General features: G+C 74.6%; 57 protein-coding genes and 1 pseudogene (2 of these 58 cut by a window edge). 18 read left to right on the top strand and 40 right to left on the bottom strand.

From position 1 onward, the window contains the following. A protein-coding gene (locus ABD361_RS04935; RefSeq protein ID WP_344433451.1) for a hypothetical protein crosses the window boundary here: on the top strand, positions 1-72 show its 3' end. 390 nt of this gene lie to the left of the window's left edge; only the last 72 of its 462 coding nucleotides appear in the window; its start codon lies off the left edge, out of view; the stop codon is at positions 70-72. Positions 73-139: 67 nt separating this feature from the next. Here the strand turns inward: ABD361_RS04935 and sigJ are convergent, their stop codons facing one another. Continuing rightward, positions 140-1,039: an RNA polymerase sigma factor SigJ gene (gene sigJ, locus ABD361_RS04930; RefSeq protein ID WP_344433450.1), complete on the bottom strand. Its 900-nt coding sequence runs from the start codon at positions 1,037-1,039 to the stop codon at positions 140-142. Positions 1,040-1,125: 86 nt separating this feature from the next. Here sigJ and ABD361_RS04925 point away from each other — a divergent pair, with 86 nt between their 5' ends. From ABD361_RS04925 to ABD361_RS04915, 3 genes are all read left to right on the top strand, one after another. Next, entirely contained in the window at positions 1,126-1,515 is a 390-nt protein-coding gene (locus tag ABD361_RS04925) for a hypothetical protein (protein WP_344433449.1), read from the top strand. An 88-nt stretch (positions 1,516-1,603) separates the two neighbouring features. Next, positions 1,604-2,704 (top strand): NucA/NucB deoxyribonuclease domain-containing protein, encoded by a 1,101-nt coding sequence (locus tag ABD361_RS04920; protein ID WP_344433448.1) that lies wholly within the window; start codon positions 1,604-1,606, stop codon positions 2,702-2,704. Positions 2,705-2,727: 23 nt separating this feature from the next. Beyond that, the gene (locus ABD361_RS04915) at positions 2,728-3,246 is read left to right on the top strand and encodes a hypothetical protein (protein WP_344433447.1); all 519 of its coding nucleotides are present in this window, start codon (positions 2,728-2,730) and stop codon (positions 3,244-3,246) included. A 17-nt stretch (positions 3,247-3,263) separates the two neighbouring features. On the opposite strand, the gene coaD is transcribed toward ABD361_RS04915, so the two are convergent. Then, positions 3,264-3,713: a pantetheine-phosphate adenylyltransferase gene (gene coaD, locus ABD361_RS04910; protein WP_344433446.1), complete on the bottom strand. Its 450-nt coding sequence runs from the start codon at positions 3,711-3,713 to the stop codon at positions 3,264-3,266. A 139-nt stretch (positions 3,714-3,852) separates the two neighbouring features. Here coaD and ABD361_RS04905 point away from each other — a divergent pair, with 139 nt between their 5' ends. Together ABD361_RS04905 and ABD361_RS04900 are read left to right on the top strand one after the other, a co-directional pair. Continuing rightward, on the top strand, positions 3,853-5,343 hold the full coding sequence (locus ABD361_RS04905; RefSeq protein ID WP_344433445.1) for a M28 family metallopeptidase: 1,491 nt from the start codon (positions 3,853-3,855) through the stop codon (positions 5,341-5,343). A gap of 201 nt (positions 5,344-5,544) precedes the next feature. Beyond that, a complete protein-coding gene (locus ABD361_RS04900; protein WP_344433444.1) occupies positions 5,545-6,051 on the top strand; it encodes an Imm21 family immunity protein in 507 nt (168 codons plus the stop codon). A 250-nt stretch (positions 6,052-6,301) separates the two neighbouring features. Here ABD361_RS04900 and ABD361_RS04895 read toward each other — a convergent pair whose 3' ends face one another. From ABD361_RS04895 to ABD361_RS04880, 4 genes are all read right to left on the bottom strand, one after another. Beyond that, complete coding sequence (locus ABD361_RS04895) at positions 6,302-7,408, bottom strand: hypothetical protein (RefSeq protein ID WP_344433443.1); 1,107 nt, start codon at positions 7,406-7,408, stop codon at positions 6,302-6,304. Positions 7,409-7,797: 389 nt separating this feature from the next. Beyond that, positions 7,798-8,229 (bottom strand): DUF6086 family protein, encoded by a 432-nt coding sequence (locus tag ABD361_RS04890; RefSeq protein WP_344433442.1) that lies wholly within the window; start codon positions 8,227-8,229, stop codon positions 7,798-7,800. Between the two features lie 75 nt (positions 8,230-8,304). After that, the gene (locus tag ABD361_RS04885; protein WP_344433441.1) at positions 8,305-8,853 is read right to left on the bottom strand and encodes an RICIN domain-containing protein; all 549 of its coding nucleotides are present in this window, start codon (positions 8,851-8,853) and stop codon (positions 8,305-8,307) included. 267 nt (positions 8,854-9,120) lie between these two features. Continuing rightward, a complete protein-coding gene (locus ABD361_RS04880) occupies positions 9,121-9,786 on the bottom strand; it encodes a LysE family translocator (RefSeq protein WP_344433439.1) in 666 nt (221 codons plus the stop codon). Positions 9,787-10,162: 376 nt separating this feature from the next. Here ABD361_RS04880 and ABD361_RS04875 point away from each other — a divergent pair, with 376 nt between their 5' ends. From ABD361_RS04875 to ABD361_RS04865, 3 genes are read left to right on the top strand one after another with little or no spacing between them, the layout of a single operon-like run. Continuing rightward, entirely contained in the window at positions 10,163-11,266 is a 1,104-nt protein-coding gene (locus tag ABD361_RS04875; RefSeq protein WP_344433438.1) for an SIS domain-containing protein, read from the top strand. Positions 11,267-11,289: 23 nt separating this feature from the next. Continuing rightward, entirely contained in the window at positions 11,290-12,066 is a 777-nt protein-coding gene (locus tag ABD361_RS04870; RefSeq protein WP_344433437.1) for a glucose 1-dehydrogenase, read from the top strand. A 47-nt stretch (positions 12,067-12,113) separates the two neighbouring features. Next, positions 12,114-13,283 carry a pyridoxal phosphate-dependent aminotransferase gene (locus ABD361_RS04865; protein WP_344433436.1) on the top strand — a complete coding sequence of 390 codons (1,170 nt, stop codon included), beginning with the start codon at positions 12,114-12,116 and terminating at the stop codon, positions 13,281-13,283. A gap of 62 nt (positions 13,284-13,345) precedes the next feature. Here ABD361_RS04865 and ABD361_RS04860 read toward each other — a convergent pair whose 3' ends face one another. The 6 genes and pseudogenes from ABD361_RS04860 to ABD361_RS04835 form a co-directional block, all read right to left on the bottom strand. After that, positions 13,346-22,459 (bottom strand): SDR family NAD(P)-dependent oxidoreductase, encoded by a 9,114-nt coding sequence (locus ABD361_RS04860; RefSeq protein WP_344433435.1) that lies wholly within the window; start codon positions 22,457-22,459, stop codon positions 13,346-13,348. After that, positions 22,456-29,373: an SDR family NAD(P)-dependent oxidoreductase gene (locus tag ABD361_RS04855; protein WP_344433433.1), complete on the bottom strand. Its 6,918-nt coding sequence runs from the start codon at positions 29,371-29,373 to the stop codon at positions 22,456-22,458. The genes ABD361_RS04860 and ABD361_RS04855 overlap by 4 nt, the downstream gene beginning before the upstream one ends. After that, positions 29,370-48,887, bottom strand: a complete 19,518-nt coding sequence (locus ABD361_RS04850) for an SDR family NAD(P)-dependent oxidoreductase (protein WP_344433432.1) — start codon at positions 48,885-48,887, stop codon at positions 29,370-29,372. Before ABD361_RS04850 ends, ABD361_RS04855 begins: the two co-directional genes overlap by 4 nt. Then, positions 48,887-53,560, bottom strand: a complete 4,674-nt coding sequence (locus tag ABD361_RS04845) for an amino acid adenylation domain-containing protein (RefSeq protein ID WP_344433431.1) — start codon at positions 53,558-53,560, stop codon at positions 48,887-48,889. The genes ABD361_RS04850 and ABD361_RS04845 overlap by 1 nt, the downstream gene beginning before the upstream one ends. Next, complete coding sequence (locus tag ABD361_RS04840; protein WP_344433430.1) at positions 53,557-66,774, bottom strand: SDR family NAD(P)-dependent oxidoreductase; 13,218 nt, start codon at positions 66,772-66,774, stop codon at positions 53,557-53,559. The genes ABD361_RS04845 and ABD361_RS04840 overlap by 4 nt, the downstream gene beginning before the upstream one ends. A 105-nt stretch (positions 66,775-66,879) precedes the next feature. Further along, positions 66,880-73,110, bottom strand: a pseudogene (locus ABD361_RS04835) (beta-ketoacyl synthase N-terminal-like domain-containing protein); the annotation flags it as partial. Positions 73,111-73,506: 396 nt separating this feature from the next. On the opposite strand from ABD361_RS04835, the gene ABD361_RS04830 reads away from it, so the two are divergent. From ABD361_RS04830 to ABD361_RS04815, 4 genes are all read left to right on the top strand, one after another. Continuing rightward, entirely contained in the window at positions 73,507-74,181 is a 675-nt protein-coding gene (locus ABD361_RS04830) for a 4'-phosphopantetheinyl transferase family protein (RefSeq protein ID WP_344433672.1), read from the top strand. Between the two features lie 134 nt (positions 74,182-74,315). Then, positions 74,316-74,990: a TetR/AcrR family transcriptional regulator gene (locus tag ABD361_RS04825; RefSeq protein WP_344433427.1), complete on the top strand. Its 675-nt coding sequence runs from the start codon at positions 74,316-74,318 to the stop codon at positions 74,988-74,990. Further along, the gene (locus ABD361_RS04820) at positions 74,987-76,666 is read left to right on the top strand and encodes an MFS transporter (RefSeq protein WP_344433426.1); all 1,680 of its coding nucleotides are present in this window, start codon (positions 74,987-74,989) and stop codon (positions 76,664-76,666) included. Before ABD361_RS04825 ends, ABD361_RS04820 begins: the two co-directional genes overlap by 4 nt. A gap of 254 nt (positions 76,667-76,920) precedes the next feature. Then, positions 76,921-77,253, top strand: coding sequence for a DUF6204 family protein (locus ABD361_RS04815; RefSeq protein WP_344433425.1), 333 nt, complete (start codon positions 76,921-76,923; stop codon positions 77,251-77,253). Between the two features lie 50 nt (positions 77,254-77,303). On the opposite strand, the gene ABD361_RS04810 is transcribed toward ABD361_RS04815, so the two are convergent. The 9 genes from ABD361_RS04810 to ABD361_RS04770 are packed head-to-tail and all read right to left on the bottom strand — an operon-like array spanning position 77,304 to position 90,833. Continuing rightward, entirely contained in the window at positions 77,304-78,665 is a 1,362-nt protein-coding gene (locus ABD361_RS04810) for an acyltransferase domain-containing protein (RefSeq protein WP_344433424.1), read from the bottom strand. Further along, on the bottom strand, positions 78,662-79,621 hold the full coding sequence (locus ABD361_RS04805) for a class I SAM-dependent methyltransferase (protein WP_344433423.1): 960 nt from the start codon (positions 79,619-79,621) through the stop codon (positions 78,662-78,664). Before ABD361_RS04805 ends, ABD361_RS04810 begins: the two co-directional genes overlap by 4 nt. Before the next feature lie 33 nt (positions 79,622-79,654). Next, positions 79,655-80,071, bottom strand: a complete 417-nt coding sequence (gene panD, locus ABD361_RS04800; protein WP_344433671.1) for an aspartate 1-decarboxylase — start codon at positions 80,069-80,071, stop codon at positions 79,655-79,657. Positions 80,072-80,085: 14 nt separating this feature from the next. After that, positions 80,086-81,297 (bottom strand): cytochrome P450, encoded by a 1,212-nt coding sequence (locus ABD361_RS04795; protein WP_344433422.1) that lies wholly within the window; start codon positions 81,295-81,297, stop codon positions 80,086-80,088. Continuing rightward, positions 81,294-82,556 carry a cytochrome P450 family protein gene (locus ABD361_RS04790; RefSeq protein ID WP_344433421.1) on the bottom strand — a complete coding sequence of 421 codons (1,263 nt, stop codon included), beginning with the start codon at positions 82,554-82,556 and terminating at the stop codon, positions 81,294-81,296. The genes ABD361_RS04795 and ABD361_RS04790 overlap by 4 nt, the downstream gene beginning before the upstream one ends. Before the next feature lie 33 nt (positions 82,557-82,589). Further along, positions 82,590-85,880, bottom strand: a complete 3,291-nt coding sequence (fabD, locus tag ABD361_RS04785) for an ACP S-malonyltransferase (protein ID WP_344433420.1) — start codon at positions 85,878-85,880, stop codon at positions 82,590-82,592. Further along, positions 85,880-86,881, bottom strand: coding sequence for a methyltransferase (locus ABD361_RS04780; RefSeq protein ID WP_344433419.1), 1,002 nt, complete (start codon positions 86,879-86,881; stop codon positions 85,880-85,882). The genes fabD and ABD361_RS04780 overlap by 1 nt, the downstream gene beginning before the upstream one ends. 23 nt (positions 86,882-86,904) lie before the next feature. Further along, positions 86,905-89,988: a non-ribosomal peptide synthetase gene (locus ABD361_RS04775; RefSeq protein ID WP_344433418.1), complete on the bottom strand. Its 3,084-nt coding sequence runs from the start codon at positions 89,986-89,988 to the stop codon at positions 86,905-86,907. Next, positions 89,985-90,833 (bottom strand): hypothetical protein, encoded by an 849-nt coding sequence (locus ABD361_RS04770; protein ID WP_344433417.1) that lies wholly within the window; start codon positions 90,831-90,833, stop codon positions 89,985-89,987. The genes ABD361_RS04775 and ABD361_RS04770 overlap by 4 nt, the downstream gene beginning before the upstream one ends. Positions 90,834-91,333: 500 nt before the next feature. On the opposite strand from ABD361_RS04770, the gene ABD361_RS04765 reads away from it, so the two are divergent. Next, complete coding sequence (locus ABD361_RS04765) at positions 91,334-92,932, top strand: APC family permease (protein ID WP_344433416.1); 1,599 nt, start codon at positions 91,334-91,336, stop codon at positions 92,930-92,932. Positions 92,933-92,952: 20 nt separating this feature from the next. Here ABD361_RS04765 and ABD361_RS04760 read toward each other — a convergent pair whose 3' ends face one another. The 10 genes from ABD361_RS04760 to ABD361_RS04715 all read right to left on the bottom strand — a co-directional run bounded on the left by ABD361_RS04760 (position 92,953) and on the right by ABD361_RS04715 (position 106,274). Further along, the gene (locus ABD361_RS04760) at positions 92,953-93,753 is read right to left on the bottom strand and encodes a GNAT family N-acetyltransferase (RefSeq protein ID WP_344433415.1); all 801 of its coding nucleotides are present in this window, start codon (positions 93,751-93,753) and stop codon (positions 92,953-92,955) included. Positions 93,754-93,816: 63 nt separating this feature from the next. Continuing rightward, positions 93,817-95,607 (bottom strand): glycoside hydrolase family 15 protein, encoded by a 1,791-nt coding sequence (locus ABD361_RS04755; protein WP_344433413.1) that lies wholly within the window; start codon positions 95,605-95,607, stop codon positions 93,817-93,819. 264 nt (positions 95,608-95,871) lie between these two features. Continuing rightward, positions 95,872-96,852, bottom strand: a complete 981-nt coding sequence (locus tag ABD361_RS04750; RefSeq protein WP_344433412.1) for an alpha/beta hydrolase — start codon at positions 96,850-96,852, stop codon at positions 95,872-95,874. A gap of 173 nt (positions 96,853-97,025) precedes the next feature. Next, complete coding sequence (locus ABD361_RS04745) at positions 97,026-98,459, bottom strand: serine/threonine-protein kinase (RefSeq protein WP_344433411.1); 1,434 nt, start codon at positions 98,457-98,459, stop codon at positions 97,026-97,028. 29 nt (positions 98,460-98,488) lie between these two features. After that, positions 98,489-99,295 (bottom strand): serine/threonine protein kinase, encoded by an 807-nt coding sequence (locus tag ABD361_RS04740; RefSeq protein ID WP_344433410.1) that lies wholly within the window; start codon positions 99,293-99,295, stop codon positions 98,489-98,491. A 30-nt stretch (positions 99,296-99,325) separates the two neighbouring features. Beyond that, positions 99,326-100,195: a class I SAM-dependent methyltransferase gene (locus tag ABD361_RS04735; protein WP_344433409.1), complete on the bottom strand. Its 870-nt coding sequence runs from the start codon at positions 100,193-100,195 to the stop codon at positions 99,326-99,328. A 146-nt stretch (positions 100,196-100,341) separates the two neighbouring features. Beyond that, positions 100,342-102,366, bottom strand: coding sequence for a DUF8189 domain-containing protein (locus ABD361_RS04730; protein ID WP_344433408.1), 2,025 nt, complete (start codon positions 102,364-102,366; stop codon positions 100,342-100,344). 64 nt (positions 102,367-102,430) lie between these two features. Then, positions 102,431-103,891, bottom strand: a complete 1,461-nt coding sequence (locus ABD361_RS04725; RefSeq protein ID WP_344433407.1) for a DUF8189 domain-containing protein — start codon at positions 103,889-103,891, stop codon at positions 102,431-102,433. Positions 103,892-103,923: 32 nt separating this feature from the next. Continuing rightward, entirely contained in the window at positions 103,924-105,447 is a 1,524-nt protein-coding gene (locus ABD361_RS04720) for a DUF8189 domain-containing protein (protein ID WP_344433405.1), read from the bottom strand. A 275-nt stretch (positions 105,448-105,722) separates the two neighbouring features. Further along, positions 105,723-106,274: a hypothetical protein gene (locus ABD361_RS04715; protein ID WP_344433404.1), complete on the bottom strand. Its 552-nt coding sequence runs from the start codon at positions 106,272-106,274 to the stop codon at positions 105,723-105,725. A 136-nt stretch (positions 106,275-106,410) separates the two neighbouring features. Between ABD361_RS04715 and ABD361_RS04710 the strand changes: the two genes are divergently transcribed. Continuing rightward, entirely contained in the window at positions 106,411-107,088 is a 678-nt protein-coding gene (locus ABD361_RS04710) for a response regulator transcription factor (RefSeq protein WP_344433403.1), read from the top strand. Beyond that, positions 107,081-108,541, top strand: a complete 1,461-nt coding sequence (locus tag ABD361_RS04705; protein WP_344433402.1) for a sensor histidine kinase — start codon at positions 107,081-107,083, stop codon at positions 108,539-108,541. Before ABD361_RS04710 ends, ABD361_RS04705 begins: the two co-directional genes overlap by 8 nt. 130 nt (positions 108,542-108,671) lie before the next feature. Here ABD361_RS04705 and ABD361_RS04700 read toward each other — a convergent pair whose 3' ends face one another. From ABD361_RS04700 to rpmG, 7 genes are all read right to left on the bottom strand, one after another. Then, positions 108,672-109,292 (bottom strand): phosphatase PAP2 family protein, encoded by a 621-nt coding sequence (locus tag ABD361_RS04700; RefSeq protein WP_344433401.1) that lies wholly within the window; start codon positions 109,290-109,292, stop codon positions 108,672-108,674. A 159-nt stretch (positions 109,293-109,451) separates the two neighbouring features. Beyond that, positions 109,452-110,384 carry a M48 family metalloprotease gene (locus tag ABD361_RS04695; RefSeq protein WP_344433400.1) on the bottom strand — a complete coding sequence of 311 codons (933 nt, stop codon included), beginning with the start codon at positions 110,382-110,384 and terminating at the stop codon, positions 109,452-109,454. Then, positions 110,384-110,752, bottom strand: a complete 369-nt coding sequence (locus ABD361_RS04690) for a BlaI/MecI/CopY family transcriptional regulator (RefSeq protein ID WP_344433399.1) — start codon at positions 110,750-110,752, stop codon at positions 110,384-110,386. The genes ABD361_RS04695 and ABD361_RS04690 overlap by 1 nt, the downstream gene beginning before the upstream one ends. Before the next feature lie 131 nt (positions 110,753-110,883). Continuing rightward, the gene (gene rpsR / locus ABD361_RS04685) at positions 110,884-111,120 is read right to left on the bottom strand and encodes a 30S ribosomal protein S18 (RefSeq protein WP_344433398.1); all 237 of its coding nucleotides are present in this window, start codon (positions 111,118-111,120) and stop codon (positions 110,884-110,886) included. Between the two features lie 69 nt (positions 111,121-111,189). Continuing rightward, on the bottom strand, positions 111,190-112,341 hold the full coding sequence (locus tag ABD361_RS04680) for a CobW family GTP-binding protein (protein ID WP_344433396.1): 1,152 nt from the start codon (positions 112,339-112,341) through the stop codon (positions 111,190-111,192). Then, positions 112,341-112,586 carry a type B 50S ribosomal protein L31 gene (locus tag ABD361_RS04675; protein WP_344433394.1) on the bottom strand — a complete coding sequence of 82 codons (246 nt, stop codon included), beginning with the start codon at positions 112,584-112,586 and terminating at the stop codon, positions 112,341-112,343. Before ABD361_RS04675 ends, ABD361_RS04680 begins: the two co-directional genes overlap by 1 nt. A gap of 40 nt (positions 112,587-112,626) precedes the next feature. After that, on the bottom strand, positions 112,627-112,791 hold the full coding sequence (gene rpmG, locus ABD361_RS04670; protein ID WP_150529996.1) for a 50S ribosomal protein L33: 165 nt from the start codon (positions 112,789-112,791) through the stop codon (positions 112,627-112,629). A 67-nt stretch (positions 112,792-112,858) separates the two neighbouring features. Here rpmG and rpmB point away from each other — a divergent pair, with 67 nt between their 5' ends. Both rpmB and rpsN read left to right on the top strand, forming a co-directional pair. Further along, positions 112,859-113,095, top strand: a complete 237-nt coding sequence (rpmB, locus tag ABD361_RS04665; protein WP_344433393.1) for a 50S ribosomal protein L28 — start codon at positions 112,859-112,861, stop codon at positions 113,093-113,095. Continuing rightward, positions 113,095-113,400, top strand: coding sequence for a 30S ribosomal protein S14 (gene rpsN, locus ABD361_RS04660; RefSeq protein ID WP_344433392.1), 306 nt, complete (start codon positions 113,095-113,097; stop codon positions 113,398-113,400). Before rpmB ends, rpsN begins: the two co-directional genes overlap by 1 nt. Positions 113,401-113,559: 159 nt before the next feature. Here the strand turns inward: rpsN and ABD361_RS04655 are convergent, their stop codons facing one another. Both ABD361_RS04655 and ABD361_RS04650 read right to left on the bottom strand, forming a co-directional pair. Beyond that, the gene (locus ABD361_RS04655) at positions 113,560-114,132 is read right to left on the bottom strand and encodes a TetR/AcrR family transcriptional regulator (protein WP_344433390.1); all 573 of its coding nucleotides are present in this window, start codon (positions 114,130-114,132) and stop codon (positions 113,560-113,562) included. 63 nt (positions 114,133-114,195) lie between these two features. Beyond that, positions 114,196-115,343, bottom strand: partial view of an amidase gene (locus ABD361_RS04650; protein WP_344433388.1) — the 3' portion only. It continues 238 nt past the right edge of the window; the window shows 1,148 of its 1,386 coding nt (coding positions 239-1,386); the start codon falls outside the window, past its right edge; its stop codon occupies positions 114,196-114,198.

Below are 115,343 nucleotides of genomic sequence, written 5' to 3'. Positions count from 1 at the left end.
ACGGCGGCGGTGGTGCCGTTATTGCAGCGGTGCGCGGTAATGCACGGAGAATCATTGTTCCACCTCGCATGACTCGGTTTCCGGAAGATCACCGGAAGGGAATGCGCCGAGCGTATGAGGAGGCATCGCTTTTGTGTCTTTATTTTTCCCGCACCCACGGTCGCAGCTTCTCCGGGTTGCGGACGACCCAGATCCGGCTGACGCGACCGCCGGAGAGGTCGAACGAGGCCACGGTCACGACGGCGCCGGCACGCCGCGCCACCAGGCCCGGCGTGCCGTTGACCGATCGCTCCAGGAGTTCCAGCCCCGGGGCCTTGTCGGCGATGGCGACCATGTACTGGGCGATGCGCGCGCCGCCCTCGACCGGGCGCAGGACGGTGCCGGCCATGCCGCCGCCGTCGGCGGTCATCACGGCGGCCGGGTCGAGGAGGCCGACCAGGGTGGTGATGTCCTTGGCCTCCCATGCCTCCTTGATGTGCCGCACCACGTCGGTCCGGCCGGCCGCCGTCCCGGGGGCGCGCGCGGCGCCTGCCCGTCGCCGGGCGGAGGAGGCCAGTTGCTTGCAGGCCACGGGGGTCCGGTCGAGAATGCCGGCGATCTCGGCGAACGGGTAGCGGAAGACGTCGTGCAGGACGAACGCCACCCGCTCGGCGGGCGTCATCGACTCCAGGACGACGAGGAAGGCCATCGTCACCGACTCGTCCACGACGATCTGGTCGGCGGGGTCGGCGCCGTCCGCCCGGTTCCACTCGGCGCTGTCGGGCAGCGGCTCGGGCAGCCATGGGCCGACGTAGCGTTCGCGGCGGGCCCGTGCCGAGCCGAGCAGGTCCAGGCAGATGCGGCCGGTCACGGTCGTCAGCCAGGCGCCGGGCGAGACGATCTCCTCCTGCCGGCTTCGCGGCAGCCCGTACCAGCGTGCGTAGGCGTCCTGGACGGCGTCCTCGGCCTCGGTGACCGAACCGAGCAGCCGGTAGGCGATGTTGACCAGTTGACGTCGCTCGCCCGCTGCCCCGTCCGTGCTGCTCGCGGCAGTTCCCATGCTTCCGGCCGCCCCCTCGCCTTACCTTTTGCAGCCTCGCGTCGTCGGACTGGTGAGACCTTATCGATCCATTGGGGGACTGCGACATGGCCACTCCGACGACGAAGACCGCGAGCGCACGGCGCAACTCCTCGTTGCTGCAGGCAGCGATTGCCCTGCAGACCCTGACGATCTTCCTTCAGGCGGTCTCCGCCGGGCTGCTGCTGACCTCGTCCTACGGAGAGACGCTGCACAGCGTCGGAGCCCGTGTGATGTACGGGGCGTCGATGCTGTACGTCCTCGCGGCAGTGCTGGCATGGAAGCCGGGCGGCGGCCCGGCCCGGCCCGTCCTGCACGCGTCGGGCTTCCTCGTGCTCGCCTCGGCACAGGTCGCGCTCGGCATCGCGCACGTCCCGTCGGTGCATGTCCCCCTGGGGGTGGCGATGTTCGGTCTGAGCGTGCTGGCGCTGGGCCGCCCCTCACGCCAACTCCCCTGAGACCGACGCGTGTTGTGTGGCGCGGTGCTACAGTCGTCGGCCTGTCGTGCACATGACGTTCACGTGACGTCCGGCACTAGGGGGAGTCTTGCTGCCTGCAAGTCGTCAACTCGTCACCATCCTTGCCGCCGCGACCAGCCTCGTCCTCGCCTGCGCACTGCCCGCCGGTGCGGACGGGCCCGCGCCCTCGGCGAGAGCCGGGGACCGCAACGCGGTCCTGTCCTTGGACGAGTCCTTCCGCACTCCGCAGAACGCCGCCCAACGCGACTGGCTCGCCAAGCAGAACACGCTCGCCGCGAACGTCGGCTGCGAGGTCGGCCGGCAGACCGCGGACCGGCGCTCCTCGTGCTTCGTCGAGTTCATCCCGTTCAGGGTGGTCCAGGTCCCCAGTGGCAGGGAGATCGGCCGCGGAGTCATCGGCTCCGGCAACACCACCCAGCTCGACTACAAGTCCAGCACCTACGTCCAGGACGTGAACCTGGGCCTCGTGCAGGCGTCCGGCGTGGCCACCCTGCTGTCCCGGGCCGGGGTCGCCGTGGACTGCAAGGCGGCCTCCGGCGGCGGCTGCACGGTCACCGGTGGCGGCGGCGAGCAGTGGCTGCGCTACCCGGCGCAGAACCAGCACTTCACCTTCAAGGTGACGTCGCCCGGCAAGAACATCAGCTACCACCAGCCGCCTGTGAAGGTCACGGTGTCCAACCTCGCCGCGCCGAACAAGCTGACGCGCAAGCTGGGCGACACCGCCCAGGTCCGCTGCGACAGCGAGCCCGTCGGCAGCGGCACCGGGCGCGGGTGCGTGAACTGGACGTACGAACCCACGTACACCCTCGACACCCACGACCCGCGCATCACCCAGGTCGCCTGGCACGTGTACTGGGCGCAGAACAACCTGCGCTTCAAGTGGGGCCTGCAGGGCAAGGGGCGACCGCTGCACCACCTGTCCGACGTCGACCTCCAGAGGTACAACCGCCGGATCGCCTGCCCGCGGGGGAAGTACCCCGGGAAGAGCTGCGACGAGTACCCGTTCGCGGCCACCTACGAGGGCGCCGGGCTCAACTCCGACTACTCCACCCATGCGGTACCCCTGAACCAGAACACCACTGAGGGAGGGTCCGAGTACCGCGGCAAGTTCCTGCGCGAGAACCGGATACTCGACCACGACGCGTACTGGGTACACGTCAAGCGTTGACCGCTGGAGGAAGGAAGCCGCCGATGCCGGGACCCCTGCGGGAGGTACGCGCCCGCCTGTTCGTCGCCGAGGGCCAGTACGTGATCGTCGGCGACGTGGAGCGGGTACCCGGCATCCGGCAGCCCGTGGCCACCGGCGTGGTCGTCACCGCGCCGGACGGCGCCCTCCTCCTGCCCGGCATGAACACCGGCGACATCTGGGTGCGCGCCGAGACCTGGGCCGCGGCTCCCCCGCTGGAGCTGGCCGGCTGGGACGACGTCGTCGAGGTCAGCTACGCCGCCACGACGGAGGCCCGGCTCTGCGAGGGGGGCGGCCGCGCGCACGAGGCCCTCCCGGACCTCGCCTGGGACGGACCGGGCACCTACCGGCTGCGCGTCAGCACCCGGGGCAGGGATGCCGGGGCCGCGGCCGACTGGCTCGACGACGACGAGGAGCCCGTCGAGGAACACCGCATCCAGTCCTGGCCCGCACCCGCGTCACCCCCCGTCGTGCACAAGGCCACGGACGAGCTGGGCGCGTACTGGCGGAGCACCCCCGGCTGACGGTTCCGGCCGCCCGGCTACGGCTTCGCTGTCGCCCCCGCCTGCTGCTTCGGGACTCGGTCCTGTTGACTCATCGCGGTGACGAGGGTGGAGGAGATGTGGGCCAGGGTGGGGTCGGCGGCGATGAAGAACGTTTCGACTCCGGCCAGCTCGTGGTTCATGCGGGCCATCGGCATTTCGTAGTCCAGGTCGCGAACGCCGCGCACTCCGCGGATGACGACGTCGATCCCGGCTCGACGGCAATAGTCGACCAGCAGGCCGGTGTGGGAGTCGACCGTGACGTTGCTCAAGTCGGCGGCTGCCGCGCGGAGCCGGTCCAGCCGTTCCGTGACGGGGAAGCGGCCGGTCTTGTTCGGATTGACCATCGCGCACACGACGACCTCGTCGAACAGGAGGGCAGCGCGCCGGAGTACGTCCTGGTGCCCTTGAGTGACCGGGTCGAAGGATCCTGGGAAAAGGGCTCGCATGATCGGAAAGAGTAAGGGAAGCGGCCGCCTGTGCGGGAGGGAGGCGTTCGCGACCGGGGTGAGAGGGGTGGGGCCCCGCTTGCTCCCGGGCCGAAACCGGACCTTGCGGGGGTGCTGAGGCGGCCGTGACGATGGCGCCATGACGAAGCCGGGTGGGGACGCGGGTAGCAGCCACAGCGGAGATGACGGAGACACTGGGCTCAGCGGACGGGGTACGGCACGGCGTACGGTGCTCGGCGCGGCCACGGTCGGCGTGGCGGCCCTCGGGCTGCCGTCGGCAGCAGCGATGCCGTCGCCGCCCGGACCCGCACCGTCCGGGCCCGCGGGACCCACCCGCCACCGGCCCACCGGGCAGCCGCCCTCGCGCGAACTCCGCGCCCTGCTGCGCGAGATCGACCCGCACCGTATCGAGGCGACCGTCCGCAAACTGGTCTCCTTCGGCACCCGGCACACCCTGTCCGCCCAGGACGACCCCGTACGCGGCGTCGGCGCAGCCCGCGACTGGCTCCTCGCCGAGCTGCGCCGCTACGCACAGGCCTCCGGCGGCCGGATGACCGTGGAGCTCCAGTCGTTCGTACAGCAGCCAGCGCCCCGTGTCCCGGTGGCGACCAGGATCACCAACGTCGTCGCCACGCTGCGGGGTTCGGTCACCCCCGACCGGATCTACGTCGTCTCGGGGCACTACGACTCGCGCAACAGCGACCCCATGAACGCGACCGGCGACGCGCCCGGCGCCGACGACGACGCCTCCGGGGTGGCCGTCGCCCTGGAGCTGGCCCGGGTCTTCGCGACCCGGCGGCCGGCCGCGACCGTGGTGTTCGCGGCGGTGGCGGGCGAGGAGCAGGGACTGTACGGGGCCGGGCACATGGCCAGGACGTTCCGGGACCGGCAGGCCGACGTGCAGGCGATGTTCACCAACGACATCGTGGGCAGCCCGACCGCCGAGGACGGCTCGCGCGACCCGTACACGATCCGGCTGTTCGCCGAGGGCGTGCCGACCTCGGAGACGCCGGAGCAGGCCGACGTGCGGCGCTCGGTGGGCGGCGAGAACGACTCGCCCTCCCGCCAGCTGGCCCGGTTCGTCCGGGACACCGCGGAGAACGACGCGACGGGGATGCGGGTGCGGGTGGTCTACCGCCGCGACCGCTATCTGCGCAGCGGCGACCACATCCCGTTCCTCCAGCAGGGCTATCCGGCGGCCCGGTTCACCGAGCCCGCCGAGAACTACGCGCACCAGCACCAGGACGTGCGGACGGTGGACGGCAAGCAGTACGGGGACCTGCCCGAGTTCTGCGACTTCGGTTTCATCGCCCGGGTGGCCCGGGTGAATGCGGCCGCCCTGTGGTCCCTCGCCCAGGCCCCCGGCACCCCGCGCGCCGTGAAGATCCGCACCACCGCCCTGGGCAACTCCACCGAACTGACGTGGGAACGCGGCCCGGAGCCTGACCTCGCCGGGTACGAGGTGGTGTGGCGGGAGACCACCGAGCCGGAGTGGACCCACGTCATCCCGGTCGGGAACGTGACCCGGCACACCGTCGGCATGTCCAAGGACAACGTGTTCTTCGGCATCCGCGCCCTCAACCGCTCGGGCCTGCGCAGCCCGGTCGCCTTCCCCGCGCCCCAGCCATAGACCTGATCCGAGTTCGTGTCGCTGAACCGGTGTGAGCCGCAGCGGCGTCACCCGACCGGGGTCCGGGCCCGGTGAGCCGGCCTGCGCGACGACGGGTGCGGGTCCAACGGCGGATCGTGGCCGGTCACCGTGCCTGCCGTGGTAGGTGGCGGCTCCGGCTTCCTCCGGCGGCTGTCGGCTGCGAATGCGATGATCCGGCGCATGCATCGTGATCCGCACTGCCCCGAACCGGTCGATGAATGGCTCGACTCCACCGACACGGCCCGGTACGCGCTGGTCCCGGAGGGCGCTCTGGCCGGCTGGGTCGGCTGGGAGCAGGCTCTGCACCACACCTCGGAATACGCGGACGCAATCCCGCTGCCGGGTCACGGGGACGTGCTGACGCTCGGCGGTGAACCACAGGCCGTCACCTGGCTGCCCGACCACCTGGTCTTCGCGCGATGGTGCTACGCGGACGACGACACGGCTCTCGCCGCCGCCGTCGCGCAGGCGGTCGCCGGTGACGAGAGCTGGGCGGACGAGGTCACCGTCGAACTGACCGGCGGGCGGTACCTGCTGTCCGACGCGGGGGACGAGGGCGAGGAGATCCTCTCCAGCGGCGAGTACCTCCCCGTGGACCTGGCACCCGGGCGCTACCGGGCCCAGTCCATGACCGTGCGGCCGGACGAGAAAGCCGCCTTCCTGCTGGTGCGGCTGCTCCCCGCCTAGGGCATGCCCGGCGGATCGGGCAGCGCCCCGCAAGGGGCGCGGGGCAGTGCCGATCTGCGGCCGCCGCCGGGGCGTGATCGGCCACCCACGGCCCGCAGCCGGTGCCCCACCCCGGGGCCCGAGCGCAGTACGGCGCCCGGTCTGCGGGCGCGCCGCGGCTTGTCGCGCCCGCGCGGCGGAGCCGCAGAGGCCGCCCCGCGCCCCCGACGGGGCGCAGGGCACCGCACGACGAAGATCCGCCGGACAGGCCCTAAGAACCTCCGGCCAAAGGGACGGCCACCTCGTCGAGCTCGGCGCGGGTGACGCCTCTGGCCTGCGCCTCGGCGTCCAGCGCGGCCTCGACGAGCTTGCGCGTGGGCCTGTCCACCACACCGGCCAACCGGACCAGCCGGCGAAGCGCCTCGGCGTCGCCCGACCGCGCCAGCGCGTACACGGCCGCGTTGGACACCCTTGTCGGCGCGTCGGTGACCAGGCCGGCCAGCACCTCCGCGCGCCGCGAAGCCGCCGCCGGTGCGGGCGGTACCAGCGTCAGCAGCCAGCACAGGCCGCGCAGCGCGTTCTCGTTGAACCGGTCGTACCCGTCCACCTGGGTGTCCTCGCACATCAACTGGACGGTGCGCCGTCTGCCGACCCGGGCAAGCCAGCCCACCACGGCCTCCGCCGCCTCCTGCTCGCCGATCGTGGTCAGCAGCGTGCGGGCCTTCCGCTCCCAGGCGCGGCTCGGCTTGGCGGAGCGCGCGCCGGCGGCGTGGGCCAGCAGCTCCGACCACGGCGCGCCGCACTTTGCGGCGTGGGCCAGAGCACGGTCGGCCCAGGCCTCGCCGGGGTTCACCGGAGGGTCGGTCAGCCGGGCGGCCAGCTCGGCGTACTCGGTGCCGGTGAACGTCTCCTCCGCCGTCCGCCGGACAGCGGCGACCAGGGTCGCGGGGACCGTCCGCCCGGCGGCCAGCTCGTGCTCCACGACGAGCCGGACCTCGGGCATATCCGAGAGTTCGACCTGGTGCTCGGCCACCGCGATCCACTGCTCGCGGTAGTACACCCGGTCGGCCGGGTCCAAGGACTCACCACCGTCCCCGAGGTCGGCTATCGCCCGCAGGGCGGCGGTGAACCGCGCCTGGTCCCCGGAGAGCCAGGGGCCGAACGAGAGCACCCGTACCAGCTCGTCCAGCACCGGCCGACGCTGCTCCGGGTCCATCCCGGCAACCAGCCGGAAGGCGCTGCGTCGGGTGACGTCCCACGTACGCCGATCCCGGTCGGCAGCCGCGATCAGCGCCTCGGCGAGCCCCCGGTGGTACTTCTGCGCGGCGAGGGCGTCCATTGCACGCGGGTCGTCGAACCAGTCGTAGACCGTCACCATCGGCGTCCGCCCCGTGGCAGCATGCCTGAATCCGTCCCGTCGACGGCCATCACTTTCACCATGCCCGAGAACCTATCCCCCGGCACTGACATCGAGGCGGCGCCCAGGTCTCGCCGCCGCGACCGAAGCGCCTGCCTGGCCTCCCGACCATCAACCTCGGTCAACACGAAGGGCGGTCCGTGACAGCGTTCGGTTGTCGGTCACGCCGGGCGGGAACGGCCGGCCCGGCCGCTCGAACGGCGGGTGGTGCGGCGAGGGAAGGTAGGCGGGGAAGCAGGCGACGAACACGTAAGGGATGCCCAGGCGCTCGGCCGCCGTCCTCGCACCGGCGGCGGCCGGTGCCGGCCATCGGCTCTCGCACCGACCGGGATGCCCGCAAGGCTTGGCGGTCATCGAGTCATCGATCGTCCGAGCTCTCTCGACGCGTGGCGGAGATCGTCCACTCGCCTGTCCAGGGCCTCCGCCAGCTTCACAGCAGTTGCGGCGTCCGCGGGTGACAGGCTCTTGGGGGGACGGGCGGGAGTGCGCCACTCCAACTCCATGCCTGCCCGCTCGGCAAGCACGAGCACGGTGCCGATGAATCCTTCGGCCATAGCCGTCATGACGGGGTGAGTGGTGGTCCGGTACCAGGCCAGCAGGGCATTGGCGAACGGTCGAAAGGCCGCCGGGTCGATCCGGCACTCGTCGTTCACCATCGGGCCGATCCCCGACGGCCTTCCCGCTTCCGCCTCGAAAACACTGACTTGCCGGAGGAACAACCGAGCGGGTCCGTTGGACGGGTACCACAGGATCTCCCCGTCCATCTCGAAAAGCTGGCTCATTCGGCAAGCGTCTCGTAAACCGGCTCGGGCTGACAGTGGCGGGGTGGCGGTGAAGCTCCCCCCTCTCCCCCCGTGTCAGGACCAGAGCGTCCAGTGCTGGTTGACCGCCCCGTTGCACGGGTACTGGCGCAGCTGCTCGCCCGGGGTACCGCTCCAGGACGCCTCCAGGCACTTTCCGCTGTGCATCACCCGCAGCTGGTACGCACCGCCGCCGACGCCCTCCAGACGCCACCGCTGGTTGCCGTCCCCGTTGCAGGGCCACTGGATCACGCCCGCGCCGTCGGCCTGGCTCGCGTCGTAGACGTCGAGGCACTTGCCACTGTGCCGGGCCACGATCTCGTACGTGCCGTCGGCGTGGCCCATGAAGTCGAACCGCTGGTTGGGCAGGCTGTCGTCGGCCGGGTACTGGATGACCCGTGCCCCGTCCTGGAACGACGCCTGCTCCACGTCGGCGAAGAGCATCCGGTACTCGCTCCGGATCTTCGTGCCGCCGACCGCGGCCGAGGACGTGCTGCCCGGCGAGGCGACGGCCGCCGTGGCCGTCGCGACGGCGAGCGCGGGGCCGCACAGCACGGCTATGACCGTTCTGCCACTGATGAGACGTCTGGTGACACGTCTGCGCATGATGGTCCCTGCTTCCGGTAGGAGCCCCCTGGGGGGCGGGACTCGGGCAGGAACGAGCATGCGGCCAGGACGTGGCCTTGGCCAGAGGCGCGTGCGCGGTCTCTTGCGAAGGCGCGGCCGCAACGGACACCCGGGTCTACCAGGGCACGACCTGTCCCTGGTGATCGACGAAATGGAGGCCGGGCTTCCCCCGGTGGCGCTCGATCGTCACCGCCACCCCGGGAACGCTCTCCTCGACGCTGAGTTCGGCGTGGGTTCCGCCAGTCGTCAGTCCCGCAAGGCCATAGCCACGCCGAGGCTGACGAGCACAACGCCGGAGGTGCCGGTGATCCCGCGCTGGACACGGCGACGGCGTAGCAGGGCCTGGACGCGGCCGAGAACAGTCACGACCACGATGTACCAGATGAGCGCCAGGGCCCAGAAAATACCTGCCATAATGGCGTGCTGGGCAAGGGTGGGGACGCCGGGCAACTCGAACTGCGGGAACAGTGACAGATAGAACGCGGCGACCTTCGGGTTGAGAAGGTTGCTGACGAGGCCCTGCCGGAAGGCTTGGTCGACGCCCTTCCTGCTGTGTTTCTTGGGGTGACCGCAGGGCAACTCCACTTCGTTAACGGGTGACCGGCTGCCGTCGTCCTGGTTGCGGTGTCGAACGAAGTCGATCAGCGCCCGTATGCCGAGGTAGGCGAGGTAAATGGCTCCGGCGATGCGAAGTGCCGTATAGAGCATCTGCGAGCCGGTGAGCAGGGCCGTCAGGCCGGCGACAGCTGCGGCCGCGAGGATGCCGTTGCCGAGCATGATGCCGGCGGCAGTTGCCGCCGCGCCTCGACGACCGTCCGTTGCCGCGTTACGCAGTAACAGCACGAGGTCTGGGCCGGGGACCACGATGATGACAAGAGACGCGGCTATGAAGCCCATGAGCTGAGTGGTCATGCCACCTCATCATGCCACCGAGGAAGGTCCGTTCAGCAACCATGGGCCTTTTTGATCTTGTCCCTGCAGGCACTTGTCCATTTATTGAGACGCCGCGGTGGCCGATCTTTGAGGGTTGCACAGATCACAATCCACCCTGCACGCAGGCACATTGTCCATTTTGCCCAAGGTGGCCCCGGCCTCCACCCGACCGCAATACCGACTCCTGAGGTCCGTTTTTCCGAACAAGGAACCACCCGATCCAGCCATGCACCCGATTTAACATGCATTTAATTGTTGCGTTGCCAACAGCATGCCCGTGTAATTTTCAAGCAGTCGGCCCAGCCGACTCCGCCAGGACATGAATACTCGTCACCGCGACAGAGAGCTGACCCATATGAAGTCTCGTCTCGACCGCTACGAAGAGTTCATCGAGAAGGAGTACCGTGCCGGGCTCACCAAGCCGGACGAGTACTCGCTGGAAGCCGTAACCCCAGAACTCCGGGCGCGGTTCGCGAACAAGGAGTTCAAGCGCATAGTCTTTACCGGCATGGGCTGCTCGGCCATCGTCTCCGACATTGTTCGCGGTTACTTCGCGGAGATCGACTCCCCCATCGAGGTCCACGTCCTCAACGACTACGACTTCCGCTTCCTCGCCCCGTCGTCCGTCCTTGACGACGACGCCACCTTGTACATCATCAGCTCCTACAGCGGACACTCCCAGGAGCCGGTCCGCGCCTACCGTCAGCTCAAGTCCAAGCAGGACCGCGTCCTGCTGCTGACCTCCGGCGGCACGCTCGCCGAGCTCGGCCACGCGGACGGCGTCTCGATCGCCTACTGGAAACTGCAGCAGCCGGACCGCGAGTACCCGCTGTTCCACGTCTCCCAGTACTTCGCCATCCTCATGGACATGTTCCATGAGCTGGGCATGCTCGACGACAACCATCACACCCGGCTCGCCGAGCTGTCGGACCAACTCGAGCGCGACTACGACACCGTACGGCGGGGCCTCGTGGAGCGCATCGCGTACGACAGCCGTGACGCGAACCTCATCATGATCGCCTCACCGAAGTGGCACGAGAGTCTGCTCAAGCTCGCCAAGATGCACTTCAACGAAATGGCCATGGTCCCGGCCACCCGGAATTTCTTCCACGAGTTCTGCCACAGCGAGGTCGCCACACTCTCCGACCCCGAGCACAAGCACAGCATCCTCTGGTTCGCCGACCCGGACGACGACGACTACACCCTCGCCAAGGGAGAGAACCTCGTCCGCCTGCTCACCGAGGAACGCCACGAGAACCGCAACGTGCACATCTCCCGCATCGATCTCGGCGAAGGCGATTTCCTCCGCAAGTACTTCAACGCCCTCAACATCGTCCAGCACACGGCACTGGCACTCGGGCGGTACCACGAGACGAGCTCCCGCGACCTCATTTCCGAGTCGGCGGGCAACCCCTGGTACCACAGCACCACCATCGAAGCAGAACTCGTCGGCGCATAAACAAGGGGAAAGGAACAGCGGACATGAGCACCACGAATCCGCTGCACCTGTTCGACCTGACGGGCAAGGTGGCTCTGGTGACCGGAGCCACCCGCGGGCTGGGCCGGGCGGTCGCCGCCGGCCTGGCCCGCGCCGGTGCCCATGTCGTCGTCGCAGGCCGCAGCAGAGAAGCCGCCGAGAAGACCGCGGCCGAACTGGAGGCCGACGGCGCCCACGCGTCAGCCGTCGAACTGGACGTGACCCGCCCCGAGCAGGCACGGCACGTGCTCGCCGAGACGTCGGAGCAGCACCACGGCCTCGACATCCTGGTGAACAACGCAGGCGTGATCGAGCGGCACCCGGCCGAGGACTACCCCGCGGACGCCTGGCACCGGGTGATCGACACCAATGTGCACGGCGCGTTCTTCCTGGCCCAGGAAACGGGCAGGCTCATGCTCGCCCAAGGACACGGTCGCATCGTCAACATCGCCTCCGTACTCGCCTACAGCGGCGGCCGCAACGTCGTCGCCTACGCCGCGAGCAAAGGCGCTCTCGCCCAGATCACCCGGGCCCTGGCCACCGAATGGGCCCACCGGGGCGTCCACGTCAACGCGATCGCCGCCGGATACTTCTCCACCGACCTCACCCAGGACCTGCGCGACGACCCGGCCCGCAGCCGGGCACTGCTGAGCCGCGTGCCCGCCGGACGGTTCGGCCGCCCCGAGGAACTCGTCGGCGCAGTGGTCTTCCTTTCCTCCCCGGCCGCCGACTACGTACACGGCGCCCTCCTCGAAGTCGACGGCGGCTGGACCGCCGCCTGACCTCGTCGCACACACCAGCTGCCGGCAGCAGACAGGGAGAACGACACATGATTGCCACCGCACGCAGACTCCACGGCAAGCAGCAATCCCTCATCCGAGCAATGACCGAACGCTGCACGGCCGTGGGTGGCATCAATCTGGGCCAGGGACTGTCCCGCATGCCCCCGCCCGATTCCCTCCTGCACACGGCTGCCGCCGGCTTCGCCACAGCCGATCACTCCTACAGCCTTGCGCAGGGCGACCCGGCCCTGCGCAAGGCCATAGCCCGCAAGCTGGCCACCTACAACAACATCGACGTCGACCCGGAGGACGGCATCGTCGCCACCATCGGCGCATCCGGGGCCTACAACGCCGTACTGCTCTCCTACCTCGACCCCGGGGACGGAATCCTGCTCCCCGAACCCTTCTACGGCTACCACCACGCCGCAGCCGAACTGTACGGAGCCGTGCCCGAGCCCCTCAGGCTCACCGCCCCCGACTTCCACCTCGATGCCCAGGTCCTGGAGGAATCCGCAACCGAACGCACCCGCGCCATCGTCCTGTGCACTCCGAACAACCCCTCCGGCCGCAGGCTCACCGCAGAGGAGATCAGCGCAGTCGCAGCATTCGCCGAGCGCCGCGACCTGCTCGTCATCACCGACGAAATTTACGAGTACATCTATTACACGCCCGAGCAACACCTGTCCCCGGCCGCCTTCGACTCCCTCAAACACCGGACCATCACCATCTCCGGCCTGTCGAAGACCTACAGCATCCCCGGATGGCGCCTCGGCTACGCCGCCGGCCCCGCTCGGCTCATCCAGCCGGTGCGCACCGCAGCGGACATCCTGTCGGTATGCGCCCCCACACCACTGCAGCAATTGGCCGAACACGCCCTGGAACTGCCCGAATCCTTCTACTCGGCCATGCGGCAGCAGTACCGCAGCCAGCGTGACCGCATCGCGGATGCCTTCCGGACAGCAGGACTTGCACCCAACCAGCCCGAGGGCGCCTACTACCTCTTGATCGACTGTTCGGCGCTCGGCGTCGAGAACGGCCATGAAGCCGCCGACACCATCCTGACCACCACCGGTATCGCGACGATTCCCGGTGAAGCGTTCCACCGCGATGTCCCGCCCCACCCCTACGTGCGCGCCTGCTTCGCGGTCTCCCAACGAGACATTGCGCGTGCGGAAGAGGCTCTGGCCGACATTGACTTCACCGTCAAGGCCCACTGACACGACGGAAGCCCGCCCCCGCATTGCTGCGGGGGCGGGCTTCCGTGCGGTGTGGCCGGGGTTCAGCCCATGTCGGCTGCCAAACGGTCGACGACCAGGGCCGTCAGGTCGTTCGGCGTCGGGCACTCGTACAGGACGTCCGCGGGCCAGTCGAGGCCGGTGAGGGTGTTGAGGTGATCGCGGAGTTCGAGGGCCGCGACCGAGGTCAGGCCCAGGTCGAAGAACTCGTCCTCGGCACCGATCTCCGCCCCCGACTCGTGGCCCAGGACGGCGGCCGCGAGGCCGCGTACGCCGTCGAGCACGGCGTCCGGCCACTGCTCCTTGGGCAGCTTCCTCAGCGCCGCCCGCAGTTCGTTGTCCTCGGGCGTGGACGCGGGCGTGGACGCGGGCGTGGACGCAGGCGTGGACTCGGGCGCCTCTTCCACAACGGGGATGACCAGAGGCTCGGGCTCGGGCTCGGTTGCCCGGGCCTCCGCGGCGACGCGTACCGCCCGCTCGTCCGTCGCCAGCGCCCTGCGCAGTCCGGCCACGGCCGAACGGGCGTCGAGGGAAGGGTCGACTGCTACAGCGCGGCGGCCCTCGGCGAGGACGGGCGGGTGGTCGCCGACGGTGATCAGCGCCACCAGCGGTGCCTCGACGTCGTCGAATCCGCAGCCCGCCCGGACGATCGCCGCGGTCAGCGGCACCGATCCGTCGTACGCGACGCCTCCCGGCGGGCAGGGCGCGCCACCGGCCACCAGCAAACGGGCACCCGACCTCGCCACGGCCTCGGCAATCGCCGTCGTCAGCTCGTCCGCCGGGCCCGCCACCAGGACGTCGCCCTCGGGACGCCAGGAGCCGGCCGGCTCCACGGGTTCGTACGCGCGCACGAACATGCCGTCCGGGCCGATCCGCGTCTCGCGGTGGCCTGCGGCGATCGCCGCGCAGAGCCGGGTGCGGGCGGCGGCGTCCGTCCGCTGCGGCAGGTGGACGACGTGCTCGCACGCCGCCGGTACCGCGCCGCCGTCGGTGAGCGCCCAGCGGGGGACGCCGGCCTCGGCGACCGGTTCGGCGCCGGGCAGGGCCACCACGAGGTCCGGCCGCCGGTCCCCACCGGACCGTACGCGGGCGCCGTGGCGCACGAGGGCACCGGCGATCGCGTCGGCCAGGTCGTCGTCGGCCCCGGCCAGCAGCAGGACATCCAGAGGCAACACGACATCAGCGGCATCGGGCACGGACTGCCAACGCGCCCGCTCCAGGTGCGCGGTCGCCACCCCCGACCGCAGCCGGGCCAGAGCCGCCAGCACCTGGGCCGGTGACTCGTCGCCCTTCAGGTCCAGCAGGTCCAGGGCCGTCGACACGTCCTCGTTCTCGATGGCCGACCAGAGCGGGTCCCTGTCGGCGGCAGGAGCGGGTTCGCTCGCCGGCTCCGGCCAGTACGGGCGGCTTTGGAACGCGTACGTCGGCAGCCGCACCCCCTCCCCCGGCCTGCCGGCGTGGACGGCACGCCAGTCGACGTCCGCCCCGTGGGTGTGCAGCAGACCCAGCGCCTCGGTCGCGGTGCGCACGTCGTCGCGGTCGCGCCGCAGCAGCGAGACGGGACGGACCGGCACCTCGGGCAGGCACGCCTCGACGGCCGGTGCGAGGACGGCGTCGGGGCCCACCTCCAGGTAGGCGGTGATGCCGCTCTCCTGCGCCTGACGGACGGCGTCGGCGAAGCGGACCGGGCGGCGCAGCTGGTCCACCCAGTACTCCGCGGTGTCCATCGCCCGCTCGGTCGGAACGGTGGAGATCACCGGGATCCGGGCCCGCCCGAACCGCACCGTCTTCGCAACCGCCCGGAACTCCTCCGGCACCGGCTCGACGTGCGCCGAGTGGAAGGCCACGCCCACGCGCAGCCGGCGCGTGCGATGCCCGCGCTCCTCCAGTTCGCGGGCCACGGCCAGGACCGCCTCCTCGTCCCCGGACAGGACGACCGCCCGGGGGCCGTTGACAGCGGCGATCTCCACGACACCGGTCCCGGTCCGGCCGGCCAACACTGCGCGCACGTCCTCCTCGCTCGCCCGCACCGACACCATCGCGCCGGTCGCGGGCAGCGCGGCCAGGACGCGGCCCCGCGCGGCCACCAGAGCCACCGCGTCCGCCAGCGGCAGCACGCCCGCCGCACACGCGGCCGACAACTCGCCGATCGAGTGGCCGATCAGCGCCTCCGGCACGACGCCCCACGACTCCAGCAGCCTGAACTGGGCCACCTGCAGGGCGAACAGCGCCGCCTGGGTGTACTCGGTACGGTCCAGCAGGTCGTCCCGCTCGAAGACCACCTCGCGCAGCCCGGTCTCCAGGCCGGTGTCCTTGAAGAGCGCGCACACCTCGTCGAAGGCCTCGGCGTACACGGGGAACGCCTCGTACAGCCCCCGGCCCATGCCCACCAGCTGACTGCCCTGGCCGGTGAACAGCAGCGCCGGCCGCTGCCTGCCCGCCGTCGCCCGGCGCACCCCGTCGGCCGTGCGGCCGGCCGCCAGGGCCTCCAGGGCCGTACGCAGCTCCTGCTCTCCGGCACCGGTCACCATCGCCCGGTGGCGGTGGGCGGCCCGCGTCGTGGCCAGGGCCCGCGCCACCGCGGCCGGTTCACCGGCATCGGTCTCCAGCAGCCGCTGCGCCTGGGCGCGCAGCGCCTCCTCCGAGCGGGCCGACAGCAGCCACGGCGCACCCACCAGAGCAGGAGCAGCCGTCTCCCCCTCCGACACAGGCGCCTGCTCGATCACCACGTGCACATTGGTACCGCTGATACCGAACGACGAGACGCCCATGCGCCGCGGCCCGTCCTGCTGCTCCGGCCAGGGCTGCGCCGACGTCAGCAGGTCGACGTCGCCCGTGCTCCAGTCGACGTGCGGGGAGGGCTCGTCGATGTGCAGGCTGCGCGGCAGCAGGCCGTGCCGGATGGACAGCACGGCCTTGATGACCCCGGCGATGCCTGCGGCGGCCTGCACGTGGCCCAGGTTGGACTTCAGCGAGCCCAGCCGCAGCGGTTCCGGCCGGTCCTGGCCGTAGACGGCCAGGACGGCCTCCGCCTCGATGGGGTCGCCGAGGGCGGTGCCCGTGCCGTGCGCCTCGACGGCGGCGACGTCCGCCGGCCGCAGGCCGCCGGCGGCGAGGGCGGCGCGCATGACCTGTTCCTGGGCACGGCCGTTGGGGGCCGTCAGGCCGTTGCTCGCCCCGTCCGAGTTGAGCGCACTGGCGCGCAGGACGGCGAGCACGTCGTGGCCGAGCGCGCGGGCCCGCGACAGGCGCTCGACGAGCACCACGCCGACGCCCTCGCCCAGCGCGGTGCCGTCGGCGGCGGCCGCGAAGGGCTTGCACCGGCCGTCGGCGGCCAGGCCGCGCTGGCGGCTGAACTCCACGAACGGCACAGGCGTGGACAACACCGTCACACCACCGGCGAGCGCGAGGTCGCACTCCCCCGCCCGGACCGCCTGGGCGGCCAGGTGCAGGGCGGTCAGGGACGACGAACAGGCCGTGTCCACGGTGACCGTGGGGCCCTCCAGCCCGTACGTGTACGCGACCCGGCCCGACAGGACGCCGCCGCCGACGCCGGGCGCGAGGAAGCCCTCGGCGGCCGCGTTCTCCAGCAGCCGGCCGTAGTCCTGGTACATGGCGCCCACGAACACCCCGGTGCGGGTGCCGCGCAGGGTGGTGGGGTCGATGCCGGCGTCCTCGCACGCCTCCCACACGGTCTCCAGCAGCAGCCGTTGCTGGGGGTCCATCGCGACGGCCTCGCGCGGGGAGACGCCGAAGAAGGCGGCGTCGAAGGCGGTGGCTCCGGTCATGAAACCGCCGTGGCGGACGTAGGAGCTGCCGGCGGCCGCCGGGTCGGGGTCGTACAGGCGCTCCAGCGGCCAGCCGCGGTCGTCGGGGAAGGGGCTGATGCCGTCGCGTTCGCCGACCAGCAGCTCCCACAGGTCGTCCGCGGAGCGGACGCCGCCGGGCAGCCGGCAGCCGATGCCGACCAGCACCACCGGATCGTCGCCGTCCGCGACGGCGGCGGTACGGGTCACCGCCGCCGGCACCGGGGCCGCGCCCGCGAGCAGCTCGTCCAGGTGGCGGGCCAGCGCCTCCGGGTTCGGGTGGCTGAAGACGAGGGTGGCCGGCAGCCGCAGCCCGGTGGCCGCGGCCAGCCGGTTGCGCAGCTCGACGGCGCTCAGGGAGCCGAAGCCGGCGTCCTTGAACGCCCGTGCCGGGTCGACCAGGTCGGGCGAGGGGTGGCCGAGCACGGCGGCGGTGTGGCCGGTCACCAGGTCCAGCAGGACGCGCTGCCGGTCCGGCCCGGACTTCCCGGCCAGGCGCAGGGCGAGTTCCGAGCCGGCAGCCGGTCCGCCGGGGGCGGCGCTGCGGCGCGCCGGTGCCCCGGCCAGGTCGCGCAGGGGCGCGGGCACGGCCTCGCCCTGGGCGCGCAGGGCGGCGGCGTCGGTGCGGATCGGGGCGAGCACCGGCTCGTTCGAGGCCAGGGCGGTGTCGAGGGCGGCCAGGGCGTCGGCGCTGGGCAGCGGCAGGAACCCGGAGCGGCCGAGGCGGTCGCGGTCGACGCCGTCGGTCATGCCGCTGGTGGCCTCCCACAGGCCCCAGGCGAGCGAGACGCCGGGCAGGCCCTGAGCGTGGCGCAGACGGGCCAGGGCGTCCAGGCCGGCATTGGCGGCGGCGTAGTTGGCCTGACCGAGGCCGCCGAGGGCGCCGACGGCGGAGGAGAACAGCACCAGCCGCGCCTCGGGCAGCAGCTCGTGCAGGTGCAGGGCCGCGTCCAGTTTCGGCGCGAGCACGTGCCGGAGCCGCTCCGGGGTCAGGTCCGTCACCAGGCCGTCGTCGAGGACGCCGGCGGCGTGCACGACGGTGGTGAAGCCGGCTCCCTCCACGAGCTCCGCCAGCGCCGCGCGGTCGGCGACGTCACAGGTGACGACCTCCACCGTCGCGCCCGCCGCGGCCAGTTCGGCGGTGAGCTCGGCCGTGCCGGGTGCCGACCCGCCGCGCCGCGCGGCCAGCACGAGGTCGCGTACGCCGTGGGTGTGCACCAGATGCAGGGCGACGAGCTGCCCGAGGGTGCCGGACGCGCCGGTCACCAGGGTCCTACCGAGGTCGCCCGACTCACCCGCCTCGGCCGGGGCGGGGGCCGTACGGGCAAGCCGCAGCACGCTCGCCGCACCGGCTGCCAGCGTGATCTGCGGTTCGCCCGCGGCCAGCGCCGAGGGAATCGCCGCCAGGGTGGCGTCCTGCTCATCGGCCAGGTCCAGCAGCAGGAAGCGGCCGGGGTGTTCGAGCTGGGCCGAGCGCACAAGACCGGCGACGGCGGCCTCCGCCACGTCGTCGTCGGCCCGGCGGGTGACGACGACGAGCGTCGAGGCGGCTGCCGCCTCGTCGCCCACCCAGCCGTGGACGAGCTGCAGCGCCTCGGCGACGGCCTCGGCGGGCTCGCCGCCCGGGGCCGGGACCAGGACGTACGGAGCGGCAGCATCGCTGACCGGCCGCTTCAGCAGCCGGGCCAGCCCGGCGTCACGCACCGCGTAGTCGTCCGCCGCGTCGCGGGGCAGGGGCCGCGGCACCCGCACCGGGCGCAGCAGGTCGCCGCGGTCGGGCAGGCCCAGGGTGCCGGCGGGCAGTTCCCGCAGCACCAGGGACTCCACCGAGGCGACCGGGGCCCCGGCGGGGTCGGTCAGGGTGATCCGTACGGCATCGGGCCCGGCGGCGGCGAGGGTGACGCGGACGGTGTCCGCGCCGCGGGCGTGCACGCGCAGGCCCTGCCACTCGAAGGGCAGCGACGGCCGGCCCGACTCCCCGGTCAGGAACGTGCCGAGCGCCACCGGGTGCAGGCAGGCGTCCAGCAGGGCCGGGTGGAGGGTGAATCCACCGGGTTCGCCGGCGTCGCCGGTGCCGGGCAGCGCGACCTCGGCGTACAGGTCGCCGTCGGCGCCGCGCCACAGGGCCCGTACGCCGCGGAACGCCGGGCCGTACGCAAGGCCGGCCCCGGCCAGCCGCTCGTACAGCGCCTCGACGTCCAGGGGCTCCGCGCCCGGCGGCGGCCAGGCGGCCTCTCCCCCGGCCGGCGGCTCCTCGCCCGCCGGCCGCAGGACGGCGGTGGCGTGGGTGGTCCATTGGCCGGCGCCGGTACGGGCGTTGAGGGTCAGCCCCCGGGTGCCGTCCGCGGCGGCCTCGGTGATGTCGGCGCGCAGCCGGACGTCGGCGTCGTCGGGCAGGACGAGCGGGGTGAGCAGGGTGAGCTGGTCGACGACCGCGCAACCGGCCTCGTCGGCCGCCCTGGTGACCAGTTCGGCGAGCCCCGCGCCCGGCAGGACGATGTGTCCTTCGACGGTGTGGTCGGCCAGCCACGGCTGGGTGGCCAGCGACAGCGCGCCGGTCAGGACGAGCCCCTCGGCGCCGGGCAGAGCGGCGCGCAGGACCGGGTGGTCGACCGCGTCCAGCCCCAGCGCCGTCGCCTCGCCGGCGGCGACGTCGGCGCGCAGCCAGTACGGCTCGGTGACGAACGCCGTCGTGGGCAGCTCGACGGCGCGCGCACCGGGCCACACCGCGGACCAGTCAGGCCGTATGCCCTTGACGTGCAGCTGGGCGAGGGCGGTGAGCAGCTGTCGGCGGCCGCCCTCGTCCCGGCGCAGGGTGTGGGCGACGGTGGTGTCGGTGCCGAGGGCCTCGACGGTCTCCTGGGCACCGGTGGTGACGACGGGGTGCGGGCTGACCTCCAGCAGGGTGGTGCAGCCGCGTTCGACGAGGGCGGTGACGGCCTCGTCGAAGCGCACCGTCTCGCGGAGGTTGCGGTACCAGTAGTCGGCGTCGAAGGCCGCACCCGCGTCGCTCGCGTCGATCCAGCGGCCCTCCACGGAGGAGAAGAAGGGGATCTCGGGCGTACGCGGACGCACCGAAGCGAGGGACTCCAGCACCTCCTCCCGTACGGCCTCGACGTGGGCGCTGTGCGAGGCGTAGTCGACGTCGACGCGCCGGGCCCGCACATCGTCGGCCTCGCAGGCGGCGAGGAGTTCGTCGAGGGCGTCGTCGTCGCCGGCGACGACCACCGAGGCCGCGCCGTTGACCGCGGCCAGCGACAGCCGGCCGTCCCAGGCCTGCAGCCGGGCGCGGGCGGCGTCGGCCGGCAGGGCGAGCGACATCATGCCGCCGCGGCCGGCTATCGCCCTCAGCGCCTTGCTGCGCAGGGCGACCACGCGGGCGGCGTCGTCGAGGGTGAGGGCGCCGGCGACGCAGGCGGCGGCGATCTCGCCCTGGCTGTGGCCGGCGACGGCCGCGGGCCGCACGCCGAGCGCGCGCCACACCTCGGCGAGGGCGACCATGACGGCGAAGAGGGTGGGCTGGACCACCTCGACGCGGTCGAGGGGGAGTTCGCCGCGCAGCACGGCCCGCAGGTCGAAGTCGATGTACGGGGCGAGGGCGGCCTCGCAGGCGGCGATCCGCTCGCGGAAGACCTCGTCGGTCTCCAGCAGGCCCACGGCCATCTCCCGCCACTGCGAGCCCTGGCCGGGGAAGAGGAAGGCCACCGGGCCGGACGGGCCGGTGGTGCCCTCCACGACGGCGGGCGAGGGCCGGCCCGCGGCCAGATCGTCCAAGGCGGCGAGGAGTTCGGCGCGGTCGGTGCCGAGGACGGCCGCGCGGTGTTCGTGCGCGGCGCGGGTGGTGGCCAGGGAGTGCGCCACGTCGCGGGGGTGGAGCCCGGGGCGGTCGGCCAGGAACGCGGCCAGCGCGCCGGCCTGGGCGCGCAGCCCGGCCTCGGACCGGCCGGAGACCGGCCACATCCACGGCCCCGTCGCCTCGTCCGCCGAACCCTCGGCCGCTGCCTCCTCCTCGACCACCGGCGGCTCTTCGAGGACGACGTGGGCGTTGGTGCCGCTGACGCCGAACGAGGAGACGGCCGCCCGCCGGGGGCTGCCGCCCGCGGGCCAGGGCACGTCCTCGGCCAGGAGCTCCACGGCGCCGGCCGACCAGTCGACGTACGGGCTGGGGGCGTCCAGGTGCAGCGTCCGGGGCAGGACGCCGTGGCGCATGGCCATGACCATCTTGATGATGCCGGCGACGCCCGCGGCGGCCTGGGTGTGCCCGAGGTTGGACTTGATCGATCCCAGGCGCAGCGGCTCGGTGCGCTGCTTGCCGTACACGGCGAGGACGGCCTGGGCCTCGACCGGGTCGCCCAGCGGTGTGCCGGTGCCGTGCGCCTCCACCGCGTCGACCTGCTCGGGGGCGAGGCCGGCGTCGGCCAGGGCCTCGCGCAGGACGCGCTGCTGCGCGGGCCCGTTGGGGGCGGTCAGGCCGTTGCTGGCGCCGTCGGAGTTGACGGCGGTGCCGCGGACGACGGCCAGCACCCGGTGGCCGGCGGCCAGCGCGGTCGACAGGCGTTCGACGACGAGGACGCCGACGCCCTCGGCCCAGGCCGTACCGTCCGCGGCGGCCGCGAACGGCTTGCAGCGGCCGTCGGGCGCCAGGCCGCGCTGGCGGCTGAACTCCACGAACGCGGTGGGGGTGGCCATCACCGTCGCACCGCCGACGAGGGCCGTGTCGCACTCGCCGCGGCGCAGCGCCTTCACGGCCAGGTGCAGGGCGACCAGCGACGACGAGCAGGCGGTGTCCACGGTGATGGCCGGGCCGCGCAGGCCCAGTTGGTAGGCCACGCGCCCGGAGACGACGCTGCCCGCGCCCTGGGCGCCGGGGTAGTCGTGGTGCATCACGCCGGTGAACACGCCGGTGCGGCTCTCGCGCAGCACGGTCGGGTCCAGGCCGGCCCGCTCGACGGCCTCCCAGGAGGTCTGCAGGATCAGCCGCTGCTGGGGGTCGGTGTGCAGGGCCTCCTTCGGCGAGATGCCGAAGAAGCCGGCGTCGAACGCGGCGGCGCCGTGCAGGAAGCCGCCCTCACGGACGTAGGTGGTGCCGGGGTGGTCGGGGTCGGGGTGGTGCAGGGCGTCCAGGTCCCAGCCGCGGTCGCGCGGGGAGGGGGTAATGCCGTCGCGGCCCTCGGCGACCAGCGTCCACAGGTCCTCGGGGGACTCGACGCCGCCGGGGTAGTGGCAGGCCATGCCGACGATCGCGATCGGTTCGGCGGCCCGCTCCCGGACGTCGCGAAGGTGCTGCCGGGCCGTCTGGAGTTCCGCGGTGACCCGCCGCAGGTAGTCGCGGAGCTTGTCCTCGTTGGTCATCGGGTGTGGTCCTCCAGCCCCGGCAGGGGGGTGCCGAGCTCGGTGTCGATCAGGGTGAAGATCTCGTCGTCGGTGGCGTCGTCGAAGGTGGTGACGAGGGCGGCGGGGGTGTCCCCGGGCGCGGGGGCAGCCAGCCGGTCGAGCAGGCCGCGGACGCGCTCGGCGGCGCGGTCGCGGGCCGCATCGTCCGTCGCCGCGCCGGCGAGGGCGGCGGCGAGGCGGTCGAAGGCCGCGAGGAGGCCGGGCAGGTCGCCGTCCTCCGCCGCCTCGCCGGCGAACCGCTCGTCGAGGTGGGCGGCCAGGTCGGCCGGGGTCGGGTGGTCGAAGACCAGCGTGGCCTCCAGGGTCAGGCCCAGGGCCGCGCCCAGCCGGTTGCGGAACTCGATGGAGCTCAGCGAGTCGAAGCCCAGCTCCTGGAAGGAGCGGTCGGGCTCGATCGCGGCGGCTCCCGCGTAGCCGAGCACGGCCGCGGCATTCTGCCGCACCAGTGTCGAGAGCCGGGCGCGCCGCTCGTCGGGGGCGAGGCCGGCCAGGCCGGGGTCGGCCGCGGGGGCGGCCTGCGCCGGCGCGGGCGGCAGGAGGTCGCGCAGGACGTGCGGGACGACGGCGGCCGGGCCGGGCACGAGCCGTACGGCGGTGACGGCCGGGTGCTCCGCGGCGAGGGCGGCGTCCAGCAGGCGCAGGGCGGCGTCGGCGGGCAGCGGTGCGATGCCGCCGCGCGCGAGCCGGTCGCGGTCGGCGGCCATGCCGTCCTCCAGCGCCCACGGCCCCCAGGCCACGGAGACGGCCCGGCCGCCCGCGGCGACGCGCTCGGCGGCGAGGGCGTCGAGGTAGGCGTTGGCCGCGGCGTAGTTGCCCTGGCCGGGGCCGCCCAGCACGCCCGCGACGGAGGAGAACAGCACCAGTTCGGCGTCGGGCAGCAGGTCGTGCAGGTGGGTGGCGCCGTCGACCTTGGGGCGCAGGACGCGCTCCAGGCGCTCGGCGTCGAGGGCGGTGACGACCCCGTCGTCGAGGACGCCGGCGGCGTGGACGGCCATGGTCACCCGACGGCCCGCCAGCAGGGCGGCGAGCGCCGTACGGTCGGCCACGTCGCAGGCCGCTGCCTCGATACGGGCGTCCAGGCCGGCCAGGCCGTCCGGGAGCCGTCCGCTGCGGCTGGCCAGCAGCACGTCGCGCACGCCGTACTGCTCGACGAGGTGGCGGACCACCGGTACGGCGAGGGCACCGCTGGCGCCCGTGACGAGCACCGTGCCGTGCCGGCGCGGCGCGGCGGGGGCCGCGGCGGCGGGGGTGCGCACCAGGCGGGCGCCCAGGACGCGCCCGTCCTGCAGCGACAGCCGGGGTTCGTCGGAGCCCAGGGCGCGGGGCAGCGCCGTGAGGTCGCCGGCCTCCACGAGCGTGAACCGCCCGGGGTGCTCGGACTGGGCCGAGCGCACCAGGCCCCAGGCCGCCGCGGTGGCGGGGTCGGGCCGGGTGGCGACGAGGACGAGGCGGGAGGCCGCGTACCGCTCGTCGCCCAGCCACTCCTGCAGCAGGTCCAGGACCCGGCCGGTGAGCGCGCGGACGGCGGCGGGTGCGGGGCCGTCGGAGACGACGGGCACGACGACGACCGGGGGCACCTCCGCCAGCGCCGACGGCAGCGGGGCCCGCAGCACCTCGGCGCCGGACGCCGCCACGGCGTCGCCGGCGCCGTCGGGGTCCGGGCCGAGGACCGCGTACCGGGCGCCCGGCCGCGGCTCGGGCACCTCCACGGGCACCCAGGTGATGCGGTGCAGCGGATCGGCGGGGGCGCCGGCCCGGCGCAGGACGACCGAGTCGACCGTCGCCACCGGCGCGCCCGCGTGGTCGGTCAGCCGCACCTCGACCGCGTCGGGCCGCAGGTGCACCATCCGTACGCGGGCGGCGGTCGCCCCGGGGGCGTGCACGCGCACGCCGGACCAGGCGAAGGGCAGGTACGGGCGGTCGCCGTCGAGCGTCGCGGCCAGTGCCACGGTGTGCAGGGCGGCGTCCAGCAGCACCGGGTGCAGTCCGTGCGGCCCGGCGTCGCCCCGCGGGACGACGACGTCGGCGTGGACCGCGTCGGCGGTGCGCCAGGCGCGGCGCAGGCCCTGGAAGGCCGGCCCGTAGCCGGTCAGGGACTCGTACAGGCGCGTGACGTCGACCTCTTCGGCGTCGCCGGGCAGGGGCGGCGTGTGCGGGACGGCCGCGTCGTCGGGGGCGAGGGTACCGGTCACGTGGCCGGTCCAGATGCCGTTGACGCGGGCGTGGATCTCGAAGGACCGCTGCCCGCCGGGCCCGGGCGGGGCGGCGACGAGGCGCAGTTCGGCGTCCTGCGCGGGCAGCGGGGTGTGGGTGACGAGCTCGGTGACGAGCGGGCAGCCGAGCCGCGCGCCGGCGTGCAGGGCGAGGTCGACGAAGAAGGTGCCGGGCACGAGCACGGTGCCGTCCACGGTGTGGTCGGCCAGCCACGGCTGCGCGGCGGCGGAGATCCGGGTGGCGAACACCTGCCGGTCGGGCAGGTCGAGCTGCTCGGCGAGTTGGTGCGTCGCGCCGGTCGCGCCGGCCGAGGCGGCGGTCTCGATCCAGTGCCGGTCGCGGGCGAACGGGTAGCCGGGCAGCGAGAGCCGGCGCGGGGACACGGGCTCGGGAACGGTGATGGCGCCGCCCTCGACCCAGGCGCGGGCCAGGGCCTGCAGGTCGTCCCCGGCGGCCGGCGCGGCCGTACGGCTCCGCCGGCCGCGGTGCACGCCCTCGCCGGTGCGCAGGGCCTCGGCCAGCTCGGAGGTCGTGGTGGCGACGACGGCGAGGCGCTCGTCGAGGTGGTCGCGTCCGGCCCACAGGGTGAAGGCGAGGGCGGCCGGGTCCACGCCCGGGTCCACGCCCGGGGCCGCGGCGGTGGAGGCGGCGAGCCGGTCGGCCAGGGCGGCGGGAGTCGTACCGGCGTCGACGGGCAGCCGGACGCCGAAGACCTCCTCGATGCGGTGGGCGAGCGCGGTCAGCCGCGGGTAGTCCAGGCCGAGTTCGGCCAGCGGTTCGCGGGGGTCGGCGGGGAAGCCCACGACCTCGGTCAGGACCTTCTCCAGGGCGGCAGCCACGTCCGTACCGACCGGGCGCTCCAAGTACGCCAGCAGCTGCGCGACCTGCTCGTCCAGCCGGGCGGTGTCCTTGGCGGAGAGCACGAACAGCTGCGGCCGGGGCGCCTCGGGGGCGGCCCCGGCGACGGGCGGCTGCTCGGCCAGCACCACATGGGCGTTGGCGCCGCCGGCGCCGAAGGAGCTGATCGCGGCGGTCAGCGGGGCACCGGCGCGCGCGGTCCAGGGCTCGGTGGTGCGCTGGACGCGGAAGCGCGAAGACTCCCAGTCGACGGCGGGGTTGAGGGGCTCGGCGTGCAGGGACGGCACGAGCTCGCCGTGGCGCATCTGCAGGACGACCTTGGTCAGGGCGGCGATGCCCGCCGCGGACTCCAGGTGCCCGATGTTGGACTTGACGGAGCCGACCGGCCAGGGGCCGCGGCCGGCACCGGCGCCGTCGAAGGCCCGTTCCAGCGCGGTGATCTCGATCGGGTCGCCGAGGCTCGTCCCCGTGCCGTGCGCCTCGATGTAGCCGACGTCGGCCACGTCGACGCCGGAAGCCGCCAGCGACGCGCCGACGAGCTCGGCCTGCGAGACCGGGCTGGGCACGGAGAAGCCACCGGTGTGCCCGCCGTGGTTCAGCATCGTGCCCCGGATGACGGCGTGCACGTGGTCGCCGTCGCGCAGCGCGTCGCGCAGCGGCCGCAGCAGCACCACGCCGACGCCCTCGCCCGGCACGTAGCCGTCGCCGCCCGCGCCGAAGGCCCGGCAGCGGCCGTCGGTGGACAGGAAGGACGCCTGGCTGAGCAACAAGTACTTGTTGGGGTGCACATGCAGGTTGACGCCGCCCGCCAGCGCCGCCTCGCACTCCCCGCGCCGGATCGCCTCGACGGCCAGGTGGATCGCCGTCAGCGACGACGAGCACATGGTGTCGAGCGCGATGCTCGGCCCCTTCAGGTCGAGGAAGTACGAGACGCGGTTGGCGATCGAGGCGCTGAAGGAGGAGGGCACGAAGCCGGGTTCCGCGCGGACGCCGTGCAGCTGGTACTGGTTGTACATCACGCCCGCGAACACGCCGACGGCGCGCCCACGCCAGGACGAGGGCGCGTGCCCGGCCTCCTCGAAGGCGTGCCAGGCCTCCTGCAGGAACAGCCGCTCCTGCGGGTCGAGCACGGCGGCCTCGTTGGGCGAGATGTGGAAGAACGCGGCGTCGAACTCGTCGACGCCGTCGACGAAGCCGCCCCACCGGCCGTACGAACGGCCCGGGACGCCCTTGGTGTCACTGTGGATCGCGGAGTGGTCCCAGCGGTCGGCGGGCACCTCGGTGATGCAGTCGCGGCCCTCGCGCAGGTTGGCCCAGAACTCGTCCAGGGTGCGGGCCCCGGGGTAGCGCCCGCTGATGCCCACGATGGCGATGGCGTCGGCGTCGGGGTCCTCGGCCGGGATCTCGGCCGGCACGACGGGCTCGGGGGCGGCGGGCTCAGGGGCGGGCTCGGGCGCGGGCTCATGCTCGGCCTCGGGCTCGGGGTCCTGCGGGGTGAACTGCTCGGTGATCCTTGCCGCATCCCCCACCAGGGCCACCGCGTGCGGCCGGCCGCTGCCGACGGCGCGCAGCATGATGTCCACGGCGGTCGAGGTGTCCATGGCCGTCAGGCCCATGCTGCGCAGGGCACCGGCGTCCAGCGGCATGCCGCCGTCCGCCCACCCGGGCCATCCGATCGAGACGACCCCGGGCCGCGCTTCCGCGAACCCGTCGAGGAAGCCGTTGGCACAGGCGTAGTCGGCCTGGCCCCGGTTGCCCCAGGCGGCGGCCGTGGAGGAGCAGAGCACGAGGAAGTCCGGCTCCAGGTGCCGGGTGGCCTCGTACAGGTGGCGGGCCCCGGCGGCCTTCGGCGCCAGCACCGCGCGGACGTCCTCGGCGCTCTTGCCCGCGATCAGTCCGTCGCGCAGGACGCCGGCCGCGTGCACGACGCCGTGCAGCGCACCGAACCGCGACACGGCGAGCTCGACGGCACGGCGTACGTCCTCGGCGCGGGTGACGTCCGCCGCGACGACGGCGACCTCGGCGCCCAGAGCGGTCAGTTCGGCGGTCACGGAGGACTCGGCCGCCGTACGCCCGCACAGGACGAGCCGGGCGCGCACGGTCCGCGCCAGGTGCCGGGCCAGGGCCAGCCCGACGCCGCCGAGCCCGCCGGTGATCAGGTACACGCCCCGCTCGCGCAGGCTCGCGGAGGTCTCCGGGACGGGCACGGGCCGTACGGCGCGCACCCGGCGCTCCCCCGCCGCGTAGCGCACGTCCACGTCGGGCACGCCCGCGGCGAGCTCCGCCAGTGCGTCGGCCGCGTGCGCCGAGCGCACCACGGCGGCGTGCACGCCGGGCTGTTCGATGCGCAGGGTGCGCAGGAGGCCCACGATCGCGGCCGCCACGGCGGGCGGGGCGTCGGCCGGAAGGTGGACGACGATGCGGACGGGGTTGCGGCGGGCACGGAGAAGGGCTGCGGCGAAGGCGGTCAGGTCGACCGCCTCGTCCTCGACGTCCGCGGGGTCGGCCGGGGTCCACAGCACGTCGGAGGCGTCGCTCGACGCGAGCAGGGCGGGCCAGTCGCGGGGGGTCGCCGCGTCGACAGTCAGGACGCGGGCCGGGGCCGGCCGCGGCGGCAGCGGTGCGGGCCGCCACTGCGGCTCGAACCAGACGACCTCCGAGGGCAGTTCCTGCGGGGCGGCCGCGACGACGGGCCGCGCCTGCGCGGTCGCGGGCAGCTCGTACTCCCCCAGGTGCCCGACCAGGGACGCGAAGGTGTTGTGCTCGAACAGCAGGGTCGGCGAGAAGTCGGTGCCGTACGCGCGCTCCAGGTCGGCGGCGACGCCCAGCAACGCCGTGGAGTCCAGGCCCAGCTCGTAGAAGCCCGCCTCCTCGTCGAACTCCGCCTGCTCCAGGCGCTCGGCGAGCAGGCCGCGCACGACCGTCTCGGCCGTCCGCTGCGGCCGCGGGGCGCCCTCCAGCCGGGTGATGGCGTCCTCGGTGCGTATGCGCTTCGAGGTCAGGCCCTCGAACCACAGCACGACATTGCCGTCCGGGTCGAGGAAGCGCAGGTCGCACGTGGTCAGATCGCCGTCCGGGCCGGCCGGGCGCGGCGGGACGGCGTGCACCAGGGTGCTCGCCCCGACCGGGCCCCGGGCCCGGAACGACTCGATGAGCATCGGGATGTACGGCCGCGCCGCCGCACCCGCCCCGGAAGTGGCGAACTGGGTGGGCAGCAGCGTCGAGGAGTCCAGCGCGGCCGGATGCAGATGGAAGTAGTCGGCGTAGGCCGCGGCCTGCGGGCTCAGCGACAGGTCCGCGAGCAGTTCGCCGTCACCGACGTGCAGCGTGCCGCGGGCCATCATGAAGTCGCCGTGCTCGATGCCGGTGCCGCGCACCAGCGCGTACAGATCCGCCATGTCGGCGGTCGACGGCGCCGCGCGCAGCGCGGTCAGGTCGACGGTGCGCGCCGGGAACGGCACGTCCAGGCGCAGCCGGCAGTCGAGCACCGGCTCGCTCTCCCCCGACGGGCGGCGGGTGCCGGTGACCGACACCCGGTAGTCGCCGCCGTCGCCGTCCGCGGTGAACTGCAGCCGCAGCTCGGTGTCGAAGTCCGCGCCGGCGGCGACCGGGTTGCGGAACAGCACGCGGCGCAGCTCCGCCCGGGCGGTGTCCACGCCCCGGGCCCGCAGGATCCGGTAGATCATGTCGAGGAACGACACACCGGGCAGGATGCGCGTGCCGTGCACCCGGTGGTCCCGCAGCACCGGGTCGGTGCCGCGCACGACCACGGTGCAGGTCAGGCCATCCAACGCTGTCATTTCTTTCCTTCCGGCGTGCTGGACGTGCTGGAGAAGTCGATCTCGAAGAACGGCGCGGGTGCTTCGGCCACCGCGACAGGAGCGGGTGCGGGTGCGGGTGCGGCAGGAGCGTCGAACCAGAACCGCCGCCGCCGGTAGCGGGGCGCTTCCAGCGCCGTGCGCGAGGGCACGTGGCCGCCGGGCGCCTGGCACACGACCATGTGCGCGTTGGTGCCGCCGAACCCGAAGGAACTGACGGCCGCCCGGCGCTCGCCGCCCGAGGCGCCCGCGCCGGCGAAGTCGCGCAGCTCCCGCACCGGGAACAGCGGCGACTCCTCGAACCGGAAGCGCCGGTTGAGGGTCTCGCAGTGCAGCGTCGGCGGCAGCTGGGCGTGGTGCACCGCCAGCACCACCTTGATCAGCCCGGCCATGCCCGCGGCGCTGAGCGTGTGCCCGATGTTGGTCTTCACGCTGCCCACGCCGCAGAACCCGATCGCATCGGTGCCCCCGCGGAACGCCTCCGTGAGCGCCTTCAGCTCCATCGGGTCGCCGATCATGGTGCCGGTGCCGTGCGCCTCCACGTACCCGATCTGCTCGGGGGACACGGCGGCGTCCGCCCAGGCCGCCTCGATCACCTCGCGCTGCGCGCGGGGGTTCGGCGTGGTGATGCCCATGGTGCGGCCGTCGTTGTTCACGGCGCTGCCCTCGATGACCGCGTAGATGCGGTCACCGTCGCGCAGCGCGTCCGGCAGCCGCTTGAGCAGCAGCATGCCAGCGCCCTCGCCGAGCACGATGCCGTCGGCCCGCTCGTCGAACGTACGGCAGCGGCCGGTCGGCGACAGGGCGCCCGCCCCGCTCATGCCGACGAACGGCACCTCGTCCAGGAGGATGTCCACCCCGGCCGCGAAGGCCAGGTCCGACTCCCCCGCCCGCAGGCTGCGCGCGGCCATGTGCACCGCGACCAGCGCGCTGGAGCAGGCCGTGTCGACGACGACGGCCGGACCGCGCAGGTCGAGGAAGTGGGACAGCTGTGCGGCGATGAAGTTCTGCGCCACGCCACTGATCGCGTGCGGGCCGGCGGTGCCGTGGTGCGCCCCGAAGTTCGCGCTGCGGGCGCCGGCGAACACGCCGACGCGCCGCCCGGCGACCTCACCGGGCGTGAGCCCGGCGTCGGCCAGGCACTCGGCACCGGTCTCCAGCACCTGCCGCACCAGGGGGTCGATGTGGGACGCCGCGGCGGGGTCGAGCCGGAAGTACTCGGGGTCGAAGTCCTCGATCCCGTCGAGGAAGCCGCCCCACTTGCTGACGGTGGCCTGCGGCCAGAGCCGGTCGGCGTCCCAGCGGGAGGCCGGCACCTCGGTGACGGAGTCCGTACCGGAGACGAGGTTGCGCCAGAAGGCGTGGTGGTCGGGCGCGCCGGGGAAGTGCGCGGCGATCCCGACGACGGCGATGGCGCCACCACCCGCGTGCGCGGATGCGGCACCCGGCCGGGTGCCCTCGGTTCCCGCAGCCGGCGCGCCGTCGGCGACCGGCGTGGGGGCTCCGGCATGCGATGCCGTGCCCGGGGTGCCCTCGGCCCCGGTCGCGGCGCTTACCGGCGAAGCCCCGGCCGCGGCAGCCGCCGGGTCCGCCGGTCCGGCGAGCGGCTCCGCCTCCGGCGGCATCCGGTCCGCCAGGGCCTTGGCCAGGAGCGTGACCGTCGGGTTCTCGATGACCGCCGACGGTTCGGCGACGACGCCGAGTTCGCGTTCCAGGGCCGCGAGGATCTGGGCGACCATGATGGAGTCCACGCCCAGGTCGGCGAAGTCGTCGTCCGGGCCGATCCGTGCGGCATCCATGCGCAGCGTGGCCGCGATGACCTGCGTCAGCCGGTGGACGGAGCCGTTCGCCGTCGCCGTCACCGGGGTGGCAACAGTGCGCGGCGCCGCCGCCGGAGCGGCCGTACGGGCCGGAGCCGGGACGGCGAGCAGGGCGGCCGCGTCGAAGCGCGCCCTGTCCACGGCGCACGGCAGGACGACCGGCTCGGGCGTGGCCATGGCCCGGTCCAGGAGGGCGAGGCCGGCCTCGGGGGCGAGGGTGCGCAGGCCCAGGTCCCGGTAGGCGGGGGTGTCGACCTCGGGCATGCCGGCCGAGCGCCAGCTGGGCCACTGCAGCGACTTGACGACGACGGGTCCGCCGGTGGCGGCCCGGTGTTCGGCGACGCGGTCCAGGACAGAGTTGGCCAGCGCGTAGTCGCTCATGCCGACGGCCAGTGCGGGCACCTGCCCGGCGATGGAGGAGTACAGCACGACGAACCGCAGCGGATCGTCCGCGCACGCCTCCAGCAGCGCCTGCAGCCCTGCCGTCTTCGGCTCCAGCACCCGCCGGACGTCCTCGATCCGCTTGCCGATGAAGGCCGGGTCGCGCATCACGCCGAGCCCGGCGCAGTGCACGATGCCCGCGATCGGGCCCAGGGCGCGCCGTGCGCCGTCGAGCGCCCCGGCGAGGGCGTCGGGCGTCGGCGCGGCCGCGAACTCGACCCGGACGCCGGGGCGTTCGAGGGCCGTGAGGTCGCGCAGGCGTGCCGCGAGGGCCGGGTCGGTGCCGGGGTCGGCCAGGAGGGCCGGCCACGCGTCGCGGGCGGGCAGCGGGGTGCGGCCGAGCAGCAGGAGCCGGTCGGCGCCGCGCTCGACGAGCCGGGCGGCGACCAGCCGGCCCAGCGCCCCGGAACCACCGGTGATCACGACCGTGCGGCCGGCCAGGTCGGCCGCCCAGTCCGCGGAGGACGCGGAGGCCGCCGAGACCTCGGCCGGGTCGGCCGGGCGCAGTGCCGGCCGGTGGCGTACCCCCTCGCGCATGCAGGCCTCGGTCACCGGGTCGGTGGCGGCGAGTTCGGCGGCGAGGGCCGACCGCACGGCGGCCGGGTCGAGGGTGTCCAGGTCGAGGGTGCGGGCGAACACCCCGCGGTACTCGGCCGTGAGCATCCTGACCAGGCCCGCGAACGTGGCGCCGCGCAGCGTGGGGTGCTCGGTGCGGAAGGTCGTGAGACCGCGGGTCAGGTGCAGGTAGGCGAGGCCGCGGGTGCGGTGCGCGCTGACCAGGTCGCGCAGCAGCGCGATGCGGCCCCAGTCGGTGCGCAGTGCGGCGTCCGGCGTGGCGGAGACGTCCACCAGGTCGACGACGGCGTCCATGCCGGCCGCCGATGCGACGATCCGGGCGCGGGCGGCCTCGTCGGCGTCGTCGAGGGCGTCGGCCCGCACGACGGTGGCGCCGGTGCCGAACACCTCGGCGGCGAGCGGCTCGGTCTCCGCTCCGACCAGCACCAGGACCCGGCCCGGCAGCTCGCCGTGCGGCAGCGGGGCGGGCTCCCAGTGCTTGACCAGCAGCAGGGAGGAGTCGCTCTCGGCCGTCAGCCAGTGTCGCTCGCGCGCGAACGGGTACGTGGGCATGGACACCGGCGCCGGCCGGTCGCCGCTGCGCAGGGCGCTCCAGTCGATCTCGGCGCCGTCCTCCCACAGCCGGGCGACGCGGTCGAGCCGCCCCTCGCGCACCAGGCGCTCCAGGTAGCTCGCGCCTTCCGGCTCGGACAGCCACGCGAGGTCCGCGCCGGAGCCCTCGCCGCGGGCGCGCCCGCCGTCGAGGAACCCGGCCAGCTGCGCGCGCAGTTCGCCGGTCGTGGTGGCGACCACCGCGAGGCGCGCCGCCATGGGCACGCGACCGGCCTGGGAGGTGTACGCGAGCGAGGCCAGCGGCGGCACCGTCTCGCCGTCGAGGAACTCCACGACGGCCGCGGCGTAGCGGCGCAGGGCGTCCTCGTCGCGGGCGGAGAGCAGGAACGCCTCCTGTGCCGCGGCGGGGGTTGCCGTCGTGGGTGCCGCGGGCGCCGTGGGCGCCTCCTCCAGGACGACGTGCGCGTTGACGCCGCCGAAGCCGAAGGAGCTGACGCCGGCGCGCAGCGGCAGGGGCGTTCCGGCGGCGTCGGCCGGCGCCCACTCGGTGGCCTCCTGCACGGGCAGGAACGGCGTTCCGGTGAGGTCGATCAGCGGGTTGAGCCGCTGCAGGTGCAGCGTGGGCGGCAGGGTCCGGTGCCGCATGGCCAGCACCACCTTGATGACGCCCGCGATGCCCGCGGCCGGCTCCAGGTGGCCGATGTTGCTCTTGACGGTTCCGATGCCGCAGGCGGTCGCCGGGCCGCCGGCCAGGGTGCGGTGCGCCCGGATCAGGCCGTCGATCTCCACGGGGTCGCCGAGTGCGGTGCCGGTGCCGTGGAGTTCGACGTAGGAGAGGGTCTCCACGGGCACCCGCGCGTCGCGGTAGGCGTCGACGAGCAGGTCGGCCTGGGCGAGGGGGTTGGGGGCGGTCAGCGAGGAGGCGTGGCCGCCGTGGTTGACCGCGCTGCCGCGGATCACCGCGTGCACGCGGTCGCCGTCGGCGAGGGCGCGGGCGAGCGGCTTGAGCACGACGACGCCGACGCCCTCGCCCTTGACGTACCCGTCGGCCCGCGCGTCCAGCGCCTTGCAGCGGCCGTCGGGGGCGAGCACGCCGAGCTGGTTGCCCGCGACGACGGTCTGCGGCGAGAGCACCAGGCTCACGCCGCCGGCGATGGCCAGCTCGCTCTCCCCGCTGCGCAGCGCGCGCACGGCGCGGTGCAGGGCCACCAGGGAGCTGGAACAGGCGGTGTCGATGCTCTCGCTGGGACCCCTGAGGTCCAGCAGGTACGAGATGCGGTTGGCCAGCATGGTGCGCGCCAGCCCGGTGCCCGCGTGGGCGTTGACCTCCTCGCCCTGCAGGACCATCGTCTCGTAGTCGTTGAACTGCACGCCCGCGAACACGCAGACGCGGCGGCCCGCGAGCCGGTCCGGCCGGCAGCCGGCGTCCTCCAGCGCCGCCCACGTGTGTTCCAGGAAGAGCCGGTGCTGCGGGTCCATCACCTCCGCCTCGGCGGGCGAGAGCTTGAAGAACCGCGCGTCGAAGCGGTCGACGTCGTCCAGGAAGCCGCCCCAGCGGGCGGTGCCGCCGAAGCGGCGGGAGACCTCCTGCCAGTCCCACCGGTCGGCGGGGGTCTCGGTGATCAGGTCCCGCCCCTCGGCGAGATTGCCCCAGAACGCCTCCAGGTCGGGCGAGCCGGGGAAACGCCCGGCCATGCCGACGATGGCGACGGCGTCGTCGGCCACGGGCTCCCGCACGGGTACGGGCTCCTGCACGGGTACGGGTTCGGGCACGGGTGCGGGCGCGGGCGCCGGGGCCCGCTCCGCCAGGGCGGGGTGCTCCGCCAGCAGGTGACGGGCGAGCTTGTCGATCGTGTTGGCGCCGAACAGCGTCGTCGTCGGCACGCTCACGCCGTAGCGCTCCTCCAGGGAGACGGACAGCGACTGGAGCCCGAAGGAGTCCAGGCCGTACTCGCCGAAACCGGCCTCCGGGTCGAGCGCCTGCGGCGCCAGGCCGAGGAGCTCGGCGACCATCGTCCGCAGCTCACCGGCCAGTTCACCGGGCGCCGGTGCCGGCGCCGGCGCGGCCGCGCGCACCGCGGGCACCGCGGGCACGTTCTCCCGCACCCGCATCGCCTCGACGTGCTCGCGCATCCGCTCGGGCTCCCCGGGCAGGACGGCGATCTGGGGACGGCCCAGCCGCAGGACCAGGTCGAGCAGGCGCTCGCCCTCGTCGGCCTCCAGGTAGCGGAAGCCGGTGTCGGCGAGGTAGCGGTGCTCGTCGTCGGCGTCCACGTGCATGCCCCCGGCACGCCACATGGGCCAGTCGACGGAGACCGTGTGCCCGCTGCGGCGGCCCGCCCGGCGCAGCGTCTCGCGCTCCTCGGCGAAGCCGTCGAGGAAGCGGGCGCCGACCGCGTAGTCGACGAGGCCGTAGTCGCCGAGCTGGCCGGCGAGGGAGGAGTACAGGACGAACAGCTCCAGCGGTTCGTCACGGGTCACCTCGTCGAGCACGCGCGTGCCCTCGAGGCGGGCCCGCAGGTGAGTGCGGAACTCGGCGACGTCCTTGCCCGGCAGCGGGGTGCGCGAGGCGGTCGCGGCCAGGTGGAAGACGCCGTGCAGCGCGCCCCACCTGTCCTTGACGTCCGCCACGACCCGGGCCATGGCGGCCGGATCGTCCACGGAGGCCCGGAAGTACGCCACGTCCCCGAGAGCACGCAGCTCGGCGAGCTCACGGGCGCGGTCCGCGGCGGACGACCGGCCGGTCAGGGCGACGCGGGCCCCGCGCGCCAGCAGCGTACGGGCGAGCAGCAGCCCGAGCCCGCCGGCGCCGCCGGTCACCAGGTGGACGCCGCCCGCGCGCAGCGGCGACGCGGTGACGGGGTGCGCGGGGACCTCGGCGAGCACGCGCACGCTGCGGCCGGTGGCCGTGAGGCGGACCGCGGCCGCGGACAGCCGCTCGGCGGACACCTCGGCGAGCAGGGCGGCCGGCTCGGCCCGGCCGGCGACGCGCACGACACCGAAGGCGGTGCCGGGGAGCGCGGCGCGCAGCGAGGCGTCGAACCCGCCCCACGCCTCGGCCATGGCGCCCTCGGGCACCAGGACCTGGATCCGCGCCGCGGCGCGGGAGGGGGCGGCCGTCATGGCCTGGACGAGCAGGAACACGGACTCGATGCCGAGGTCCTGGCGGTCGGGGTGCAGGAGCGGCCACTGGTGCACGATCCGCTCGGCGGGGGTGGCGAGCAGCCGGGCGTAGTCCTCGCTCGCGCCGGGCCGGATGGTGACGGTGGCCCCGTCGTCGGCGTAGGCGTCACCGGCCCGCACGTGCACGGCCCCGGGAACGGCCAGATCACCGAAGACCAGCACGCGGCCGGCGGCGGCCCGGGCGCCCGGCACGGCCTCGGCCACCCACTCGGCGCCGAAGAGACTGACGGCCGCGCCGACGCCGCCGGAGGCGGCGGAAGCGCCCGCCGCCGGGGCGGCGGAAGCGCCCGCCGCCGGGGCGGCGGCCTGCGCCGCGGGCACAACTCCGCCGGCGGGGGCTACCCCGGCCACGGCAACGGCGCCGGGCACCGGCACGGTCCCGGCCGGGCCGTCGGCCCGCGCTGCAGGCGCAGTTGCGGCCGCAGGCACGGCCCCGGCCGGGGCGGACGCCCCAGCCGCCGTGCGGGCGTCGCCCGTCGGCACGGCGGCGGTCGTGCTCCCCGCCGCAGGCGGCGCAGCCGCCGCGGCGGGGCGCGGCCCGGCTCCCCGCACCGCCGCAGGCGTCTGCGTGCCGTCCGTGAACCAGTGGCGTTCCGACGCGAAGGGGTACGTCGGCAGGGAGCGAAGCTTCGGCAGGGTCGTCCAGCGGGCCGGCCAGTCGACGGTTGCGCCGCGTACCCATGCGGCCGCCGTGGCCTCGTCGTCGTGGCCGTCGAACGGCGTGCGGTCGGCGTGGCGGTCGACGTGGCCGGTGTGGAGGCCGGTCGGGTCGCCGGCGAGGAAGCGGCGCAGTGCGGCCACCGCGTCGTCGCCGGATGCGGCGACGAACGCGAGGCGTTCGGCGTGTTCGGTGCGGCCGGTCTGGAGCGTGCGGGCGGTGCCGGCGAGGTCGTGCGACCAGGAGTCGCGGGCGTCCAGCAGGGCCTGCGCGGAGGCGCGCAGCCGCTGCGGGTCGCGGGCGGAGAGGACGACGACGGCCCGGTCGGCGGACGGCAGCGGCTCGTCCGCCGCGTACTCCTCCAGGACGACGTGGGCGTTGACGCCGCCGTAGCCGAAGGAGCTCACTCCGGCGCGCCGCGGCACGCCCGGCGCCGGGGGTGCCCAGTCGCGGCCGGTCGCCGCGATCTCGAACGGGGTGCCGTCCAGGCCGAGGTGGGGGTTGAGTTCGGGGCCGTGGGGGTCGCCGGTGATGCGGCCGTGCCGCAGGGACAGCAGCACGCGCAGCACGGCGGCGATGCCCGCCGCGGGCTCCAGGTGGCCGATGGTGTTCTTCAGTGCGCCCAGGGCGCAGTGCGGCGCTGCCGGCGCCGGGTGGCCCCAGTCGCGGTAGAGCTCGGTGAAGGCCTGCCGCAGGCCGTTGGTCTCGGCGGGGTCGCCGATGACGGTGCCGGTGCCGTGGGTCTCGATGTAGCCGACGGTGGCGGGGTCGATGCCGGCCTCGCGGTGGGCGCGCACGATGACCTCGGCCTGGGCGCGCGGGTTGGGGGCGGTCAGCGAGTTGGAGCGCCCGCCGTGGCCCACGGCGGTGCCGCGCAGGACGGCGAGGACCGGGTTGCCGTCGGCGAGGGCCCGGCTGAGCCGCTTGAGGACGACGGCGCCGACGCCCTCGCCGCGTACGTATCCGGCGGCGTCCTTGTCGAAGGCGCGGCCCACGCCGTCGGGGCTGAGCATGCCGGCGCGTTCGAGGGAGGCGAAGGTCAGGGGCGAGAGCATGAGGCTGACGCCGCCGGCTATGACCGTGTCGCAGTGGCCGAGCCGCAGGGCTTCGGCGGCGCGGTGCAGGGCGACGAGCGAGCTGGAGCAGGCGGTGTCGACCGGTTCGCTGGGGCCGCGCAGGTCGAGGTGGTAGGAGACGCGGTTGGCCAGCATGGAGGGGGTCAGGCCGGTGGAGGAGTACGCGTCGGTGGCGGTGCCGGAGCGCTGGACCAGCTCGGCGTACTCGGAGGAGCCGACGCCGACGAAGAGGCCGGTGTCGGTGCCGGCGAGGCGGGCCGGGGCGATGCCGGCGTCCTCCAGTGCCGCCCACACGGTGCGCAGCAGCAGCCGCTGCCGCGGGTCCATCCACCGGGCCTCGCGCGGCGAGATGCCGAAGAACAGCGGGTCGAAGCGGTCGATGTCGGGCATGAACCCGCCGCGGGTGACGCGGGTGCGGTCGGGGTGGTGGGCCGGGTCGCCGTAGTGCGCGGCGGTGTCCCAGCGGTCGGCGGGCACCTCGGTGAACAGGTCGCCGCCCTTCTGCAGGGCGGTCCAGAACTCCTCCAGGTCGCGTGCGCCCGGCAGCGTACCGGCCATGCCGACGATCACGACGGGGTCGTCGGCGGAGTTGCCGGCGGGGGCCGGCGCGGCCGCGGCGGGGATGCCCGCGGCGTCGGGGTGTTCGGCCTCCAGCCAGGCGGTGAGTGCCGCCGGGGTGGGGGTGGCGAGGAGCTGGTCGGGGCCGACGGAGACGCCGAAGGTGCCGGAGACCTCGTCGGCGAGCCGGATCAGGCCGAGGGAGTCCAGGCCGTGCTCGTGGAAGGAGCCGGCCGCATCGAGGTCGGCGACGGGGTAGCCGCTGACCGTGCCCAGCAGGTGCAGCACGGTCTCCAGGACGCGGCCGTCCTGCCGTTCCCCCTGCACTGCTGCAGCGGCGGGCGTCACGGCGTCGATCCAGCAGCGGGTCCGTGCGAACGGGTAGCCGGGCAGGGACAGCGGGCGCACGGGGTGCTCGTGGGCGGCGGCCCAGTCGAAGACCTCGCCGGCGGCCCAGCGGCGGGCGACGCCCTCGGGGTCGGCCGGGGAGGGCACGGTGGCGGCTGCCGGCTCGGCGGTGACCACGCCGCTGTACCCGCCGGGCCTGCCGGCGAGGAACGCGTCGAGCGCGTCGGCGAGTTCGGCGGCGGAGCGGGCGACGACGGCGAAGCGGTGGGCCATGGGCTCGCGGCCGGTCTGCAGGGTGTGCGCCAGGCGGGCGAGGTCGATCGTGCCGGTGGTGGAGCCGGTGCGGGCGGCGGCCAGTTCGCGCAGGGTGGTGCCGCCGTGCACGGCGCCGGGGCGGACGGCGTCGCCGAGGCCGATCAGGCGCACCATGGTCGCCGGGTCGAGGCCCAGTTCGTCGAGGGGTTCGTCGACCGCCGTGAGGGGCACGCCGACGGTGGCGGCGATCTCCGCCACGTCCTGGGCGCCCGCACCGGGGGCCGTGGCCCGCAGCCGGGCGAGCATCGCCTCGGCCACGCGGCGCAGTCCCTGCGCGTCGCGGGCCGAGAACGGGAAGACGGCCGGCCCGGTGAGGGGAGCCGTGCGGGCGTCCTCGCGGTACTCCTCGACGACGAGGTGCGCGTTGGAGCCGCCGGCGCCGAAGGCGCTGATGCCGGCGCGCAGCGGCCCGCCGGCCGTCCAGGGGGCGAGTTCCCGCTGGACGCGGAAGGGCGAGGCGGCCCAGTCGACGGCCGGGTTGAGGGTGTCGGCGTGCAGCGAGGGGGCCAGTTCGCGGGCCCGCATCTGCAGCAGGACCTTGGTCAGGGCGGCGATGCCCGCAGCCGACTCCAGGTGGCCGACGTTGGACTTCACCGAGCCGAGGGCGACCGAGCCGGCCGGCAGGTTCCCGAAGGCCCGGTCGAGCCCGGCGACTTCGGCCGGGTCGCCGAGCGCGGTGCCGGTGCCGTGGGCCTCCACGTACGACACGCTCGCCGGCTCGACCCCGGCGCGCTGCAGCGCCTGGGCGATGACCTCGCCCTGGGCGGACGGGCTGGGCACGGCGTACCCGCCGGTCTTGCCGCCGTGGTTGACGGCGCTGCCGAGGATGACGCCGAGGATCCGGTCGCCGTCGCGTTCTGCGGCGGCCAGCGGCTTGAGCAGGACGGCGCCGACGCCCTCGCCGGGCACCATGCCGTCGCCGTCGTCCGCGAAGCTGCGGCAGCGCCCGCTCGCGCCGGTGAAGCCGCCGGCCGCGAGCTGGCGGTACTTGCGCGGGTGCGGGGCGAGGTTGACGCCGCCGGCGAGCGCGTACTCGGCCTGGCCGGACGCCAGGGCCTCGCAGGCGAGGTGGATGGCCGTCAGCGACGACGAGCACATGGTGTCGATCGCCAGGCTCGGGCCGTGGAGGTCGAGGACGTAGGAGACCCGGTTGGCGATGGAGGCGTAGCCCATGCCGCCGGCGAGGCCGCGCTCGTCCTCGAACAGCTGGTAGTGGCCGTACATGACGCCCACGTACACCCCGACGCGGCTGCCGCGCAGGCGGGCGCGGGTGTAGCCGGCGTCCTCCAGGGCGTGCCAGGAGGTCTGCAGGAAGAGACGTTCCTGCGGGTCGGTGAGCTCGGCCTCGCGCAGCGACATCTGGAAGAAGCGGGGGTCGAACTCGTCGATGCCGTCGAGGAAGCCGCCCCAGCGGCTGAGCTGCCGGCCGTCGGCGGGTGCCTGCGTACGGTGGTCCCAGCGGTCGGCCGGCACCTCGCGCACGCAGTCGCGGCCGGCGCGCAGGTTCGCCCAGAAGGCGTCGGTGTCGTCGGCCAGGGGGTAGCGGCCGGCGACGCCGATGACGGCGATGCGCCGGTCGGGGCCGGCGAGGGGCGCGGGGGCGGGTTCGGCGGCCGCCCGGACGGCCGGGACGGCCGTGGGAGTGACGGGGGCCGTGGGGGCCGTGGGGGCTGCGGGGGCCAGGGCCTCGGGGAGCAGGGCGCGCACCTGGTCGGCGTGCCGTTCCAGCAGGTAGTCGGCGATCTCACGGATCGTCGGGTACTCGAAGAGCAGCGTCGCCGGCAGCTCGCCCATGCGCCGGGAGAGGACGTCCACGATCTGGGGCACGGTCAGCGAGTCGACGCCGAAGTTCTCGTACGTCTCGTCCAGCCAGAGCCGCTCGTGCGGCACCTGGAGGATCTCGGCGAAGGCGTCCTTGACGTAGGCGTGGGCGGCCTCGGCCAGCGCGTCGGTGTCCCCGCCGGCGGACGGCGCGGGCGCTGCCTGGGGCGCCGGTGCCGGGACCGCCCGCTCGGGCGCGTCCGCGGCGGCGGGCGTCTGACCGCCGACTGCCGTGTGGGCGACCACCACGTGCTGCGTCAGTCCCTCGTCGGCGGGCAGGGCGCGGCTGCGGGCGAACCCGGCGAGGGCGAGGGCCTTGCGCCAGCCGGGCGCGGACAGCAGCGGCGAGCCGGGCAGGCGCAGTTCGGCGTCGCGGTGCAGCCACCAGCCGTCGAGCAGGCCGAAGGTGAGGGTGGCGGTGAGGACGTTGCTGCTGGCCTCGTTGAGCACCAGGCGTCCGCCGGGCTTGAGCAGCCGGGCGACGGCGCCCAGGGTGGCGAGCAGGTCGGGGGTGGCGTGCAGGACGTTGGCGGCAATGACGAGGTCGGCGCTGCCGGGCGGGAAGCCCTGGGCGGCCGGGTCGCCGGAGACGTCGAGCTGCTGGAAGCGGACGTAGGGGTGCTCGGCGGCGAACCGCTGCCGCCCGTGCTGCAGGAAGGCGCGGGAGATGTCGGTGTAGACGTAGTCGACGTCCGCGCCCGAGGCGGCGAGGGCGGGCAGCACGCTGGCCGTGGTGCCGCCGGTGCCGGCGCCGATCTCGACGACGGTCAGGGGGCCGTCGTGGGCGGAGACGTGGTCCAGGACGGCGCCGACGACGAGTTCGTTGGCCCGGTCGACCACCGGGCTGCCCCGGTAGGCGCCTTCGACGAGCGTGGTCGAGCCGCCGGGGAACATCACGTCGGTGGCGCGGACGGTGCCGCGCAGCACGCCGAAGAGGTGGTGCAGGCAGGGGCGCAGCAGCCGGTCGAAGCGGTTGAGGGCCGGCTTCTGCTCGCACAGGGCGACGAGCTCGCCCTCGGGGTCGGCGGCGGCCGCGCGGCCGGTGGGGCTGAGGTGGCCGTCGCGCTCGCGCAGGTGTCCGCTGCCGGTCAGCTGCCGCAGGATCTCGGCGAAGAGGCGGCCCTGGGCGGGGACGACGCGCAGGTGCGCGGTGAGCGTTTCGGTGGTCCAGGTCTCGGCGGGGTCGAGGAAGACGCCTTCGGCGCGGAAGAGGGTCCACAGCCAGTCGCACATGACCTCGGTCAGGCGGGCGTCGTCGGCCTCGGTGAGCAGCCGGGCGACGGGCGGCAGGGCGGCCAGCGACGGCACCAGCGCGGTGTCGTCCGGCGGCGCCGTGTCGTGCATGGTCCCGTCCTTCCGGTGGCGTTCGACGCCGACGGCGGCGAGGGCGGAGTCGTCGGCCTTGACCACGACGACCTGCCGGTCGCCGCGTCCGAGCACGGCGTGCACGGCGGTCATCCCCTCCTCCGGGGTGATCGAGTGGATTCCGGCTGCGGCGAGCCGGTTGCGGTGGCGCTCGTCGGCGACGATGCCGACGGTCCCCCAGTAGCCCCAGTTGATGACGGCGACGCGGGCGGGCAGGGCGCCGTCCAAGTGGTGGGCGAAGGCGTCCTCGAAGGTGGATCCGGCCGCGTAGTTGCCCTGGCCGGCGCTGCCGCCGAGCGCCACGGCGGAGGAGAAGAACAGCACGAAGTCCACGTCGGTGGCCCCGGCGAGCGCGGCGTGCAGCGCGACCGAGGTGCGGGTCTTGGCCTCCAGGACGGACCGGAAGGTCTCCTGCGTCATCGTGGCGACGGTCTGGTCCCGCAGGACGATCGTGGCGTGGAAGACGCCGTGCAGGGCGCCGTGGGTGGCGCGGGTCCACGCGACGGCGTCGCGCAGCGCCGCGGGGTCGGTCGCGTCGGCCCGCCGGTAGGAGACGCGGGTGCCGCCGGGGTCGAGGGTGCGCAGGCGCTCGCGCCGCGCCTCGTCGAGCTCGCTGCGGCCGAGCAGGACGACCTTCGCGCGGTAGGTGCGCACGAGCCACGCGGTCAGCTCCAGGCCGATGCCGCCGGCGCCGCCGAGGATCAGGTACGTGCCCTCCTCGCGGATCCGCTCCGCCGGGGGCGTGGCCGGGACGGGGACGAGCCGGCGGTGGTGCAGGACGCCGCCGCGCAGCGCGTACGGGCCGCCCGCGGGGACGTCGAGGACGTCGGCGGTCGGCGCCTCGGCGGACCACCGGTCGACGACGGCGACCCGCCAGCGGGGGTGCTCCTGGGCCAGGGAGAGGGCGAGGCCGTGCAGGCTGGCCGCGTACGGGTTGGCCGGCGACTCGCCGCCCGTGGTGATCGCGTCCTCGGTGACGACGGTGAGCCGGACCGCCGAGCCCAGCTTCTGCAGGGCCTTGGCGAGCCGGAACAGGGTGAGCACGCCGCGCTCCTGCGCGGCTTCGAGCGCGTCGGTGTCGTCGGTGCGGCCCGTGGCGGCGGGGCCGAGGAGGACGACGTGGTCGGGGCGGCCGGGCAGGTCGGTGCCGCCCGTGATCCGGTCGGGGTCCAGCTCGACGATGGTGCCGCCCAGACGCCGCGTCAGCACGGCGGCGAGGCGGGCGTGCTCGGGGCCGCGGACGAGCCAGGTGGTGCCGCCGGCCGGGGCCGGGTCCCTCTCGGCCGTCGGGGACCAGCGCGGGGTGAACATCAGCTCGTCGGCGGACACCGCGCCGGCCGTGACCGCGGGCGCGGATGCGGCCGCCGCGCTGCCGGGGGCCGGGCGCAGGGACAGGTCGCGCAGGCGTGCGCACACGCGTCCGGTGTCGTCGGTGAGGGTCAGGTCGTAGCGGTCGGGGCCGACGCTCCGTACGTGGGCGTAGCCGAGCCCGGTGACCGGGGCGAGGACCTCGGCGGCGGCCAGGGCGTAGGGCACCATGGCCGGTCCGGCGGTGCGGTCGCGCAGCACCGCGAAGGCGTGCAGGGCGCCGTCGACCACCGAGGGGTGCAGGGCGCAGCCGGCGAAGGGGGCGGCCTCGGCGGGGATGCGCAGGCGCACCAGCGCCTCCCCGTCGCCCGCGGCGATCCATTCGACGGCCTGCAGGGCGGGGCCGTAGACCAGACCGGCGGCGGCGAGGTCCGCGTACAGGCGCGCGCCCTCGTGACGGTGGGTCAGGCGGGCTTGCAGGGCGTCGACGGGAACGGTCTCGGGGGCCGGGGCGTCGAGCGCGGCGATGCGGCCCTCGGCGAGCACCCGGTCCTCGTCGTCCCGCAGGTCGAACGCGAGGCCGGCCTCGCCGCGGCGCAGCCGCGTCCGGGCGGAGCGCTCGGTGCCGTCGACCACGAAGGGCCGCAGCCAGCGCACGCCGGAGAGTCTCAGGTGCTCCCCCGCGCCGGCCGCCTCGGCGGCCGCACGCGCCATCTCCAGGACGGCCGCGGCGGGCAGCAGGCGCAGTTCGCCGACGCGGTGGCCGTCGATGTAGGGGTGCTCGGGGCCGAAGGCGGCCCGGTGGGTGAGGCCGTCGAGGCTCTCGGCGGGGTCGAGCGTGCCGAGCAGCGGGTGTGCGGGGGCGGCGGCGGTGCGGGCGGGCGGCGACCAGATGGTGTCGGTCAGCCAGCAGCGCAGTTCCTCGAAGGGGTAGCCCGGCAGGGGCACCCGCCGTCCCTCGTGGTGCGGCCAGTCGACGGCCGCGCCGGCGGCCCAGGCCGCGGCGAGGTCCTCGGGGGCGTCGCTCGCGGGCGCGGCGGCCCTGGCGGCCGCCCGGCCGCGCACGCTGCCGGTCCAGACCCCGTCGGTGTCCAGGCCCCGCAGGCGGGCCACGAGTTCGGTGGTGGTGGAGGCCAGGACGACCATGCGGTCCGCCCATTCCTCGCGGCCGTGCTGCAGGGTGAAGGCCACGTCCGCGAGGCGGTGCGGCTCGCGCTCCAGGGCGTCGGCGAGCAGGCCGGCCAGGACGGGCAGCCGCTCGGGCGCCCGCACGGAGAGCGGGAACAGCCACGGGCCCGTGTGCTCCTGGTGCGGCGCCGGGCCGGCGTGCTTCTCGACGTGCTCCTCGACGACGAGGTGGGCGTTGGCGCCGCCGGCGCCGAAGGAGCTGATGCCGGCCCGGCGGGGCGCGCCGGCGGGGCGGGGCCAGGGGGCGAGCTCGCGCTGGACGCGCAGCGGGGTGGAGTCGAAGTCGATGTTGGGGTTGAGGGGGTCGGCGTGCAGGGACGGCACGAGCTCGCCGTGCTGCATCTGCAGCAGCACCTTGCACAGCCCCGCCATGCCGGAGGCGGACTCCAGATGTCCGACGTTGGACTTGACCGAGCCGATGGGCAGGCTGCGCGGGGCCATGCCGGCCGTGCCGAGCGCGCGGGCGAGGCCGCGGATCTCCACCGGGTCGCCGAGGGCGGTGCCGGTGCCGTGCGCCTCCAGGTAGCCGAGCGAGGCGGGGTCGGCGCCGGCCTCGGCCAGCGCCCGGCTGACCAGGTCGCCCTGGGCGACGGGGTTGGGCACGGTGAAGCCGTTGGTGCGGCCGCCGTGGTTGACGCTGGTGCCGAGGATCACGCCGTGGATGTGGTCGCCGTCGCGGACGGCGTCGGCGAGCGGCCGCAGCAACACCGCGCCGACGCCCTCGCCGGGCACGTAGCCGTCGCCGTCGGCGCCGAAGCTGCGGCACCGGCCGTCGCTGGAGGTGAAGCCGCCCTGGCCGAGGAAGCGGTACTTGTACGGGTGGACGTGCAGGTTGACGCCGCCGGCGAGGGCCATGTCGGCGTCACCGGCGCGCAGGTCGCGCACGGCCAGGTGGATGGCGGTGAGCGAGGAGGAGCACATGGTGTCCACGCCCAGGCTGGGGCCGGTCAGGCCCAGGGTGTAGGAGACGCGGTTGGCGATGGAGGCGTGGGAGGAGGCGCCGATGCGGCCGTCCTCGGCCTCGTGCAGCTGGTACAGCCCGTACATGGCGCCCACGTAGACGCCGACGCGGCGGGTGCGCAGGTCGGCGCGGGTGCGGCCGGCGTTCTCCACGGCGTGCCAGGCGCTCTGCAGGAACAGCCGTTCCTGCGGATCGATGATCTCCGCTTCGCGGGGCGAGATGCCGAAGAAGAGCGGGTCGAAGGTGTCGATGCCGCGCAGGAAGCTGCCCCAGCGGCTGTAGCGGGCGTCCCGGTCGGCGGGGGTGGCCTGATCGTAGTCGCGCCAGTCCCAGCGGTCGGCCGGGATCTCGGTGACCAGGTCGCGGCCCGCCCGGAGGTTGGCCCAGAACTCCTCCAGGGTGTCCGACTCGGCGAACCGTGCCGCGACGCCCACGATGGCGATGGGCATGGGGCCGGACGGGGCGGTGGCCGGCGCGGGCGTCACCGGTACGGGCGTGGGTGCGCGTACGGGTTCGGGCGCCGGGGCCGGGTCGGTGGCCGGTGCCGGGGCCGGATCGGTGGCCGGGGCCTTCCCGGCCGCCGGTGCGGCGAGTTCGGTGAGGCGGGCGCCGTGCTGCTCGGTGAACCAGCCGGCGAGGTCGCGCAGGTTCTGGTACTCGAAGAACAGCGTCTTGGGCAGCGACCCGAAGTCCTCCTCCAGGCGGCGGGTCAGGTCCATGATGAGCAGCGAGTCGATGCCGTACTGCTCGAAGGCCGTGCCGGGCTCGATGTCCTCGGCGGGGAGCTCGAAGACCTCGGCGAGGACCTCGCGCAGGAAGCCCTCGGCGAGGGCGGCGGCCGGGCGCCGCCCGCCCGCCGGGGCGGGCGCGGCGGCGGGCTCCGGCGCGGGGGCGTTGAGCACCTCGCGCAGCCGGGCGAGGTTGCCGTGCGCGACCATGACGTGGTCGCCGTCGTGGCCCAGGGCCCGGTCGAAGGCGTCCAGCGCCGCCTGCGTCGGCATGGCCACCAGGCCGACCTGGCGGGCCATGCGGGCGGCGGTGGCGTCGTCGGCGTCCACGCGGATGCCGCCGTCGGCCCACAGCGACCACAGCACGGACAGGCTGCGGCCGGGCCGGTCGCTCACGCGCCGCCACGCCGTGAACGCGTCGAGGAAGCGGTTGGCGTAGGCGTAGTCGGTCTGGCCGGGGCTGCCGGCGGCGCCGGACATGGAGGAGAAGGCGATGAAGAAGTCGAGGGGGTCGCCGGCGGTGGCCGCGTCCAGCTCCAGGGTGCCGCGGACCTTCGGTCCGAGGACGGCCGCGCACTCCTCGTCGCTCTTGCGGATCAGCAGGGCGTCTCGGGTGACGCCGGCCAGGTGCAGCACGCCGTGGAGGGGCCCGTGGGCGGCGTGGACGCGGGCGACGAGGTCCGCGGCGGCACCCGGGGCGGCGAGGTCGGCCTGCAGGTAGTGCACGTCGAGGCCGGCGGCCCGCAGGTCGGCGAGGTCGGCCTGCGGCGAACGGCCCGTCAGGACGTAGCGGGCGGAGCCGCCCAGGTGGGCCACGAGGTGGCGGCCGATGGCGCCGGCGCCGCCGGTGACGAGCACGGTGCCGCGCGGGGCGAGCGGCGCGGGGGCCGCCTCCGCGCTCTCCCAGCGCAGCACCTGGCGGCGGCCGGCGGCCGGGTAGCGGACCCGGAACTCGTGCGCGCTGCGCGCCTCGGTGGCGAGGGCGGCCTCCAGGCCGGCGGCGCCGGTGTCGACGACGGCGACGCGGAAGTCGGGGTGTTCGTTGGCGAGAGCGCGTGCGAACCCGTCCAGGGCGTGCACCCGCGCGTCCTCGGCCCCGCCGGTCGGGCGGAACGCGTACAGCACCCGCACCGGCCGGCGGGCCGGCTGCGCCGCCCAGGCGCGGAACAGCCGCAGCAGGCCGGGCAGCGGGTCGCCGTCCCCGGCGCGGACCGCGCGGACGACCAGGAGCTCGTCGTCGCACGGGAAGAGCGCGTCCTCCCCGGCCTGTTCCGTGAGGCGGACCTCGCGCGCCGGGCGGGGCTGCGCCGAGGGTGCGGGGGCGTCCTGCCAGCGCTGGACGAGCAGGTGGGCGGCGACGGTGCCGTCGAGGGCGGCGGCGCCGTCGACGGCGCGGGTGACGACGGAGCGCAGGCGCACGCACACGCGGCCCTGGTCGTCCGTGAGGGTCACGTCGTGGCCGGCCGGGGTGGCGAGCGCGTGCACGTGGCCCTGCTCGGGCAGCGGGCCGAAGATCTCGACGGCGTCGAGGGAGAACGGCAGTTGCCGGGCGCGGGGGGCCGAGGGGTCCTCGTCGGTCCACAGGCACGCCTGGAGCATCGCGTCGAGCAGGGAGGGGTGCAGGGCGAAGTCGGAGAAGGGCACGTCGGCGGCCTGCGGCACGGCGACGTGGGCCAGGGCCTCGCCCGGCGCGGAGCGCACCGAGCGCAGGCCCTGCAGGCTGGGGCCGTAGCCGCCGCCGAGGGCGGTGAAGACGGCGTAGCACTCCTCGGCCGTCGCCGTGCGCGGCAGCCGGGAGCGGACGGCGTCCAGGTCCAGGCGGGGGGCCTCGGCGGGGGCGTCGAAGCGCAGGGTGCCGGTGGAGCACAGCGCGCCGTCGGCCGTGCCGTCGGCCCGCCGCACCTCGTAGGCGACGCCGTCGGCGGCGGGCTTCAGGTGCAGGCGGACGCGCACGGGCTCGTCCCGGACGAGCACGGGGCGGGCCCACAGGACGTTGACGATTCCGGTGGCGCGGCCGTGGCCCTGCGCGGCGGCAGCGGCGACGGCGAACTCCAGGGCGGCCACCGCGGGCAGGATCCGCACCGGGCCCAGGGCGTGGTCGCGCAGGTAGAACTCCTCGCCCGTCAGCAGCCGTTCGGCGGGGGTGTCGGCGAGGGAGGCGGGCGGGTTGATCCAGTAGCGGCGGGTCGGCCGCGGCGGGTGGGGCAGGGAGAGACGGGCGGGGCGGCCGCCGGCCGGCTCCGGCCAGGCGACGGCCTGCCCGGCGGCCCACAGCCGGGCGGCCTCGGCCGGGTCGTCCGTACGCACGGCGTCGGCAGGGGCGTCGCCGGGGGCGTCGGCGGGCGCGGTGCCGCGCACCACGCCGTCGCCGTCGCGCAGGCGCCGCGCCAGTTCCGCGCGGCTCGTGGCGACCACGGCGAGCCGCTCGCGCAGCTCCTCGCGGCCGGCCCGCAGCGTGTGCGCGACGGCCTCGACGGAGGCCGCCGGGTGGGCCTCCAGCCAGGCCACAAGCTCCGCCCGGTAGCGCTCGAGCTGTTCGGGGCCGTCGGCCGACAGCACGACGACCGAGGCGGTCGTCTTCTTGGTGTTGCCGCTCATCAACGCTTCCCCGCCTCTTCGACTACCACGTGCACGTTGCTGCCTCCCATGCCGAACGAGCTGACGCCGGCCCGGGCCGGCGCGCCGTCGGGTGTTTCCCATGCCTGCGCCGCGGACTGGATCCGGAACGGGCTGTCCGCGAGGTCGATCACCGGGTTGGGCACCCGCAGGTCCACCAGGCCGGGGAGCGTGCGGTGCCGCATCGCCAGCAGGACCTTCACGATGCCGGCGACGCCGGCGGCGGCCTCCAGGTGGCCGATGTTCGTCTTGACCGACCCGATGCCGGTGCGCCCCGCGGCGAGGGGGAGCCCCCGCTCCGCGTACAGCCGGCCGAACGCGTCCTTGAGCGCGTCGATCTCGATCGGGTCGCCCAGCGGCGTTCCGGTGCCGTGGGCCTCGATGTAGCCGATGGTGTCGGGCGCGACCGCGGCGGCCCGGTGCGCGGCGAGGACGACGTCGGCCTGCGCCTGCGGGTTGGGCACGGTGAGCGAGTGGGTGTGCCCGCCGTGGTTCTCCGCGGAGCCGATCAGCACGCCGTGCACCGGATCGCCGTCGGCCAGCGCCCGGTCGAGCAGTTTGAGCGCGAGGAGCACCACGCCCTCGCCCCTGCCGTAGCCGTCCGCGCGTTCGTCGAAGGTCTTGCAGCGTCCGTCGGGGCTGAGCATCCCGGCGCGGCGCAGTCCGGTGAAGCCGTGCGGCGACAGCAGGAGGTTGGCGCCGCCGGCCAGGGCGAGTTCGCAGTCGCCGAGCTGGAGCGCGCGCGCCGCGCGGTGGATCGCCACCAGCGAGCTGGAGCAGGCCGTGTCGAAGACGGCGCTGGGGCCGTGCAGGTCGAAGACGTACGAGATGCGGTTGGCCGCGATCGAGGCGACGTTGCCGATGAGGAAGTGGTCGCCCATCTCCGGGGAGCCGGGGCCGAGCAGGCTCAGGTAGTCGGCGCCGCTGAGGCCGACGAAGACCCCGGTGCGGCTGCCCGCCAGCGCGGCGGGGACCTGCCCGGAGTCCAGGACGGCCTCGTGCGCGGCGTGCAGCAGCAGCCGCTGCTGCGGGTCCATCTGCGCCGCTTCCCGGGGGGAGATGCGGAACAGCGCCGCGTCGAAGGCGTCGACGTCGTCGATGTAGGAGCCCCGGAAGGCCTCGGGGAACACCCGTGCGGAGAAGCCGCGTTCCATCGGGTACGGCCGGGTCAGGTCGCGTCCGGCGGCGAGGTGTCCCCAGAACTCCTCCAGGGTGGCGGAGGAGGGCAGCCGCCCGCCGATCCCGATGATCGCCACCGGCGGGTAGCCGGCCGGCGCGGCGGCGGGCGCGGCAGCGGCCGCGACGGGTGCTGCCGCGGCCGGGGCGAAGGCGCCGGGGTGGGCGTCGGCGAGGAACGCGGCGAGGGAGGTGAGGTCGGGCCGGGCGTAGAAGACGGTCGGCCGCACGGTGATGCCGAAGCGTTCGCGCAGGGCGACCGCCAGCCGGGTGAAGCCGATCGAGTCGAAGCCCGCCTCGCCGAGCGGCCGGTCGACGGGGATCTGCTCCGCCGTCAGCCCGGCGACGCCGGCCGCCGCTTCCCGCAGCAGCGCCACGAGGTCGCCGGCCCCGGTCGCGGGGCGCGCGGCCGGCTCGGGCCGGGCGGCCACGGCTGCGGCGGGCTCGTCGCCGTGGCCGAAGCGGCGCAGCAGGTCGTCGAGGGGCAGCGCGGCGAGCGGGCCGGCGTCGACCTTGGCGTTGGGGGTCATCGGGAACCGGGCCAGGGCCACGGTGCGCGTGGGGAGCATGTACGCGGGCAGCCACGCGGCGATGCGGCGGGCGGCGGCCTCGGCGGCCTGCGCCGGGGCGGTCACGAACGCCACGAGCTGCGGGTGCCCGGCGAGGTCCTCGCGGACGACGACGCGGACGTCGCCGACCTCGCCGGTGCGCCGGATCGCGGCCTCGATCTCGCCGAGCTCGATGCGGTGGCCGCGCAGCTTGATCTGCCGGTCGGCCCGCCCGAGCAGCACCATCTCCCCGTCGGCCGACCAGCGCGCCAGGTCGCCGGTGCGGTACAGCCGCTCGCCGGTGGTGGCGTCCTCGACGAAGCGCTCGGCCGTCAGCTCGGGCCGGCCGCGGTAGCCGCGGGCGACGCCGTCGCCGCCGATGAGCAGTTCGCCCACGGCGCCGAACGGCACGGGGGTGCCGTCGGGGCCGGCCGTGCGGAAGGTGGTGTTGGCGATCGGGGTGCCGACGGTGACGGGGTGGTGGCGGCGTACGCGCTGGGTGGAGGACCAGATGGTCGTCTCGGTCGGGCCGTACATGTTCCACAGCTCGTCGCACCGGGCCAGCAGCCGCTCGGCGAGTTCGGGGGTCAGGGCCTCGCCGCCGCACAGGATCCTGGCCACCCGGCCGGTCCAGCCGGCGTGCAGCAGCATCTCCCAGGTGGCCGGCGTGGCCTGGACGAGCGTGGCGCCCGACGTGCCGATGAGGTCGCCCAGCGCGAAGGCGTCCCGTACGGCGTCGGCGGGGGCGACGTGCACGGTGGCGCCGCGGGTCAGCGGGAGGAGCAGTTCCAGGCCCGAGATGTCGAACCCGGCGGTGGTCACGGCCAGCAGCGTGTCGTCCTCGGCGCAGCCGGGGCGCTCCGCCATGGAGGTGAGCAGGTTGACGAGGTTGCCGTGGGTGACCTCGACGCCCTTGGGTGCCCCGGTCGACCCGGAGGTGTAGAGCACGTACGCGAGGTCGGTGTCGCGGCGGGCGACCGGCTCCGTCGGCGCGGACGGATCCAGGGCGGTCAGGGGGATGCGCACGCCCGGGGTGTCCTCGGGCAGCCGGTCGGCGAGGTCCGCGTCGAGGACGACGGCCGCCAGGCCCGCGTCGGTGGCGATGTGGGTGAGCCGGGCGGCGGGGAAGTCCGGGTCGAGGGGGACGTAGGCGGCTCCGGCGGCCTGGACGGCGAGCAGGGCCGTGATCAGCGCGGCCCGGCGGCCGACGAGGACGCCCACCAGGTCGCCGGGGCGCACGCCGCGCTCGGCGAGGAGCCGGTTGAGGGCGTGCACCTGTCCGGCGAGCTCGGCGTAGGTGAGGGAGCCGTCGGCGTCGACGACGGCGGTGCGCCCGGGGGTGCGCCGGGCCTGGTCGAGCACGAGGCCGGCGGCGGTGACGTCGCGGGGCCGCTCGGCGCGGGTGGCGTTGACCCGCTCGACGAGGGCGCGTTCGGCCGCGGTGGCGAGGACGACGTCCCGGACGCGGCGCCCGGGGTCGGCCGTCACGGCCTCCAGCAGCAGCCGGTAGTGCTCGGCCAGCCGCTCGATCGTGGCGCGGTCGAAGAGGGCGGGGTCGTACTTGACGTACACGTGGGCCCCGGCGCCGCGCACGACCACCTCGACGACGAGGTCGTTCTCGCCCTCCTGGGTCAGGTCGAGGGCGTCCGTGAAGACGGTCTGCCCGGCCGCCATGTCCTGGTCGCCGCCGACGCCCTGCTGCATGTAGAAGCCGATGCCGAAGTCGGCCTCGGCGTCCGAGGTGCGGCGCAGGTCGTCGACGACGGACGCGAACGGGTAGGCGCTGTGGTCCTCGGCCTCCGCCATCCGCTCCTGGACGGCGGCCATGAGGTCGGTGAAGGACGTGTCGGCGGCGCAGTCCAGGCGCAGGACCACCGGGTTGATGAGGTAGCCGACGGTGCGGTCGAAGCGCTGCGAGGGGCGGCCGTCGGTCGGCACCATGACGCTGATGTCGCGCTGCCCGGAGTGGCGGTGCAGCAGGGCGGCGAAGGCGCCGAGGACGACGGCGAACGGGGTGAGCCTGGCCGCGCGGGCGGTGTCGCGCACCGCGCTCCAGGTGGCTTCCGGGAGCCGCAGCTGCACCATCGCGCCCTCGGCGTGCGAGGCCGGGGCGGTCCGGCGGCGGTCGGCGAGCGCGCCGGTCACCGGGGCGCTGGAGGCGCCGGTGAGGCGCTCCAGCCACCAGCGGCGGTGCTCCTCGGCCTCGGGGCCGGCGAGCATCTCCCGCTGCCAGCGCACGAACTCGGCGTACGGGGCGGCCGGTTCGACCGGGGGGAGGTCGCGGCCGGCGGCCAGCGCGTCGTGGCAGGCGACGATGTCGCGCAGCAGGAGGTGGCTGGAGACGCCGTCGGTGATGAGGTGGTGGAAGACCAGGAGCAGCAGCGTGCCCCCGCCGGGCGCGGTGATCAGCCACATGCGGTGCAGCGGGTCGTGGGCGAGGTCGAAGGGGCGGCGCACCAGGTTGCGGACGCGGGCGGCGAACTCGCCGTCGGTGACGTGGCCCAGGTCGAGCCGGGTGATCTCCGCGGGGCGGTCGGTGACCTCCTGCACGGGCCCGCCGGCGTCCAGCCGGACGGCGATGCGCAGGCCCGGGTGGCGCCGCACGACGGCGTCCAGCGCCTCGGCCAGCAGGCCGGGGTCGACGTCGTCGCCGAGCCACAGGCCCAGCGGGAGGTTGTAGGAGGTCGCCTGCGGGTTCGTGGCGTGGATCGCCCACAGCGCCGCCTGCCCCCGGCTGAGCGGGTACGGGCCGGGCTCGGGCGCCGGCTCCACCGCGCGTACGGGCGCGGGTGCGGGCTGCTGTGCGGGCTCCGGTGCGGGCTTTTGTGCGGGTGCCGCGTCGACCAGGCCCCGCAGCAGGAGCTCGGCCACCTCGTCGGACACCTCGCCGGCGGCGATCGCCGCCAGCAGGTCGCGCAGTTCGGTGCTCATCGGTCCGTCCCTCCCTTCAGTGCGGCCAGTGCGTCGTCCACGCGGACGGTGCCGTTGCGCAGCCCCGCCAGCAGGGCCGCGACCTTGTCGGCGGCCGGTTCGGGGGCCGGTTCGGCGGCCGGTGCGGCCGCCTCGGCCTTTGGTGCGGCCTTCTCGGCCGCGGGCAGCGGCCCGTACGCCTCGAACACGGCCCGGGCCATCGCGCGCACCGTCTGCCCCACTCCGAACGTCCGCGCGGGGATGTCCACGCCGTAGTCGGCGCCCAGGCGGCGGCTCAGCCGGCGCAGGCCGAGGGAGTCCACGCCGGCATCGGAGAGCACCCGGTCCAGGGGCAGCCGGTCGGGCCGCATCCCGAGGTGTGCGGCCAGGAGTGCGCGCACGTGCTCGCGGACGGCGGCCTCCGGGTCGTCACCGGCGTCCGGGGCACTCTCCGCGGGCTCGACGGCGTCGGCGGGGGCGACGGGGGCGACGGGGGCGACCGTTTCCGGCTCGGTGCGGGGCGCGCCGTCGTCCTCGCCGCCGGCCACCAGGCCGGCCTCGGCGGCCTGGACGGCGTCGAACCGCGGGCCGGGGGTGAGCCAGTAGCTCTCCCGCGCGAAGGGGTACGTCGGTGCGGGCACCCGCCGGGGGGCTCCCGACGGCCACAGCTCGGCCCAGTCGATCGGGGCGCCGCCGGCCCACAGCCGGGCGACCTTGTCCAGCCGGCCGGCGTCGACCACGGACTTCAGGTACCGGTGGCCCTCCGGGCCCTCCAGCAGCAGGGCGGTGGTGGTGTCCTTGCCGTCGCCGGTGAACACGCCGGGGGCGCTGCCGTCGGCCAGCCAGGACTCCAGGGCCGCCACCAGCGCGCGCAGCGAGTCGGCGACGACGGCGAGGCGCTCGCCGAAGGCCTCGCGGCCGGTCTGCAGCGTACGGGCGAGGGCGGCCGGCGCGACGTCGTCGTGCTCCGCGGCCCAGCGGGCCACGCGCTGCGCGTAGGCGCGCAGCCGCTCGGGGTCCTTGGCGGACAGGACGAACAGCTGCAGGCCGTCCGGGCCGGCGGCGACCGGCTCCTCGCGGTACTCCTCGACCACCAGGTGGGCGTTGACGCCGCCGAGGCCGAAGGAGCTCACCCCGGCGCGCAGCGGTGCCTCGGCGCCGTCGGGCGTGCGCACGCGCCGCCACGGTTCGCGGCCGGTCACCACGCGCAGCGGGCTGCCGTCCAGGCGCAGGTGCGGGTTGGGGGTGTCCAGGTGCAGGTTGCCGGGGATCTCCCGGTGCCGCATGGCGAGCAGGGCCTTGATCAGGCCGGTGACGCCGGCGGCCGCCTCCAGGTGGCCGGTGTTGGTCTTCACCGCGCCCAGGGCCACGTGGGCCTCGGTGCATTCGGCGCCGTGGTCGGCGTACAGCGCGGCGAAGGCCGTCTTCAGGCCCTCGACCTCGACGGGGTCGCCGAGTTCGGTGCCGGTGCCGTGGGTCTCGACGTAGGTGACGGTGCGCGGGTCGACGCCGGCGCGGCGGTGCGCCTTGACGATGCAGGCGGCCTGCGCGTCGGGGTTGGGGGCGGTCAGCGAGTTGGTGCGGCCGCCGTGGCCCACGGCGCTGCCGCGCAGGACGGCGTGGATGACGTCGCCGTCGGCGATCGCCGCGTCCAGGCGCTTGAGGACCACCACGCCGACGCCCTCGGCGCGCACGATGCCGTTGGCGCGGGCGTCGAAGGTGCGGCAGCGGCCGTCGGGGCTGAGCATGTCGGCCTGGCTCATGTCGACGAACAGCGTGGGCGAGGCGATGACGTTGACGCCGCCGGCCAGCGCGACGTCGCAGTCGCCGTGCCGGATGGCCTCGGCCGCGCGGTGCACGGCGACGAGGGAGGAGGAGCAGGCGGTGTCGAGGGTCTCGCTGGGCCCGCGCAGGTTCAGCAGGTAGGACACCCGGTTGGACATGATCGCGTGGGCCCGGCCGACCGTGCTGTAGCCGTCGAGCGGGACGCCGAGGGCGTGCTGCAGCTCGAAGTAGTCGTAGGTGCCGCTGCCGATGAAGACGCCCGTGTCGGTGCCGGAGAGCGCGGACGGCCGGATGCCGGCGTCCTCCAGCGCGCTCCAGGAGGCCTCCAGGACGAGCCGGTGCTGCGGGTCCATGGCCACGGCCTCGTGCGGCGAGATGCCGAAGAACTGCGGGTCGAACAGGTCGACCCGGCGCAGGAAGCCGCCCCACTTGGCCGTCGTGCGGAACTGCCCGGGCTCCGGATCGCCGTGCAGACGCCGCCAGTCCCAGCGGTCCTCCGGGATCTCGCGGACGAGGTCGTCGCCCTGCGTCAGGTGCCGCCAGAACTCGTCCAGGTCGTCGGAGTCCGGCAGCACGCCCGCCATGCCCACGATGGCGACGGCGACGGGCTCGCCGGGCTCACCGGCGAAGGACGCCGGGGCGGTCACGGGCGCCGGTACGGGTGCAGGTACGGCGGGTACGGCGGGTACGGGCGCGGGCGCGGGAGGCGCTGTCACGACGGCCGGTCGCGGTGCGGGCGCCTGCTCCGGGGCGGGCGCGGCCGGGCGTACGGCCGCGGCCAGGTCGGTGCCGTGGTCCCGCAGGATCTTGTCGACGAGGTCGTTGGCGGTGGCCACTCCGAAGAACGCGGCGGGCGTGAGGTCGAGGTCCCAGCGCACGTTCACCAGGTGGCTCAGGCGCGTGTACATGATGGAGTCGAAGCCGAAGCGGCTGAGCAGGTCGTCGGGGGCGAGCTCGCCCGGCCGGATGCCGGCCACCTCGCAGAGCAGGCCCAGCAGTTCCGCGGCCACGGCCTCGCGCCACGGCCTCTCGGCGGGAGCCGCCGCCGGAGCCGCCGCCGGAGCCGGCGCCGGGGCCACCGCCGGGACCTCGCCCGTGGTGACGCCGATGCGGCCGAGGAATGCGTCCGTTCCGGAGACCACTGCCACCTGTACCTCCTGCCGGCCGAGCACCTGGCCCAGCGCCTCGAATCCCGCCTGCGGTGAGAGCGGGTGGACACCCGCGGCGACCAGCCGGTCGCGGTGGCGCTCGGTGAGCGCGGAGCCCGCCCAGGCCCCCCAGTTCACGACCCGCACGGGGTACGGCAGCCGGGCGGCGAGTGCGTGGGCGACGGCGTCCTGGGCGGTGCAGCCGGCCGCGTAGGCCGCCTGGCCGGGGTTGCCCAGGAAGGACTGGACGGAGGAGAACACCGCGAGGAAGTCCAGGGGGCGCTCCCCCAGTGCCTCGGCGAGCGCGGCGGTGGTACGGCTCTTGGCGGCCAGCCCGCGCAGGAACCACTCCTCGTCCATGGCCGCCAGCGACCGGTCGCTGGGCACGGTCACCGTGTGCACGACCCCGTGCACGGCGCCCACGCGGGCGAACACCGCGCGCAGCTGCTCCGGTTCGGCGGCATCGGCCCGGTGGACCTCCAGCGCGGTGCCGGACGGGTCGATGGCCCGGATGCGGGCGGCCTTGGCCGCGTCGGGCGCGGAGCGCCCGACGAGGACGACCTTCGCCCGGTACCGCTGCACCAGCTGCTCGGCGACGTCCAGTCCGATGTCGCCGGTGCCGCCGACGATCATGTACGTCCCGCCCTCGCGCAGCACCGGGACGGCCGGCGCCGGGCCGTCGGCGGGGACGAGCACCTGCCGGTACCAGCGGCCGGCGCGCAGCGCGTAGTCGCCGGGGGCGGTGGTGAAGGGCGCGGCGGAATCGTCCGTGCCGAGGTCGACGGTGGTGACGTGCCAGCGCTCGCACTCGTGCCGCACCGACCGGGCCAGGCCCAGCACGGCGGCGGCGAGGGGGTCGGTGGGCGCGCCGTCGACCGCGGCGGCGCCGCGGGTGACGACCGTCAGCGCGAGCTCGCCGGCCGCGGCGGGGCGCGCCTGCAGGTGCTTGACGACGCGGAACAGCTCCAGGACGCCGGCCTCGCCGGTGACCCGGGCGTGGACCGCCGCGGGGGTCGGCAGCGCGTCCAGGGGCGCGTCGCCGATGCGGTGGACGGCGGCGGCCGGGTAACCGGCGAGGCCGTCCTGGCCGTCGTGGCCGAGCACCCAGACGGGGCCGGTGGCCCGGGCGGGGGCGGTCGGGTCGGTGACGGGCTGCCAGCGCGGTGCGTACAGGCCCGCCGGGGCCCCGGCGGCAGGCTGCTGCTCGGGCTGATGCTCGCTCTCCTGCGGCTCCTGGGTGTCCACCCAGCAGCGGCGGCGTTCGAACGGGTAGGTGGGCAGCGGGATCAGGACGCCGCCTTCGGGCCAGGCGACCTGCTCGCCGGCCACCCAGCGGTCGGCGGGCGCGGTGCCGTCCGGCCGGGCCAGCGCGGGGTGGCCGGCGCCGCGGGCGGCGGCCGCGAGCGCGGCGGCCAGGGTCTGCCGGTCGCCGGCGGTGACGGCCAGGCGTACCTCCATGGCGTCCCGGCCGTGCTGGAGGGTGTACGCCACGTCGGCGAGTTCCGGGGCGCGGTCCAGGGCGTCGAGCAGCGCCGTCGCGTACCGGCTCAGGGCCTGCGGCGTACGGGCGGACAGCGGGAACACCCAGGGTCCGTGCGGGCGTTGCGGCTCCTGCGCGGGCCCGGCCTCCTCCAGGACGACGTGGGCGTTGACCCCGCCGTAGCCGAAGGAGCTCACGCCCGCGCGGCGCGGGGCGCCGGCCGGGCGCGGCCAGGGCTGCGCGGTGCGCGGCAGGTGGAAGGGGCTGCCGGACAGGCGCAGGTGCGGGTTCTGCTCGCCGAGGCCGGCCACCGGCGGCAGCACGCCGTGCTCCAGGGCCAGGAGCACCTTGATGACGCCGGCGGCGCCGGCGGCGGACTCCAGGTGGCCGATGTTGGCCTTGACCGCTCCCAGGGCGCAGTAGGGCTCGGCCGGTGCCGGGCGGCCCCGGCGGGAGTGCAGTTCGTCGAAGGCCAGGCGCAGGCCGTTGATCTCGACGGGGTCGCCGAGTTCGGTGCCGGTGCCGTGGGTCTCGAGGTAGCCGACGGTGGTGGGGTCGGTGCCGGCGCGCTCGTGCGCCCGTACGATCATCGCCGCCTGGGCGGCCGGGTTGGGCGCGGTCAGCGACCGGGCGCGGCCGCCGTGGTTGACGGCGGTGCCGCGCAGCCAGGCCCGCACGCGGTGGCGGGCGGCCCGGCCGGCCCGGGTCAGCACGACGAGGCCGAAGCCCTCGCCGCGCACGAACCCGTCGGCGCGGGCGTCGAAGGTGCGGCAGCGGCCGTCCGGGCCGAGCATGCCGGTGCTGCTGAGCAGGACGTGGTTGTGGGGGGAGAGCAGGAGGTTGACGCCGCCGGCCACGGCGATGTCGCACTCCCCCGCCCGGATGGCCTCGGCGGCGCGGTGGATGGCCACGAGGGAGCTGGAGCAGCCGGTGTTGACCGGTTCGCTGGGGCCGTGCAGGTCGAGCAGGTAGGAGACGCGGTTGACGAGGATGGAGTGCGTGGTGGCGGTGGCGGCGTGGGCGTCGACGGGGACGCCCGCGGACCTGCGGACCTCCTCGTAGTCGCTGGACCCGGCGCCGATGAACAGGCCGGTGTCCGAGCCCGCGAGGGCGCCCGGCGCCAGGCCCGCGTCCTCCAGGGCGCTCCACACGCCCTGCAGGACCAGCCGCTGCTGCGGGTCCATGCCGGCGGCCTCGTGCGGCGAGATGCCGAAGAACAGGGGGTCGAACATCTCGACGTCGTGGACGAAGCCGCCGCGGCGGGCGTGCACGCCGTCGGGGAGGGCGCGCCAGTCCCAGCGCTCGGCGGGCACGTCGGCGACCAGGTCGTCGCCCGCCACCAGGTGCTGCCAGAACGCGTCCAGGTCGCGGCTGCCGGGCATCCGCCCGGCCATGCCGATGACGGCGATCGCCTCGGGCTCGGCGGGCGGCGCGGGGGCGGGCGTCACCGGGGCAGGGGCCGGGGCCAGGGCCGCGGCCGGTTCCGGCTGCTGCTCCGCCTCGGCGGCCGCGGGGGTGGCCGCCTGCGCCAGCGCCGGGTGGTCGCGCACGAGGCGCTCGGCCAGGGAGCGCAGGGTGGGCGTCTCGTAGAACAGCGCGGGGGTCACGTCCAGGCCGAAGTCGTCGTTGAGCCGTCCGGCGAGGAGGCTGTAGCTGACCGAGTCGAAGCCGTAGTCGCCGATCGCGCGGTCGAGGTCGAGGTCGCCGAGGGGGATGCCGGAGGCGTCCGACGTCAGGGCCAGGAGCGCGTCGGTGAAGGAGGCGCTGCCGCCGCCGGCGGGCGGGGCGGCCTCGGCGGCCCGGGCCACGACGACGTGCTGGAAGTTGCGGGTGGTCTCGGTGGCGTCCGGCAGGGCGGCGGTCACCTCGTAGCCCTCCCCGGCGAGCAGCCGGGTCCAGCCGGGGACGTCGAGCAGCGGCGAGCCGGGCAGGCGCAGGGCGGTGTCGCCGTGGGCCCACCAGCCGTCGAACAGCCCGTAGGTGACGGTGGCCGGCAGGGTGACCGTGGTCAGCTCGTTGAACAGCAGCTCGCCCCCGGTGCGCAGCACGCCGCGCAGGTGGCGCACGGCGCGGCCCACGTCGGAGGTGGCGTGCAGGACGTTCGCGGCGACGGCGAGGTCGAAGCCCTGCGCCGGGAAGCCCTGGGCGACGGGGTCGGTGTCCAGGTCGAGGCGCTTGAACTTCAGGAAGGGGTACTGGGAGCCGAACTCCCGCTTGCCGTGCGCCAGGAAGGTGACCGACAGGTCGGTGTACCAGTACTCCACGCGCTCGCCGTACGGGCGCAGGGCGCGCAGCAGCCCGGCGGAGGTGCCGCCGGTGCCGGAGCCGACCTCCAGGATGCGCACGGGGGCGCCGGCCGGCAGCTCGGCCAGGCGCCGCCGGACGTGCCCGACGAGGTGCTCGGTGAGCAGGTCGTTGTAGAGGTCGCTGATGGGGTTGCCCTTGTAGATGCTCTCCATGAGCGAGGTGCCGGACTGGGGGAAGAGCAGCTCGGTGGCGAGCAGTTCGCCGCGCAGCAGCTCGGGGTAGCGCTCCAGGCACAGGGCCAGCAGCCGGACGAAGACCGCCGACTCCGGATGGGCGTCGGCCAGTTCGGCGAGCCGTCGCAGGTGGCCGCCGGCGCGGGCCTCGGCCAGGGCGCCGGGGGCGGGGCGGTGGCGGCCGTCCGCGGTGTCGGTCAGGCCGGCGTGGGCGAGCATGTCGAGCAGGGTGTGCAGCAGCCGCTCGTAGCGGGGGGTGACCCCGATGCGGCGGGCGATCCCGGCCGCGTCCGCGGCGGGGCCTTCGAAGGCGCCCATGCCGTCGAGCAGGGCGAGCAGGGCGCCCTGGGCGAGGGCCGTCATCTGCCGGTCGAGCGCGTGGAAGTCGTCCACCACGCGCTGGGTCGCGGTGCTCGGGTGCCCGCCGGTGCCGGTCACGTCCGTGGTCTCCGTTCTCGTCGCTCCCATCCGCCCGCGCAGGGCCGCGGTGCCGGGCACGGCGACGGCCTGGGGTGCCGGCTGCCGCAGGGCCCGTACGAGCGCGGCGAATCCCGCCTCGGGCGTGATGGAGTGGAAGCCGGCCGCGGTGAGGCCGTCCCGGTGGGTGTCGTCGGCCACCGCGCCGACCGTGCCCCAGAAGCCCCAGTCGACGGCGCGCACCGGGTAGGGCAGGCGGGCGTCGAGGGCATGGGCGTAGGCGTCCAGGAAGGTGGAGCCGGCCGCGTAATTGGCCAGTCCCGGGTCGCCGAGGAAGGACTGCGCGGAGGAGAAGAACACCAGGAAGTCGAGCTCGCGCCCGCGCAGCGCGTCGGCCAGGGCGGCCGCCACGCCGGACTTGGCGGCGAGGCTCTCGGTGAGGTCCGCCTCGGACATGTTGCGCACCAGCCGGTCGCGCTGGACGAGGGCGGCGTGCACGATGCCGTGCACGGGGCCGGCCCCGTCGAGGAGGGCGGCCAGGCGGGCGCCGTCGGTCGCGTCGCACTGCAGGTAGCGGATCCCGGCGCCCAGGTCGGTGCCGGCGGGCGGCTCGCTGCGGCCGACGAGGACGGCGCGCGCGTCCCAGTCCGCGACGAGCCGGCGGGCGATGGCCGCCCCGATGCCGCGGGCGCCGCCGATGACGACGTACGTGCCGCCGCGGCGCAGCGGCAGCGGACCGTCGGCGGCGGGGGCGGGGCGCAGGACCTGGGTGTGGTGGGCGTCGCCGGTGCAGGCCAGGCGGCTGCCGCGGGGGGCCGGCGCCACCAGGTCCGCGGACTCGCGGGCGGGGTCGAGGTCGACGGTGGCGACCGTCCAGCCCGGGTGTTCGTTCTCCAGGACGCGGGCGAAGCCGATGACGCCGGCGGCGTAGGGGTCGCTGACCCCGCGGCCGGGCGCGGCGGCGGCGCCGGTGGTGACGACGACCCAGTCGAGGGCGGGCAGGCGCGACCACTGGCGCGCGTGGTGGGCCAGGGCCCTGACGCCGGTGGCCTCGGCGTGCGCGACCCGCTCCTGCTCGCTCGCGGCGGTGTGGGAGGGGGTGGTGCCGGTCAGCAGGTAGACCAGGCGCGGCTGTACGGGGACGGGTGCGCCCAGCTCCACGGCGTGGGCGCCCGGATGACGGGCGGTCAGCTCGTGGGCGAGGCGCTCGCGCCCGGGGGCGTACAGCACCACGACGGGCCCGTCCGGCGCCGGGAGCGGGCCGGGAGCGGGGCAGGGCTCCCAGGAGGGGACGTCCAGGGGCACCGCATCGGGTTGAGGGGTGGCCGGGGCGGCGGAGGTCGCAGCGGTGGGCGCGTCGGCCGCGGCGGTCGGCGCGCCTGCGGCTGCCGTGGTCGCGCCAAGTGCCTGCCCGGCCGCGGCCGGGCGGTCGACGTCGACCCAGCACCGGACGCGGGCGAACGGGTAGAGCGGCAGCGCCACCTTGCGGGCCTTGCGGTCGCGGTGCAGGGCGCGCCAGTCCGGGGCGGCGCCCGCCGCCCAGCTGCGCGCGAGGACGTGGGGGTCGGTGGTGTCGGGGGCGGTGACGGCGGCCGCTGCCGTGACGGTGCCGCGGTAGCCGGCGGTCGGCGAGCCGTCCAGGAAGGCGCGGAGCACGGAGCGCAGTTCGTCGGTGTCGGAGGCGACGACGGCGAGGCGCTCGGCCATGGGTTCCCGGCCGGTCTGGGTGGTGTAGGCGATGTCGGCCAGCGGGACGTCCGTCGCGCCGCCGCCCGGCAGGCCGGCGGCAAGGCCGGCCAGGGTGGAGCGGGCGTCGACGTGCGGGGCCCGGCCGGGGAAGCGCTCTTCGAGGGCGCGGGCCAGCCGGCGCAGGTCGTCGGCGTCCAGGCCGAGTTCGTCGAGTTCGGCCTCGGGGTCGGCGCCGGTGAGGCCGGCGAGCTCGGCGACCTGGGCGAGGCGGTCGGCCGCGGGCAGCTCCAGGTAGCGCTGCGCCAGTTCGCGCAGGGCCTCGGGGGTGCGGGCGGAGAGCAGGACGGCCTGCGGTCCGACGGCGGTGGCGTCCGAGGACGGCGCCTGCGGGTACTCCTCGACGACGACGTGGGCGTTGGCGCCGCCCGCGCCGAAGGCGCTGACGGCGGCGCGGCGCGGGGTGCCCTCGCCGGCGGGCCACGGCTCCGCCGTGCGCTGCACGCGCAGGCCCAGCGCGTCCCAGTCGATGCCGGGGTTGGCCGGGTCGGCGTGCAGGGACGGCACCAGGGTGCGGTGGCGCAGCTGCAGCAGGACCTTCGTCAGGCCGGCGATCCCGGCGGCCGGCTCCAGGTGCCCGATGCCGGACTTCACCGATCCGATCCGGCTGCGCGCGTCGCCGTAGGCCCGGGCCAGGGCGGTGATCTCGATCGGGTCGCCGAGCGCGGTGCCGGTGCCGTGCGCCTCGACGTAGCCGATGGACGCGGGGTCGGTGCCGGCCCGGCGCAGGGCGGTGCGGATCACGTCGGTCTGGGCGGTGGGGTTGGGCACGAAGAAGCCGCCGGCCCGTCCGCCGTGGTTGACGGCGCTGCCCTTGATGACGCCGAGCACCCGGTCGCCGTCCTCCAGGGCGCGGGCCAGCGGCTTGAGCACGACCACGCCGACGCCCTCGCCGGGCACGTAGCCGTCCCCGCCGGCGCCGAAGGCGCGGCAGCGGCCGTCGGAGGAGACGAAGCCGACCTGGCTCAGGTGCAGGTACTTGTAGGGGTGGACCATGAGGTTCACGCCGCCGGCGAGCGCGAGCTCGCTGTCGCCGGACGCGAGGCTCTGGCAGGCCAGGTGCAGGGCGGTCAGGGACGAGGAGCACATCGTGTCCAGCGCCAGGCTGGGACCGCGCAGGTCGAGGAAGGCGGAGACGCGGTTGGCCACGGCCGAGGAGAAGGAGGTGGGCAGCACGGGCAGCCGGTCCTCGGCGCCCAGGCCCAGCATCTGGTACTGGGTGAACATCACTCCGGCGAAGACGCCCACCGCGCGCCCGGCGACGTCGGCGCGGGTCAGGCCGGCGTCCTCCAGGGCGTGCCAGGTGGTCTGCAGGAACAGCCGCTCCTGCGGGTCCATGCCCTCGGCCTCGCGCGGGGTGATGCGGAAGAAGGCGGGGTCGAACGCGTCGATGTCCTCCAGGAACCCGCCCCACTTGCTGGCCGAGCGCCCGGCGGCGCGCCCGGGGGCGTAGAAGCCGTCCGTCGCCCACCGCTCGGCGGGGATCTCGGTGACGCAGTCGCGCCCGGTGCGCAGGTTGGTCCAGAACTGGTCGAGGTCGTCGGCCATGGGGTAGCGGCCGGCGACGCCGATGACGGCGATGTCCCGGTCGTTGTCCCGGCCGGTGCCCGGGTCGGGGTCGCCCTCGGGCAGGAGCGCGGCCGGCCGCAGCGTGCGGCGTACGGGCTCGGGGGCGGTGTCCTGGGAGGCAGCTTCGGCCGCGGGCAGGTTGAGAGCGGTACGGGCCCGCTCGGGGTCGCCGTGGAGCACGACGACCTCGGTGCCGGACAGGGCGAGCGCCTGCTCGAAGACGTCCAGTCCGGCGGCGGTCGGCAGGGGGACCTGTCCCTGGCGGCGGAAGAGCGCCTCGGCGGCCGCGTCCGTGCGCATGCCGCCCTCGGCCCACAGCGGCCAGGCGAAGGAGACCAGGCCGCGCTCGCGGGCGTAGGCGTCGAGGAAGGCGTTGGCGGCGGCGTAGTCGCTCTGGCCCGCGTTGCCGGCGACGCCGGTCACCGACGAGAACACGGCGAAGAAGTCGAGGTCCAGGTGGCGGGTGGCCGCGTCCAGCAGGACCGTGCCGCGGACCTTGGGCTCCAGGACGGCCGCGAGGTCCGCGGCCGGCTTGGCGGTGAACAGGCCGTCGCGCAGCACGCCGGCCGCGTGGACGACGCCGTCGAGCCGGCCGAACCGCTCCAGGACGCCGGAGACCAGGGCCTCCACCTCGGACGGGACGGTGACGTCGGCCCGCACGTAGTGCCCGGCCGCCGGCTGCGGCTGCGGGCTGCGCCCGGCCAGGACGGCGGTGGCGCCGCGCCCGGTGATCCGCGCGGCGAGCTCCCGGCCGATGCCGCCCGCCCCGCCGGTGATCAGGTAGACGCCGCCGGGGCGCAGTGCGGAGGCGGCCCCGAGTGCGGCGTCAAGGTAGCGGCGGACGTACCGGCGCCCGGGGGTGTGCCGTACCCACGGCTCGGAGAGGTCGCCGAACTCCGCGAGCAGCGCGCCCGGTTCGGCGGGACCGTCGCAGGCGACGGCGGTGATCGCCAGGCTCGGCTGTTCCAGGCGCACGGTACGGGCGAGCCCGGCCACCGCGGCGGCCACCGGTGCCGGTCCCACGTGCACGACGGGGACCGGGCCGGTCGCGAGGACCTGGGCCAGGGCGAGCACCTCGCCGCAGGCCGAGCGCACGGCGGCGGGAAGATCGGCCTCCTCACCGGCCACGTGCACGATCGCGCCGGGCCGGGTGCCGAGGTCGGCGAGCAGCAGCTGCAGGTCCGCGGTCTCGGCGGGGCGCAGTTCGTAGGTGCCGGCGGCGATGCGGCGGAAGGCCGGGCCGCGCCGGACGGTGATCTGGTCCGGCCGGATCCGCGCGTCGCCGATCACCAGCAGCGACTGGACGGCGGGCGCGGTGGGCCGGGGGGCCTCCTGCCACACGCCGGTCAGGCAGCCGGTGCGTGCGGGCGCGTCGTCCGCCTGCGGTGCGTCGGGGGCCGGGGCGGCGGGGGTGCGGGTGTGCCAGTCGTCGGGCAGCAGCCCGGCGAGGTGGTCCGCGACGGCATCGACCGTGGGGTACTCGAAGAGCAGGGTGGGGTAGAGCGGGACGTCGAAACGTTCCTCCAGGGCCCGCACCAGCGCCAGGAGCTGGGTGGACTCCAGCCCCAGGTCGTAGAAGCCTCGGTCGGTGTCCACGGCGAGCCCGGGGTCACCGGCGGTACGGCGGACCAGCTCGGCGATCTCCGCCCGCAGGTCGCCCGGTTCGCCGCCGGCGGCGGCCGCGGGAGTGTCAACCGGAGGCGCGGCGACGGGAAGCGCGGCGGACGACGTGGCGGACGGCGCGGCCGTGGCCGTGGCCGTCGTGAGCCGGGTGATCGCCGCCGCGGAGCGCACCCGCTTGAAGGTCAGCCCGGTGAACTGCGCGGCGAGCGCGCCCGAGCGGTCGTACAGGTCGATGTCCGCCTTGACGACGTCCTTGGCCGCGGCGTCCCCGGCCGTCCTCAGGCGCAGGTCGACGGTGCAGGCGTCGCCGAGGGGGCGGGCCGCGCGGAAGGCGGCGATGTGCAGGGGGATGAGGGGGCGCCCGTCCGCGTCCGCGCCGTCGAAGACGAGCGCGTACGACTGCATGGTCGACCCGTCGAGCAGGGCCGGGTGCAGGAGGAAGTCCTCCACCGTGGCCCGGGCCTCGTCGCCGAGCGCGATCTCGGCCCGTACCCGGTCCGCGGTCGCCCGCAGGGTGCCCAGGCACCGCATGAACGCCCGGTGTTCGATGCCGGCCGACCGCCCCGTCGCGTACACCGCGGCGACGTCGGCCGGGGTGGCGCCGGCGGGCGCGGGCTCCGGCGTGCCGGTGAGCGGGGGCAGGTCGGTGCGCAGGGTCGCCCGCAGATGGGTGGTCACCGCGTCGTCGGCGGGGACGCCGTCCTGCACGCGGCGGCTGGTCGCCGTCACCCGGAAGACCGGGCCGTCCGGCACGAGTTCGACGGTCAGCTCGCGGTCGAAGGACTCGGTGGTGACCACCGGCTCGACGAACAGCACGTCGCTCAGCCCGGTGCGGTCCAGCGGGACGTCGCGCGCGGCGAGCAGCCGGTGGACGATGTCGAGGAAGGTGACCCCGGGCAGGGTGCGCACACCGTGCACCCGGTGGTCGTCGACGATCGGGTTGTCCCATTTCAGGTGTAGGGCACATCGAACGGACCGACGGTCCACGTGTTCTCTCCCGGTGATCGGCGATGCGACGGAGCGTGAAGCGGCCCGGGCGCACCGGGTCGGGGGTGAAGCTTGAGACGAAGTCAGGCGAAGGTCAGGCGGAGGTCAGGTGAAGCTCAGGTCGAGCCGGGCCGAACGGACCGGCGGTGCCGCGTCGGCGCCGGGCGCCGCGGGCAGGCGCCAGAACCGTCTGCGGCGGTAGACGGGCGGATCCAGCGGCGCCCTGCCCGGCTCGCCGGGCGTACCGGGCCCGAGGACGACATGGGCGTTGGTCCCGCCGAAGCCGAAGGCGCTGACGGCCACCCGGCTGCCGGCCGGCAGGTCCGCGACCTGCGTGACCGGGAAGAACGGCGACTCGTCGAACGCGAAGCGCGGGTTCGGGCGCCGGCAGTGCAAGGTGGGCACGAGCCGGCCGTGCCGCAGCATTTGCACGGCCTTGATGAACCCGGCCACGCCGGCCGCGCTCAACAGGTGCCCCATCGTGCTCTTGACGCTGCCGATGCCGCAGTACCCGCGGTCGTCCGTGTACGTGCGGTGGACGGCCGTCAGGGCCTGCAGCTCGATCGGGTCGCCGATCATCGTGCCGGTGCCGTGGGCCTCGACGTACCCGATGGACCGCGCATCGATCCCGCCGCGGGCGAGCGTCCCCGCGACCAGGGCGCGCTGGGCGGCGCCACTGGGCGTGGTGTGCCCCATGGTCCGGCCGTCGTTGTTGACCCCGGACGCCTCGACGACGGCCAGGACGCGATCACCGTCGCGCAGCGCGTCCTCCAGCCGCTTCAGCAGCACCATCCCGGCACCCTCGCCGGGGACGAGGCCGTCGGCGGCCTCGTCGAAGGTACGGCACCGGCCGCTGGGCGACAGCGCCTTGCCGGCGCTGAGCATGAGGTAGGGCTCCTCGTCGAACAGCAGGTCCACTCCCCCGGCCAGCGCCATGGCGGACTCGCCCGACGCCAGGCTCTGCGCCGCGAGGTGAATGCTCACCAGCGACGAGGAACACGCGCTGTCGACGACGAGATTGGGACCGGTGAGGTCGAGGAAGTGCGAGATGTGCGCGGCGACGAAGTTCTGGTTGACACCGGCGATGTACGCACGCGTGGGCGGCTGCAGGTGCACGCGGTGGTTGCCCGTGCGCGTACCGACGAAGACGCCCACCGGGCGACCGCGCAGCTCGTCCTCGCGATACCCGGCATCGCGCAGGCACTCGACGGACACCTCCAGCGCCTTGCGCGCCAGCGGGTCGAGGTGGCGGGCCCCCTCGTCGTCGAAGCCGAAGAACTCCGGGTCGAACAGGGCCGCGTCCTCCAGGAACCCGCCCCACCGGCTCCGGCTGCGGCCGGGCGCGTCGTCGGGGCTGTAGAGGGCCCCGACGTCCCAGCGATCGGCCGGCACCTCGGTGACCACGTCACGCCCCGCCAACAACACCTCCCACAACGCCGCCGGATCGGCGGCACCGGGCAGACGGCAGCCCATGCCGATGACCGCGATGGGGACGGGCTTCCCGCCGGCCGCGCCGGCCGCGGCCGCGGTAGCGGGTACGGGGGCCGCTGCCGCAGGTGGGGCGGCCTGGGCGGCCGGCGAGGGGGCCGGGGTGACGACCCCGGCGGCCGGACCGTGGCCGATGGCCGATGCGGCGGCCGGCCCGGGGGCCGAATCCGGACCGGTGACCGGCGCGGCGGCCGGCCCGGGCGCCGGGAGCGGACCAGTGGCCGGCGCGGCATCCGGCCCGGGGGCCGGGCTGGTGACGGACGCGCCGAGGGCGGCCGCGAGACCGGCCAGGGTCGGGTGGTCCTGGAGCAGGCTCGGGTCGACGGGGTGCCCGAGCTCGACCTCCAGCTCCCGGACGAGTTCGGCCATCAGCAGCGAGTCCACGCCGACGTCGCCGAGCACGGTGTCGGGGCCCAGCAGGGCCGCGTCGACCCTGGTCGTACGGGCGACGACGGCGACGAGCCGGTCGAGGTCCACGGCCGGGGCGGGCGCGCCGGCGGGGCCGGCGCTCGCCGGCGCTGCGTGCCCGGCACCTGCGGACGGCCCGGACGGCAGGAAGGGGTCGGACGCAACGGCCGGTCCGAGGTGGTCGGCACCCGCCGACGCGACGGCCGGGGCGGACTGGCCGGCACCGACAGGCGCAACGCCCGGCGCGGCATGGCCGGCACCAGCGGACGGACCCGGCTGCACGGGCCCGGAGCCCGCGGTGGCGTACCCGGGCCCGCCGACCCGCGCCGGATGCCCCGGCGCCAGGTACAGCTCGGCCGTGGGCACCGCCGACCGTTCCACGCGGCAGGGCAGCAGGACGGGTTCGGCGGGGGTGCGCAGGGCGAGGTCGAGGAGTTCCAGGGCGTCGTCCGCGGTCAGGTCCGGGATGCCGAGGGCGCCGGCGGCGCTCGTGCGGTCGCTGCCCATGCCCACGCCGCGCCACAGCGGCCAGCGCAGGGAGCGCACCGTGCAGCCGGGTTCGCCGGCGTGGTCGGTGGCGAAGTCGTCGAGGACGGTGTTGGCGGCCGCGTAGTCGAGGTAGCCCGCGCCGAGGCGCGGTGCCGCGGCGGCGACCGAGGAGAACAGCACCATGAGCCGGGGCAGTTGCTGTCCGAAGGCGGACCACAGCACGCGCAGGCCGTCGGTCTTCGGCCGCAGCACTTGGGCGATGTCGTCGGGGGTGCGGGAGAGGAAGGAGGCGGGCTGGTCCATCACGCCGGCGCAGTGGAAGACGGCGTGGAGCCCGCCGGCCTGCTTCCTGACCCGGCCGATGAGCCGGCGCAGGGAGGTGACGTCGTCGAGCGCGTCGGTGCGCACGGTGAGCGTGACGCCGCGTTCGACGAGGGCGAGCAGGGCGGTGAGGCGCTCGCGCAGGGCGGGGTCGGTGGCGGGGTCGGCGGCGAGGGCGGCCCACTGGTTGCGCACGGGCATGCGGGAGCGGCCGACGAGCACGATGTGCCGGGCGCCGCGGTCGGCGAGGTGGGCGGCCAGGCGCAGGCCGATGCCGCCGAGGCCGCCGGTGATGAGGACCGCGCCGCGGTCGGTGCCGGCGAGGAGGTCGTCGCCGGCCGGTGCGGGGGCGAAGGCGGCCACGGGGCGGCGCCGGCGGGAGCCTTCGTAGCGGATCTCGGTCTCGCGGTCGGTGGCCGCGGTCTCGGCGCGGACGGCGGCGGCGAGGTCGGCGGTGCCGCCGTCGACGCGGACGGTGCGGCTGTGGACGGTGGTGAACTCGCCGGAGAGGGAGCGGTAGAAGCCGGCGACTTCGGAGCGGTGGGTGCCGCTGACGTGCACGCACCGCAGCCCGGTGCGGGGGAGGGCGGCGAGCACCTGCTGCAGCAGGAGGATGCGTTCGGCGACCAGGGTGCCGGGGGCGGTCCAGTCGACGAGGTCGACGATGCCGGTGAGCCCGTCCAGGTCGGGCAGCGGGTCGCCGGGTGCGTGGGCGAGGGCGCGCTCGGCGAGCACGGTGCGGGCGAGGTGCGGGTCGGTGGTGACGACCAGGAGCCGGCCGTCGTGGGGGGTGTCGGCTGCGGGTGCGGGCGCGTCCTGCCAGGTGGTGGTGAGGAGCGCGGCGCCGGGCACGGGTGCGGCCCAGTGCTGGTCGCGGGCGAAGGGGTAGGTGGGCAGGGACACGGGCGGCGCGTCGGGCACGGGCTGGCTGTCGGGGTCGGCGCCTGCCGGCGGTGCGGTTCCGTCGAGCACCGAGGCGAGTGCGGCGGCGAGTTCGCCGAGGTCGGCGGCTTCGACGGCGATGCGGCAGGGCAGGTCGGCGCGGCCGGTGCGCATGGTCCGGGCGATCGAGGCGAGCGGCGGGGCGTCGGCGGAGCGGACGACGTCCAGCAGGGCGGCCACGGCCTGCCGCAGGGCCTGCGGGGTGCGGGCGGAGACGGGCACGACGACCGGTGCGCCGGTGTCGGCTGCGGCCGGTGCGGTGGGGGCCTCCTCCAGGACGACGTGGGCGTTGGTGCCGCCCATGCCGAAGGAGCTGACGCCGGCGCGGCGCGGGGCGCCGCCGGCGGGGGCCTGCCATGTCTCGCGGGAGAGTTGCAGGCGCAGGGGCGTGCCCTCGGTCTTGATCATGCGGTTGGGCCGGCGGACGTTGCGGCTGGCGGGCAGCGTCCGGTGGCGCATCGCCAGGATCACCTTGATCATGCCGGCGACGCCCGCGGCCGCTTCCAGGTGTCCGATGCTGGTCTTGACCGAGCCGACGCCGCAGTGGGGTGCGGCGGGGCGCGGGTGGCCCCACTGGTCGTACAGTCGCTCGAACGCGGCGACCATGCCGGAGATCTCGATGGGGTCGCCGAGCCGGGTGCCGGTGCCGTGGGCCTCGATGTAGCCGATGGTCGCCGGGTCGACGCCCGCCTCGTTGTAGGCGGTCACGAGCAGGTCGGCCTGCGCGTCGGGGTTGGGTGCGGTGAAGGACTGTGCCTGGCCGCCGTGGTTGACGGCGGCGCCGCGGATCACGGCGTGGACGCGGTCGCCGTCGGCGAGGGCGCGGTCGAGCGGCTTGAGCAGCAGCGCGGCCACGCCCTCGCCGCGGACGTAGCCGTCGGCGTCGTCGTCGAAGGTGTGGCAGCGGCCGCGCGGGCTGAGGACGCCGGTGCGCTGGTAGGCGCGCTGCCGGGCGGGGTCGGCGAGCACGTTGACGCCGCCGGCGAAGGCCTGGTCGCACTCGCCGGCGCGCAGGGCCGCGACCGCCTGGGCGACGGCCACCAGGGAGGAGGAGCACAGGGTGTCGACGGCGACGCTCGGCCCGCGCAGTCCGAGGGCGTAGGAGAGGCGGTTGGCGACGAGGGAGGGGGAGACGGCGACGCTGAGGTGGGGTTCGTCGTGGCCGGCGTGTTCGGCGAGGACGGCGGCGTAGTCGGAGTGGCACACGCCCGCGTAGACGCCGGTGCGGGTGCCGGCGAGCGTGGTGGGGTCCACTCCGGCGTCCTCGGCCGTCGCCCAGGCGACCTCCAGCAGCAGCCGCTGCTGGGGGTCCATGAGGGCGGCTTCGCGGGGGCTGATGGAGAAGAACTCGTGGTCGAAGCGGCGGATGTCGTCGAGCAGGGCGGCCCGGCCGATCAGGCCGGGGTGCGCGGTGGCGTCCCAGCGGTCGGCGGGGATGTCGCGGACGGCGTCCTCGTCGCGGCCCAGCAGCTCCCACAGTTCGGGCACGCTCGGTGCGCCGGGGAACCGGCCGGCCATGCCGATGACGGCGATCGGCGCGCCGGCGCCGGAGGCGGGTGCCGCCGGGAGGGGGGCGGGGGCCGGTGCGGGGCGTTCGCCGCGCAGCACCCGGGCCATGGCGGCGACGGTGAAGGCCTGGAACATGGTGCTGGGGTCGATGTCCAGCCCGGCCTCGTCGGCGGCCCGGACGGCGGCCTCCGACAGCGCGAGGCTGTCGAGCCCGTGCGGGCGCAGGTCGTCGTCGGCGGTCAGCGAGCCGGCCGGTTGCTCCAGCACACGCTCCATCACCGGCAGGAGCAGGGCCTCGACGTCGTCGGGCACGGTCGCCGTCGGCCGGGGCGCCTCGGGGCGGGGCCCGGCCACGGCCGTACTGCCGTCCCACAGCGGTGCGAAGTGGGCGGGCCGGGCGAGGGCCTTGACGGTCCGTATGCGGGCGAGCGGCCTGCCGTCGCGCTCGCGCAGCAGGGAGGACGTCAGGACGACGCGGTCGTCCCCTTCGGGCCGGCAGTCGTCCAGGCGGTAGCGCACCGCCTCGTCGAGGCCGCAGTTGCCGAGGTAGACGATGTCGCGGCCGAGGGTCGCGGCCTCGGTGGCCCATTCCGCGCCGGGCACGCGCGACTGCGCGAACTTGCGCTCGCCGCGGTCGTTGATGTGCGGGTACGACGCGAAGTACAGCAGGCCGGCGGCGTTCACGTCCGCGAACGGGTTGAGTTCGTAGGTGTCGCTGTACAGGCCCGCGCCCTCGGGGACGAGCGACCGCTGGGCGAGGAACTCCTCGTGGAAGCGCAGGTGTCCGGGGTCCGCTTCGGCGGCCGTGGTGCCGCCCGGGTGCTGCGGCGTCGCGGGGACCAGCCAGTTGCCGGTGCCGCGGCGGACGAAGGAGGTCAGCAGCCGGACGTCGACGTGCGCGGTCGCCGTGGCGAAACGGATGTCACCGACGAAGGTGTGCTCGTCGAGGCGGCTCAACGTGCCGCTCAGTTCGCCCTCGTCGTGCTCGGCGAAGGACTTCAGGGAGTCGGTGGCGGTGACGGCGGCGCGGACGAAGGCGGGCAGCAGCCTGACGCCGTCGGCGTCGGTGAGCTGTGCGACGGGAAGCCCGAAGTGCTCCCCGATGAGCGCCCAGTGGATGTCGCCGGCTTCTCGCAACAGCCAGTTCTCGGACAGGCCGCCGATGGACAGGGCGGGCAGGCCCAGGACGACCGGGCGGGTCAGCATACGGTCACGGGCGTGAGCCGGAGGCCCGGCGTGAACGTGCCGGAGCCCCGGCCCGGAGAGATCCCTGACCTGCGGTGGTGCTGAATCATCACATCCCCCACGTGCGATGCCTTGCCCCATGGGGCCCTTGCCGGCGCGGCGGTGAGGCCGTGGCGGCAGGGCCCGGAAGAGCGGTTCTTGGCGTGAGGGTCCAACCTCCCCTGTTCAGGCTGGAAACCACGCGTCGACAGCACGCATCTTGGCCGATCATGAACGCTTCTGCAAGGTACGCTTCCGTTCATGACGGGGAATCAGCAAACGGATTGCTGCCCAAACGGTCCGATACGGACATCGCATGTCCCCACGGCCTCCCTCCCCGCCACAACCGGCCTGCTCAGAGGGCTGTTGCCGGACGTCACCACCGTGGAACTGTTCACCGATCCCCCGGGCGTCCACCTGCATCCGCAGGAGGCCGCCGTGGTGGCGCGCGCGGTCGGCAAGCGCGTACGGGAGTTCACCACCGTGCGGCTGTGCGCCCGCTCCGCGCTGGCGGAGCTGGGGGTGACCCCCGGCCCGATCCTGCCGGGCCCCGAGGGCGCTCCCATCTGGCCCGACGGCATCGTGGGCAGCATGACCCACTGCGACGGCTACCGCGCGGCGGCGGTCGCCCGCACGGCGCAGGTGGCCTCGGTCGGCATCGACGCCGAGCCGCACGCCCCGCTGCCCGCCGGCGTGGAGAAGCTGGTGGCTCTGCCCGAGGAACGGCGCATCCTGGACCGGCTCACCGCCTCGCATCCGGACGTGGCGTGGGACCGGCTGCTTTTCAGCGCCAAGGAGAGCACATACAAGACATGGTTCCCGCTGACGGGCCGCTGGCTGGATTTCGGCGACTGCGTCATCACCCCCGATCCCGAAGAAGGCTCGTTGCGTTGTGAGCTGAAGGTGCCCGGTCCGGTGGTCGGGGGCCGGCGGATCGACACCTTCACCGGCCGCTGGCGCACGGCCGTCCGGGGCGGTACCCGGTACGTCGCAACTTCCTTCGTGGTCCCGGCCGCAGGCCGCTGAGGCGCCCTCGCCACGAGCCGGTCACCCGCCCTCCCGCGGGTGACCGGTTCTTTTTGCCTGCTCTTTTGATTGGCCGTCAGGTCCGGGTCGGATACAGATCTGTATTGGGATACAGTCCCGTATCCGAACGGTCCTTGAAGGAGGCGATCACCATCACCAGGCGGCTCACCCGGCAGCAGAGCCGGGAACTCACCCGGGAGCAGCTCCTGCAGTCGGCGGCCGAGCTCTTCGCCGAGCAGGGGGTGAGCGGGACGTCCGTCGAGCAGATCGTGGAGAACGCCGGCTACACGCGCGGCGCCTTCTACGGCAACTTCGACGGCAAGCACGAACTCGTCCTGGCCCTGCTCGAACAGCGCTCCCAGCGCGAACTGGCGGAGATCCAGGAGATGACCAGCAGCGCCGGGACGTTCGACGAGATGATCGAGCACCTGCGCTCCTGGCACCGCCGGCGGGACGGCAACCTCACCAGCTGGCTCGCCCTGCGCACCGAACTGTGGCTGTACGGCCTGCGGGACCCCGGCCTGCTGCCCCTGCTCGCGGACCGCGAACGCCGCTCCCGCGCGGCCATCGCGGGCGCGCTGGAGCAGGGCTTCGCCGCGCGCGGCGTCACTCCCCCGGCGCCCGTCGAGCTGCTCGCCCTGGTCGTGCACGCCCTCGACGACGGCCTGTCCGTCCAGCGCGCGCTCTCTCCCGCCGACAGCACCACCGACACGGTCGTGGACGTGGTGGAACTCCTGATGAAGTCCTGGACCGCGCTCGCCCGCACCACCGAGTCCCGCTCATCCGACACCGTGGAGACGAACCCATGAGCAAGGCAGGACAGACGGAGCAGCCGGCCACCGCCGGACCACCCGTCACCCCCGAAGCGCCCGAGCCGGACCCCAAACGCTGGCTCGCCCTCGCCGTTCTGCTGGTCGCCACCTTCATGGACCTGCTGGACGCCAACATCATCACCGTGGCGATCCCGGCCATCCAGCGCGACCTGGGGGCCTCCGCGGTCGCCGTCCAGGCGATGACCGCCGGCTACACGCTGAGCTTCGCCGTATTACTGATCACCGGCGGCCGGCTCGGCGACATCTTCGGCCGCAAGCGGATGTTCCTCACCGGCGTCGCCGGCTTCGTCGTCGCCTCCGCGCTGTGCGCCGCGGCGCAGAGCACCGAGATGCTCGTCGCCTCCCGGGTGCTGCAGGGCCTGGCCGCCGCCGTCATGGTGCCCCAGGTGCTGGCGCTCATTCACGTCACGTTCGCGCCGCAGGAGGTGGGGCGCGTCGTCAGCCTGTACGCCAGCATGATCGGCATGGCCATCGTCTGCGGCCCGGTCATCGGCGGTGCCCTGGTCGACTGGAGCCCCCTCGGCCTCGGCTGGCGCAGCATCTTCGTGGTCAACCTCCCGGTCGGCGTCGCGGCCCTGGTGGGCGCCTGGCGGTGGATGCGCGAGTCGAACTCCCCGCACGCCAAGCGGCTGGACATCGTCGGCATGCTGCTGGCGATCGGCGGCCTGCTGCTGCTGATGCTGCCCCTGACGCTGGGCCGGGAGCTCGGCTGGCCCGCCTGGAGCATCGTCTCGCTCGTGGCCGCGGCCCCGGTCGGGGTGGCGTTCGTCCTCTACGAGCGCCACAAGACCCGCAAGGACGGCTCGCCGCTGGTGACGCTGTCGCTGTTCAAGGTGCGCGCGTTCGGCGCCGGCATCGGCGTGCAGCTGCTCTTCAGCGCCGTGCCCGCGGGCTTCTTCCTCAGCTGGACGCTCTACCTGCAGGGCGGCCTGGGCTGGTCGGCCCTGCACACCGGTCTGACCGCCGTGCCGTTCTCGGTGTGCGTCCCGCTCGTGGGCAGCTTCGCCGTGCGCAGGCTCTCCCCGCGCTACGGCCGGTACTGCCTGCTGGCGGGTGCGCTGATGATGCTGGCGGGCATCGCCTCGTACGCCTGGGTGGCCGACCGCACGGGGGCGGACATCACCTCCTGGCACGCCGTCCCGGCCATGATCCTGCTCGGCTCCGGCATGGGCCTGCTCATGCCCCCGCTGACCGCGCTGGTCCTGCGGGAGGTCACCCCGCAGGAGGCCGGAGCCGCGTCCGGCATCATCAACGCGACCGGGCAGCTGGGTGCCGCCCTCGGCGTGGCGGTCATCGGCGGCGTCTTCTTCTCCGCCCTGGGCGCCAACGCCGGCCCGCAGGCCGACCGGGCGCTGCCCGAGCACCGTGCCGTGGCACCGCAGCACGTCACGGCCGTGCGGACGTGCGCGACCGACTCGCTCGGGCAGGACGACCTGACCAAGGTGCCGCCCAGCTGCACCATGCTCCTCGACGGCGCGGACGCCGGCGGCCGGGAGGCGATCGCGGGTGCGCTCGGCGACATCCGCGGCCGGACGTTCCAGACCACGTACAGCGAGACGCTGTACTGGACGGCCGCGGGTCTGATACCGGTGACCGGTCTGCTGTTCCTGCTGCCGCACCACCGGGTGCGCAAGCAAGAGGCGGCAGTCTAGGGCCTGTCCGGCGGATTGTGGAGTGCCCCGTAAGGGGCGCGGGGAACTGCGCGACCGGCCACCGACTGCCCGCAGCCGACGCGCCGCCCCGGGGTCCGGGCGCAGACCGGCACTCCGTCTGCGGGCGCATCGTGGCTTGTCGCGCAGTTCCCCGCGCCCCTACGGGGCGCTGTGGCGCCGCGTGGGCGCGACGAGCCACGACGCACCCGCGGACGCGGCCCGGCACCGACGAAGTACACCTGGAGAGCGAGCGTATGAGCAGCACCACCTATCAGGTCCTCACGCAGGGCAGGTTCGCGGACCTCGACGACGCGCAGCGCGCCGCGCTGGTGGCGAAGGCCGGCGAGCACGACGTGTTCAGTGCCCGGTTCACCGAGGAGGGCACCGTCACCTACGAGCGGCACCTGCGCGGGTTCACCTTCCGCGTGCTGGTGCCCGCCGACGAGGAGGACACCGAGGCCGTCGTGCACGCGAAGGCCGAGGAGCTGGCCACCGCCGCCGTCCGCGGCCTGGGGGCCGGCTGCCGCGACCTGCGCTCGACGTCGACGGACATGGCCAGCATCAAGATCAAGCGCAAGGGCCGCTGACCCCTGCAAGGGAGCCCCGCGTCCTTGCCGGACGCGGGGCCGCACGTCCGTCACGCCACGGATGCGGTGGGCACCGGCCGGGGCCGGCGCGCGGCGTCGATCACCGCGGCCTGGTACGGCGTCAGGGCCGCGGCGGGGCCGCCCGGGTGCAGGGCGGCCCAGTCGGGTTCGCGGCCGCAGGCGTACAGCGCGCCGAGCGAGGACAGCATCGAGCGGTGCTCCTCCCGGCGCCGGGCGGAGGGCAGCAGCCACCCCGGCCGCTCGTGGTGCTCGAGCGTCTGCCGCAGCGGGCTGAGCAGCACGGGATGGGCGCTGACCTCGACGAACACCTCGTGGCCCGCGGCGGCCAGGGCTTGCGTCGCGGCGGCGAGCCGTACGGGCTCGCGCAGGTTGCGCATCCAGTACGCGGCTCCCAGCGCGGTGCCCGGCACGGGCTCGGCCGTCACCGTCGAGTACATCGGCACGCCGGTGGCCGTCGGTTGCAGGGACTGCAGGGCGGTGCGCAGGTCCTCGCGCAGTTCCTCGACGTAGTGGCTGTGCGAGGCGACCGTTCCCTTGATGATCCGGCAGTAGACGTCCCGCCGCTCCAGTTCGCCGACGAGCTCGGCGAGCGAGTGCGCGTCCCCCGCGAGCACGGTGGAGCGGGGGCTGTTCTCCCCGGCCACGCTGATCGTGCCGCCGCTGGCCTCGGCCACCGCGCGGGCCTCGGCCGGCGGGAGTTCGGTGACGGCGAGCGCGCCCTTGCCGGCGATCCGGCGCAGCAGTGCACTGCGCCGGCAGGCGATCATCATGGCGTCGCGCAGGGTCAGTGCGCCGGCGGTGTGCGCGGCGGCGATCTCGCCCATGCTGTGCCCGACGACCGCGTCCGGCGTCACGCCCCAGCTGCGCCACAGGGCCGCGAGGGCGATCTGCAAGGACACCATCGTCGGCTGCAGGACGTCGAGTTCGCCGAGCCGGGCCGTCTCCTCGGGCAGCCCCAGCTGCTCGACGGCGGAGAATCCGGCGAACTCGCGGACGTACGCGTCGCACTGGTGCAGGGTCGTGCGGAACACCGGCTCGGCGGCGAGGAGTTCCCTGCCCATGCCGTGCCACTGCGCGCCCTGCCCGGCGAAGACGAACACCAGGCGGGGGCGGCGGGCCGCGACGTCCGCGGGGACGCGCTCGCTCTCGCCCGCGCACACCGCCTGCAGCTGCTGCTCCAGTTCCGCGTAGGAGGCGACGGCGAAGGCGACGCGGTGCGTGCCGGCCGTGCCGGTGGCGGCGTCGTGGCAGTACCGGGCGAGCGACGGCAGCGACCGCCCGGCGCGGATGCGGTCCAGGTGCGCGTACAGCAGGGCGGTGAGGAGCTCCTCGGAGCCGGCGGCGACGGCGAACAGCCGTGGGCTGCCGGCCCCTGTGTCCGGGCCGTTCACCGGCGGACCGCGATCTGGTGGCGGTAGCTCTCCATGGGCAGGCCGCTCATCCACGGCACGATGCCCAGCTTGCTGAGCACCTTGATGGTGGACGGCGGCTGGTAGCCGGCGAACATGCCGCCGAACATCAGGATCTGACTGTGCGCGACGACCTGCCGCATCAGCGGGTTCATCCGCTGCTTGCCCAGCATGGTGCGGAAGTGGCTGCCCGGCGCCATCCGGCGGCGCACTGCCGCGCGGACCCGGTCGGAGATGTCGTTGTCGGCGATCCACTCCAGGCCCTCGGTCTCCTTCGCGGCCTGCCGCATGGTGGCGGTGCGCTGCTTGGTGAAGACGTCGATGTGGCTGAGGTGGCCGCCGGGGCGCAGCACGCGCGCGGCCTCGCGCAGGAACTTGCCGAGGTCGGGGTAGGTGTGCGAGCTCTCGATGTTGACGAGCACGTCGACCGAGCCGTCCTCGAACGGCAGGTCCTCCGCGTCGCCGTGGACGAAGCGCAGGCTCTCGCCGCGGGCCAGGGTGGCGCTCGCCCGGGCGACGGCCTTGGGCGAGAGGTCGAGGCCGGTCAGCTGGGCCCCGGGGACGATCCTGGACAGGAAGTTCAGGCCCTCGCCCATGCCGCAGCCGACCTCCAGGACGGTGCGGCCGGCGTAGTCGTCCAGGTCGATCGGCAGGTCCCGCAGGGCGAGGAAGTACAGCTGCTCGCTGAAGCCGTCGGTCCAGGGCTCGCCGAAGCCGGGCACGCGGGCCCGGATCTCCTCGGCGAGTTCGCGGTCGTACATGCCCCAGTTCCACAGGTCGCCCTTGCCGGAGAGGGTGGCGGCCATGTCGTAGATGGTGGCGCTGGCCGACTTCATGCCGGCGGCCTTCTCCCCGTTGCGGGGAGCTGCGGACTCGGTGAGGTTGATGTCGGCGAGACCGCTGGTGAAGGCGGTCATCACGTCAGGGGTGGCACTCAAGGCGTTACTCCACGATCGACGGGGTGGGGCGGGTCAGGCGTCGACGGTGTCGCCGCGGCGCAGGCCGAAGCCGTCGGGCACGTCGGCGGGGTCGGAGCCGACCTGCACGGGGCGGTTGTCCGCGTCGACGAACACCACGCTGGGCTCGAAGGAGCGTGCGTGCTCGTCGCTCATCGAGGCGTAGGAGATGATGATGACGAGGTCGCCGGGGCTGATGAGGCGGGCGGCGGCGCCGTTGATGCCGATGATCCCGCTGTCCGCCTCCCCCTCGATGACGTAGGTGCTCAGCCGGGCGCCGTTGTCGATGTCGACGATGTCGACCTTCTCGCCGGGCAGCAGGTCGGCGGCGGCCATCAAGGTGGCGTCGATGGTGACGGAGCCCACGTAGTGCAGGTCCGCCTGGGTCACCCTGGCCCGGTGGATCTTGGACTTGAACATCTCTCGGTACAGCACGCTGTCTCCGTTCACCAGGTCACCGGCAGCTCGTGCACGCCGTAGATGATCATTTCTGCGCGGGTGCGGATCTCGTCGGCCGGGACGGCCAGGCGCAGCCCGGGCAGCCGGCGCAGCAGGATCTCGAAGGCGATCCGCAGCTCCAGCCGGGCCAGTTGCTGGCCCACGCACTGGTGGATGCCGTGCCCGAAGGCCAGGTGGGCCACCGGCTCGCGCGTGATGTCGAGCCGGTCGGGGTCGGCGACGAGGGCGGGGTCGCGGTTGGCCGCGGCCAGGGAGAGCGAGATCGCGTCGCCGGCCGCGACCCGGTGCCCGGCGATCTCCATGTCCTCGCCGGCCGCACGGATGGAGCCCGCGTGCACGATGGTCAAGTAACGCAGGAGCTCCTCGACGGCGTTCGGCGCGAGGGCGGGGTCGGCGACGAGCGCGGCGAGCTGCTCGGGGTGCTGCAGCAGGGCGAACGTGCCCAGCGTGATCATGTTCGCGCTGGTGTCGTAGCCGGCGATCAGCAGGACGGTGCCCACGGTGACGAGTTCGGCGTCGTCGAGGTCGCCCTCGGCGACCAGCGTGCCCAGCAGGTCGTCGGTGGGCTCGGCCTTCTTGGCCCGGATCAGGCCGTGCAGCAGCCCGCCGATGGTCTGCCAGCCGCCGATGGCGTCCTCGGCGCTGGAGTGCACGGAGAACAGGCGCTTGACGCAGTCGGCGAAGTGCGCGCGCTCGGCCACGGGCACGCCGAGCAGTTCGCAGATCGCGGACGCGGCCATGGGCTCGGCGAACTCCGTCAGCAGGTCGACGGGGGTCCCGTCGGCGCCCTTGGCCGTCATGGCGTCCAGGTGCTGCTCGGCGAGCGCGGTCAGCAGGGGTTCGAGGGTGCGGGTGCGGCGCGCGGAGAACCAGGCGGCCACCTTGCGCCGGTAGCGGGTGTGCTCCGGCGGGTCCATGGCCGTGAACATGCCCGGGGCGACCTCGGTGCGGTCGTCGGCCATGGGCAGCGGGATGGGCGAGCGCAGGGCGTCGCCGCGCGAGCTCAGCCGGCCGTCGGCCAGCAGCTCGCGCACCGTCTCGTAGCCGGTGACCAGCCAGCCGACGTGACCGTCGGGGAAGACCATGCGGGCCACCGGGGCCTGCGCGCGCAGCGCGGTGAGTCCGGGAGCCGGGTCGAACGGGCACCGGCCGCGGGTCATCGGCAGGCCGTCGGTGGTGGGCAGGGCGGTTGGGGTCATTCCTCCCCCTTCCGGGGCGTGAGGTGGACGGGGAGACGCTGCATCGCGAGCAGGTAGCGCGGGGCGATCTCGGCCGGGTCGACGGCCAGCTGCAGGTCGGGGAACCGCTCGAACAGCGCGGTCAGGGCCACCTCGCCCTCGATCAGGGCGAGGCTGGCGCCCAGGCAGTAGTGGGCGCCGCGGCCGAAGCCCAGGTGGGGGTTGTGCTCGCGCGTGAGGTCCAGCTCCTGCGGCTGCTCGAACTCCTCGGGGTCGCGGTTGGCGGCGGCCAGCACCACCTGGATCGCCTCGCCGGGCTGCACCGTCACCCCGCCGATCTCGACGGGTTCGGTGGCGAAGCGCCGGAAGGTGTGCTTGACGGGCGCGGTGTGGCGGACGAGTTCGGCGACCGCCTTGGCGGCGATGGACGGGTCGCTCGTGAACTGCTTGAGCTGCTCAGGGTGCTGGAGCAGGGTGAAGACGCCCAGCGCGATCAGGTTGCGCACGGTCTCGTGGCCGGCCTGGACGAGCACCATGGCGAGCGCCACCAGCTCGTCGTCGGTGAGCCGGTCGCTGTCCTCCTCGTGCACCTGCACCAGTTCGGAGATCAGGTCGTCCCTGGGCTCGGCCTGGCGGGCCTCGATGATCTCCTTCGTCATCCGGGCCATGCCGCGCACCGCCGGCGCGAACTGCTCGGGGTTGGGGCGCAGGGCCTGGGCGAGGGTCTCGCTCCAGTCGCGCCACTGCTCGCGGTAGTGCTCGTCGACGCCGAGCATCTCGCAGATGACGATGATGGCCAGGGGGTGGGCGTAGTCGGCGATGAGGTCGGGCTCGGGCTTGCCGGCGAGGTCGTCGAGCAGCCGGTGCGCCACACGGGTGATCGCGGGCGTCAGTGCCTGCATCCGGCGCGCGGACAGGGCCCGGGTGACCAGGCGGCGGACGCGCATGTGGTCGGCGCCGTCCATGGTCAGCAGGGTCGAGTCGAACATGTCGACGATGTCCTCGGGGATGCCGCGGCTGAGCATGGACTCCCGGTGGGAGTCGCCCGGCGGCCGGCTGCGCAGGGTGGGCTCGCCCAGCACCTTCCTGACGTCCTCGTACGCGGTGGCCACCCAGATGTCGGTGCCGTCGGCGAACCTGCCGCGGCAGACCGGCCGGGGGCCGCCGGTCCAGCGCTCGCCGGCCGCCGGGTCGGTGATGAACGCCGGGTCGGACAGGTCGAACTCACTGGCCGGCGCGTCCGCGAGGGTGGTCAGCGCCCGGGGGCAGGTATCGGTCATTCGGTCGGCCTCGCTTCTTGCTCGGATGTGATGTCAGGCCGCCGGGCCGACGAGCGCGGCGGCCTCGGTCAGCAGGCGGTCGGCGATCTCGTCGGCGTGCCGGTCCCGCCAGGCGTGCAGCGGCGTACCGGCCAGCCACCGGTTGCAGGCCCCGAGCGCCGGGCCGCAGGGCACCTGGTAGTCGGCGACGCGGCCGGCGGTGCCCTCGATCGCCCAGGTGCTCGCCTGCGTGCAGTACCAGCGGAAGACCAGCGCCATGCGCCGCTTGGGGTCCGCGGCCGCCTCGCCGCTGCGACCGAGGCGCGCGAAGACCTCGTCGAAGGAGGCGCCGAGGTAGTCGCGCTCCACCTTCGAGCGCACGGCGGCGGGCACCGCGTCCCAGGAGTCGTGGTTGCGCCACAGGTCGTGCAGCTTGCCGGCGCGGGCGTGGAAGAGGACGCCCTTGCGCAGGACGCGCGCCCGTCCGCCCAGTTCGAACAGCTCGCCGTAGGGGGCGAGGGCGGTGTCGTGCACGTCGGCTTCCTGCAGCAGGTCCTTGGCCGCGGCGCTCATCCCGCTCTCGGCCGTGCACAGGTTGACCGAGCCGGTCAGGACGAAGTCGGCGCCCAGCACGAAGCAGGCCGCGGCCGACTCGGGGGCGCCGATGCCGCCGCCGGCACCGATGCGCACGGCCTCGGCGACGCCCCCGAGCTCGGTGCGCAGCCGGCGCAGCGCCGGCAGCAGCGCCCACAGGGTGCCCAGGTCCGAGTGGTCGCCGCAGTCGCCGACCGCGCACACGTCGTCCGCCAGCGCGACGCGCTGCCCGGCCGCTGCCTCCTGCTCGGTCAGCAGCCCCTGGGACACCAGCTGCCGCACCAGGGCGGCGGGCGGGGGCGCCATGAAGAGCCGGGCGGCGTCCGGCCGGGTGACCTTGGCCAGGATCGTGCGGGGCACGTGCACGGTGCCGTCGGGGAGCACCCGGGCGCCGGTGAGGCGGTGGCGCACGAGGGCGGGGGTGACCTCCACGTGGGTGGCGGCCTCCACGCGCCGGACGTCGTGCCGGATCAGGACGTCCACCAGCTCGTCCTCGGCGCGCGGGTCGAAGGGGTCGTGCGTGACGCCGACCCCGAACGGCGCGCCGGTGCCGGCGCTCTCGCGGATCCGGCCGATGGCGGCGGCCACCTCGGCGGGGGCCAGGCCCGCGGCGCCGAAGTAGGACAGCAGGCCGGCCCGGGCCATCCGGGCGACCATGGCGACCGAGCTGATGCCGCGGCGCATGTTGCCGGCGGCGTACGCCAGGCGGACGCCGTGGTCCCGGCGGAAGGCCTCCGAGCCCAGCGACCCGGCGGTCGCACGGGGGCGGGCGGGCGGCTGCGCGGCGGCCGGGGGCTCCACCGGGGTCACGGCCGGGGCCGTCGGTGTCGCCGGTGTTGTCGGTGTCGCCGGTGTTGTCGCCGCAAGCGGGAGCGCCTCGGTGCGGATCCGGTCGACGAGTTTGGTCAGGACCTGGCCCGGGCCGAGCTCGCGCACCCGGAAGTCGCCGAGCCCCATCAGGTACCGGACGCTGTCGGTCCAGCGCACCGGGGAGGCGATCTGGCGGCGCAGGGTGGCGGCCACCTCGTCCGCCTCGTACGGCCGGGCGTGGACGTTGCTGATCACCGGGATCTTCGGGGCGGCGAAGTCGGTGGCGTCCAGCAGCCGCCCGAACTCCTCGGCGGCCGCGGCCATGTAGCGGCTGTGGAAGGGCGCGCTGACGTTCAGCGGCGCGCAGCGGGCGCCGGCCTCCTTCAGCAGGGGCAGGGCCCGGTTCACCGACTCCGCGGGGCCGGCGATCACCGTCTGGGTGGGGGCGTTGTAGTTGGCGATGTCGATGTCGTCGAGGCCGGCGTCGGTCAGGACCCGCTCGACGAGGGCGGCGTCGACGGCCGAGGCGGCGGCCATGGTGCCGCCGGTGACCTGTCCCATGAGCCGGCCGCGCTCGGCGACCAGGCGCAGGCCGGTCTCGAAGTCGAAGACGCCGGCGGCGAAGAGCGCGGCGAACTCGCCGAGGCTGTGGCCGAGGACGTAGTCCGGCAGCCGGCCGCCCTCGGCGAGGGTGGCCAGCCAGGTCAGGGACTCCACGACGTACAGCGCGGGCTGGGTGTAGCGGGTGTCGCGCAGTTTGCGGCCGGGGTCCTCGAGGCACAGCTCGCGCACGGAGTAGCCGAGCACGGCGTCGGCGCGGGCGACGAGGTCGGGGAAGCGGTCGAACACCTCCCGGCCCATGCCCTTGGCCTGGGCGCCCTGGCCGGGGAAGACGTGGACGTCGAGGGTCTTCCCGGCGGCGGCGGGACGGGCCTGCGTCGCCACGGGAGTGCTCACGGGGTTCACCTCGGTTCGGGGTGCGGGGGCGGCGAGGAGGGGGCGGGCGTCGAGCACGGCCCGGTAGAGCACCTCGTCGCGGGCGTACGGGGAGAGCAGCGGCAGCACCTTGGACCGGCTGCCGGGCGGCAGGGCGGCCCGCACCAGGTTGGCCATGGACCCGGAGGGGCCGAGGTCCAGGAAGAGCAGGTCGTCCCGCGCCAGCAGCGGGGCGAGGGCCTTGGTCAGGTCGAACGGTTCCCTGAGCACCTGCCACAGGTGGGCGGGGTCGGGTACGTGGACGGCCCGGCCGGTGGTGCCGGAGATGAGCGGGATCGTGGCGGGCCCGGTGGCCAGGTCCCCGATCAGGTCCTTGAACGCGCCTTCCACCGGGTCCATCAGGGGCGAGTGGAAGGGGAAGAGCACGGGCAGCCGCTGGCAGAGCGTGCCGGTGGCGACCAGGTGCCGTTCGATGCGGTCGAGCTCCTCGGCCTCGCCGGCCAGGACGAAGTTCTCCGGCGAGTTGACCGCGGCCACGTGGGCCCGGGCCAGGGCGGGGTCGCGCCGGGCCAGGCCGACGTCGGCGAGGACGGCGAGCATGCCCCCGCGGGGGCACTCGGCCTCGAACAGCTCGACCTGGCGCAGCAGGGAGCGCAGGCACGCGTGGGGGTCGACGACCCCGGCGACGGCCGCCGCGGCGACCTCGCCGAGGCTGGCGCCGAGCACGGCGCCGGGCTCGAACCCGTGTACCTCGAGCATGTGCGCCAGGGCATACTCGACCATGAAGATCGCCGGCTGGGTGACCGCGAAGCGCGTCATCGGGCGCTCGGGGCCGTGGCCGTCGCCGTGGATCGCCTCGATCACCGAGTCGCCGCGCACCTCACGGACGACGGCGTCGAGGGAGTCGAGGGTCTCGCGGAAGATGGGGTCGGCCTCGTAGAGCCACTTGCCCATCCCGTGGTACTGCGAGCCCTGGCCCGCGAACAGGAAGACGGGCGTGAGCATCAGGCGGCACGCAGGGCGGAGGCGAGGACCTTGTGCCCGGTGGGCAGCTGGGCCACGGACTCCACCGTGAAGCCGGCCTCCTCCAGGGCACGGCGCATGCCGGGCTCGTCCAGGCCGAGCGTGCCCTCGTCGCAGGCCACGGCCTGGAACATGGCCCGCCAGCCGTCGATGTCGTGCTCCACCAGCGGTTCCACCACGAGCAGCCGGGCGCCCTCGGCGCTGGTGGCCATGGCGGTGGCGACGGTGCGCAGGATGCGGACGCAGTTGTCGTACGTCCAGTCGTGCAGCACGTTCTTCAGCAGGTAGCGGTCGGCGCCGGCGGGCACCTCGGTGAAGAAGTCGCTGGGCGCGAAGGTGATGCGCTCCAGGACGCCCTCGTCCGTGACGCGGCCCAGTCCCTCGCGGCCGCGGGCGCAGACGCTGGCCCGGTCGGCCACGGTGCCGTGGATGCCGGGGTGGGCGGCGAGGATGCCCGGCAGCAGGCCGCCGCTGCCGCCGCCGACGTCGACGACGGTCTTGACGCCGCCGAAGTCGTGCTGTTCGACCAGGCAGTGGGCGACGGGCGTGGCGAGGTCGACCATGCCCTTGTCGAAGAGCTCGGCGGTCTCGGGGTTGTTCTCCAGGTAGGCGTACAGCGACTGCCCGAAGACCTCCTGGAAGCCGGACTTCCCGGTCTTGACGGTGTGCATCAGGCCGGCGAACGCGTCGTCGTAGAGTTCGGCGGCGAGGATGGCGAAGTGGCGCTGGGTGAAGGGGTGGTCGGCGCGCAGCGGCGCGTAGGCCTCGGTCAGCTTGAACTTCTCGCCGTCGCGCTCCAGCACGCCGGGCACGGTGAGCATCTGCAGCAGGCGGTGCAGGACCTCCGGGTCGCTGCCGGTGCGCTCGGCGAGTTCCTGCGACGACATCGAGCCGCCGTCGAGGATGTCCGCTATCTCCAGCCGGGCGGCGACCGCCAGTGCCCGGGCGAACCAGCCGCTGACGGCCAGCTTGAGGATTTCCATGGTGTGTCTGCCTTTCGGTCCCGTCACACGAGCCGGCGCAGCCGGTCGGCCAGCGCGGCGGGGGTCGGCGTCTCGAAGACGTCGGACAGCGCGAGCCGGACGCCGGTGATGCCCTTGATCCGCTGGGCGAGCGTGGCGGCCAGCAGCGAGTGTCCGCCGTTGGCGAAGAAGTGGGAGCCTGCGTCCAGGTCCGGCCGCTCCAGCAGTTCGCCGAAGAGGCCGACGAGGGTGGTGGTCAGGTCGTCGCCGGTGCCGGTGGCGCCGGAGCCGACGGCCGGGCCGCGCTGCCGGGCCGCCTGCTCGGCGAGGGCGAGGTAGTCGACCTTGTCGCTGCCGGTCCGGGGGAAGGCGTCCACCGCGAGGAACTGGTGGGGCACCACGGAGCGCGGCAGCTGCCGGTGCGCGTGGTCCCACAGCTCGTCGACGGCCTCGGGTCGCCCGGGCACCCGGACGAACGCGGCCAGGTAGCCGTCCCCGCCGGGGTCGCCGACCACCACCACGGCCGCGGCCTCGACGTCGGGGTGGTCGAGCAGGACCGCCTCGACCTCCGCGAGCTCGATGCGGTTGCCGCGCAGCTTGACCTGCCGGTCGACGCGGCCGAAGAGGTCGATGCGGCCGTCGGGCCGCCAGCAGGCGACGTCGCCGGAGCGGTGGAAGCGCCCGTACGCGGCGTGCTCGCCGAAACGTTCCTGCGTCAGCTCGGGCCGCTCGTGGTAGCCGGAGGCGACGCCGACGCCGGCGACGCACAGCTCGCCGCGCACTCCGACGGGCAGGGGCCTGCCGTGCGGGTCGGCAATGAAGATGCGCGTGTTGGCGACGGGCGAGCCGACGTCCACGCGGCCGCCGCGGTCGGCGCTCATGCGTCCGGCGGTCGCCCAGATCGTGCTCTCGGTGGGGCCGTAGACGTTCCACAGCTCGGCGCCGGCGGCCAGCAGCGTGTCGGCCAGTTCGGCGGGCAGGGGCTCGCCGCCGGTGAGGATGGTGCGGCCGGCCAGCACCTCGCCCGCCTCGCGGGCGACCAGCCGCCAGGTGGTCGGGGTCGCCTGCAGCAGGCCGATGTCGTGGGCGGTGACCGCGGCCGCCAGCAGGGCGCCGTCGGTGCGCGCCTCGTCCGGCAGGACGACGGTGTGCCCGCCGTGGAGCAGCGGCATCATCAGTTCGAGCGAGGAGGTGTCGAAGCTGTAGGTGCTGAGCCAGCCGGTGGGGCGCGCCGAGCCGGCCACACCGAACCGGTCGGCGTAGTCGACGATGTGGTTGACCAGGCTGTGGTGCCGGATGGGGATGCCCTTGGGCTTGCCGGTCGAGCCGGAGGTGTAGATCACGTAGGCGAGGTCGTCGGGCCCGGCCGCCGCCGCTGCGGCGGTGTCCACCGGCACCTCGGGCACGGCCTGCCAGTCGGCGGCCGGGACGCTCGTGCGTGCCCCGGGGGCCTCGATGCCCGGGCCGGTGATGACGACCTTGGCGCCGGCGTCGTCGAGCTGGTACGCCAGCCGCTCCGCGGGGTGGTTGGGGTCCAGGGGAAGGTAGGCGGCGCCCGCCAGCCAGGTGCCGAACACCGAGGCGGCCAGTGCCGCCCCGCGCGGCAGCAGCAGGGCGACGACGTCGCCGCGCTGCACACCGGCCGCGCTCAGCCGGGCGGCGGTGTCGGCGGCGGCGGACCACAGCGTGCCGTACGTCATCGTGGCCTCGCCGTCGCGGACGGCGGGGGCGGCGGGGTGCGCGGCGGCGCGGCGGGCGAATCCGGCCAGGACCGAGGGGCGCTCGATCGTGCGGTCGGTCGCGTTGGCCGCGTCGATGACGGCGTGGTCCTGCGGCGACCAGAAGGGCAGCGAGGCGACGGGGGCGTCCACCGCCTCCCCCACCGCGACCAGCAGGGCGTCGTAGCGGCGGACCATCAGCTCGACGTCGGAGCGCTCCAGCACGCCCGTGTAGAACACGGCGCGCACGGTGGCCGCCTCGCGGCTGGCGGAGACGAAGAACTCGAGGTCGAACTGGCTGTAGCCGTTCTCGACGACGACGAGTTCGGCGTCGTGGCCGGCGACGGGGAAGGTGCGCTGGTCCTCGGCGAAGGGCACGTAGTTGAAGACGTGCTTGAAGAGGGTGTTGCGCCAGGTGGAGCCGTCGCGCTCGACCATGTCGAGGACGTCGTCGGTGGGCACGTCCTTGTGCGCCATGGCCTCCATGAACGTCCGCCGGGTCAGGGCGGCCAGGTCGCGGAAGCTCGCGTCCCGGTCGAGCAGCAGGCGCAGGGTGACGAGGTTGCTGTGGTAGCCGACCGCCTCGACGGCCTCGCGGGGCCGGGTGTTGACCGGCGAGCCGACGGTCAGGTCGGGGCCGGCGCCGTGGGCGGCGAGCAGGACGGCGTAGGCGGCGAGCAGGACGACGGACTCGGGCGCCCGCAGCTCGCGCTGGAGGCGGCGCACGACCGCGTGGGCCTCGGGAGTCAGGGTGTGGGTGACCTCGTCGCCCTTGAGGGTGGTCACCGGCTGATCGCGCTGCTCGCACCACAGTTCGAGACCGGAGGAGCGGAAACCGGCCATCTTCTCGCGCCAGTACTGCCGGCTCTCGTCGGACGCCTCCGGCTCGTGCCAGGCGGGCACCTCGGCGGGCACCGGGTGCTCGCCGGCGAGCACCGCCTCGTACAGGGAGACGAAGGCGGCCTGCAGGATCGCGGTCGACTGGACGTCGGAGACGGCGTGGTGCAGGGCCAGGCACAGCACGTCCGCGTCGGGGCCGTGCAGCAGCAGCGCCCGCACGAGGGGGCTGCCGTCCGTGGTGAAGGGCCTGGCCACGAAGGCCGTCAGCAGGGCCCGTTCGCCTTCCTCGTCCTGCTGGTGCTCCGCCTCCTCCAGGGCGACGGCGAGCGTCGGCGCGACGGACCGGGCCAGGCCCGCCTCGTCGCGGTGGTAGACGGTGCGCAGCACCTCGAAGCGCTCGACCAGCAGCTGGACGGCCTTGGCGGTGGCGGCGGCGTCCAGGCGGCCGTGCACCCGGATCGCGAGCGAGAGGTTGTTCGCGCCGCTGTCCGGGACGAGCTCGTCGAGCAGCCAGAGGGTGCTCTCCTTGCGGGACGGGCGGACGTGGCCGGCCGGCAGGTCGGCCCTCACGCGCCGGCCTCCGGACGGCCGGCCAGCACGGCGGCGACCGCGTCGGCGACCGCGGGCGTGCGCAGCAGGTCGCGGTGCTCGACCTCGAAGCGCCGCTCATCGGCCACCTCGACGGGGGCGATGCCCGGCGTGGTGCGCATCCGGTTCAGGCCGCTGCGCTCGCTGGCGGAGGTGATCACCGTGGCCCGCTGCCAGCCGGGGCGCGGGTCGAGGCCGGCGGCGGTGGCGAGGTAGGACATGAACGAGCCGACCAGCGTCACCAGTTCCCCGGCGTAGTCCTCGTCCAGCCCGGCCCGGCGCAGGGCCGCGGTGCCGATGGGCCGGAAGGCCGCGTAGAGACCTGCCGCGAAGTCGACGGGCGCGATGCCGGGCTTCGCGGCGAGCTGCTCGGCGGTGCCGGACAGCTCGGCGATCTCCTCCGGCGTCAGGACGGTGGTCATGTTGCCGATGACGCGTCCGAACTGCAGGTGGACGGTCGGCACGTCGACGAGCTCGGGGTCGAAGACGACCACGAGGGGGGCGGTCCCCTGGCGCTCGGCGATCTTCTGCGCGAGGACGCCCGCGAACACCGAACCCGCGCAGTAGCCCAGCACCGCGCGGACCGTGCGCCCGCTGGCGGCCACCTCCGACAGCCAGGGCTCCAGGTACTCCTCGCCCAGGGCGTCGGTCTCGGGGTTGCGGACGGGGGCGACGGTCTGCCACAGGGCGCAGTCGAGGTGCAGCCCTGGCGCCAGTTCGGCGAACCCGCCCTCGTTCCGGCCCGTCACCGGGAAATCGGCGGCGAGCACAATGTCGGTGTCGGCTCCCGCGTCGAGCACGACATTCCAGACGGTGGGGCTGGGCATGGGAATTCCCCCGATATCGAAAAGCCAACGACTGAAACCAGCGACTGATAGGCCAATTCCTCGACCTTGTCCGGTCGGGCCAGGCTGGATCCTAGGGCGGCCGAATCCGACCTGTCTACAGCTGTCGATCAAGGTCGGAGGCCCGGTCAACGCCCCTGGTCAGTGCGGCGAGTTCGCGCCAGGCCGATAGATTTCAGTCACACCCGGGAGGAGTTTCGGACGCTCCGTCACCAAGTTTTGGTCGTTTTGCCCACCGGCCGGAACGGCGTCGTGCGCACCTTCCGGCACCCTTGAGAAACTCCCGAATGTCCGCTTTTGCGGTGTGACGGTCCGCATACGAAAAAACGCACGGCGCCGACCCGGCCCGGGAGCGCACCGGCACCACGGGGCCGCCCCGACTCACCGGCGGCGGACCGGCGGGAATTGTTGACCCGTCACCTAAGGTTGAGTGATCCATTCGGCAGTACGCCGTCGAGGCGCCTCGGGCAGGGGGACAGATCGTGGCAGCGGATCGTGGGGCCGCACCGGAGGCCGGCGCGGCGGAGGCGGCCGTCCAGGAGCAACGGCTCCGGCGGGACCTCGGGTTCTGGGCGCTCACGGCGATCGGGTTCTCCAACATCGTGGGATCCGGCTGGCTGTTCGCCGCGATGTACGCGGCCCGCACGGCCGGCCCGGCGTCCCTGCTGACCTGGGTGGGCGCCGGCGTGCTGTGCGGCCTGGTCGCCCTGGTGATGATCGAGCTCGGTGCCTCCCGGCCCGAGGGCGGCGGCACCGTGCGCTGGCCGCTGTACGCCTCGGGCCGCCTGGTCGGCACGCTGGTGGGCTGGTCGGTCCTGCTGTCGGTGGGCGGCACCGCGGCCGAGATCAGCGCGATCATGCAGTACGCCGACCACTACCTGCCGGACCTCTACCACGGCCACGTGCTCACGCCGCTGGGCCTCGCCCTGGCCGTGGGCCTCAGCCTCCTGCTGACCGTCCTGAACTGGTTCGCGGTGCGCACGTTCGCCCGGCTGAACAACCTGGTCTCGGTCTTCAAAATAGCCGTCCCGGTGATCACGGTCGTCGCCCTGTTCGCCTCCGGCTGGCACTCCGGCCGCCTGACCGACCACGGGGGATTCGCCCCGTACGGCTACGCCGCCTGCCTCTCGGCCCTCGCCGGCGGCGGCATCGTCTACTCGGTCAACGGCTTCCAGGCGGCCCTCGACTTCTCGGGCGAGACCCGCAACCCCCGCCGCACCATTCCGGCCTCCGTGCTCACGGGCATCGGCCTGGCGCTGGTGATGTACCTGGCGCTGCAGTTCGCCTTCCTCTTCACCGTGCCCGACGGTCTGCTCGGCCACGGCTGGAAGGGCGTCGACTTCGAGTCGCCCTTCGGCCAGCTGGCCCTGATCCTCAACCTGCACTGGCTCTCCAGCCTGCTCTACGCAGACGCGGTGCTCTCCCCCGGCGGTTCGGCGTACGTCGGCGTGGCGCTCAACGCCCGCCACACCTACGCGCTGGCCAAGAACCGCACGCTGCCCCGCGCCCTCATGCAGGTGGACCCCCGTTCGGGCATCCCGCACCGGGCGCTGGCGCTGAACTTCGCCGTGATCGTGGTCTTCCTGCTGCCGTTCGGGGGGTGGCAGCGCATCGTCAGCATCATGGGCGACATGTATCTGCTGATCTACGCGGCCTCGGCGGTGGCGGTCGCCGTCTTCCGCGCCGACCCGGGCACCCGCATGGCCGGCTGGGTGCCGGGCCTGCGCTGGATCGCCCCGCTGAGCTTCGTGGTGTCGAGCGAGTTCGTGTACTGGTCGGGCTGGCACGACCTGCGCCTCGCGCTGCCCGTCGTCCTGGCCGGCCTGGTGCTGTACGCCGGGATGCGGCGCTCCGCCGACGACGGGCCGCTGGCCGGCGAACTGCGCGACGGCGCCTGGCTGCTGTGCTACCTGTCGGGGCTGACGCTGCTGTCCTGGCTGGGCACGTTCAAGGGCTCGGGCCGGCTGCCCGCCCCCTACGACTCCCTGACCGTCGCCCTGTTCGCCCTGGCCGTCTTCTTCTGGGCGGTCCGCTCGGGAGTGCGCCACCGGGCGACGGCCCCGCGGGAGGCCGCCCGCTGACCCGTCAACCCTTCAGCCCTTCAGCCCTTCAGCCCGTAGAAGTGCACCGGCGAGTTCGGCCGGAAACCGATACGGGGGTACACCGGTGCCCCCGCCGCGGTGGCGTGCAGGGTGGCCCGGGTCAGGCCGGTGGCCCGCGCCCCTTCGTACAGGGCCTTGCGCGTCACCGCCTCCCCGTACCCCCGGCGCTCCCACTCCGGGGCCGTGGCGACGAGCACGACGAACAGGCGGCCCTCGGCCTCCACGGTGCCGGCGCACGTCACCGGCACACCGTCGCGCAGGCCCAGGTAGGCGTGCACGTCGTTCTTCCACAGCGTGGACCCGAGGAGCCCGTCGCGGCCGTCCTCCAGCGGGAACCCGTAGGCGCGGGAGTTGAGGTCCGCGTACGCCCGCAGGTGCTCGTCGGTGCTCACGCGGACGAACGTCAGCTCGGGGTGGGACGGCTCGGGGAGGGGGAGGATGTCCCCGGCCATGCCGGTGCCGGGGAAGGCGTACTCCAGGCCCGCCCGCTCGGCGGCCGCCCGCACCCCGGCACGCGCCTGTTCGCCGAGGAGGTCCTCGAAGAGCCACACGAACCCGGGGTGCTCCTTCGCGCGCATGATCTCCGCCGCCAGTCCCAGGCGCTGCTCGACGAGCGCCGGCTGCGCATCGACCTCGGTGAGCGTGATGCAGTTCCAGAAGGCGAACCGGCAGTCGGCCCAGCGGACGGCGAGGCCCGGCAGGTCCCGCACGTCGGCACCGGCATCGCGGTCGAGCACCATCGCCCGCCACACGACGGCGAGTTGCTCCATCGATTCGATCGACTCGCTGCGGTCCGCCACGGGAACCTCCTGAGGGGTGGAGTGCCAGGAGGGCCCATTCAAGCCCCGGCCCCCGCCCGGCCGCTACGTCCCGGGCCAGGGACCGGCCAGGCGGGCCGCGCACTCCAGCATCAGGGCGTGCACGAAGGCCTGCGGCAGATTGCCGCGCAACTGCCGCTGGGCGACGTCGTACTCCTCCGAGTACAGCCCGGGCGGCCCGCAGGCGGCACGGTTGCGCTCGAACCAGCGGAACGCGGCCACCTCCCGCCCCTGCTGGTGCTCGGCCAGCGCGGTGACGAACCCGCACAGCAGGAAGGCGCCCTCGCTCCTCTCCAGGGGCTGGTCGCCGTGCCGGAAACGGTAGGCGAAGTGGTCCTCGGTGAGCTCCTCGACGTACGCGCGCAGCGTGGCCTGCGTCCGGGGGTCGTCGGCGGGGACGGCGCCGCGCAGCGGAGGCAGCAGCAGGGCGCCGTCCAGGCCGGGGTCCTCGGGGGAACGCTGCCAGCGCCCGGACGGGTGCAGGCAGCGGGCGGCGGCGTCCGCGACCAGGCGGTCGGCCAGCGCGCTCCACTCGGCCGTACGCCCGCCGGGCGCGCCGGCGGCCGCGACGCACCGCAGGCCGGCGGCGCACGCCAGCCGGCTGTGCGCCCACAGCCGCGGACGCAGTTCCCACACGCCGGAGTCCGGCTCGTCGCGGCGGCGGGCGATGGTCTGCGCGGCGACGACCGCCGCCCGCCAGCCGTCGGCGTCCAGCCGGTCGTGGCGCGCCGCGGTGCCCAGCAGGAGCAGGGCCTCGCCGAACGCGTCGAGCTGGAACTGCCCGCTGACCTTGTTGCCGACCCGGTCGAACCCTCCGGGGTAGCCCGACAGGTCCAGTTCGCGCTCGTCGGGGATCGTGCGCCCGTCGACGGTGTAGGCGGGGGCCATGCGGGGCCCGTCCTCGTGCAGGCGGGCCGCGACGAACCGTACGGCGTCGTCCAGCAGCACCGTGTCCCCGGCGGCGGCGGCCGCCTGGGCCGCGTAGCACTGGTCGCGGATCCACACGTAGCGGTAGTCGTAGTTGCGGCCCTCCTCCGCACGCTCCGGCAGGCTCGTCGTCGCGGAGGCGACCATGCCGCCCGAGGCCGCCGTCAGCCCGCGCAGGACCGTGTACGCCCGGCGGGCGTCGGTCCGGGCGACCGTGCCGCCGAGCTGCGGCACCGCCGCGTGCCACGCCTCCTCGGTGGCCCGCCACATGGCGCCGGGGTCGGGGGGCCGCCCGGTCAGGGACCGGTCACTGATCTCCAGGACCAGGTCGTGGAAGTCGCCCGCCCCGACCGTCAGCTCCATCCCCACCCGGCGCCCCCGGGGATCCACCGGCCGCGGCACGGCAGCGCATCCCGACCAGCGCACCGCGAGGGGCCCGGCCCGCCCGGACCACACCCCGTCGGCCTCGCGGGAGAACCCCCGCAACGGATACCGGCCGAAGCCCGCGCACGGTTCGAGGACCACGGACATCCGCGCGGCGTTGTGCACGGCCACGATGCGCCGCAGCAGCACGGCGCGGTGCGGGTCACCGGGGAAGGCGAGGGCCTCGCGGCACTCGACGATGCCGTCGTCGGTGACCCAGCGGCTGCGCCAGATGAGCGTCCCGTCCTCGTAGTACCCGCCCCACACGCACCGCTGCACGGGCGTGACCACGTACACGCCCGTACCGCCGACCAGGGTCGAGAAGACCGCGTCCGAGTCCCACCGGGGGGCGCACATCCACGCGTACTCCCCCCGGGGCCCGACGAGGACCCCCCGCTCACCGTCGGCCAGCAGCGCGTACTGCCGCAACGGGTGAGGCGCGAGAGTGCCTCCGCCGAGCTCGGGATCGGACGAGGTCCTGGTCATCGTCACTCTTCAGCCGACGTGCCGTCCGGGCGCGGGGCGCCGCGGGAGGATGCCGGTGAGATCACTAACCACCGGCCCCACCCCGCAAACCGCCCCTGCGGCGTCCAGGGCGTGTCCGGCGGATCATGCAGCGCCCCGTCAGGGGCGCTGGGAACTGCGCGACAAGCCACAGAGCGCCCGCAGACGGGGTGGTGCGTCGGCTGCGGGCCGTCGCTGGCCGATCGCGCCCACGCGGCCCCACCCCGCAAACCGCCCCTGCGGGGCCTACGCCTTGCGGAGCCGGTCGATGATGCCGTTGATGTCGTCGCGGAAGAACTGGGTGCGGAAGTAGTGGCCGCCCGTGTCCTCGTGGGCCTCGTACGGGATGCCCGCGCGGTCCAGCAGGCCGCGGAACTCGCGCTGGCCGGCCAGGACCTGGGTCTCGTTGGCCCGGTCGAACAGGTTGACCGGGTCGGGGCTGGTGCCCGCGACCATGAAGATGCGCTTGTTGCGGTAGCTCTCGATGCGCTCGACCGGGTTGTCGGCGGTGACCCGGGCCTGGTCCCAGAACGGCACGCCGTACACCGTGCCGCCGCCGAGGTCCAGGGCGGAGGTGACGTTCGCCCAGTGCACGACGAGGCCGCCGTCGCGGCGCAGGCTGGCCGGGCCGGAGTAGGAGCTCACCGAGGCGAAGTGGCCGTAGTACTTGGCCGTGTACTTCAGCGCGCCGAAGCCGCCCATCGAGAAGCCGCCGATGGCCCGGCCGTCGTACTCGGCGTACGTGCGGAAGTTCGCGTCGATCCAGGGGATCAGCTGGTTGATGTGGAAGTTCTCCCAGTTGCGCGGGCCGACGTTGGAGTGGACCGGGTTGGAGTACCAGCCGGTGCGCCCGCCGTCGGGCATCACGACGATGATCGGCTTGCCGGCGGTCAGCTCACGGATCCCGGCGCGGTCGAACTCGATGAAGTCGCCCCCGCCGCCGTGCAGCATGTACAGGACGGGGTAGGTGCGGCCGCTGGTGTGGTAGTCGTCGGGCAGCAGCACGTTGACGGCCGGCTTCCAGCCGATCTCGGCGGTCTGGAAGCGGTAGTACCACATGCGGGGGTCGCCCTCGCCGCGCTCGACGACGCGCAGCCCGAAGCCGTCGCCGACGGCGTGGGCCGCCGACGCGCCCGCGAGGACGCCTCCGCCGGCCACCGCCACCGCCGCGGACAGGCCCCCGACGGCCTTGAGGATGCCGCGGCGCGTGGGTCGGTACTCGCTCAAGATGACCTCCTGATGGTGAACAAACTCCGTTGCCGGTGGCCCGGGTCCCGGGTGGAAACAGGCCCGCACCGTAATCGCGGGCGGCCGCGGGACGGCATCCGGAACGATCCGGAGTGACCGCCCGCGGGGGCTGCCGGTAGAAAGGCCCCCGGGGCGGTACGCCGGAGACCGCCTCAGCGCGACGGCGTGGAGCCGGGGCGCGGGCAGGCCGGGACGGCGGGGTGGTCCTTCGTGCGCACCGCGGGCAGCCAGGCGGTGGCCGGGCGGGATCCGGCGGGCAGGCGGATGCGGAACCACTCGGCGGACCACGTGCCGCCTTCGTCGACGATGGGCACGCCCTGGGCCAGCCGGCAGTCGACGGCGAGGACGTCGCCGTGCCACACGCGGGTCGGTACGACGTTGTCGGTGGTGTAGTTCCGGTGGGGGTCGATCGCCAGTCCGAGGCTGCAGTCGGGGACGCGGTCGGTGCGCTCCCGGCAGCCGCGCTCCTCGTTGAACACCCGGATCCGGTCCGCGCCCGGCGTTTCGGGACCGGCTCCGCGCTCGGCGTACGCCCAGCTCGCCACGGCCACGGCGCACACCGAGGCGGCCACGGCCGCGATCCGCACGCCCTTGCGCCGGGGCCGGGACGGCGGCGGGCCGGCGGGGTGCGATCCGGGCTGCGGTCCCGGCTGCTGTCCGGGCTGGGGTCGTCCCTCCTCGGCCGGCCGGCGGCCGATGCGCGCCAGCAGGTTCTCGGCGGTGTGCGGGGCGCGCGCGGCGTGGGTCGGGGCCAGGCAGTCGCTGATCAGCGCGCGCCAGAAGGGCGGGACCGCGGTGTCGATGCGCAGCGGGGTGCGTCCTTCGGCGTACTCCTGCACCGCCGCGGCGCGCGAGACCGGCGTGGCGCCGGGGAACGGCGTCGCACCGGAGGCGAACACCTGGTGGATCAGGATGCCCAGGGCCCAGATGTCGGCGCTGGGCCGCACCCGGACGCCGTGCTCGCCCAGCGGGGCCTTCCAGCGTTCGGGCGGGAGGTAGTCGAAGGTGCCCATCGGGGGTGCGTAGCCGTGGGTTCCTTGAGTGGCCGTCAGCTCGGTGGCGAGCCCGAAGTCCGAGAGCCTGACCGAACCGTCGGCCATCAGCAGGACGTTGTCCGGTTTGAGGTCGCCGTGCACCCAGCCGCTGCGGTGCAGGTGGGCCAGGCCCTCGCAGATCTCGGTGACGAGCCGGGCGCCCTCGGACGGGCCGATGCCGGCGGCGAGCCGGTCGCGCAGGCTGCCGGCCGCGCGCTCCATGACCAGGACGATCGCGCCGTCCAGGTGAGCGTCGCCGGGCCGGTCGAGCGTGAAGGAGTCCAGGAAGCGGACGAGCCGCGGGTGGCGGGCGCGGGCGGCGAGCTCGACCTCGCGCCGGGCGGCCTCCGCGACGGCGCGGGCCTGGCGCGGTGCCAGTCCCTCGGTGGACAGGATCTTGAGCGCGACGTCCGCGACGTCCGCCTGTTCGCCGGAGGTCTGCGCGCTCCCGCCGGCCGGGCGCCCGGCGTGGACCGTCGCCCAGCCGCCCGTCCCGATCGGTGCGCCGACCTCCCAGTCGCCCAGGCGGCAGCCGGCTGTGAGCCCTCCCACGGCCGTCACCGTCCGCCGGCCGTCGTCCCTCATCCGGCCGTCCCCCGCGCCGTTCTGCCGGCACCCGGCCGGGGTGGCAGCAGGGCCAGGTGTTCCTCGCGTACGAGGCCGAAGCGCAGGGCGACCCCGACGATCGCCTCCCTCTTGCCGTTGCGGCGGGCTCCCCGGCCGGAGTCGCCGCCGGCCGGCGGGCCGACGCGGATCTTCTCCTCGGCCAGGTAGTCGATGTGCGAGCTGACGGCCCGGGCCGTCAGCCGGTCGCAGGCGGCGTGTCCGCGCAGCCGCTCGACGATCTGCGGGGTCGTCGGCACCGCGACGGGCGACTCGTCGCGCAGGCGCGGTTCGCACAGGGCGACGAGGACGAGGAAGTACGTGGCGGTCTCGTCCAGCGAGTACGCGGTGAGCGTGCGCGTCCCCCACGGGCCGCCCGCGGCGTCGGGGTCGAGGTAGACGTGGTCGGGCGCGAAGACCTGGAAGGCGACCGCGTTCTCGCGGGTGGGCAGCACGACCCGGGAGAACTCGAAGGGGATGGGCGCCCCGGCCCGGCGCGGCGGCACCCTCAGGTACTCCCCCGCCCCTTCCGGGTTCTCCACCAGGTAGCTCTGGGTCGTGCTGAAGTTGCTGAGCTGCCAGTGGTCGTCGGTCACCCGGATCTCGCCCGCGAGGCGGGAGATCGCCTCGTCGACGAGGCGCAGCTCGACGGGCACGGTCGCCGATCCCCGCCCGAACCGCGCCACCTCCCCCGGTCCGAGCCGCAGCGTCACCCCGTCCCCGCCGCGGCCGGCCTCCGTGGGATCACCGCTCCCCCGTGGCAGATGAACCACAATCCCGCTCACTGACCTCTCCCCACCCCCCGTCAGCCGTACTTACGCAGACCGAACACTACCCAAAACGTCACGAGAAGTGCTGGGCTTGTGCTCGGCCTGTGCGCTGACCGCACGCAGGGCGAACAGCAAGGGGATCCGCGGTTCCTCGTCCGGCAGGCGCCACCAGAGCCCGCCGGCCGGGACCATGGCCTCGAAGCGCTTCCACGGGAGCAGCTCCGTCTCCCGCAGCAGCTCGATGCGCAGGCCGGCGCCGACGAGCGCGGTGACGACGTCGCCCAGTCCGTGCCGCCACTCGAAGCAGGTGGTCGCGCCTTCCAGGGGCGGCCCGTCCGTGTACGTGTGCGGCGCGTCCTTCCTGATCGCGCCGCGGCCGGCCAGGTAGTCGGCCGTGAGTTCGAGCGTCTGCCGCCGGGGGTCCGGGGCCGGGCCCAGGGCGTTCAGGAGCGGGTGGAATTCGACCAGGTACAGCATGCCGCCGGGACGCAGGAGCGCGCGGACGACATCCGCCCATGCCCGCAGGTCCGGCAGGTAGCACAGGGCACCCTTGCCGGTGTAGATCACGTCGAATCGCCGTCCGCGCAGGGCGTCGACGGCGTCGTGGACGTCGGCCTGCACGAACTCGACGTCCACCCCGGCCTCGCGCGCGATGCGCCGGGCCTGCGCCACCGACTCCCCGGAGAAGTCCAGACCCACGGTGCGCGCCGCGCCGCGCCGGGCGAACGCGTGCGTGTCGGTGCCCAGGTGACACTGCAGGTGCAGCACGTCGCGGCCGCGGAGGTCGCCGAGGTCCTCCCATTCGAAGGGCGCGAACCAGTCCTCGGCGGACCGGGAGCCGTCCAGCCCGTAGAAGGCGCTCGCCGCGTGCACGGGGGCACGGGCGTCCCAGTTCTCCTGATTCGTACGGAGCATCCGGCGGGTGCTGGGGCGTTCCTGATCCGGGCGCTGGTGATCCGGGCACTGCTGATCCGGGTGATGCTGATCCGGGCTTTCCTGATCCGTCGTCACCCGGCCGATCCTTCCCACCCGGCGGCCGTCCCGCCAGTACCGGGTCGGTCTCAGAAGGCCGGGGCGCTCGTCCGGACGGGTGCGACCGAGCGGTCGCCGAAGGCGGTCCACGGGCTCCAGCCGCCACCGGGCGCCGCCTGGACGCGGGTGAGCATCCGGCCCTCCGGGGTGACGGCGAGGACGTGGATCCGTCCGGTGGCGTCGATCACCGCCGTGGGCGTGGCGGCGAGCCGGACGCCGGACGCGCCGAAGTCGCCACCGGTGTCCCAGGCCCCGCCGGGCGCGACCTGCCGGAGGTGGGTGAGCGGCGCCCCGCCGGGCGGCAGGGCGAAGGCGTCCAGCCTGCCGTCGGCGTCGGGGACGAGCGCCGGGGCCGCGTCCGTCCAGCCGGACAGCGGCCGCCAGTCGTCCCAGCCGCCGCTGGGCACCGACTGGCGCCGGTGGAAGGTCGCCAGGCCGGACGGGGCCGTGGCGAGGACGGTGAGCCGGCCGCTGCCGTCACGTGCCACGCGCGGCGCGGTGCCGGCCGCGGTACCGAAGGGACTCCACTGCCCCCAGCCGCCGTTCGGCGCCTCCTGCCACCGGTGGAAGATGCCCGCGCCACCGGGCGCGAGGGCGAAGACCTCCAGCCGGCCGTCGGCGTTGGCGGCGACGACGGGCGGTGCACCCACGGGCCCGCCGAAGCCCGCCTCCCACTCCTCCCACGCTGGCGATCCGGGCGCCTGCTGCCGTCGCCGGGCGAGGGATGCGCCGCCCGGGGCCGGGGCGAAGACCTCCAGCCGGCCGTCGGCGTTGCGGGCGACGGCCGGGGCGGCGCCCGCCGGGCCGCCGAACCGCTCCCAGTCGGCCCAGCCGCCGTCCGGACGCTGCACCCGGTGGTCCAGCGCGGCACCGCCCGGGGCGAGGGAGAACACCTCCAGCCGGCCGTCGGCGTTGCGGCCGAGGGCGGGGACCGCTCCGGCCGGCCCGCCGAACGCCTCCCACGGCGACCAGGTGTCGGACTGCGGGTCGAGCTGGACGCGCCGCAGCATCGAACGGTCGCCCGCGTCCAGGGCGAACACGTTCAGCCGGCCGTCGACGTCCAGTGCGGCGGCCGGGTTGTCCGGGCTCTGCCAGGGCGGTGGGACGTCCCGCCACTCCAGCGGGGCCACGTACAGCCCCTGGTGGAACCAGCCCGCGGCCGTCGCGTACCACTGCCCTCCGGCGGTGACCACCTCGACGGCGTGCCCCGGCACATGGCCCGCGTAGCCGTCCAGGACGAAGTGGAAAGGGTCCCGGGAGGCGAGCACGTCGGTGCCGTCGTAGCCGTTGCGCGGCCCGATGAACAGGTAGTACCAGCCGTCCCGTTCGACGACGAAGGGCGACTCGGTGACCGACACCGTCGCGGCGGTGCTCGCGTCGGTGAAGGCGACGCCCGGCTCGCTCCAGTGGACCAGGTCGTCGGAGCGCCGGAAGGCGACCACGTGCCGGCCGTCCTGGGAGAGCTCGGTGTAGTACATGACCCAGCGGCCGCCGATCCGCACCACCATCGGGTCGCGTGCCGCGCGCCCCCGGAAGAGCGGGCCGCTCGGCACGCGGGTCCAGGTGAACAGGTCGGTCGAGGTGGCGAGGTTGATCGCGGCCCCGTTGCGGCCCCCCGCCGCGTAGAACATCCAGTACGTGCCGCCCGCCTCGACGACGTGCGGCGCCCAGAGGTGTTCCTCCCCGAAGTAGGCCCGGTCGACGGTCAGCGCGTCGGCGTGCGGGGTCCACGGGCCGGTGGGGTGCGGCGCGGAGGCGTGGGCGAAGGAGATCTCGGCCGCGCTGTCGGGGGACTGGCCGGCAGGCGCCGCCGCGCCGACGATGCCGAACAGGTGCCAGCGGCCCGCCGCCTCGATCAGCGTGTGGTCGTTGAGGTAGCGCCGCTCACCGGCGGTGGAGGGGTCGTGGACGTGGGTGAAGGGCCCCGCGCCGACCCACCGGTGGGGCGGGGGCGGCGCGGCGGCGGCGGACACGGTGCCGCCGGTGCTCAGCAGGGCCGGCGCGAGCGCCGCGGCGGAGGCCTGGAGCAGGCGGCGTCTGCTGATCGGATGCACGGTTCCTCCGGGTGGGGTGCGGCGGCCGGCCGGGCCTCGTCGCCCGGCCGGCCGCGGGGGCGGGTCAGGGGATGGGCGGACCGGAGGTGCTGTTGACCCAGGCCCACTCGGACCAGGTGCTGAAACCGGTCTGCCACTTGTGGTGGACCCCGTCCCGGCTGGTGCCGAAGACCTCGATCCGGCCGTCGGCGTTCGTCGCGGCAGCGATGTCGGTGCCGCCGGTGCCGAAGGCGTCCCAGTCGACGTACGCGGCGTTGACACCCTTCTGCCAAATGTGCTGGGCGGTATCACCGTTGATGGCGAAGACCTCCACGCGCCCGTCCGGGCTGCGGTCGCTGGAGAGCCGGGCATTCGCCGGACCGCGCGTCGGCTCCCAGCCGGACCAGCTCGTCGGACTCGTCTGGTACCGGTGGAAGACGCCCACCGGGCCGGAGGCGAAGACCTCCAGGCGACCGTCCGCATTGTGGTCGACGGTCACGTCGTGACCGCCACCCCCGAAGTCCTCCCACGGCGACCAGCCACCATTGACAGCGGTCTGGTACTGGTGCTGGAAGACGCTCCCGTTGAGCGCGAACACCTCAAGACGCCCGTCGGACGACTTCTCCATCTTCACCCGGCTGCCGGCGGGGCCACCGCCCGACGGCTCCCAGTTCGACCAGCCGCTGTTCGGAGCGTTCTGGTACCGGTGGAAGACCCCGGTCGGGCCCGAGGCGAAGACCTCGATCCGGCCGTCGGCATTGACGCCCGCGGTGATGCTGCTGCCGCCGGTGCCGAAGTCCTCCCAGCCCGACCAGGCACCGGACGGAGCAAGCTGATAGCGGTGTTTGGCCACGTCGCCGTTGATCGCAAACGCCTCCAGACGGCCATCGGCGTTCGGCGCGATGGCCAGCTGCGCGTTGCCGGGGCCGCCCAGCTTCTCCCACTCCGACCAACCACCGTTGACCTGCGACTGCCAGGCGTGATGCACACCGTCGGCCCCGGCCGCGAACACCTCCAGACGACCATCGGCCGAACGCGCCGAGACCACCCGCCCCGACTCCACCGGATACACCAACGGCGCCGGCCCGGTGCCGGGACTTCCCAGGCGCGCCACCGCGGCGCGTGCCTCGCCCATGTGCCGCAGGTGATGTCCCATCACGTACGTGGACCAGGGCTCCCAGTTCCGCCCCTCGTTGGATATGCGGTAGGCCGCGTTCGCATTGCACTGGGGATCGTAGGCGCAGGCGTCGTCGACTTCTTTGTGCCAGTAGTTGTTGATCTGCCACAGGCCGCGGTCGGTCGACGGCGGGGTGTTGTTCGTCGTGTTGGACGCGGACGGGTTGCAGCTGGACTCGGCCAGTGCGACGGCGACGGCGAGTTCCAGGGCCTGGCCGCGCCAGCCGGCGTTGTAGCCGACCTGGGCGCACAGGTCGCTCGGGTCGGCCTGCGCCGGTGAGGCACCGCCGATCAGGCCCGCCGCCACGAGCAGCGAAGCGAGCACCGAGGGAACGATGCGTCGGAAACCGCGTCTCCGGACGTGCTGCATTCTTGTCACCTGCTGCCCCTTCGGGTGGTCGGTCACGGGACGGAAGGACCGGAGGTGCTGTTGACCCAGGTCCATTCGGACCAGGTGCTGAAACCGGTCTGCCACTTGTGGTGGACTCCCTCCCGGCTGGTGCCGAAGACCTCGATCCGGCCGTCGGCGTTCGTCGCGGCGGTGACGTCGGTGCCGCCGGTGCCGAAGGTGTCCCAGTCGCTGTAGGAGGCGTTCAGCCCCTGCTGCCAGATGTGCATGGCGACGTCACCGTTGATGGCGAAGACCTCGACGCGCCCGTCGGCGGTACGGTCGCTGGTGAGCCGGGAGTTGGCGGGGCCGCGCACCGGCTCCCACCCCGACCAGCTGCTGGGGCCGGTCTGATAGCGGTGGAAGACGCCCACCGGGCCGGAGGCGAAGACCTCCAGGCGACCGTCCGCATTGTGGTCGACGGTCACGTCATGGCCACCGCCACCGAAGTCCTCCCACTGCGACCAGCCACCATTGACCGAAGTCTGGTACTGGTGCTGGAAGACGCTCCCGTTGAGCGCGAACACCTCAAGACGCCCGTCGGACGACTTCTCCATCTTCACCCGGCTCCCGCCCGGACCACCGCCCGACGGCTCCCAGTTCGACCAGCCACCGTTGGGCGCCGTCTGGTACCGGTGAAAGACGCCGGTCGGGCCCGAGGCGAACACCTCGATCCGGCCGTCGGCATTGACGCCCGCGGTGATGCTGCTGCCGCCGGTGCCGAAGTCCTCCCAGCCCGACCAGGCGCCCGACGGAGCAAGCTGATAGCGGTGCTGGGCCACGTCACCGTTGATCGCAAACGCCTCCAGACGGCCATCGGCGTTCGGCGCGATGGCCAGCTGCGCGTTCCTGGGACCGCCCAGCTTCTCCCACTCCGACCAACCACCGTTCACCTGCGACTGCCAGGCATGATGCACACCGTCGGCCCCGGCCGCGAACACCTCCAGACGACCATCGGCCGACCGCGCCGAGACCACCCGCCCCGACTCCACCGGATACACCAACGGCGCCGGCCCGGGCCGCCGGCCCGGCGTGCACGGTACGGTCACGCCGCGGTCCGCGAGGTAGGGAATCGGGTCGATGCCGTGACTCATGCTGGTGTCACGCCGCACCCGCAGATGGAGGTGGGGGCCGCTGGCCTCGCCCTCGGCCCCCATGAGCGCGATGCGTTGGCCTGCCGTCACCCGCTCCCCGACGGCGACGTCCCTTTGGTACATGTGCCCGTACTCGGTCACCGTTCCGTCGGGGTGCAGGATGCGGATCCACTGGCCGTAGCCCTGGGCGGGGCCGGAGTTGATGACCTCCCCGTCGCCCACGGCGTAGATCGGAGTACCGAGGGCGTTGGCGATGTCGATGCCGTCGTGATCGCGGGCTCCGCCGTAGGCGTCGGAGATGAAGCCGGACGTCGGGCACGACGCGGCGAAGCCGGCGAACCGCGGTGCGGCGGAGGCCGGTGAGGTGGTCACCAGCGACGGCAGAACGGCGAACGTCGCCGCGAGAACGAGGCGCAGCGCGCCTGTGCGAAGACCGTGGAGCACGTGGCGTTCCTCCCCCCTCGGGGGCACATCGGGTCGGACGGGTGGGCCAGCGGCACGGTAGCCACGGCCGGCCGGCGACGACATCCGGAACGCTACGGACTGACAACACCCCGGGGCCCGGGATAACGCCGGTGATCGGCGTGGCGGCCGGCAGCAAGGGCGGGCCGAGCCGGCCGGAGCACTGCGGTCACCCGCCGGACCTTGCTCACGACCGGCCGCGCCGGTACCGCGTTGCGGTGCCGTACGGCGCGGCCCGGCAGCGGCCGGCCGGTGGGTCAGTCGTTCAGGACGGTGTTGCCGGTGACCGTGTCGCCGGCTCCGTCGATGGTCACCGCGTGCCGGACGCCGTCGGCGCCCTGGACCACGACCCGCCAGCCCCGGCCGCCGCCCTGCTCGGCGACCGGCCGCAGCGACTCCACCTTGCCGCCGGGCACCGCCGACGAGGCCTTGGCCATCGCGTCGGCCGCGCTGGTCGACGGCAGCGGTGCCGGCGCCGCGTGGCCGGCCCGCCCGTCGCCCCGGCGGCCCTCGTGTCCGCCCCGGCCCTCGCGTCCGTCCCGGTCGTCCTGCCATCCCCGGTCGTCCGCGGCCGTCCTGCGGTCGTGACCGTGGCCGTGGCCCTCCTCGCCCTCGTGGTGATGGTGGGCCACCGCTGCTGCCGCGCCGCCGCCGATCACCAGCACGGCCGCCCCCGCCGCGACCCAGCGCGCCGACCGGCCGCGCACCCACCGGCCGGCACGGCCCGCGCCCGTACGCGTCCTGCCCGTGCCCGCGGCCTTCGGCTCTTCCTGCGGCACCGTTCCACCCGTTCCTATGGGCTCGCTCATGGCACACCCCGATCCTCAGCAGGCCCGGGCCGTCCCCGGGCGACAGCGGCAGGATGGAGGTGCGTTGCTGAAGATCGGCTGAAGACCTGAAGACCCCTTCAGCTGTCCGCCGCGGCGACCTGCGACCCTGTTGGGCATGCGCGTACTGGTGGTGGAGGACGAACGCCGGCTGGCCCTGGCGCTGCGGCACGGTCTGACCGCCGAGGGATTCACGGTCGACGTCGCCCACGACGGCCTCTCCGGCCTGGCCCGGGCCATGGAGCACGCCTACGACGTGGTCGTGCTCGACGTCATGCTGCCCGGTCTCAACGGCTACCGGGTGTGCTCACGCCTGCGGGCCTGCGGCAGCGACGTCGGCATCCTCATGCTCACCGCCAAGGACGGCGAATGGGACGAGGCCGAGGCGCTGGACACCGGCGCCGACGACTACCTGTCCAAACCGTTCTCCTTCGTCGTGCTCGTCGCCCGCCTCAAGGCGCTGGCCCGCCGCATCGGCAGCCGCGCGCCCCGTCGTACCGTCCTGGGCGACCTCGTGATCGACTCCGCCGCCCGCACCTGCACGCGCGCCGGCACCACGGTCCCCCTCACGCCCCGCGAGTTCGCCATCCTCGACCACCTCGCCCGCCGGGCCGGCGAGGCGGTCTCCAAGCGGGAGATACTCGACGCCGTCTGGGACAACGCCCTCGACAGCGACCCCAACACCGTCGAGGTCCACGTCAGTGCCCTGCGGCGCAAGATCGACGCGCCTTTCGGGCGAGCCGCGGTCCAGACCGTGCGCGGCGCCGGCTACCGACTGGCGGCCGACGGTGGCTGACCGGACCTCCGCCGGTGCACGGACCGGCGCCGCGCACCACCGCCTGCGCGCGGCCGTGCACCGCCATCTGGCCCGCCACCCCCGCGCCGCGGCCCTCGTCGGCCGTCTGACACCGCGCTCGGTTCGCGCCCGTACCACTCTTGCCGCCTGCGCCAGCGTCGCCGTCGTCCTTTGCGTGGCCTCGGTCGCCGTGGTCCTCCTGCTGCGCGTCAATCTGGAACGCAGCGTCGAGGCCGACGCCCGCGAGCAGGCCCGGGCCGTCGCCCGCCTCGCCGACGACGGTCGTCTCACCAGCCCGCTCCCCCTCGACCACGGCACCGACTTCGTCCAGGTCGTGGACGCGAACGGCACGGTGGTCGCCGCCAGCCAGAACCTCACCGGCCGGCCCCCGCTCGTCCCTGCCGGCCGCGCTCACGGCCGCAGAACCTTCGACCTCGACGCCCCGGGCCACGCGCATCGCCACCACCAGCGCGTCACCGGCGTCGCCGCCCTCACCCCCACCGGCCCCGTCACCATCTATGTGGGCGCGTCCCTGCGTACGGCCGATGCCGCCGAGGACCTCACCACCGCCGCCCTGGCCGTACTGAGCGCGGTTCTGCTGCTGACCGTCGGCGTCCTCACCTGGCGCGCGACCGGCCGCGCCCTGCGGCCGGTGGAGGCCATCCGCGCCGAAGTCGCCGCCATCGGCGACCGTGACCTGAACCGCCGCGTCCCCGTACCCGGCAGCAATGACGAGATCGCCCGTCTCGCCGGCACCATGAACGCCATGCTCCAGCGCCTCGAAGCCGCAGGAACCCGGCAGCGCCGCTTCATCGCGGACGCCTCCCACGAACTGCGCAGCCCCCTGACCGTCCTGCGCACCCAGCTCGAAGTCGCCCTCGCCCACGGCGACCCCGAGGTGCACACGGACCTGGTGGCCGGCGCCCTGGAGGACACCGAACGCCTGCAAGCGCTCGCCGCCGACCTCCTGCTGCTCGCCCGCCTCGACGCCACCGACCACGACTGGCCCGACGAACCCGTCGACCTCACCGACCTCGTACACACCACGGTCGCGGCCCGCGGCGCCGAACCCCACCCGGTCACCGTCCACGCCACGACGGCGATCACCCTCACCGGCAACCCCTTGTGGCTGCGACGGCTGCTGACGAACCTGCTCGACAACGCCCAGCGCCACGCCCGCAGCCACGTCACCGTCCGCCTCACCACCGACCGGGCCGGCGCAGGCGCCGTCCTGGACGTGACCAACGACGGCCCCCCGATCGAGCCCGCCGACCGGGAGAAGATCTTCGAACGGTTCGCCCGCCTCGACGACGCCCGCAGCCGCGACGACGGCGGCACCGGCCTCGGCCTCCCGATCGCCCGCGACATCGCCGCCCTCCACCAGGGCACCCTCGTCGTCCTCGACACCCCCGGAGCGACCACCTTTCGCACCCGGCTGCCCATGGGGGCCTGATTGCGGGCAGCGGATGCCCGCTGCCCGAGCCGGGGCTCGCCGACGAGTGTCCGGCCGAGGGCTACGACATGAGCGTGATCGCACACGTGGCGCAGGCCATCACCGGTCGTCGCCCCGGCCGCGCACGTGGTCAGGCGGCCAGAAGCAGCGTGCGGACCGGCCCGTTGCGCAGCCTGGAGACGGCCGGGGCGGCCAGGCGGCTCGCGATCGCCACGACGGTGAAACCGACGACGGTCCCGACGACGGCCCCCACGAGGACGTCGTGGGGATAATGGGCGCCGACGTAGACGCGTGAGGCGGCCATCAGCATCGCTGCCGGGATGGCGAGGGCGGCCAGGCGCCGGTTCACCAGGAGCAGTCCGGCCGCCACGGCGAAGGCGACGGTGGTGTGGTTGCTGGGGAAGGCGTAGTCGTTGGCCTGCGGGCATGCCTCGATGAGGAAGTCGTGCGGCAGGGCCCGGCAGGGACGCGATTCCTGGAAGACCGACTTGATGCTGTCGTTGGCCAGGTAGGCGATGACGACGGCGACCGGGGTGATCAGCGCAGCGGCCATGGTGCGGGCGTTGCCGCGGCGGGCCAGCCACCAGCCGGCCAGCAGGAGCGCTCCGAACAGGGCAATGCCGTACGTGGTGTAGACGGCCACCGGCCCGTTCAGCCAGTGCGTCCGGTGCGCGAAGTCGGTGACTTCGGTGTACAGGCCGCCGTCTATTGCGGCCCCGTCGAGGCCGTTGGGGCCGGAAGCGGTGCTCATCGTCTACAGGTTCCCGTCATGCGGAGAGGTGGTCCCGTGGGGCTGCTGGAAGCCGCCGCGCGCGGGCGGGGGCCGGGAGGCGACACCCGGCGAGCGTCTACACGCCGGTAGACGACAGCGGCGGCCGAACGGTTCCACGCCTGCGGACGGGCCCGGTGATCAATGAGCGGCTTCGCCCTGGGCGACTTCCACGTCGTGATGGAAGGCGACCAGGCTCGTCGCCGCAGCGCCGGCGGCAGTGGCGGCGCACACGGCGAGGAGTATGGAGATCCAGGGAGCCGCCCGTTGCGCCCGGGGCGCGGGACCTGCGAGGAGAGCGGCGACGCGGCGCGGGACGGGCCCGCTCGTGGCTGCCGGGGCGAGGACCGGCCGCTCGGGGCGGTGGGCGTCGGCGGCCAGTGCCGCACGGGCGATGGCGCGGGCGGCGAGACGGCGGTCGCCGACGGCCGCGGCCGCGGCTTCGTCGGCCGCGCGCTCGGCGGCGAACCGGATGGATGCGCGAACGGTGCGCAATGCGGGGTGGCAGTGTGCGGCCAGCTCGGCCATGGCAAGGAAGCAGTGGTGGTGGCCGGCGTTGTGGGCGCGTTCGTGGGCGAGGAGAACCTCGCGTTCGGCGGGACCCAGGCTACGGATCATCGCGGTGGTGACCACGACACGGGCAGGGCGTCCCGGCAGGGCGTAGGCGTCCGGGTACGGAGAGTCGACGACGCACAGGTCACCGGCGGCCGGCCGGCGACCGGCTTCGGCGTGCGCCGTGCGCAACGCCCTCGCTTGCCGGAGGGCGGAACGGGTCAGCGTCCATGCGCCGACGGCGAGCAGACCGACGGACGCGGCGGCGGCCGGTACCGCCACCGCGTCCCACGGCGTGCGCAAGGGGTGGACCAGCTCGCCGAAGGCCGCGAGAACGGGCAGCTTCAGCAAGCCCGTCAGGACGAGGGCGCCCAGCGCCGTCAGCGATCCGCCGGCCAGCGTGAGCGCGGTGAGGGTCAGGACCCACAGCGCGGCGGCAGGGGCGAGCCGCCCTTCCGCACGCTTGGCCAGCGCCGGCACGGCGAACGGGACCAGCAGGGGAAGCAGCAGCAGGACGGTCATCACTCCTCGGACTCCAGCAGGCCCCTCAGGAGCCGTTCGTCGTCGGGGCTGAGCCCTTCGACGAACCGGGCCAGGACCGTTTCGCGGTCCCCGTCCCGGTCGAGCTCGCTGTGCATGCGCAGGGCGCGCAGCCCGGGGGCGTCCTGAACGGGGAAGTAGGCGTAGCCGCGGCCTTGCCGCCGGCGGTCGACTATGCCCTTTTCGTACAGGCGGGTCAGGGTGGTGGTGACCGTGGTGCGGGCCGGGTCGTGGGCGAGGCCCGCCTGCACCTCGGCCGGAGCGAGGGGGCGCCCCGCGGCCCAGAGCGCGGCCAGAACACCGGCTTCCAGCTCGCCCGCGGGCCGGCGCGCGTCCTTGGCGTTCGTCATGGGAACGTTCCTCACCCCGTCGTCGTCCACAGCGCAGCAGACCGTCTGCGTGCTTGCAGTCGGTCGGGGCGCCGTGTCGGCTGCCCCGCTTGTCCATTATGAAAGGGCCCGCGACGCCTGCCGCCCGCCGGTCAGCGGACGGCGTACGGCAGCAGCGCCATTTCGCGCGCGTTCTTGATGGCGGCGGCGAGGGCTCGCTGCTGCTGCGCCGTCACGCGGGTGACGCGCCGGCTGCGGATCTTCCCCCGGTCGGAGATGAACTTCCGGAGGAGGTCGGTGTCCTTGTAGTCGATGTAGGTGATCCCGGCCGCGTCGAGCGGGTTGGGGCGGGACTTGGCGGGCTTGCGGTGGTCAGGACGTCGCGCCATGGGCGGTTTCTCCTTGCATGAACGTTTCGATGACGGCCCCTGCGGGCCGTGGGACAGGTGGTGCGGGGGTCAGGCGGTGTCGAGGAGGGCGTCGAAGGCGGCGGGCAGGCGCTTCCACGCCTCGCGGCCCGACGTGTACTCCGCGTCCGTCAGCAGGCAGGAGTCGAGGAGTCGTTCGAGCCCGTCCCGGTCGAGACCGGGCGACGTGAAGACCAGGTGCTGACAGCAGTCGCCGTGGTCGGGGTCCCAGTCGAGTGCGGCGGCCGCGCGCCGCATGGGCGGGACCATCTCCCAGGCCGCGTCCGGCAGCGACGCCAGCCATGGGCCGGCGTTCTCCACGCACAGCGCTCCGCCGGCCGCGTCCCAGGAGAGCAGCGTGTCGGGGCGGTCGGCGAGCCAGAAGCGGCCGCGGCTGCGGGCGGCGGCGCAGCACAGGTCCTCGAGTGCCTGGTAGAGGCGTTCGGGGTGGAAGGGCCGCCGGCGGCGCCAGACGAGCGTGGCCACGCCGGCCTCGTCCGCTTCCTGGGGCAGGAGCGCGCACGCGGGGTGCTGGGCGGCCGCCGCGTTCTCGACGTCGAAGCCGGCGAACGCGGCCCGGGCGAGTTCGGCGGAAGCGGCCGGTACTCGCCGCGCGGTGGGGTGCAGCTGCGCGAGGAGGGCATGGTCTTCGTCGTCGGCTTCGGCGCTGTCGACGACGGCGAGGACGGGCGCGTACTCCAGCTGACGGGCCCAGGTGTCACCGACGGTCCGCTGGTCGGTGGGGGCGGCCGCGAGGCCGGCTTCGGCCAGGTCGTCACCGTTGGCGAGGTACGGCAGGACGAGCGCGGGGTCCACGGCCGTGATCACGCTCGTCGGCACCAGACGGCCCCCGCCGCACGCGGCGACGACCTCCGCCATGGCCTTGGGTTCGACCGAGTCCCACAGCTCGACCACGGCGAGACGGGTCAGGCCGCCGTCCGCCAGCCGCTCCAGTTCCGGCACGAGGTCCTCGCGCAGTGCGCAGCACGCACAGTCGTTGACCAGCGGTGTCTCGCCGCGGGAGAGGATGCCGGTGGCGTCGCGGATCAGGCGGACAACGGTGCCGTCCGCCGCCCCGGCCAGGTCGTGGTGCAGCGCCACACTCCCCGGAACGGCCCGCAGGAGGTGTTCGACCACCTCCCTCCGGGCCTCGGCGTGCATTCCGGCGACGATCGCGACGGCGAGCTGGTGCTCCTGACCCATCACCGGGCTCCGTAGCGGCGCTCGAACTTCTCGACGCGGCCGGCCGTGTCGAGAACGCGCGCGGTGCCCGTGTAGAAGGGGTGGCTGGCGGAGGAGATCTCGACGTCGACGACCGGGTAGGTGTTGCCGTCCTCCCACTCGACGGTCTTGTCGCTGGTCATCGTGGAGCGGGTGAGGAACGCGGTGCCGGAGGCGGTGTCGCGGAAGACGACGGGGCCGTAGGCGGGGTGGATTCCGGGCTTCATGGCAGGGACCTTTCGGCGGTGGGGCGGGGTGACGGGGTGCTCAGCGCTCTTCGCGGAAGTCGACGTGGCGACGGGCGACGGGGTCGTACTTGCGCAGCACCAGCCGGTCGGGATCGTTGCGCCGGTTCTTGCGGGTGACGTACGTGAATCCGGTGCCCGCCGTGGAGCGGAGCTTGATGACCGGACGGATCTCGTTGCGTGCCATGGGGCTAGTATATGGCAATGGTTTCCATTTCCGTTAAGCGGAGCCATCGAGAGAGGTAGCAGCACCCATGTCAGCCCACTGCCAACTGACCGGCGCCAAGCCGGGATTCGGCAACACCATCTCCCACTCGCACCGGCGCACCTCGCGCCGCTTCGACCCGAACATCCAGCGCAAGCGCTACTGGCTGCCCAGCGAGGGGCGCCACGTCCGCCTGACCCTGAGCGCCAAGGCGATCAAGACGGTGGACGTCATCGGCATCGAGGCCGCCGTGGCCCGGATCCGCGCGCGAGGAGGGAAGGTCTGATGGCGAAGAAGAGCAAGATCGCGCAGAACGAGAAGCGCAAGAAGATCGTCGAGCGGTACGCCGCCCGCCGGGCCGAACTCAAGGAGACCATCCGCCGCCCCTCCTCCACCGCGGCCGAGCGAGAGGCGGCATGGGCGGAGCTGCGCCGGCAGCCGCGCGACGCCAGCGCCACCCGCGTACGCAACCGCGACAGCGTGGACGGCCGCCCCCGGGGCTACCTGCGCAAGTTCGGTCTGTCCCGGGTGCGGACGCGACAGCAGGCGCACGCGGGATTCCTGCCGGGAGTGACCAAGTCGTCCTGGTAGACGCCTGGTAGACGAAAGTTCGGCCGCACACCCGCCACCAAGAGCGGTCAGGGCGTGCGCATGTGCGTGCGGCACCCCTGTGGGCGAGCAGAAGGCCCGAGGGGTGCCGCACCAGTCCCGGGACGGTCGCCCTGGCGGGTCGGTCAGCTGGCGGGTCGGTCAGCTGCCGGGCGCGTTCAGCAGGCCGTCGACCAGGCGTGCCGCGTAGGCCGCGTCCAGGGCTTCCGTCCCGGGGCGGAAGAGAATGCGGTACATCATCGGCGGCACGACATGGTCGACGACGCTTTCCAGAGCGGGGACCTGCTCGCCCCGGGCCGTGGCACGGTCCAGGATGGTGTCGATCTGCTCGGCCGCGTAGGCCGAGCACTGGCCGGCGTTCGTACCGTCGGGGTCGCCGAGCAGTGCGTCACGGATGTAGGCGCGGCCCGCGGAGGAGGACATGTCCTCCAGGAAGTGCTCGGCCCACGCCGTCAGGTCCGCGGCGAGGCCGCCGAGGTCCTGCGGTGGCAGTTCGGGCCGCAGCCGCTCCACGGCCACGTCCGACATCAGTTCTTGCAGGTCGCCCCAGCGGCGGTAGATGGTCGAGGGCGTGACGCCGGCCCGGGCGGCGACCAGGGGCACGGTGAGGGCGTCGCGGCCGATTTCCGCCTCCAGTTCGCGCACCGCGATGTGCACCGACTGCTGGACGCGGGCGCTGCGCCCTCCGGGGCGGACCATCGGCTTGCGACTCATGCCCCCACCTTAAAGCAAAGATCTCGCGTCTAGCGGGCGGCCGCGGGCAGGACGCGACTGCTGTCAGGCCGCCGCCGCACCTCGCGCCGGCACGGCGGCCCGTACCGGCCGTGTCTGCTCGTAGACGCGTCCCACCCGCAGCAGTACGGCTTCGGCGAGCGGGTGACCGAGGAGCTGCATGCCGATCGGCAGCCCCGCGCGGTCGTGGCCGACGGGGAGGGTGAGGGCGGGCACGCCCGTGATGTTGGCGGGGGCGGAGAGGCGTACATAGGCGTCCGAGACGCTTTCGACCGTGCCGTCGGCCCAGGTGACGGACTCCTGCCCGGCCGGTACCGCAGTGAGCGGCACGGTGGGCGCGGCGATCACATCGACGTCCGCCAGCATGCGGGCCCACTCCTGCCGCATCAGCGTGCGCGCCCGCTGGGCCCGCAGGTAGTCCCCGGCGGGCATCAGCTCGCCGGCTTCGAGGAGCACACGGACGTCCGCCTGGTAGAGGTCGGGCACGGTGCGCAGGGTTCGCTCGTGGTAGGCGGTGGCCTCGGGGACCATCAGTCCCCACTGGGTGGCCTGGATGTACCGCGTCATGGGGATGTCGACCTCGACCAGTTGCGCCCCCAGTTCCTCCAGGTGGTCGATCGCTCGCCGCACGGCCGCCTCCACGTCGGGGTCGACCCGGTCGAAGTAGTAGGTGCGCGGTACGCCGACCCGCAGTCCCCTCAGGCCGGGCTCGGCATGCACCGGCGGTGAGGCGGGATCGCGCGGGTCGTGGCCGGTCAGAGCCGGCAGTACCAGCCCGGCGTCCTCCACGGTGCGGGTGAGCGGGCCAACATGGTCCAGCGACCAGGACAGCGACGTCACCCCGTGCCGGGGAACGAGGCCGTACGTCGGTTTCAGGCCGACGATCCCGTTGAGCGCCGCGGGCACCCGGATCGAGCCGCCGGTGTCGGTGCCGAGCGCGAAGGTCGCCGCGCCCGCGGCCACCGCCACGGCCGAGCCACCGCTGGAACCGCCGGCGATCCGGTCGGGAAAGAAGGCGTTGCGCGTCTGAGGGGTGGTCAGTCCGTAGGCGAACTCGTGGGTGTGGGTCTTGCCGACGAGCACCGCGCCGGCCGCCGTCAGGCGTGCGTGGACGGCGCTGTCCGACTCGGCGCGGTGGCCGGCCCGCACCCGGGAACTGGCCGTGGTCGCCTCGCCGGCCACGTCGATCAGGT

Origin of the sequence: Streptomyces luteosporeus, assembly GCF_039532865.1 — a bacterium.
Classification (GTDB): domain Bacteria; phylum Actinomycetota; class Actinomycetes; order Streptomycetales; family Streptomycetaceae; genus Streptomyces; species Streptomyces luteosporeus.
The sequence above is the reverse complement of the archived record's forward strand: the minus strand, read 5'-3'. Positions and strand labels throughout refer to the sequence as shown.

Bases quoted from the DNA above. Each gene is read 5' to 3' on its own strand.
- sigJ (WP_344433450.1), bottom strand. From the start codon at position 1,039: ATGGGAACTGCCGCGAGCAGCACGGACGGGGCAGCGGGCGAGCGACGT.
- ABD361_RS04925 (WP_344433449.1), top strand. From the start codon at position 1,126: ATGGCCACTCCGACGACGAAGACCGCGAGCGCACGGCGCAACTCCTCG.
- ABD361_RS04915 (WP_344433447.1), top strand. From the start codon at position 2,728: ATGCCGGGACCCCTGCGGGAGGTACGCGCCCGCCTGTTCGTCGCCGAG.
- coaD (WP_344433446.1), bottom strand. From the start codon at position 3,713: ATGCGAGCCCTTTTCCCAGGATCCTTCGACCCGGTCACTCAAGGGCAC.
- ABD361_RS04905 (WP_344433445.1), top strand. From the start codon at position 3,853: ATGACGAAGCCGGGTGGGGACGCGGGTAGCAGCCACAGCGGAGATGAC.
- ABD361_RS04900 (WP_344433444.1), top strand. From the start codon at position 5,545: ATGCATCGTGATCCGCACTGCCCCGAACCGGTCGATGAATGGCTCGAC.
- ABD361_RS04895 (WP_344433443.1), bottom strand. From the start codon at position 7,408: ATGGTGACGGTCTACGACTGGTTCGACGACCCGCGTGCAATGGACGCC.
- ABD361_RS04890 (WP_344433442.1), bottom strand. From the start codon at position 8,229: ATGAGCCAGCTTTTCGAGATGGACGGGGAGATCCTGTGGTACCCGTCC.
- ABD361_RS04885 (WP_344433441.1), bottom strand. From the start codon at position 8,853: ATGCGCAGACGTGTCACCAGACGTCTCATCAGTGGCAGAACGGTCATA.
- ABD361_RS04880 (WP_344433439.1), bottom strand. From the start codon at position 9,786: ATGACCACTCAGCTCATGGGCTTCATAGCCGCGTCTCTTGTCATCATC.
- ABD361_RS04875 (WP_344433438.1), top strand. From the start codon at position 10,163: ATGAAGTCTCGTCTCGACCGCTACGAAGAGTTCATCGAGAAGGAGTAC.
- ABD361_RS04870 (WP_344433437.1), top strand. From the start codon at position 11,290: ATGAGCACCACGAATCCGCTGCACCTGTTCGACCTGACGGGCAAGGTG.
- ABD361_RS04865 (WP_344433436.1), top strand. From the start codon at position 12,114: ATGATTGCCACCGCACGCAGACTCCACGGCAAGCAGCAATCCCTCATC.
- ABD361_RS04860 (WP_344433435.1), bottom strand. From the start codon at position 22,459: ATGACCAACGAGGACAAGCTCCGCGACTACCTGCGGCGGGTCACCGCG.
- ABD361_RS04855 (WP_344433433.1), bottom strand. From the start codon at position 29,373: ATGACAGCGTTGGATGGCCTGACCTGCACCGTGGTCGTGCGCGGCACC.
- ABD361_RS04850 (WP_344433432.1), bottom strand. From the start codon at position 48,887: ATGAGCGGCAACACCAAGAAGACGACCGCCTCGGTCGTCGTGCTGTCG.
- ABD361_RS04845 (WP_344433431.1), bottom strand. From the start codon at position 53,560: ATGAGCACCGAACTGCGCGACCTGCTGGCGGCGATCGCCGCCGGCGAG.
- ABD361_RS04820 (WP_344433426.1), top strand. From the start codon at position 74,987: ATGAGCAAGGCAGGACAGACGGAGCAGCCGGCCACCGCCGGACCACCC.
- ABD361_RS04815 (WP_344433425.1), top strand. From the start codon at position 76,921: ATGAGCAGCACCACCTATCAGGTCCTCACGCAGGGCAGGTTCGCGGAC.
- ABD361_RS04795 (WP_344433422.1), bottom strand. From the start codon at position 81,297: ATGACCCCAACCGCCCTGCCCACCACCGACGGCCTGCCGATGACCCGC.
- ABD361_RS04790 (WP_344433421.1), bottom strand. From the start codon at position 82,556: ATGACCGATACCTGCCCCCGGGCGCTGACCACCCTCGCGGACGCGCCG.
- fabD (WP_344433420.1), bottom strand. From the start codon at position 85,880: ATGCTCACGCCCGTCTTCCTGTTCGCGGGCCAGGGCTCGCAGTACCAC.
- ABD361_RS04780 (WP_344433419.1), bottom strand. From the start codon at position 86,881: ATGGAAATCCTCAAGCTGGCCGTCAGCGGCTGGTTCGCCCGGGCACTG.
- ABD361_RS04770 (WP_344433417.1), bottom strand. From the start codon at position 90,833: ATGCCCAGCCCCACCGTCTGGAATGTCGTGCTCGACGCGGGAGCCGAC.
- ABD361_RS04755 (WP_344433413.1), bottom strand. From the start codon at position 95,607: ATGACCAGGACCTCGTCCGATCCCGAGCTCGGCGGAGGCACTCTCGCG.
- ABD361_RS04735 (WP_344433409.1), bottom strand. From the start codon at position 100,195: ATGCTCCGTACGAATCAGGAGAACTGGGACGCCCGTGCCCCCGTGCAC.
- ABD361_RS04725 (WP_344433407.1), bottom strand. From the start codon at position 103,891: ATGCAGCACGTCCGGAGACGCGGTTTCCGACGCATCGTTCCCTCGGTG.
- ABD361_RS04715 (WP_344433404.1), bottom strand. From the start codon at position 106,274: ATGAGCGAGCCCATAGGAACGGGTGGAACGGTGCCGCAGGAAGAGCCG.
- ABD361_RS04710 (WP_344433403.1), top strand. From the start codon at position 106,411: ATGCGCGTACTGGTGGTGGAGGACGAACGCCGGCTGGCCCTGGCGCTG.
- ABD361_RS04700 (WP_344433401.1), bottom strand. From the start codon at position 109,292: ATGAGCACCGCTTCCGGCCCCAACGGCCTCGACGGGGCCGCAATAGAC.
- ABD361_RS04695 (WP_344433400.1), bottom strand. From the start codon at position 110,384: ATGACCGTCCTGCTGCTGCTTCCCCTGCTGGTCCCGTTCGCCGTGCCG.
- ABD361_RS04690 (WP_344433399.1), bottom strand. From the start codon at position 110,752: ATGACGAACGCCAAGGACGCGCGCCGGCCCGCGGGCGAGCTGGAAGCC.
- rpsR (WP_344433398.1), bottom strand. From the start codon at position 111,120: ATGGCGCGACGTCCTGACCACCGCAAGCCCGCCAAGTCCCGCCCCAAC.
- ABD361_RS04680 (WP_344433396.1), bottom strand. From the start codon at position 112,341: ATGGGTCAGGAGCACCAGCTCGCCGTCGCGATCGTCGCCGGAATGCAC.
- ABD361_RS04675 (WP_344433394.1), bottom strand. From the start codon at position 112,586: ATGAAGCCCGGAATCCACCCCGCCTACGGCCCCGTCGTCTTCCGCGAC.
- rpmG (WP_150529996.1), bottom strand. From the start codon at position 112,791: ATGGCACGCAACGAGATCCGTCCGGTCATCAAGCTCCGCTCCACGGCG.
- rpmB (WP_344433393.1), top strand. From the start codon at position 112,859: ATGTCAGCCCACTGCCAACTGACCGGCGCCAAGCCGGGATTCGGCAAC.
- rpsN (WP_344433392.1), top strand. From the start codon at position 113,095: ATGGCGAAGAAGAGCAAGATCGCGCAGAACGAGAAGCGCAAGAAGATC.
- ABD361_RS04655 (WP_344433390.1), bottom strand. From the start codon at position 114,132: ATGAGTCGCAAGCCGATGGTCCGCCCCGGAGGGCGCAGCGCCCGCGTC.